Source organism: Streptomyces sp. NBC_01017 (assembly GCF_045162795.1).
Classification (GTDB): Bacteria; Actinomycetota; Actinomycetes; order Streptomycetales; family Streptomycetaceae; genus Streptomyces; species Streptomyces machairae.
Genome location: NZ_CP108683.1, coordinates 11,219,969 through 11,333,070, shown reverse-complemented (window position 1 = coordinate 11,333,070; position 113,102 = coordinate 11,219,969). Strand labels below are relative to the sequence as shown.

At 67.4% G+C, this 113,102-nt stretch carries 105 protein-coding genes, 1 tRNA gene and 17 pseudogenes (2 of these 123 running past the window's edge); 47 read left to right on the top strand and 76 right to left on the bottom strand.

What is annotated here, in order from left to right:
• Positions 1-402: the final stretch of a hypothetical protein gene (locus OG331_RS52150; RefSeq protein WP_406190317.1), read on the top strand. It extends 576 nt beyond the left edge of the window; 402 of the gene's 978 nt are visible here — the last part of the coding sequence; the start codon falls outside the window, past its left edge; it ends in the stop codon at positions 400-402.
• A 60-nt stretch (positions 403-462) separates the two neighbouring features.
• On the opposite strand, the gene OG331_RS52145 is transcribed toward OG331_RS52150, so the two are convergent.
• From OG331_RS52145 to OG331_RS52135, 3 genes are all read right to left on the bottom strand, one after another.
• Positions 463-1,167: a transposase gene (locus OG331_RS52145; RefSeq protein ID WP_406190320.1), complete on the bottom strand. Its 705-nt coding sequence runs from the start codon at positions 1,165-1,167 to the stop codon at positions 463-465.
• Between the two features lie 114 nt (positions 1,168-1,281).
• Positions 1,282-2,082: a hemolysin III family protein gene (locus tag OG331_RS52140; protein WP_406190323.1), complete on the bottom strand. Its 801-nt coding sequence runs from the start codon at positions 2,080-2,082 to the stop codon at positions 1,282-1,284.
• A 60-nt stretch (positions 2,083-2,142) separates the two neighbouring features.
• Positions 2,143-2,475: a MerR family transcriptional regulator gene (locus tag OG331_RS52135; protein ID WP_406190326.1), complete on the bottom strand. Its 333-nt coding sequence runs from the start codon at positions 2,473-2,475 to the stop codon at positions 2,143-2,145.
• 883 nt (positions 2,476-3,358) lie between these two features.
• Between OG331_RS52135 and OG331_RS52130 the strand changes: the two genes are divergently transcribed.
• Positions 3,359-3,775 carry an ATP-binding protein gene (locus tag OG331_RS52130; protein WP_406190329.1) on the top strand — a complete coding sequence of 139 codons (417 nt, stop codon included), beginning with the start codon at positions 3,359-3,361 and terminating at the stop codon, positions 3,773-3,775.
• A 475-nt stretch (positions 3,776-4,250) separates the two neighbouring features.
• Positions 4,251-4,817, top strand: a complete 567-nt coding sequence (locus OG331_RS52125) for a Uma2 family endonuclease (RefSeq protein ID WP_406190332.1) — start codon at positions 4,251-4,253, stop codon at positions 4,815-4,817.
• Between the two features lie 475 nt (positions 4,818-5,292).
• On the opposite strand, the gene OG331_RS52120 is transcribed toward OG331_RS52125, so the two are convergent.
• The 11 genes and pseudogenes from OG331_RS52120 to OG331_RS52070 form a co-directional block, all read right to left on the bottom strand.
• Positions 5,293-5,472: a hypothetical protein gene (locus OG331_RS52120; protein WP_406190335.1), complete on the bottom strand. Its 180-nt coding sequence runs from the start codon at positions 5,470-5,472 to the stop codon at positions 5,293-5,295.
• Positions 5,469-5,636: a hypothetical protein gene (locus OG331_RS52115; RefSeq protein WP_406190338.1), complete on the bottom strand. Its 168-nt coding sequence runs from the start codon at positions 5,634-5,636 to the stop codon at positions 5,469-5,471. Before OG331_RS52115 ends, OG331_RS52120 begins: the two co-directional genes overlap by 4 nt.
• Positions 5,633-5,824 carry a hypothetical protein gene (locus OG331_RS52110; RefSeq protein WP_406190340.1) on the bottom strand — a complete coding sequence of 64 codons (192 nt, stop codon included), beginning with the start codon at positions 5,822-5,824 and terminating at the stop codon, positions 5,633-5,635. Before OG331_RS52110 ends, OG331_RS52115 begins: the two co-directional genes overlap by 4 nt.
• A gap of 488 nt (positions 5,825-6,312) precedes the next feature.
• The gene (locus OG331_RS52105; protein ID WP_406190343.1) at positions 6,313-7,590 is read right to left on the bottom strand and encodes an IS701 family transposase; all 1,278 of its coding nucleotides are present in this window, start codon (positions 7,588-7,590) and stop codon (positions 6,313-6,315) included.
• A 931-nt stretch (positions 7,591-8,521) separates the two neighbouring features.
• Entirely contained in the window at positions 8,522-8,749 is a 228-nt protein-coding gene (locus OG331_RS52100) for a hypothetical protein (protein ID WP_406190346.1), read from the bottom strand.
• Positions 8,750-8,899: 150 nt separating this feature from the next.
• A complete protein-coding gene (locus OG331_RS52095; protein WP_406190349.1) occupies positions 8,900-10,168 on the bottom strand; it encodes an ABC transporter substrate-binding protein in 1,269 nt (422 codons plus the stop codon).
• A gap of 130 nt (positions 10,169-10,298) precedes the next feature.
• Positions 10,299-11,186, bottom strand: coding sequence for a hypothetical protein (locus OG331_RS52090; RefSeq protein WP_406190351.1), 888 nt, complete (start codon positions 11,184-11,186; stop codon positions 10,299-10,301).
• Positions 11,187-12,118: 932 nt separating this feature from the next.
• Positions 12,119-12,508, bottom strand: a complete 390-nt coding sequence (locus tag OG331_RS52085; protein ID WP_406190353.1) for a hypothetical protein — start codon at positions 12,506-12,508, stop codon at positions 12,119-12,121.
• Positions 12,509-13,665: 1,157 nt separating this feature from the next.
• Positions 13,666-14,205, bottom strand: a complete 540-nt coding sequence (locus OG331_RS52080; protein ID WP_406190356.1) for a DUF5994 family protein — start codon at positions 14,203-14,205, stop codon at positions 13,666-13,668.
• A gap of 262 nt (positions 14,206-14,467) precedes the next feature.
• Positions 14,468-14,902 carry a GNAT family N-acetyltransferase gene (locus OG331_RS52075; protein ID WP_406190359.1) on the bottom strand — a complete coding sequence of 145 codons (435 nt, stop codon included), beginning with the start codon at positions 14,900-14,902 and terminating at the stop codon, positions 14,468-14,470.
• 82 nt (positions 14,903-14,984) lie between these two features.
• Positions 14,985-15,077, bottom strand: a pseudogene (locus OG331_RS52070) (XRE family transcriptional regulator); the annotation flags it as partial.
• 120 nt (positions 15,078-15,197) lie between these two features.
• Here OG331_RS52070 and OG331_RS52065 point away from each other — a divergent pair.
• Positions 15,198-16,622 (top strand): IS1380 family transposase, encoded by a 1,425-nt coding sequence (locus OG331_RS52065; protein WP_406190362.1) that lies wholly within the window; start codon positions 15,198-15,200, stop codon positions 16,620-16,622.
• Positions 16,623-16,760: 138 nt separating this feature from the next.
• Here OG331_RS52065 and tpg (OG331_RS52060) read toward each other — a convergent pair whose 3' ends face one another.
• Both tpg (OG331_RS52060) and tap (OG331_RS52055) read right to left on the bottom strand, forming a co-directional pair.
• Positions 16,761-17,264 carry a telomere-protecting terminal protein Tpg gene (tpg, locus tag OG331_RS52060; protein ID WP_406190365.1) on the bottom strand — a complete coding sequence of 168 codons (504 nt, stop codon included), beginning with the start codon at positions 17,262-17,264 and terminating at the stop codon, positions 16,761-16,763.
• 3 nt (positions 17,265-17,267) lie between these two features.
• Entirely contained in the window at positions 17,268-19,391 is a 2,124-nt protein-coding gene (gene tap / locus OG331_RS52055; RefSeq protein WP_406190368.1) for a telomere-associated protein Tap, read from the bottom strand.
• 248 nt (positions 19,392-19,639) lie between these two features.
• Here tap (OG331_RS52055) and OG331_RS52050 point away from each other — a divergent pair, with 248 nt between their 5' ends.
• Positions 19,640-19,918: a hypothetical protein gene (locus tag OG331_RS52050; RefSeq protein ID WP_406190371.1), complete on the top strand. Its 279-nt coding sequence runs from the start codon at positions 19,640-19,642 to the stop codon at positions 19,916-19,918.
• Positions 19,919-20,500: 582 nt separating this feature from the next.
• On the opposite strand, the gene OG331_RS52045 is transcribed toward OG331_RS52050, so the two are convergent.
• Together OG331_RS52045 and OG331_RS52040 are read right to left on the bottom strand one after the other, a co-directional pair.
• Entirely contained in the window at positions 20,501-20,680 is a 180-nt protein-coding gene (locus OG331_RS52045; RefSeq protein ID WP_406190374.1) for a hypothetical protein, read from the bottom strand.
• Between the two features lie 120 nt (positions 20,681-20,800).
• Entirely contained in the window at positions 20,801-21,700 is a 900-nt protein-coding gene (locus OG331_RS52040; RefSeq protein WP_406190377.1) for a LysR family transcriptional regulator, read from the bottom strand.
• A 100-nt stretch (positions 21,701-21,800) separates the two neighbouring features.
• Between OG331_RS52040 and OG331_RS52035 the strand changes: the two genes are divergently transcribed.
• The gene (locus OG331_RS52035; RefSeq protein WP_406190380.1) at positions 21,801-22,805 is read left to right on the top strand and encodes an NADP-dependent oxidoreductase; all 1,005 of its coding nucleotides are present in this window, start codon (positions 21,801-21,803) and stop codon (positions 22,803-22,805) included.
• Positions 22,806-22,874: 69 nt separating this feature from the next.
• Here the strand turns inward: OG331_RS52035 and OG331_RS52030 are convergent, their stop codons facing one another.
• The 5 genes and pseudogenes from OG331_RS52030 to OG331_RS52010 all read right to left on the bottom strand — a co-directional run bounded on the left by OG331_RS52030 (position 22,875) and on the right by OG331_RS52010 (position 25,905).
• On the bottom strand, positions 22,875-23,045 hold the full coding sequence (locus tag OG331_RS52030) for a hypothetical protein (RefSeq protein ID WP_406190383.1): 171 nt from the start codon (positions 23,043-23,045) through the stop codon (positions 22,875-22,877).
• Positions 23,042-23,515, bottom strand: a pseudogene (locus OG331_RS52025) (transposase); the annotation flags it as partial. The pseudogene OG331_RS52025 and the gene OG331_RS52030, both read right to left, overlap by 4 nt.
• A gap of 67 nt (positions 23,516-23,582) precedes the next feature.
• Positions 23,583-23,780, bottom strand: a pseudogene (locus OG331_RS52020) (transposase); the annotation flags it as partial.
• A gap of 140 nt (positions 23,781-23,920) precedes the next feature.
• Positions 23,921-24,469 (bottom strand): SigE family RNA polymerase sigma factor, encoded by a 549-nt coding sequence (locus tag OG331_RS52015; RefSeq protein WP_406190385.1) that lies wholly within the window; start codon positions 24,467-24,469, stop codon positions 23,921-23,923.
• 671 nt (positions 24,470-25,140) lie between these two features.
• Positions 25,141-25,905, bottom strand: coding sequence for a transposase family protein (locus OG331_RS52010; RefSeq protein WP_406190388.1), 765 nt, complete (start codon positions 25,903-25,905; stop codon positions 25,141-25,143).
• 497 nt (positions 25,906-26,402) lie between these two features.
• On the opposite strand from OG331_RS52010, the gene OG331_RS52005 reads away from it, so the two are divergent.
• From OG331_RS52005 to OG331_RS51995, 3 genes are all read left to right on the top strand, one after another.
• A complete protein-coding gene (locus OG331_RS52005; protein ID WP_406190390.1) occupies positions 26,403-27,212 on the top strand; it encodes a S1 family peptidase in 810 nt (269 codons plus the stop codon).
• 1,143 nt (positions 27,213-28,355) lie between these two features.
• Positions 28,356-28,556: an EF-hand domain-containing protein gene (locus tag OG331_RS52000; RefSeq protein WP_406190393.1), complete on the top strand. Its 201-nt coding sequence runs from the start codon at positions 28,356-28,358 to the stop codon at positions 28,554-28,556.
• Between the two features lie 430 nt (positions 28,557-28,986).
• Positions 28,987-29,304, top strand: coding sequence for a hypothetical protein (locus OG331_RS51995; RefSeq protein WP_406190396.1), 318 nt, complete (start codon positions 28,987-28,989; stop codon positions 29,302-29,304).
• 559 nt (positions 29,305-29,863) lie between these two features.
• On the opposite strand, the gene OG331_RS51990 is transcribed toward OG331_RS51995, so the two are convergent.
• Positions 29,864-31,456, bottom strand: a complete 1,593-nt coding sequence (locus tag OG331_RS51990; RefSeq protein ID WP_406190398.1) for a S8 family serine peptidase — start codon at positions 31,454-31,456, stop codon at positions 29,864-29,866.
• Between the two features lie 133 nt (positions 31,457-31,589).
• On the opposite strand from OG331_RS51990, the gene OG331_RS51985 reads away from it, so the two are divergent.
• Together OG331_RS51985 and OG331_RS51980 are read left to right on the top strand one after the other, a co-directional pair.
• On the top strand, positions 31,590-32,261 hold the full coding sequence (locus tag OG331_RS51985; RefSeq protein ID WP_406190401.1) for a hypothetical protein: 672 nt from the start codon (positions 31,590-31,592) through the stop codon (positions 32,259-32,261).
• A 457-nt stretch (positions 32,262-32,718) separates the two neighbouring features.
• A tRNA-Gln gene (locus OG331_RS51980) sits at positions 32,719-32,793 on the top strand.
• Between the two features lie 394 nt (positions 32,794-33,187).
• On the opposite strand, the pseudogene OG331_RS51975 reads toward OG331_RS51980, so the two are convergent.
• A pseudogene (locus tag OG331_RS51975) lies at positions 33,188-33,601 on the bottom strand (ATP-binding cassette domain-containing protein); the annotation flags it as partial.
• Between the two features lie 5 nt (positions 33,602-33,606).
• Positions 33,607-33,951 (bottom strand): annotated as a pseudogene (locus OG331_RS51970) (ABC transporter ATP-binding protein); the annotation flags it as partial.
• Positions 33,952-34,110: 159 nt separating this feature from the next.
• On the opposite strand from OG331_RS51970, the gene OG331_RS51965 reads away from it, so the two are divergent.
• On the top strand, positions 34,111-36,897 hold the full coding sequence (locus tag OG331_RS51965; RefSeq protein ID WP_406209537.1) for an AAA family ATPase: 2,787 nt from the start codon (positions 34,111-34,113) through the stop codon (positions 36,895-36,897).
• 156 nt (positions 36,898-37,053) lie between these two features.
• Here the strand turns inward: OG331_RS51965 and OG331_RS51960 are convergent, their stop codons facing one another.
• Both OG331_RS51960 and tnpB (OG331_RS51955) read right to left on the bottom strand, forming a co-directional pair.
• Complete coding sequence (locus OG331_RS51960) at positions 37,054-37,809, bottom strand: transposase (RefSeq protein ID WP_406190407.1); 756 nt, start codon at positions 37,807-37,809, stop codon at positions 37,054-37,056.
• Between the two features lie 25 nt (positions 37,810-37,834).
• Positions 37,835-39,211, bottom strand: coding sequence for an IS607 family element RNA-guided endonuclease TnpB (gene tnpB, locus OG331_RS51955; protein ID WP_406190409.1), 1,377 nt, complete (start codon positions 39,209-39,211; stop codon positions 37,835-37,837).
• 674 nt (positions 39,212-39,885) lie between these two features.
• On the opposite strand from tnpB (OG331_RS51955), the gene OG331_RS51950 reads away from it, so the two are divergent.
• Positions 39,886-40,185, top strand: coding sequence for a transposase (locus OG331_RS51950; RefSeq protein WP_406190412.1), 300 nt, complete (start codon positions 39,886-39,888; stop codon positions 40,183-40,185).
• An 85-nt stretch (positions 40,186-40,270) separates the two neighbouring features.
• On the opposite strand, the gene OG331_RS51945 is transcribed toward OG331_RS51950, so the two are convergent.
• From OG331_RS51945 to OG331_RS51930, 4 genes and pseudogenes are all read right to left on the bottom strand, one after another.
• Positions 40,271-41,182, bottom strand: coding sequence for an IS3 family transposase (locus OG331_RS51945; protein WP_406190415.1), 912 nt, complete (start codon positions 41,180-41,182; stop codon positions 40,271-40,273).
• Positions 41,179-41,511 (bottom strand): transposase, encoded by a 333-nt coding sequence (locus tag OG331_RS51940; protein ID WP_406190418.1) that lies wholly within the window; start codon positions 41,509-41,511, stop codon positions 41,179-41,181. Before OG331_RS51940 ends, OG331_RS51945 begins: the two co-directional genes overlap by 4 nt.
• 5 nt (positions 41,512-41,516) lie before the next feature.
• The gene (locus OG331_RS51935) at positions 41,517-42,413 is read right to left on the bottom strand and encodes an ISAs1 family transposase (protein WP_406190421.1); all 897 of its coding nucleotides are present in this window, start codon (positions 42,411-42,413) and stop codon (positions 41,517-41,519) included.
• 124 nt (positions 42,414-42,537) lie between these two features.
• Positions 42,538-42,654 (bottom strand): annotated as a pseudogene (locus OG331_RS51930) (transposase family protein); the annotation flags it as partial.
• A gap of 827 nt (positions 42,655-43,481) precedes the next feature.
• On the opposite strand from OG331_RS51930, the gene OG331_RS51925 reads away from it, so the two are divergent.
• A complete protein-coding gene (locus tag OG331_RS51925) occupies positions 43,482-44,876 on the top strand; it encodes an APC family permease (protein WP_406190423.1) in 1,395 nt (464 codons plus the stop codon).
• 355 nt (positions 44,877-45,231) lie between these two features.
• Entirely contained in the window at positions 45,232-46,476 is a 1,245-nt protein-coding gene (locus tag OG331_RS51920; protein WP_406190426.1) for an IS110 family transposase, read from the top strand.
• Positions 46,477-46,657: 181 nt separating this feature from the next.
• On the opposite strand, the gene OG331_RS51915 is transcribed toward OG331_RS51920, so the two are convergent.
• The gene (locus tag OG331_RS51915) at positions 46,658-47,137 is read right to left on the bottom strand and encodes a hypothetical protein (protein WP_406190428.1); all 480 of its coding nucleotides are present in this window, start codon (positions 47,135-47,137) and stop codon (positions 46,658-46,660) included.
• Positions 47,138-47,840: 703 nt separating this feature from the next.
• On the opposite strand from OG331_RS51915, the pseudogene OG331_RS51910 reads away from it, so the two are divergent.
• The 6 genes and pseudogenes from OG331_RS51910 to OG331_RS51885 form a co-directional block, all read left to right on the top strand.
• Positions 47,841-48,137: pseudogene (locus OG331_RS51910) on the top strand (urease subunit gamma); the annotation flags it as partial.
• Positions 48,138-48,302: 165 nt separating this feature from the next.
• Positions 48,303-48,698, top strand: a complete 396-nt coding sequence (locus OG331_RS51905; protein WP_406209542.1) for an urease subunit beta — start codon at positions 48,303-48,305, stop codon at positions 48,696-48,698.
• Positions 48,695-50,752 (top strand): urease subunit alpha, encoded by a 2,058-nt coding sequence (locus OG331_RS51900; RefSeq protein ID WP_406190431.1) that lies wholly within the window; start codon positions 48,695-48,697, stop codon positions 50,750-50,752. Before OG331_RS51905 ends, OG331_RS51900 begins: the two co-directional genes overlap by 4 nt.
• A gap of 86 nt (positions 50,753-50,838) precedes the next feature.
• Positions 50,839-51,513: an urease accessory protein UreF gene (locus tag OG331_RS51895; RefSeq protein ID WP_266592331.1), complete on the top strand. Its 675-nt coding sequence runs from the start codon at positions 50,839-50,841 to the stop codon at positions 51,511-51,513.
• 39 nt (positions 51,514-51,552) lie between these two features.
• Complete coding sequence (gene ureG, locus OG331_RS51890; protein WP_406190433.1) at positions 51,553-52,242, top strand: urease accessory protein UreG; 690 nt, start codon at positions 51,553-51,555, stop codon at positions 52,240-52,242.
• Positions 52,239-53,093: an urease accessory protein UreD gene (locus OG331_RS51885; RefSeq protein ID WP_406190436.1), complete on the top strand. Its 855-nt coding sequence runs from the start codon at positions 52,239-52,241 to the stop codon at positions 53,091-53,093. The genes ureG and OG331_RS51885 overlap by 4 nt, the downstream gene beginning before the upstream one ends.
• 40 nt (positions 53,094-53,133) lie before the next feature.
• Here the strand turns inward: OG331_RS51885 and OG331_RS51880 are convergent, their stop codons facing one another.
• The 9 genes from OG331_RS51880 to OG331_RS51840 all read right to left on the bottom strand — a co-directional run bounded on the left by OG331_RS51880 (position 53,134) and on the right by OG331_RS51840 (position 61,375).
• Positions 53,134-53,691 carry a hypothetical protein gene (locus OG331_RS51880; RefSeq protein ID WP_406190439.1) on the bottom strand — a complete coding sequence of 186 codons (558 nt, stop codon included), beginning with the start codon at positions 53,689-53,691 and terminating at the stop codon, positions 53,134-53,136.
• Positions 53,692-53,721: 30 nt separating this feature from the next.
• Positions 53,722-54,156, bottom strand: coding sequence for a transposase family protein (locus OG331_RS51875; protein WP_406190442.1), 435 nt, complete (start codon positions 54,154-54,156; stop codon positions 53,722-53,724).
• A gap of 221 nt (positions 54,157-54,377) precedes the next feature.
• A complete protein-coding gene (locus OG331_RS51870) occupies positions 54,378-55,127 on the bottom strand; it encodes a metallophosphoesterase (protein WP_406190445.1) in 750 nt (249 codons plus the stop codon).
• A 15-nt stretch (positions 55,128-55,142) separates the two neighbouring features.
• Positions 55,143-55,835, bottom strand: a complete 693-nt coding sequence (urtE, locus tag OG331_RS51865; protein WP_406190448.1) for an urea ABC transporter ATP-binding subunit UrtE — start codon at positions 55,833-55,835, stop codon at positions 55,143-55,145.
• A 5-nt stretch (positions 55,836-55,840) separates the two neighbouring features.
• Positions 55,841-56,626, bottom strand: a complete 786-nt coding sequence (gene urtD / locus OG331_RS51860; RefSeq protein ID WP_406190451.1) for an urea ABC transporter ATP-binding protein UrtD — start codon at positions 56,624-56,626, stop codon at positions 55,841-55,843.
• Entirely contained in the window at positions 56,623-57,744 is a 1,122-nt protein-coding gene (gene urtC / locus OG331_RS51855; protein WP_406190454.1) for an urea ABC transporter permease subunit UrtC, read from the bottom strand. Before urtC ends, urtD begins: the two co-directional genes overlap by 4 nt.
• The gene (urtB, locus tag OG331_RS51850) at positions 57,741-58,628 is read right to left on the bottom strand and encodes an urea ABC transporter permease subunit UrtB (RefSeq protein ID WP_406190457.1); all 888 of its coding nucleotides are present in this window, start codon (positions 58,626-58,628) and stop codon (positions 57,741-57,743) included. The genes urtC and urtB overlap by 4 nt, the downstream gene beginning before the upstream one ends.
• A gap of 52 nt (positions 58,629-58,680) precedes the next feature.
• A complete protein-coding gene (gene urtA, locus OG331_RS51845) occupies positions 58,681-59,937 on the bottom strand; it encodes an urea ABC transporter substrate-binding protein (RefSeq protein WP_406190460.1) in 1,257 nt (418 codons plus the stop codon).
• 610 nt (positions 59,938-60,547) lie between these two features.
• Positions 60,548-61,375 carry a transposase family protein gene (locus OG331_RS51840; protein WP_406190463.1) on the bottom strand — a complete coding sequence of 276 codons (828 nt, stop codon included), beginning with the start codon at positions 61,373-61,375 and terminating at the stop codon, positions 60,548-60,550.
• A 323-nt stretch (positions 61,376-61,698) separates the two neighbouring features.
• Between OG331_RS51840 and OG331_RS51835 the strand changes: the two are divergent.
• Positions 61,699-61,893 (top strand): annotated as a pseudogene (locus tag OG331_RS51835) (transposase); the annotation flags it as partial.
• A gap of 215 nt (positions 61,894-62,108) precedes the next feature.
• On the opposite strand, the gene OG331_RS51830 reads toward OG331_RS51835, so the two are convergent.
• Positions 62,109-62,705: a hypothetical protein gene (locus OG331_RS51830; RefSeq protein ID WP_406210884.1), complete on the bottom strand. Its 597-nt coding sequence runs from the start codon at positions 62,703-62,705 to the stop codon at positions 62,109-62,111.
• A gap of 211 nt (positions 62,706-62,916) precedes the next feature.
• Between OG331_RS51830 and OG331_RS51825 the strand changes: the two genes are divergently transcribed.
• The 4 genes from OG331_RS51825 to OG331_RS51810 all read left to right on the top strand — a co-directional run bounded on the left by OG331_RS51825 (position 62,917) and on the right by OG331_RS51810 (position 65,476).
• The gene (locus OG331_RS51825; RefSeq protein WP_406190466.1) at positions 62,917-63,777 is read left to right on the top strand and encodes a hypothetical protein; all 861 of its coding nucleotides are present in this window, start codon (positions 62,917-62,919) and stop codon (positions 63,775-63,777) included.
• Between the two features lie 463 nt (positions 63,778-64,240).
• Positions 64,241-64,747 (top strand): helix-turn-helix domain-containing protein, encoded by a 507-nt coding sequence (locus OG331_RS51820; protein WP_406190468.1) that lies wholly within the window; start codon positions 64,241-64,243, stop codon positions 64,745-64,747.
• A 37-nt stretch (positions 64,748-64,784) separates the two neighbouring features.
• On the top strand, positions 64,785-65,093 hold the full coding sequence (locus OG331_RS51815; protein WP_406190471.1) for a DUF1778 domain-containing protein: 309 nt from the start codon (positions 64,785-64,787) through the stop codon (positions 65,091-65,093).
• Positions 65,090-65,476 (top strand): fic family toxin-antitoxin system, toxin component, encoded by a 387-nt coding sequence (locus OG331_RS51810; RefSeq protein WP_406190474.1) that lies wholly within the window; start codon positions 65,090-65,092, stop codon positions 65,474-65,476. Before OG331_RS51815 ends, OG331_RS51810 begins: the two co-directional genes overlap by 4 nt.
• Before the next feature lie 304 nt (positions 65,477-65,780).
• Here the strand turns inward: OG331_RS51810 and OG331_RS51805 are convergent, their stop codons facing one another.
• The 4 genes from OG331_RS51805 to OG331_RS51790 all read right to left on the bottom strand — a co-directional run bounded on the left by OG331_RS51805 (position 65,781) and on the right by OG331_RS51790 (position 69,410).
• Positions 65,781-67,058, bottom strand: a complete 1,278-nt coding sequence (locus OG331_RS51805) for an IS701 family transposase (RefSeq protein ID WP_406190343.1) — start codon at positions 67,056-67,058, stop codon at positions 65,781-65,783.
• A gap of 63 nt (positions 67,059-67,121) precedes the next feature.
• On the bottom strand, positions 67,122-68,255 hold the full coding sequence (locus OG331_RS51800; RefSeq protein WP_406190477.1) for an IS630 family transposase: 1,134 nt from the start codon (positions 68,253-68,255) through the stop codon (positions 67,122-67,124).
• 106 nt (positions 68,256-68,361) lie between these two features.
• Positions 68,362-69,018, bottom strand: coding sequence for an IS630 family transposase (locus OG331_RS51795; RefSeq protein WP_406210879.1), 657 nt, complete (start codon positions 69,016-69,018; stop codon positions 68,362-68,364).
• A 14-nt stretch (positions 69,019-69,032) separates the two neighbouring features.
• Positions 69,033-69,410: a helix-turn-helix domain-containing protein gene (locus OG331_RS51790; protein WP_406190481.1), complete on the bottom strand. Its 378-nt coding sequence runs from the start codon at positions 69,408-69,410 to the stop codon at positions 69,033-69,035.
• Positions 69,411-69,549: 139 nt separating this feature from the next.
• On the opposite strand from OG331_RS51790, the gene OG331_RS51785 reads away from it, so the two are divergent.
• Complete coding sequence (locus OG331_RS51785) at positions 69,550-69,762, top strand: transposase (protein ID WP_406190483.1); 213 nt, start codon at positions 69,550-69,552, stop codon at positions 69,760-69,762.
• Between the two features lie 821 nt (positions 69,763-70,583).
• Here the strand turns inward: OG331_RS51785 and OG331_RS51780 are convergent.
• From OG331_RS51780 to OG331_RS51765, 4 genes and pseudogenes are all read right to left on the bottom strand, one after another.
• The gene (locus OG331_RS51780) at positions 70,584-71,066 is read right to left on the bottom strand and encodes a GNAT family N-acetyltransferase (protein WP_406190485.1); all 483 of its coding nucleotides are present in this window, start codon (positions 71,064-71,066) and stop codon (positions 70,584-70,586) included.
• Between the two features lie 239 nt (positions 71,067-71,305).
• Positions 71,306-71,512 carry a three-helix bundle dimerization domain-containing protein gene (locus OG331_RS51775; RefSeq protein ID WP_406190487.1) on the bottom strand — a complete coding sequence of 69 codons (207 nt, stop codon included), beginning with the start codon at positions 71,510-71,512 and terminating at the stop codon, positions 71,306-71,308.
• 23 nt (positions 71,513-71,535) lie between these two features.
• Positions 71,536-71,925, bottom strand: a complete 390-nt coding sequence (locus OG331_RS51770) for a luciferase family protein (RefSeq protein ID WP_406190490.1) — start codon at positions 71,923-71,925, stop codon at positions 71,536-71,538.
• 259 nt (positions 71,926-72,184) lie between these two features.
• Positions 72,185-73,062, bottom strand: a pseudogene (locus OG331_RS51765) (transposase family protein); the annotation flags it as partial.
• A gap of 457 nt (positions 73,063-73,519) precedes the next feature.
• Here OG331_RS51765 and OG331_RS51760 point away from each other — a divergent pair.
• On the top strand, positions 73,520-74,914 hold the full coding sequence (locus OG331_RS51760) for a hypothetical protein (RefSeq protein ID WP_406190492.1): 1,395 nt from the start codon (positions 73,520-73,522) through the stop codon (positions 74,912-74,914).
• 54 nt (positions 74,915-74,968) lie between these two features.
• On the opposite strand, the gene OG331_RS51755 is transcribed toward OG331_RS51760, so the two are convergent.
• The 3 genes and pseudogenes from OG331_RS51755 to OG331_RS51745 all read right to left on the bottom strand — a co-directional run bounded on the left by OG331_RS51755 (position 74,969) and on the right by OG331_RS51745 (position 77,110).
• Entirely contained in the window at positions 74,969-75,571 is a 603-nt protein-coding gene (locus tag OG331_RS51755; protein ID WP_406190495.1) for a transposase, read from the bottom strand.
• Entirely contained in the window at positions 75,496-76,038 is a 543-nt protein-coding gene (locus tag OG331_RS51750; protein WP_406190498.1) for a winged helix-turn-helix domain-containing protein, read from the bottom strand. Before OG331_RS51750 ends, OG331_RS51755 begins: the two co-directional genes overlap by 76 nt.
• Before the next feature lie 262 nt (positions 76,039-76,300).
• A pseudogene (locus OG331_RS51745) lies at positions 76,301-77,110 on the bottom strand (IS5 family transposase).
• Between the two features lie 685 nt (positions 77,111-77,795).
• On the opposite strand from OG331_RS51745, the gene OG331_RS51740 reads away from it, so the two are divergent.
• From OG331_RS51740 to OG331_RS51730, 3 genes and pseudogenes are all read left to right on the top strand, one after another.
• Positions 77,796-79,016, top strand: a complete 1,221-nt coding sequence (locus OG331_RS51740) for a PxKF domain-containing protein (protein WP_406190500.1) — start codon at positions 77,796-77,798, stop codon at positions 79,014-79,016.
• Positions 79,017-79,068: 52 nt separating this feature from the next.
• A complete protein-coding gene (locus OG331_RS51735) occupies positions 79,069-79,350 on the top strand; it encodes a hypothetical protein (protein WP_406190503.1) in 282 nt (93 codons plus the stop codon).
• A gap of 128 nt (positions 79,351-79,478) precedes the next feature.
• Positions 79,479-79,898, top strand: a pseudogene (locus tag OG331_RS51730) (ETEC_3214 domain-containing protein); the annotation flags it as partial.
• Between the two features lie 57 nt (positions 79,899-79,955).
• Here OG331_RS51730 and tpg (OG331_RS51725) read toward each other — a convergent pair.
• From tpg (OG331_RS51725) to OG331_RS51715, 3 genes and pseudogenes are all read right to left on the bottom strand, one after another.
• Positions 79,956-80,513, bottom strand: coding sequence for a telomere-protecting terminal protein Tpg (gene tpg, locus OG331_RS51725; protein WP_406190505.1), 558 nt, complete (start codon positions 80,511-80,513; stop codon positions 79,956-79,958).
• Positions 80,514-80,523: 10 nt separating this feature from the next.
• Positions 80,524-82,425, bottom strand: a pseudogene (gene tap / locus OG331_RS51720) (telomere-associated protein Tap); the annotation flags it as partial.
• Position 82,426: 1 nt separating this feature from the next.
• Positions 82,427-83,260 carry a hypothetical protein gene (locus tag OG331_RS51715; RefSeq protein ID WP_406190508.1) on the bottom strand — a complete coding sequence of 278 codons (834 nt, stop codon included), beginning with the start codon at positions 83,258-83,260 and terminating at the stop codon, positions 82,427-82,429.
• Between OG331_RS51715 and OG331_RS51710 the strand changes: the two genes are divergently transcribed.
• Complete coding sequence (locus OG331_RS51710; RefSeq protein ID WP_406190510.1) at positions 83,228-83,671, top strand: transposase; 444 nt, start codon at positions 83,228-83,230, stop codon at positions 83,669-83,671. The two genes, OG331_RS51715 and OG331_RS51710, sit on opposite strands and share 33 nt — an antisense overlap.
• A gap of 452 nt (positions 83,672-84,123) precedes the next feature.
• Here the strand turns inward: OG331_RS51710 and OG331_RS51705 are convergent, their stop codons facing one another.
• The 7 genes and pseudogenes from OG331_RS51705 to ssb all read right to left on the bottom strand — a co-directional run.
• Complete coding sequence (locus OG331_RS51705; protein WP_384189808.1) at positions 84,124-84,495, bottom strand: toxin Doc; 372 nt, start codon at positions 84,493-84,495, stop codon at positions 84,124-84,126.
• A gap of 1 nt (position 84,496) precedes the next feature.
• Positions 84,497-84,757, bottom strand: coding sequence for a ribbon-helix-helix protein, CopG family (locus OG331_RS51700; RefSeq protein WP_406190512.1), 261 nt, complete (start codon positions 84,755-84,757; stop codon positions 84,497-84,499).
• Positions 84,758-84,945: 188 nt separating this feature from the next.
• Positions 84,946-86,211 (bottom strand): IS607 family element RNA-guided endonuclease TnpB, encoded by a 1,266-nt coding sequence (tnpB, locus tag OG331_RS51695; RefSeq protein ID WP_406190515.1) that lies wholly within the window; start codon positions 86,209-86,211, stop codon positions 84,946-84,948.
• Between the two features lie 212 nt (positions 86,212-86,423).
• The gene (locus OG331_RS51690) at positions 86,424-86,582 is read right to left on the bottom strand and encodes a hypothetical protein (RefSeq protein WP_406190517.1); all 159 of its coding nucleotides are present in this window, start codon (positions 86,580-86,582) and stop codon (positions 86,424-86,426) included.
• 337 nt (positions 86,583-86,919) lie between these two features.
• A complete protein-coding gene (locus tag OG331_RS51685) occupies positions 86,920-89,319 on the bottom strand; it encodes a 2OG-Fe(II) oxygenase (RefSeq protein WP_406190520.1) in 2,400 nt (799 codons plus the stop codon).
• A 246-nt stretch (positions 89,320-89,565) separates the two neighbouring features.
• A complete protein-coding gene (locus OG331_RS51680) occupies positions 89,566-90,654 on the bottom strand; it encodes an SEC-C metal-binding domain-containing protein (protein ID WP_406190523.1) in 1,089 nt (362 codons plus the stop codon).
• Positions 90,655-90,706: 52 nt separating this feature from the next.
• Positions 90,707-91,108: pseudogene (gene ssb / locus OG331_RS51675) on the bottom strand (single-stranded DNA-binding protein); the annotation flags it as partial.
• 461 nt (positions 91,109-91,569) lie between these two features.
• On the opposite strand from ssb, the pseudogene OG331_RS51670 reads away from it, so the two are divergent.
• The 6 genes and pseudogenes from OG331_RS51670 to OG331_RS51645 all read left to right on the top strand — a co-directional run.
• A pseudogene (locus tag OG331_RS51670) lies at positions 91,570-91,986 on the top strand (transposase); the annotation flags it as partial.
• Positions 91,987-92,103: 117 nt separating this feature from the next.
• Positions 92,104-93,222: a tyrosine-type recombinase/integrase gene (locus OG331_RS51665; protein ID WP_406190526.1), complete on the top strand. Its 1,119-nt coding sequence runs from the start codon at positions 92,104-92,106 to the stop codon at positions 93,220-93,222.
• On the top strand, positions 93,219-95,471 hold the full coding sequence (locus tag OG331_RS51660; RefSeq protein ID WP_406190529.1) for a tyrosine-type recombinase/integrase: 2,253 nt from the start codon (positions 93,219-93,221) through the stop codon (positions 95,469-95,471). The genes OG331_RS51665 and OG331_RS51660 overlap by 4 nt, the downstream gene beginning before the upstream one ends.
• Positions 95,461-95,793 (top strand): annotated as a pseudogene (locus tag OG331_RS51655) (DUF6262 family protein); the annotation flags it as partial. The gene OG331_RS51660 and the pseudogene OG331_RS51655, both read left to right, overlap by 11 nt.
• A complete protein-coding gene (locus tag OG331_RS51650; protein WP_406190532.1) occupies positions 95,675-96,421 on the top strand; it encodes a transposase in 747 nt (248 codons plus the stop codon). The pseudogene OG331_RS51655 and the gene OG331_RS51650, both read left to right, overlap by 119 nt.
• Positions 96,418-96,822, top strand: a complete 405-nt coding sequence (locus OG331_RS51645) for a hypothetical protein (RefSeq protein WP_406190535.1) — start codon at positions 96,418-96,420, stop codon at positions 96,820-96,822. Before OG331_RS51650 ends, OG331_RS51645 begins: the two co-directional genes overlap by 4 nt.
• A 279-nt stretch (positions 96,823-97,101) precedes the next feature.
• On the opposite strand, the gene OG331_RS51640 is transcribed toward OG331_RS51645, so the two are convergent.
• Positions 97,102-97,233: a hypothetical protein gene (locus OG331_RS51640; RefSeq protein WP_406190538.1), complete on the bottom strand. Its 132-nt coding sequence runs from the start codon at positions 97,231-97,233 to the stop codon at positions 97,102-97,104.
• A gap of 525 nt (positions 97,234-97,758) precedes the next feature.
• Between OG331_RS51640 and OG331_RS51635 the strand changes: the two genes are divergently transcribed.
• Positions 97,759-98,967 carry an ABC transporter substrate-binding protein gene (locus OG331_RS51635; RefSeq protein WP_406190540.1) on the top strand — a complete coding sequence of 403 codons (1,209 nt, stop codon included), beginning with the start codon at positions 97,759-97,761 and terminating at the stop codon, positions 98,965-98,967.
• A 270-nt stretch (positions 98,968-99,237) separates the two neighbouring features.
• Here OG331_RS51635 and OG331_RS51630 read toward each other — a convergent pair whose 3' ends face one another.
• Both OG331_RS51630 and OG331_RS51625 read right to left on the bottom strand, forming a co-directional pair.
• Positions 99,238-99,498 carry a hypothetical protein gene (locus OG331_RS51630; protein WP_406190542.1) on the bottom strand — a complete coding sequence of 87 codons (261 nt, stop codon included), beginning with the start codon at positions 99,496-99,498 and terminating at the stop codon, positions 99,238-99,240.
• On the bottom strand, positions 99,495-99,800 hold the full coding sequence (locus OG331_RS51625; protein ID WP_406190545.1) for a DUF6247 family protein: 306 nt from the start codon (positions 99,798-99,800) through the stop codon (positions 99,495-99,497). The genes OG331_RS51630 and OG331_RS51625 overlap by 4 nt, the downstream gene beginning before the upstream one ends.
• A gap of 306 nt (positions 99,801-100,106) precedes the next feature.
• Between OG331_RS51625 and OG331_RS51620 the strand changes: the two genes are divergently transcribed.
• The 4 genes from OG331_RS51620 to OG331_RS51605 all read left to right on the top strand — a co-directional run bounded on the left by OG331_RS51620 (position 100,107) and on the right by OG331_RS51605 (position 104,605).
• The gene (locus tag OG331_RS51620; RefSeq protein ID WP_406190548.1) at positions 100,107-100,367 is read left to right on the top strand and encodes a type II toxin-antitoxin system Phd/YefM family antitoxin; all 261 of its coding nucleotides are present in this window, start codon (positions 100,107-100,109) and stop codon (positions 100,365-100,367) included.
• Positions 100,364-100,609 (top strand): type II toxin-antitoxin system RelE/ParE family toxin, encoded by a 246-nt coding sequence (locus tag OG331_RS51615; RefSeq protein ID WP_406190551.1) that lies wholly within the window; start codon positions 100,364-100,366, stop codon positions 100,607-100,609. Before OG331_RS51620 ends, OG331_RS51615 begins: the two co-directional genes overlap by 4 nt.
• Positions 100,610-100,833: 224 nt before the next feature.
• Positions 100,834-101,424, top strand: a complete 591-nt coding sequence (locus tag OG331_RS51610) for a hypothetical protein (protein WP_406190555.1) — start codon at positions 100,834-100,836, stop codon at positions 101,422-101,424.
• A 274-nt stretch (positions 101,425-101,698) separates the two neighbouring features.
• On the top strand, positions 101,699-104,605 hold the full coding sequence (locus tag OG331_RS51605; RefSeq protein WP_406190558.1) for an AAA family ATPase: 2,907 nt from the start codon (positions 101,699-101,701) through the stop codon (positions 104,603-104,605).
• A gap of 447 nt (positions 104,606-105,052) precedes the next feature.
• On the opposite strand, the gene OG331_RS51600 is transcribed toward OG331_RS51605, so the two are convergent.
• A complete protein-coding gene (locus tag OG331_RS51600) occupies positions 105,053-105,496 on the bottom strand; it encodes an IS3 family transposase (protein WP_406209548.1) in 444 nt (147 codons plus the stop codon).
• A gap of 63 nt (positions 105,497-105,559) precedes the next feature.
• Between OG331_RS51600 and OG331_RS51595 the strand changes: the two are divergent.
• Positions 105,560-106,258, top strand: a pseudogene (locus OG331_RS51595) (transposase); the annotation flags it as partial.
• A gap of 124 nt (positions 106,259-106,382) precedes the next feature.
• On the opposite strand, the gene OG331_RS51590 reads toward OG331_RS51595, so the two are convergent.
• The gene (locus tag OG331_RS51590; RefSeq protein ID WP_406190561.1) at positions 106,383-106,763 is read right to left on the bottom strand and encodes a toxin Doc; all 381 of its coding nucleotides are present in this window, start codon (positions 106,761-106,763) and stop codon (positions 106,383-106,385) included.
• 3 nt (positions 106,764-106,766) lie between these two features.
• Positions 106,767-107,018: an antitoxin MazE7 gene (locus tag OG331_RS51585; RefSeq protein ID WP_406190563.1), complete on the bottom strand. Its 252-nt coding sequence runs from the start codon at positions 107,016-107,018 to the stop codon at positions 106,767-106,769.
• A gap of 268 nt (positions 107,019-107,286) precedes the next feature.
• Here OG331_RS51585 and OG331_RS51580 point away from each other — a divergent pair, with 268 nt between their 5' ends.
• The 3 genes and pseudogenes from OG331_RS51580 to OG331_RS51570 form a co-directional block, all read left to right on the top strand.
• On the top strand, positions 107,287-107,535 hold the full coding sequence (locus tag OG331_RS51580) for a hypothetical protein (RefSeq protein ID WP_406190566.1): 249 nt from the start codon (positions 107,287-107,289) through the stop codon (positions 107,533-107,535).
• Positions 107,532-107,933 (top strand): DNA-binding protein, encoded by a 402-nt coding sequence (locus tag OG331_RS51575; protein ID WP_406190568.1) that lies wholly within the window; start codon positions 107,532-107,534, stop codon positions 107,931-107,933. Before OG331_RS51580 ends, OG331_RS51575 begins: the two co-directional genes overlap by 4 nt.
• Positions 107,934-108,406: 473 nt before the next feature.
• Positions 108,407-108,523, top strand: a pseudogene (locus tag OG331_RS51570) (helix-turn-helix domain-containing protein); the annotation flags it as partial.
• A gap of 90 nt (positions 108,524-108,613) precedes the next feature.
• On the opposite strand, the gene OG331_RS51565 reads toward OG331_RS51570, so the two are convergent.
• The 6 genes from OG331_RS51565 to OG331_RS51540 form a co-directional block, all read right to left on the bottom strand.
• Positions 108,614-109,627 carry a replication-relaxation family protein gene (locus OG331_RS51565; RefSeq protein ID WP_406210876.1) on the bottom strand — a complete coding sequence of 338 codons (1,014 nt, stop codon included), beginning with the start codon at positions 109,625-109,627 and terminating at the stop codon, positions 108,614-108,616.
• Between the two features lie 193 nt (positions 109,628-109,820).
• Positions 109,821-110,357 carry a Uma2 family endonuclease gene (locus OG331_RS51560; protein ID WP_406190571.1) on the bottom strand — a complete coding sequence of 179 codons (537 nt, stop codon included), beginning with the start codon at positions 110,355-110,357 and terminating at the stop codon, positions 109,821-109,823.
• 5 nt (positions 110,358-110,362) lie between these two features.
• Positions 110,363-110,791 carry a hypothetical protein gene (locus OG331_RS51555; RefSeq protein ID WP_406190574.1) on the bottom strand — a complete coding sequence of 143 codons (429 nt, stop codon included), beginning with the start codon at positions 110,789-110,791 and terminating at the stop codon, positions 110,363-110,365.
• A 119-nt stretch (positions 110,792-110,910) separates the two neighbouring features.
• On the bottom strand, positions 110,911-111,114 hold the full coding sequence (locus OG331_RS51550) for a hypothetical protein (protein WP_406190577.1): 204 nt from the start codon (positions 111,112-111,114) through the stop codon (positions 110,911-110,913).
• Positions 111,115-111,180: 66 nt separating this feature from the next.
• Complete coding sequence (locus tag OG331_RS51545) at positions 111,181-112,416, bottom strand: TniQ family protein (RefSeq protein WP_406190580.1); 1,236 nt, start codon at positions 112,414-112,416, stop codon at positions 111,181-111,183.
• 9 nt (positions 112,417-112,425) lie between these two features.
• On the bottom strand, positions 112,426-113,102 hold the 3' portion of the coding sequence (locus OG331_RS51540; RefSeq protein WP_406190582.1) for a TniB family NTP-binding protein. Its footprint extends 349 nt past the window's final position; only the last 677 of its 1,026 coding nucleotides appear in the window; its start codon lies off the right edge, out of view — the gene reads right to left on this strand; the stop codon is at positions 112,426-112,428.

Below are 113,102 nucleotides of genomic sequence, written 5' to 3'. Positions count from 1 at the left end.
CTCAAGCTCGGCTTCAACCTTCCGGCGCTCATTCCCCAGGTCTATCTCCACTACGACCCCTACACCATCAGCGAGTTGGGCGGGGCCAGCCGCCTTGCCCGCCAGCGGATGGACTTCCTGTTGCTGATGAACCATCGGGCCCGCGCGGTCATCGAGGTCGATGGCATCCAGCACTACGCCCGCGCCGCCGGCCGCTCTGTGGCGCAGCAGGCGGGCGCGGGCTGGCTGACAGATCCTGTGCGCTATGCCTCGATGGTGGCGGAGGACCGCGAGCTCACGCTCCAGGGCTATGAGGTCTACCGCATCGGCGGCCAGGAGCTGTGCGATGACGCTGCTGCCGAATTGCTCACTGACTTCTTCGTCCGTCTCCTGCGACGCCACGGACATCCCGAATCGAAGTGACTGCCACTGGCGAATACGCCAGGCTCCGCGTCTGGGACTCTGCTGCGCAATTGGTGAGGTCTATGCGGTGAGTTGGTAGGCGAGGCGTTCGAGGCGGCTGGTGCGGACCCGGCGGAGGGGGTGGTCGCTCCAGTAGGCGTCCAGCCGCACCACGTTGACCGCGGCCGCGGAGAAGGCGTGCTGGAGGCGGACCTTGGGCAGCCCGCGGTAGCGGGCCCGGCGGATGCCGGTGACGTCCAGGGCCTGGTTGACGGTGCCCTCGATGCCGGCTCGCAGGGCGTACTTGGTCCGCCGGGCCGGAGTGTCCTGCTCGGTGCGGGCCTTGGCGGTGGTCTCGTGGATCTCCTTGGGCCGCAGGGTGAGCATGCGGTTGCCGCGGACGGCGCTGGTGCACCGGTCCTTGACCGGGCAGCTGCCGCAGTCGGACTTGGCGAACTCGATGACGATGGCGTCGCGTCCGTGCTGGGTGACGGGATGCCGGCCGGTGCTGGCGTGTCCTTCGGGGCAGCGGACGGTCCGGGTCGTCCAGTCGATGCGGAAGGCGCTCTTGGCGAACCCCTCGGCGGCCCTGGCCTGCGAGGAGTGGTTGGCCAGCAGCGGGGTGACCATGGCGATGCCGTTCTTCGCGGCGGCGGTGACCAGGTCGGCCGAGGGGTAGCCGGAGTCGAGGTAGTGCTCGCCCGGAGCGAGGCCGCGTTCGGCGAGCCGCTGCTGGATACCGGCCGTGGCCTTCACATCCGGCACGGTGGCGTCGGTGGTGCGCACGAAGGCGGTCTACCGGTTCTTCCGCCGCTGGCAGGCGTCCAAGAAGGGAAGACCTCTCAGTTCCCGTGGCGGAGCAGGCGAGGAGGGGTTGGGGCCGAGCTTGCGCCGAAGCAGTCATGTGACTGCCAGGACGATGGCTGTGTAGTGCGCGGTGAAGGCGGCGATGGTGAGGGCGTGGAAGACCTCGTGAAAGCCGAACCAGGCCGGTGAAGGGTCAGGGCACTTGAGTCCGTACACGACGGCGCCCGCGGTGTAGAGCAGACCACCGGCAATAACGAGTACGACCACTGCGGTGCCGCCGGTGCGCGCGAAGTCGGGCACGTAGAAGACGGCCACCCAGCCCAGGACGATGTAGCACGGGGTGTACAGCCACCGGGGAGCCCCGATCCACAGCGTGCGGAAGGCGATGCCGGCCAAGGCGCCTGCCCACACCACGGCCAGCAGCACCAGCTGCTGGCCCGCGGGCAGCAGCAGTACCGCCAACGGGGTGTACGTGCCGGCGATGATCAGGAAGATGTTCGCGTGGTCCAACCGCCTCAAGACCGCCTCCCCGCCCGGACCCCACGTTCCGCGGTGGTAGACCGCGCTGATACCGAACAGCAGGCAGGCCGACAGCGCGTACACCGAGCAGGCCGCCACTGCCGCGGCCGAGCGCGAAGCAGCGATCAGGACGATGCCGCCGACCAGCGAGAGGGGGAACACGCCGACGTGCAGCCAGCCGCGCATCCTCGGCTTCAGCACAGTCGCCGCGCGCTCCACCCCGCCTTCCAGGGCGGCGCTCTGCCCGGCAGTCAGCCGGCCGGATGTGCCAACAGGCGCATCAACCGCGGGAGGCCGCAGGGCGTCGGGCGTGGTGCCGGAGCGGGGCTGGGACTTCCGCCCGTGTGCCGGCGGCTGAGCATCTTCGGCGATCATGCGTCCATATTCTGAAATCGGAGGAAGAATACGGCCCGGCGCGTCGCCCCGGACTGCGGGTCAGATGTTGGCCGCGTTCCGGGATGCCGCGCGGCGGTGTTCGGCGTTGATGCGCTGGGCTTCTTCGAGTTGGTCTTCGAGGATGACGATGCGGCAGGCGGCCTCGATGGGGGTGCCCTGGTCGACGATTTCCCGGGCGCGGGCGGCGATGCGGAGCTGGTAGCGGGAGTAGCGGCGGTGGCCGCCCTCGGAGCGCAGGGGGGTGATCAGGCGGTGTTCGCCCAGGGCGCGGAGGAAGCCGGGGGTGGTGCCGAGCAACTCGGCGGCCCGGCCCATGGTGTAGGCGGGGTAGTCGTCGTCATTGAGACGGCCGAACGAATCGTCTGATGTCATTTGCACCTCTTTGTGGAACACGCTGAGGGGCCCTGGTGCCGTATGGCACCAGGGCCCCGAAAGAACTGTTACACCATCTACCGGCCCTGGTACTGCGCCGGCTTTCTGTTTCCGCCGACCAGACTTGGGAGCTGTCGGGTGTACGGGGATCGCGGTTGCTTGACCGGAGACCACCTCACTATCGATGTCCTGCGGTACCCGGGCTCAAGACTTCCGCCCGGGCGATCCTGATGGCGCTCGGCTCCTCCGTTCTTCCCTCTTGATGAACTACTTACCAACGGGGACTGCGTACTACTGGTGATGCGAACTGCTGGTGACCTGAGTAAGCGCCACTCTTCGGCAGCCAGCCCCGTCGCCCGTCCTGCGTCTGCACTGGCTTAGAACCCCACTGCCGAACTTCCCGGTGCGCGCGTCCGCAGCCGACGCCTTCACCGAGGTACCGCTCACTGACTGCTGGTACTGCGAACTGCACTTACTGGACTGCCACTGCGTTACTGCTCATGGTGGCCCCCTGATCACTGCGGGCCACCCGGTCCGGTCGTCAGTCCCGTCGCCGCCTGCGACATCCCTGGCTCCGGAACTCCACCACCGCACCGTCCTGCGCACTGCAACTACGTGTCCTGCGGGTACTACTGCCCGGCAGTTCATCTCTGCCAGGCCTCGTTGATCTCGGCTACGAGAGAAACCATAACCACACCACCGACCCATGTCTACTCCAGCTGGCATAGATTTCCGCGCGTTCGACAATGAGGTAATCGACCTCGAACAGCGAAAAGGGACAGGCGCAAAGCGGCTATCTGCGGGGGTTAACAGCCGCAGCCCGGGGCACAGGCACCACGCAGACAGGACCGGGCAGGGACGATCCAGAGACCAGCCTGATCTGATGAACACGATGAGCGTCGACATCGCAACCGCCCGATCCACGGCATCCCTCGCCGGCGCACGCGAAAGCACCCGGGGCTTCCTCGACCGCCTCGTGCGCCCGATCGCAGCGGAGGCCGCCGACACCGTGGTCCTGGTCGTCTCGGAGCTCGTCACCAACGCCCTGCGCCACGGCGGCGGCACCTGCACCCTCGACCTGACCGCGGACCCGGACAGCATCGAGGTAGCCGTCCACGACCCCAGCCCCCAGGCCCCGCGCCTGCGCACCCCCGACCTGAACGGCGGCACCGGAGGCTTCGGCTGGCCCATGGTCAACCGCCTCGCCCGCGCTACCGCCGTCACCCGCCGCACGCCCGGCGGCAAGACCGTCAGCGCCCTCCTCGCCCGGCATCAACGTGCGCGGGCCCGGCTTGCGTAGCGGCGGCTACCTCATCGGGCCCGGCTCGATCGTCGGCGGTGTGCGGTATGTCGTCGAGCATGATCTACCGGTGGCGCAGCTACCGGAGTGGATCGCCTCCAGGCTCGCCGCCGGGGGTGTGGCCGGAGTCAGAGACGATCGAGGCGTGGCAGGGGCGGGTGGGGGTTGAGCGAGGCACCGTCCGCCGACCGGACCCGGCACAGGCACTGTGTTGGAGCAGCCGGGCCCCAGGCACCGCATCCGTTTGGAGGCCACAGCAACCACCTCGTTTCCGGCTGGACGCCCGCAGGCCTGCGGGCCGGGCCGTCCCTACTACCGGGTGTACCCGGCCGGATCGATCCGCACGCCTTGTGCCCTGGGCAGCCGGAAACCGCCACGACGAGGCTGCACGGTCGGCATGCAGCGACGGGAGGAGACACGAAGGCCTCCCGCAGTCCACACTGGAGGCACGTCCGCACGAGGAAGGAGGGAACCCATGAGCGTAGCCATGGCCGATCACATCGGCCCGTGGACCGTGGACCAGGTTCTCGCCCTCCCCGAGGACCGGCGCACCCGCTACGAGCTCCTCGGAGAAACCCTCCTCATGACGCCCGCCCCAGGCATCCGCCACCAACGGGCTAGCTTCAGGCTCCACCTCGCCCTGGATGCGGCCGTACAAGCCGCAGGCGCCGCAGTCGAGGTCTTGGAGGCCGTCAACGTGATCACGGTGGACGGCCTGTTTGTGCCCGACGTCGTTGTGGCCGACGCCGGCGCCACCGCGGAGGACACCGCCAGCATCAGCGCCGACGCCGTACAGCTGGTCGTCGAGTTGGTGTCACCCGGGAACGCCCAGGTAGACCGGACGCTCAAGCCACTCGCCTATGCGCACGCCGGAATCCCCTACTTCTGGCGGCTCGAATTTGTCCCGGCACCCCGCCTGATCATGATGCGTCTCGATCAGGGCCGATACATCGAGCAGGCCACCGCCCTGCCCGGCACCACCACGACCGTCAACGAGCCGTTCCCCTTCTCCATCGACCCCGCGGGCATCGCCCAGCAGTAGCGGACGTCTCCCTTCCCCTCCGGGGCCGGCGGGGTCTCGCCGGGGTTTACGTGGCGGGTGCTTGGCCGACTACGGGTGTCGTCGTTGTGCGCGTACTCAAGGGCCGGCGAGGAGGGGAGGAGTGCCCGGCGGGGGCTCGGTTCGCCGACCGCCGCGGTTGTGCCGTGGGTGCGGTGGTCCGCTGATGCCCACGGCGAAGACGACGGCGGTGTTCTGTTCGTCCGCCTGCCGCTCGCGGCACTGGCGGCGGATGCGGCGGGCGAGGGCTCGGACCGAGGCGGTGAAGGCCGGCGTGACGGCCTCGTGTCCGCAGTGTGGGGCGGTGTGGACGGTCGGTGTCGACCGCCCGGTCTCCGCGGTCTACTGCTCTCCCGCCTGCCGGACGGCGTCCCGAGCCGGTTGGTGAGGGGTGACCGCTACCCCCACGCCCGCCAGCAGGCGCACCTCCTCAAGGAACACGCCACCGGCGGGGGCTTCATCGGCGCTCAGCCGCAGCCATGGCAGCCTTCCATCCGTTGAGGTACGAAGCCTTCTTCTCGACGGCGGACGGCATGGCCCGCCGCATCCTGTCGATACAGCGCTCCTCAACGGCGCGGGCGATACACTCGCTCTCCGCGTTGCACCTGTCTCTGTACTGGCAGTCGCAGTCGGTCATGATTCCTCCACCCTCACGTCCGTGGCGCGCACTGTGCCCCGCACCCCTTTGTCGAAGTCGACGACGCAGACAGCCATGAAGCTGCCCTGGGCGGGGATGAACTTCACTACCGTCCCCTTGTCGCCCTGGTACCGCACGCGGTCCTCTGCTGTGAACTCGGTCATTCGTCTCTCCTCAGTAGTGCGTCACAGGCGGCCACCCCGAAATTGTCGGGGTCCTTATTGAAGGCCTCGGCGATTTCATCGGCCAGGCGGTTGGCGTAGACGTCAAGCATGGCCTCCCACTTCATCCCGTTGGCGTGCAACAGGGCCATTTCGCCCGCTAGTTTCTTTCTCATTTTATCCTTGCCCATCGCTCGGGGTTCTTGGCGGCCATCTCGGCGGTATGGGTGTCGCCGCTACTCAGGTCCTCATTGGCCAAAACCCAGTGCATCATCCCATCCGAGTGCCCTGCGATTCGTCTTCCGCTTGAGTTCCCGTACCGCTGAGGGGATCGAAATCGTCCAACAGGAACTCACTAGGTGTGGAATCGAAATCGTCCGAGCGCGTCGGCCCGGCGTTGTCTTCTCCACGCGAACACTTATTTAGTCTGTCGTTCCCGGATGAATCACGGCTGCTGCGCTTACCGAGACCCGCTCCGAGATTTTCTTGGTCCCTCGAACTCGTATGTCCCGTCCAGGTCGCTGTACTTGCCGATGCCTCGCCTGGCCGTACGCATGCTGACAGGCTCTCAGCCACCTAGTAGGACTCCGTTAGGTTGCTCTGGCTCTGGGGTTTTGGCTGGTGGTGGATGTTCTGGGCAGGGGGCGGTGGCAGGTGGTGCAGGTGCCGGTCCAGCAGTTCAGCAGGTCCTGGATGGCGTCGAGGGTCTGGTAGAGGGTGAGTTGGCTGTATCGGCTTTTGGGGCCAGTCGCTGTTCGGTGAGGAACGCGTGGGCGGCGGTGACCAGGGTGACGTGGTGATGCCAGCCGTTCCAGGAACGTCCCTCGAAGTGGTCCAGGCCGAGGCCGTGCTTGAGTTCCCGGTAGTCGTGCTCGATGCGCCAGCGGATCTTCGCCAGGCGGACCAGTTCGGCGATTGGGGTGTCTGCGGGCAGGTTGGACAGCCAGTAGCCGGTGGGTGCTTCGGCGCCGTCGGGCCATTCGGCCAGCAGTGTGACCTCAGGCAGGACGCCGTCCCAGTGGCCGTGTGAGGCGAGGGCGGCGGCCTGGGCGAGGCGTTTGGATTTGATCCCGGCGGGCCGCACCTGCAGGGACAGGAAGTGTGAGCGCAGCGGTCCGCGGGATCCTTCCCGCCAGGTCACCTCGGTGAAGGCCTGCCGTCCGTGGCCGGCCACCAGCGCGGCCACCGGAGTCGGCCTGTCGCGGTAGCGGGGCTGCGGCTTGCGGCCGTTGCCGGACCAGGTGGGGGCCATGGGCATCGCATCATGCGGGTGGACGGTCACATCCGAGCGGATCGCCACCACGTAGTCGATGCTGCGATGTTCCAGGCCGTCGCGGAAGTCGGCGTTCTGTCCGTAGCCGGCGTCGGCCACCAAAACCGGAGGCACCAGACCCCATCCGGCCAGCTCATCGATGGTGTCCAGGGCCAGACGCCACTTCTCCCGGTGCCCGATCTCGTCGGGCATCCCGGTCTTGCGCCGGCGAACCGGATCGTGCGCCCACTCCTCAGGCACGAACAGGCGCCATTGCAGCGGACAGGACGCCGTGTCGGAGACCGCGTGCACACTCACTGCGACCTGGCAGTTGGCCTGCTTGCCCAGCGCCCCGCAGTACTGGTGGGCGACCGCCACCGACATCTTCCCGTCCTTGGGAAACGACACGTCATCGACCGCCCACGCGTCCGGACCGACCAGCGGCACCATCCGCTGCGCAATCCGCCGCCGCACCGGCAGCGGATCCCACGTCGACTGGTTCACGAACTGCTGCAGATTCTGCTCGTTGCCGTCCGGCAGCCGCTGCGCCATGGCCTGGATGGACTTGCGGCGACCGTCCACCATCAGTCCCCGCAGATAGCAGTCGCTCTTGGCCCGCTGGTCCTTGCGCGGCACCGAGGCGAACACATCAGCCACGAATAACGCCAACTTCGCCCGAGCCCGGTTCACTTCATGTGTATCCACACCTTCAGCGTTCCCCCAAACAGGACCGACAGGCAGACATAACGGAGTCCTACTAGCCCGCTCCGCACCCCTTCAATACTTACTCCATCCCGGCGGGATTTCGCAGGTCAAAGGGAACGATCGGGTCGTGTCCCCGACGTGGTGGAGGGGATCAAGCGCTGGGCGTTCCGGGTTCGAGGTCCAGGAGGATCTGTGTGGAGGTGGCTTTCCACGAAGCCTCCTGATAGGGCGAGTTGGGCGCCCGGTCGGGCCGAGCCACCGTCCCTGGCCTGCGGATTCCAGTGCCTTGATCCCTACACCTCCTCCTGACGGGACGCCATCAACGATCGGCGACCCAGCGATCCGACGAAGCCAATCGAGCACATCGGCAGGCTTTGGCGTGCCAGGGCCATTCAAGAATGTCGCAAGCGTATCGACGTCCTCTGTCGCGGCTCCCCGCCACTGCTCCCAGTTATTCAAGAAGCGCCATCTCGTTTCGTCCAAGATTTCCATGCTGCGTCTGCTCTCGAGGCGGAATGCATGTTCATCTCATGCTAGTCAGCCGCTTCCTCATCGCTGTGCCCATTCGGGTGCGTCCGTGGGCAGAATGGCACTGCCAATTGGTGCCGCCGCACACGCCAGGAGCCTTTTTCACGTGTAGATCATGAGGGTGAGAATCGCGGCAGCTGCTGACGTGAGTCTGTTGAGGTTTCCTCAACGAAGGTTTTTTCCAGGCTTGGTTGAGGGCGAGTGCGGCTCGGGCGATGTCGCCGATCCGGCAGGGGCTCAAGGTGATCCGTTTGAGGGCTCGCACAACGCAGGCAACGCGTGAATGCGGGCGGCGGTGATGTCGGGCGTGGAGCCCGGTTCGGCGTCGGAGACCCAAAGCGGCGTGCCGTCCGGAGCGGACAGGAACTGCACGTTCGCGCCGAAGGCTTTGTGCTTGCCGGAGTTACCAGGTGTCCACCTGCCGGCCTTCGCTGTTCAGGTGGGTGCCCGCGACGCGGTCCGTCGTGAGGAGCGTGCCGTCCAGGATCACGTGACTGATCCCCCGGTCCCGGCACTCCTCCAGAACCCGGTGAAGATCCGGGGCCTGAGCTGCGAGAACATCGATACCCTCAGGCAGGTACCGGTAACCGGTGGCCTGCGAGATGCCCGCGTCCCGGGCCAGGCAGTGCACACACCCCCGCTCACGGAATCAGCGCAGCACCAGCACCGCCTGCCGGAAACGGCCCCAGCGCCCGCCGCCATGGCCTGAACCACAGGCCGCCCCGGCCCCGTCACGCCCTCAGCCGATCACGCCCCGACAACGTGACAGCATCCTCCCGACTCATTCATCTGGGGGTGCGGGGATTCCGTCGGCGGGGGCTGGGGGCTGTGGTGCGGTGTAGGGGACGACGGGCCCGTTGCCGTCGTCGGTGGTCATCGGTCGGCCCTCGAGGGCGATGGTGTTTCCTTTGATGACACCGATCTGGGCGCCGCTGTAGCCGGCGTGCGAGGTGCGGCTGTAGTCCAGGGGGACCAGCCCGAAGCCGGGGACGGGGCCGCCTTGTTCCAATGCGGTGACAAGTGACTGGCGGGTCAGGTTCTTCCCGGCACGCTGCAGAGCTTCCACGAAGGAGTAGGCGTTGGCCACGCCGTACAGGAAGTTCTGGCCGAAGGGGGCGTTCGGCAGGTAGCGGTCGTGGATCCTCTTCGCCAGGGCCACCCAGCTGTTGGAGGTGTCGGTGACCTGCGGCAGGTAGACGTCAGTGATGATGCCCTGCATCAGTGCGGGCCCCATCAAGCGGGAGAGATTCGTGGGGTCGGAGGCGTTGGAGTTGATGACCAACTGGGCAGTGTTGCCGATCTGCTCCTGGGCCCTACGCAGCAGGGCCCAGTAGGCCGGGACGATGGCCCCGATGATCACGTCGGCCTTGGCTTGGGCGATGGCTCTTACCTGGGCGTTGATGCCGTCGTAGGTGGGCTGGGCTGCCTCGCGCGCGACGACCTGGGAGGCTGGAATGACCGTGTCCAGGCCCGCGACAAAGTCTTTGCCGGAGGCTGTGCCCTGGTAGAAGTAGGCGATCTTCTTCCCGGGGAACGTCTTTTCGACGTACGTCGCGAGGATCTTGGCTTCGGCGCGGTAGGAGAGCGCCCAGGCGAAGGTATATGGGAGCTTGGCGGGGTCGTTCCAGCCGGACCAGCCCGTACTCGGGAAGAGGTCGGGGACTTTCTGGGCGTTGAGATAGCCGGCGACGGCCTGGTGGGGGCCGGTGCCGGCACCGTTGAAGATGGCAAAGACCTTGTTCTGCTCGACGAGCCGGCGCACCACCGTGAGGGCGTTGGCGGGTCTGTAGTTGTCGTCCCGGTAGTCGTAGATGATCTTGCGTCCGTAGACCCCGCCGTGATCGTTGACGTAGTCGAAGTAGGCCTTGGCCGCAGGCGGGATCTCTTTAAGTCCAGGGGAACTCACGCCGGTCAAGTCAGCGTGACTGCCGATGGTGATGGTGGCGGCGGTCACGCCGGGGGTCGGTGGTTCGCCGGCGCCGGCGCTGCACCCCGCCACGGTCAGAGCGAACGCGACCAGCACCGCGGACACTCTCCGACGTCTGTTCATGAAGGTCGAGGCCCCCTTGCCGGTGCGTCTATCAGACTAGCCCTGGATAGATTCGTCAGAGGGCGTTCGGCCCTGGCTTCGCCTGGGCGGTGGTGATGCGATACGTGGAACGCCACGCCCCGTGGTGACGCTAGGACCGGATGGCTGGCGGATTCACCGCCACGTCGACCAGTCGCTGGTAGGCACGCAGATCCGTCTGAGTCTGCCCGCTTACCTCAAGAGCAACGTTCCACAGGTCACGATCGCTCTCCGCAGTGTTCTTCTCCACCGCGACCGTGGCACGCAATTCTTCTCCCCGAGACAGGCGCTCCGGCACGCCGTCGCTCAACAGCGAGGTGATGCCGTAGTTGAGAGCGCGGTCAGGTGAGGTGTCCCCGAGATTGCGGTCGACTCCCAGCTGGCTGAGGAAGCCGTTGACCGACGCGGCGACCGCCCTTCTTTTGGCGGGCGCTAGATCTTTCCCAGATTCCTGCCTTTCGTTGGCCTGCGCGATCTTCAGCGAGCGAGCCAGCACCTCCCAGCCCACCAAGTCGTGCGCTCTGAGAACCGGCACGACTTGCCCGCTATAGAGCCTTTCTGTCTCGCCTGTTTTCGTGCCGGCCACCGCGATCCGCTCCACGCCGGTGAACTGGCGGAGGTCGGCGTTCTCCTCCTCCGACGAGGGCAGCAGGAAACTCGATACCCCTTCGACCACTTGAACCAACAGGCCAGGGTCCTCCGGATCGTCCGTGGCGGCAACGGCCTGCCGGGCCAGGAGCGTGACAAGCTCCTCGTAGAGCCCGTCAACCGGCCGCAGGGTGTAGATCGGCGTCAGATCGAGGTTGAGTGTCCAGAGCAACGCCCTCGCCTCGTGGGGCCTCTCCTCGAGAAAGGCGACCATTTCCATGACGTCGTACGGGTTTTTACCCGGACCCATTTGTCGCTTGTATGCCTCCCTGCGGGCCTCCGTCCCGAAGTCGAAACCGAGCGTCCCGACCACGTACACCGGCCCTAGCCCGATGCGCTGCTCCGCGTCCATACTGCCTCCGCTCTCAGGGGCATCGAGGCCGCACGATTGAGGCCCGCCACTATTTCTCACCCGTGAGAAGGCGATGGACGCCAACATCACCCGGCCGGGGGTCACCCCCTTTCCAGGCCGCCCAGCTGCGAGTATCGGATGCTGGCGACGCGTGAACAGCCAACCGCTCACAGCGAACCTCACCACCGACGTTCACAGGGCACAGGTTCCGGCTGCACCCCCACGAGATCAGCGACAACATTCCTACGCACCACGGCAGCTCCGGGCAGGGGTTGTCGGGGTGTTCGAGCCGGCAGCTCCTGCCACCGGCTGAACGGTGCTGTCCGCCAGCCGAGGGACGGGGAGAAAGTGCGTCCGCGCGCCCGAAGGCCGGCCAGCCCGTCCAATGCAATGGTGCATGAGCCTCCCCGGCGCGCCGAGGGCCTGGCCTCCCAGCCGTCAGTGCCAGGCCCTCGCAGTGCACGAACGGTGCGGCGAATAGGTGACGTGCCGACTGCCCGGCCGGAGTTGGGTCGTTGAGCCGGCATGGAGATCTTCGGAAGCCACGCGACCCCAGGTCCTGATACCCGATCCGCCGCCTGGGAAGGGGGCACCCGCGGGTGGCGTGTAACTGGTGGGAACGGACGCCAGGGCACGTCAAGCGTCGGTGGTGCAGGAGACCCGATCGCCCGCACCGTGGAAGGTGTCGTGCAGCCTGAGCGATCGTCAGGCCGAGGCGGGCCCGGTTCCAGCAGCGAGGACGGCGATGGTCGCGCTGGCTGCCCTCACAATTATCGCTGCGGCAGTGTCGATCGTCTTGCCGACGTGACCGGGCCGGGGCTTCGCCGGGGTATCGAACGGCCATCGTGCGAAGGCAGCGAACACCATCCACAGTCGCTTTGATACCGCGTCTGCGCAGGTAGCGCAGCCTCGCGGTATGTCAGAAGCCTGGGTCAGGAGACTTCTGGCACCGCGCGGCTCAGTAGTGTGAGGTCTCCATACAGGGCGGCATGCAGCGCCGCCGCAAGTTCACGAGCCCGGGATTCGGTGCCGATGTCGTACAGCTCCATGTAGACAGGGCTCGCGTGCGAGTCCGGACGGATCTCGCGGGAGCGCACCAGGTGGGCGACGGCGGCACGAAGAGCCTCGATCACCGTGTCGGCAACGGCATACGCCGGGCCCGCGGTGAGCGTGTCGACCGTCACCGTCCACAGCTGGGCCTGACGCTCCACAGCAACGAGCACCGCACGCTGCCGCTTGGCCTGCTGATAGACCGCGGTATAGGCGCCCAGACCGGTGGCCTCCGGGATCAGATCAGCAGGGCAGGGAGTCGGCAACGTCATACACGCATCGTGCCAGCCCGCCCGGGCCAGTGGGCACACCATCCGACAGCCCCATGGCACGTCCGCCGTCCTGGAAATACACGTCCTTAAAACCATCGGCGATGATCCCACGCATCTCCCGGTCGCTACGGCTGCAGACCGAGCGCCTGGGCTCGATTCAACAAGTCAGGGGGGCCTTCGCGACTGCGTGACCACCAGATCGAGGCCGTTGCCGCTATTGTGCGCAGCTTCGATATCCCGCCGGGCGGTATTCCCTGGAACGGCCTGCGCGGGCAGGTACACGCCGCGTGTGGCACCGGGAAGATCCCTGGTCGTGTCTGGCGCCGGCTGTCGCCCGTGTGGGATGAGTGCTGGCGGGAGCGGCGGCTTTTCACGGGGCGGGTTTAGCCCAAGTTGCGCTTACTGCGATAGCTTTGGCCTTGCGCGCCCGTCTGGTCGATCTGTCGCTGTAGGCTTTTTTTCCGACTCGTCCAAACGCCGCTTCGCCGCTTACTCCGGGTGCTCCTTCAGGAACTCCTCTCGCTCATTTTCCAGACAGGAAGCACATATGAAGGTGGCGACCGTGGCCGCGTCATTTATGAAGGAGCGGCCGTAATCATAGACAGGCTCCAGATCGTAGATCCACTCGTTTTGCGTGAAATCCCAAACCCGGGCACCGTGCTGTTTCGACCGCAGGTCGGCATCTAGGCGCCTTACGAACTTCTTCTTTCGACAGCGCGGGATGGCGTATGTGCGGCACGTGCACCTGCGGGAATGCGTAGCACTGTAATTGAGGGGGATTATGGAAGGGGTCATCAGGTTTTTCCGTTCCGGCGATACTCTCTGGTAAGGATGCCGGTCGATCTCCACCTGTGCCTTCACGTTTTCGCTTCGCGCCTTGTGCATGTCTCTGGCCACCGGCGACTTTGCATCCGAAGGGCGGGTGGATCCGGACGAGCGCCGGTGCGGTCTGGCAACGACCGAGAAATCTCGCGGTCTTCTTACTTCTCGTGCCCTGCCCCTATTCTACTCCGCCCGCTCGCTTCGCCGTTCTAAACCAGAGCCCCTGGGCGGTGCCTTGGCAAGAGTCAGCTTCGGCAGTCAATACCGCTCCGTACGACGGCTACTGGCCGAGCAGTGGTGCGAGCGCGCGATGATGACGAGGGTCTCCATGGAGCTCACTTCCAGCCGTTTTCGGGCAGCGGGAGGGCGCTTCGTCCGATCGGGCTTCCGAAGGGGGACATACAGGCTCCGCCTTCGCCCTCCCAGATGGCTTCCCGGCGCAGGGCGTCACGGATGCGGCACCCGATGACGGCTTCGTTGGTCATCAGGACGCCTGCGGTGAGGACGCTGCCCGGGATCGCCGCGGCGACCATCAGGCGGGCCGCAGCTGCGGGTGCAGTCTCGGGCGGGATGACGAGGAGGTCCCAGCGCCCGACGGTGTAGGAGAGCAGGATGAGCTTGTCGGGGTCCTGTTCGGTGAACCAGCCCACGTGCAACTTGCGCCCGTCCACGGGCACCGTGTGCGGGACCACGGTGTACTCGCGCAACTCGGGCTGGGAGCCGGGGATCGGACTGCCGAGGTCCGGGGCGACAGACAGTGCCGTCAGGGCGCGGTCCAGGGCGTGGATCTCTGCTTCGTCGGTGATGGCTTCGATCTGCTTGGCGGCGGCGTCGGAGAACAAGATCCGTGCACGGCCGCGGGCGTGCTTGCCCATCAGGCGACGCGGCCCCGCTGGGCGTGCAGCTGGGCGAGCTTTGCCTCGCGCAGCTCCTCGCGGCATACGCGCGCAGCGCCTGCGCGCCCTCGGGGGTCAGCGGCTCGCGGCCCGGGGCCGACTGCCCCTGGTCGTGTTCGGTGTGCTCGCTCATCGCGCGACTCCTGCTTCGCTGTTGGAATTCACGGTACCGCCCGCCGAGCCCTGGACGCCCCGGCCGGACGAAAGATGACCTGAGGCCCGAAGGGGCCGGCCTGCGGGGTCAGTGGCGCTCGAACCGCGGTTCCGGGTGGCCGTAGTCGGCGGCCTTCATGTGGGCGCAGACGGGCTGGCGCTGAGTGAAAGCAGCGCCGGTCTCGCGGGCGAGGATTGGGAAGAACTGCTGGGCCTCGGGCGACTGGCTGGTCGTCGTCCAGTGGAAGTCCTCCGCGCCCCGCAGGGCGCGCAGCACCAGGCGCCGGCCCAGGCCTTGGCGCTGCCAGTGCTCTGCAATGGAGATCTTCGCGATGTGGCCGCGCCAGCACGGGGTGCAGGTGTGCCAGGACAGGACGGCTGCGTCCCAGCCCGTCCGGTCGCACACGCTCAGGACCTGGAAGTCGGCCTCATGGGCGGCCGGGTAGTACAGCCACAGCTGCTGCCGGAAAGGATGCCGGAGCAGGATCCGCTTCCAGTGCCGGTCCGTTAATCCCTCAGGCATTTTCGTGTCCTCCTCGAACAAGACATCGGCATGTTCGTGTCGGTGAGAGCGATGTTGATACTCGCCACAAAGGGGCTTCGGATTAGTAGTCGAGATCCAGGTAGTCAATGTCGTTGATGGCCACGTCCGACAGCCCCATGGCGCGTGCGCCGCCGTCCTGGAAATAGACGTCCTTGACCTCCGTTCTTCAGCGGAGTTGGGTGACCTGGCGGCCCGATAGAAGAAAGGTGCCCGTGACCTGCAAGGATGTGAGTGTCTAGGTCATATCCGGTGCAGATGTCAGGACACCTTTCTGGTGATCGAGGGTACAGCGTGGGACCGCGGGCTGTCCGTGGGGGCTGGCGGGAAGGGCATGGTCGGGCATGCGGGAGCGGTGCTGCTGCGCCGGCTCGCCGACCGGACGGGGCTGGTCATCGCGCTGACCAGGGTGTTTCCCGCGGGCGGGAGCGGTTGGCGGGACCGGGCGGTGGTCTTCGTGCAGCTGGCGATATCGATCGCGCTGGGTGCCCGGAGCGTTCTCGAGGCCGAGCAGCTCTCGTTGCACCAGCGGCGGGTGTTCGGGCCGGTGGTGTCGGACTCGACGATGCACCGGATGCTCGCGGCCTTCGACGAGGACATGTTCGCCGCCCTGTCCCGGGCGAGGGCCCGGGCGAGACGCGTCGTCTGGACCTTGCTGACGCTGCGGCCGAACGGTTTTCCCTGGATGAGCGTGGCAGGCAAGCGCCTGGACAAGTGGGTGATCGTCGACGTCGATGCCACGATTATCACGTCCGCGTCGAAGAAGGACGGGGCGGGCGCCACGTTCAAAAAGACATACGGCTTCCATCCACTGGCTGTCTGGTGCGCGAACACCGGCGAGTGCCTGGCCATGATGCTGAGAAGCGGGAACGCCGGCTCGAACACGGCCGAGGACCACATTGCCGTGCTGGACGAGGCCCTCCGCCAGATTCCAGGCTCCTCGAGCGCGAAACTCCTGGTCAGGGTGGACGGCGCCGGGGCCACCCACAAACTGCACGAGTATCTGCGGGATTTGACCACCCGCCGTCGCCGGGTCCGTTTCACTACCGGCTGGACCATCACCGATGCGGACGAGGCGGCGATCGCCCGCCTCCCGGAACGGGCCTGGGAGCCGGCCCTGCAGCAGGACGGCAGTCCTCACGAGGAGTACGAAGTCGCGGAGTTGACCGGGCTGAACGAGCGGGAAGGCTGGATCGACGGACTGCGGCTGATCGTCCGCCGGGTCAGACCGTCCCGAAGGCACCTGAAGAACCTCACCGACCTGGAGAAGAAGACCGGCTGGAAGTACTCCGTCGTCGCGACCGACATCAGCAAGATGACCCGCATCCCCGGCTCGCACCAGATCCAGTGGCTGGACGCGCTGCACCGGCAGCACGCGGTCGTTGAGGACCGCGTCCGGACCGGCAAGGCCACCGGCCTACACAATCTTCCGTCCAAGTCCTGGACCATCAACCGCAGTTGGATGGCGGCAGCCAACACGGCCGCGGACCTGGATGCCTGGCTGAGGCTCCTGACCCTGCACGACCAGGACGACCTTGCCGAGGCCGAGCCGCAGACCATGCGGCTGCGGATCTATCACCAGCCCGCCCGCCTGGCCCGCCACGCAAGGCGCCGATACCTCCGCCTCGACCCGAGTTGGCCCTGGACGGACGCCTTCGTCCTCGCCTGGAATCGACTCACCGCCCTGCCACAGACCACTTGACCTGCACGAACGCATTCCGACGCGAGCCAGGAAGGAGGAAGACCCGCAGTCCCGGGCCAGTGGAACCCGGCGCAGCCGCAGCGACACGCGACGACTCCACGCGCCCACTGGCGGAACAAACGGGGTGAAGCCACGACCTCAGACCGTCAGCAACCCCGTTGAATGATCGAGGTTGAACCCTTCGGCGATGATCCCACGCATCTCCTGGTCGCCGGTTCCGGCGTCGCGGGCGTCGAACAGGCGCTGTGCGTAGGCCGGGGGGAGGTGCACGGTGAGTCGCCTAAACCGTCCGTCGTCGGTCGTGCCGATGGGCGCGGTGTATCCGAACCGGGCCCGGGTCTCGACCGTGATCCCGCCCGTGGCAGCGGCCAGACGCTGCCGGCGCTTGCGCACCTGCGGTTGCCACCGCTGCCGTACCGCGTCGTCGATCTTCGCGGCGACGTCGGCACGGGCGTGCTTGCGGGCCCCCCTGCGGTACCTGTTGACGGAATCGGCGGTGACACCGATCTCCTGCGCAACGGCCTTCGCACTGCCCAACTGCCGGATCAGGTAACCGATCTGACCCTTGAGGGTCTTGGGCGGCTCCCGGGTGAAGCTCTCCCGGTCGGCACGCTCGATCGCCTCGTCGATCTCCCCCGCCATGGTCTACTCCCCTTCGTCCAGGACGGCGTCGCCGCCCTTGATGTGCCGGGCCGGGTTGAGGCCCTGCTCCATCAGGTCGACCGCCCACAGCATCGACATGAAGCCCTCCAGCTTCGCCAGGCCCGGCGTGGGCCCGAGACGGAACCCGCCGGGCTGCGGCTTGCCGGACGCCGCGTACGGCAGGAAGCCCAACGGGCTGCCACCTGGCGAGGGATAGACGACGCAGTCGGACAGCACGGCGAGCGGGTACAGGCCCGTCATCTTCACCATGTTGTTGAGCTTGCGGTGCATGTTCACCCGCGCCTTGCTGATGACGGCGGCGCGGATGTCGGGGCGCCAGGTCGGCCGCTCCAGAGCCGGCCACCGCTCACCCTCCTTGTACGACTTGCCCTGCGGGCGCTCCCGCAGCTTGCCCACCCCGCCCTTCACTGTCGCCTTGATGGCGGCGAGCACGGCGGCCATCGCCGGGTCAACCTGCTTGTGCTGGCCCATCGCGGCGAGGAACTGGCGGTCGTCCAGGTCCTTGGTGACGCCGAGGTCGGCGAGGGTGTCGACGTACGCCGTCTTGAGCCGGTCGTGCCACGGATCCAAGTACGCGCCGGTCTCGCGGCGCAGATACGCCTCGATCGGATGGACGTTGAAGCCGAGCTCCTGGGCGTAAGCGACGGTGTGCGTCTGGTACCAGGCAGGTCCGGTCGGGCGGGTGCCGTCCGGCGTGAACGGGCTGGGAAGGCGAGGGTCCAGCTCGATGTGGGAGAGGTCGACCAGCCAGGAGCCGGGGATCTTCGGGTTGAACGTCGGGGCGTAGAAGTGGTCCGGGGCGGACAGGCCGACGACCAGGCGGGCCGCGGCGGCGAGGAACGCCGTGTTGAGGTCCAGGCCGACCGCGAAGGGCAGCGTGCACTCCTCATCGCTGAGCAAGTCCACCGACCGCACCCACTGGTACGCCTCCTCATTGAGGAACCCGCCGGTCCAGCCACTGTTCACGACGACGGGGTGTTCGGCGGTGGCCTCCGGCGGAGCCGGGTCCATCGGCTCCGTGCCCAGCGAGCCCGGGTTGTAACCGGACACCCAGGTCCCGCTTCCCGGGTCCTGCACGGCCTTCGTGGGCGGGCGCAGCGCGGTCATCAGCTCCAGGCCCGAGACGGCCGTGGAGCCGCGCGGGGTGATGACCCGGGTCGCGTACACACCGAGGACGCGGGCGATATCGGCCGGCTCCATCTCCGCGACGCCGGGCCAGGACCGCTCATCGAGCGCGTCCCAGGACAGGATCGCCAGCTGCACGCACTGCCGCTCGCGCCCCTGCGCCTTGCGGTAGATCCGCGCCCACGGGCCGAACCCGCGCTGCGTCAACTGCCACTTCGCCTTCGCCACCTGCTTCACGACCGGATGGTCCTCAGGCAAGCGCAGGGAACGGCGCTGCTCGTGACCCTCCAGGCGCTCCGGAAGCCCCAGCTTCACCGCGGCCGCGGCCGTGAGCACGATCAGCGGGTCGCCGTCCTTGCCGAAGCGGTTGAGCTTCGGCGCACCGAGCCCGGACTCTCGCAGCGTCCACTCCACCAGCTCCGGGACCGTGGTCGCCGGGCACTCCAGCAGCACACCGCCGAGGCAGTACGCGGTACCGTCCCCGTCCAGCACGGCCAACGGGCCGTTCGGGAAGGGGGGGTCGACCACAGGCGCGGCTGCCTTGGCAGGGCGCCGTGTCGTCGATGGCCTGCGCGACGTGTTCTTGGTCGTGACCGTCAGCGCGGGAGGTGCAGAGGGCTCAGAGGGCGCCGGCACGTCGCGCGGACGCTGCGACGGCGCTGGGGTGAATGTCTCCGGCACCGCGGCCGCGGCACCCGTGTCGCTGGAGGTGGTGGAGGCGATATCCGTGGGAGCCGGGAACTGCGCAGCCCACCCGTCCAACAGGTGTCTGTAGGCCGCGAGGCGCGGCGGCCGCGGCATCGTGCGGCCGGTCTCCCAGCCGTTCACGGTCTCCCGTTTCGTTTCCAGTGCAAGCGCCACATCCTGCTGGGTCAGGCCTGCGGCCTCGCGCAGCCGCTTCCGCTCGGCTGGCGGGGGCAGCAAAGGGCCGCGGGCCAGCAGTTCCGCCGCCCGTGCGATCAGCTCTTCTTCCGTGGGCATATGGCAACCTCCTGCCCTCACCATACCCGAACACCACAGTGAAATTCACTCCGAACATCACTTTGAAGCTAACTTTCTAACTCACATTGGTGCACGGTCTTGCTCACAAGGCGGCAGTCACTGGGGACTCGCGGGGGTGAGGGGCTCATGTGCGGGGCATGCCGTGGATAAAGTCGACAGGCACCACCCGCCCGGCGGACCAGCGAACGCCGGCACGGATGACGGAGCAGCTCAGAACGGGGCGAAGCATGACAGTGATCGTGGAGAGCGCAAGTGAGTGGCTGGACACGATCACCGCTCAAGCACGCAGCGCCCAGGCGAAAGTGTTCTCCGTGAGCGTGCCCGTCAGTCACCCCGCAACCTCGGACCAGGCGCACGAGCACCTGCTGTCCGCAGCGATCGAGGGCATTGAGCGGGAAGGCTGGACGCTGGACAGCATGAGCACGTACGGCGCTTCCTCGGCCTATGAAGGCACCGCCTTCTGGGCATTGTTGGTCTTCCGCACGGCCTACCGCGGGCGCGTCTGAACACCGGCTCACGGACGCCCGTGCACTGCCCCAAGACCGGCTCCTGCCTTCCGGACCGGCTGAGCGCGCCCACTCTCCGGACTGCTGCAGCGGCACCCATGAGGGCGGACAGACCAGGCGCGGCATCACAGGGCCCCCATGATCGCCTGTGTGGCGTTGTGAGCGCCGATCTCCACCCCAATGCAGCCAGGGGGCGCGGCAGATGGAGATCGGCGCTGTGCGAGGCGCAGAGCGCCCCTGACAAGCTCGCCGCGCTCGCCGCACTGGGGTTGGAGTGGGCGGCTGCGGGCTGACGGAGCAGGGCAACGCGGTGGGGAGTGTTGGGTAAACGGATGAGCCTTCGGGTCAGCTACTCAGTGCGAGACGCTGCGGTGAAGTGGTCTGCAACTGCCCGCCAGGTTCCGTTTCACCCATTTCCATCGCCATGGTTTCGAGGACACCGAGCGGAGCGGACCACCCGATAGCGAGGTCGGGCTCGCGCAAGGGGCGGTAGCGGTCCCAGTCCACGCAGAACTGGGCGATGTCGACCTGCGGAATGAGGTCCCAGACAGTGTGATCCCTTGGGTGGTGAAGGAGTAATCGTCAAGACTTGTGGATGGTGTCTTCTGGGTTTGATGCGGTGATCTCGGCTGCGGCGAGGCGTGCTTTCTCGCGCGCGACCTGGTCGGGGGTGGTTGAGGAGGGCTCGATCGCCGGGAGGGCCTTGGGGTCGTGCGTGGCCCCGAGGATCCAGATCGCGTGCCTGAGAAGTTCGGGTTCCATCGACGGCATGGCAGCCGCCAGCGGTTTGACGAGGTCAAGGGGCAGGCTGTGGTGGTTGAACGCCTCGCTGACCGCGTTCAGATCTGACAGCAGTGCCTTGACCTGGCTGCCCGCTGCCCGTCAGATGGCGGAGCCGGCGGCCCGCAGCTCCCGCACCAGAGCGCGCACGACGGCGGAGCCGGCGAGCTCTGGGGTGGTCACATAGCCGACACGGCGCGTCGGGCGCTCCGGACCGAGATCGGTGATCTCGATCGAGTCCGTTGCTCCGACCAGGGAGAGCGCGGGCATAATCGCCATTCCGTGCCCCCCGCTCACGAGCGAGAGCACTGCTCCGTCGTCCTCGGCCTCGATCGTGGCCCTCGGGATCCAGTCCTGCGCGCCCCACCAGGCGCGGGTGTACGAGCCGCAGTTCTCGACCCAGTCGACCAGCGGCAGCGAGCGCGGAGCCGGGTGTCCGGCCGGATGCACCAGGGAATAGCTCTCTTCGAAGAGTCCGCTCGCCACCAGTCCCGCCGGCAGCTGCGCTCCGTCCAAGGTGGCAATGGCGAGATCCGACCGCCCGTCGGCCACCTCGCCCGCCGTGCCGCGCCCGAGCTCGCGGACGATCCGCACCTGCGGCTCGATCCCGGGATACCGCGCGCGCAGCCGCTGCAGGACCGGCGGCAGCAGGTGCAGCGCGGTGCTGCGGAAGGCCGCGATCCGCAGCGGGCCCTCCGGCCCCTGCGTCGCCTCGGACCGGGCGGCTTGCCGCGCCTCGGCGACGAGCACGTCCAGCAGCCGCAGGGTACGGCGCGCATGCGCCACAGCCTTCTCCCCCGCCGGAGTGGGTCTCGCACCGCTGCGGCCGCGTTCGAACAGAACGGCGCCGATCTTGCGCTCGCTGCCGCGCACCGAGTGGGAGACCGCGGACTGTGTTAGGCCGAGTGCCTCGGCCCCGGCCGAGAAGCCGCCGGCGTCCGCAACCGCCACCAGGATGCGCAGTTCGTGCGGAGCGAGATCGGTGTCGGTCGTGCGGGCCACAGGGCGCTCACCTCGAGGTATGAGAACTACTCATGGAACGGGGCGTCACATGAGCCCAACCGCCTGCCCGAGGGCTCCATTCCCGTCCTACGGTCCCGTCATGACCGAGAACGCGATCACCGTCCAGCAGACCGCCCGCCCCCACGGTTTCCCCACCACCAAGGATTTCGCCTTCGTCGAGTCCGCGATTTCCGATCCTGCGGTCGGCACCGCGCTCGTGGAGAATCTCTACTGGTCCGTCGACCCGTACCACCGCGAGATGATGGACGACGTGCCCGGCGGCTTCGCGCTCCACACACCGCTCGAGGGCCGGACCCTCGGGCGCGTCGTCGCCTCGCGGACGCCGGAGCTGCCCGAGGGCGAGATCGTGTTCCACCGGCAGGGCTGGCGCACGCACTCCGTGGTCCGACCCGAGGAGATCCGCAAACTCCCCCACTTCGACGGGGTCCCCCTGACGGCGTACCTGAGCGTCCTCGGCGGCACCGGACTGACCGCCTACGTGGGCCTCACCCGCATCGCCCGGCTCCGCGAGGGCGACGACCTCTTCGTCTCCGCCGCAGCCGGCGGCGTCGGCACGGCCACTGGCCGGTTCGCCCGGCTGCTGGGCGCCGGCCGACTCGTGGGCAGCGCGGGCTCGGCGGCCAAGGTCGACCACCTGACCCGGGAGGTGGGCTACGACGCGGCGTTCGACTACCATGACGGCCTCGCCGCTGAACTGCTCGCCAAGGCTGCACCGGACGGCATCGACGTCTTCGTCGACAACGTCGGCGGCGAACAACTGGCCGCCGCGGTGGGCGCACTGCGCGAGTTCGGGCGCATCGTCCGGATCGGCACCATCAGCCGCTACAACACCCCGGACGCGCCCCCGCCGCACTTCAACTACTCGGACATCGTGGAGAAGAGCCTCCGCATGGAGGGCTTCCTGGTCAGCAACTACCGCGAGCTGCAGGACGAGCTGTACGAGTTCGCGGTCCCCCATCTGCAGAGCGGCCGGCTAGCGCTGGACCAGACGGTGGTGGACGGGTTCGAGCACATCGTGGACGCATTCCTGGGCATGCTGCACGGCAAGAACACCGGAAAGATCATCGTGCGGGACCACGCGTAGGCCTGGTCCGGCCGTCGCGCGCGTGCCGCATCACTTCGGCGGCCGCGCACCGAAGCCAGGCATGCCCGGTCAGATCAGAGCGGATTCCCGGACCCTGGTTGCGGGCTCGTTGACGGTCAGGCGGGCCGTATCGGTGTCCAGGCCGGTGCCGCGTAGAAGATCGCCGAGCATCGCTGCGGCGTCCCGTCGGTCCGGTTCGCGGTCGGTCAGGGCTTCGAGTGCAGCGAACATGTCCTTCATGCGGCCACCTCGGACCGCTCGACCAGGACGCCGTTCTCAAACTTGGCCCCGGAGCGGACCAGGGCGACGAGGGAGGCCCCGGTAATCGCGCGCCAGCGGGCCTGGGCGGACTCGACCAGCTTGAACACCATCGCCAGGGCGGCTGCCGGGCTGCCGGCCCCGCGGGTGACCTTGGTCCGAAGCTTCACGGTGGAGAAGGTCGACTCGATGGGGTTCGTGGTCCTCAGATGGATCCAGTGCTCGGCGGGAAAGCCGTAGAACGCCAGCAGTTCCTCCGCATCGTCGGTGATCTTCGCGACGGCCTTGGGCCACTTCGCGCCATACGCCCTCTCGAACGCGGTGACCGCCTTCTCTGCGTGCGCACGGTCCTCGGCGTTGTAGATCTCCTGCAGAGCCTTCTTCGCCCCGGGCTGTGCAGACTTCGGCAGCGCGTTCGTGATGTTCCGGGTTTTGTGAACCCAACACCTCTGGTGCCCGGGTCTCCGTCGCGAAGAAAGCCGTCGCACGCTTGAGGACCTCCACGTCCTCCCGCAGCCTGCGGTTCTCGCGACGCAGCACGGCCAGTTCCTCGCGCTCGCTGCTGGTCAGGCCGCCGCGTTCGCCCGCGTCGACCTCGGCCTGGCGGACCCAGTCCCGCACCGCCGTCCCGGTCAGGTCGAAGTCCTTGGCGACCTGACCGACCGAGCGGTCACCGCGCCGGCAAAGGTCGACGATCTCGGCCTTGAACTCCGGCGCGAACGAGTGGCGAGGACGCGGCTTCTTCTTCCCCTATGAATCGCCACTCATGAGACCCATCTGGCCTGCTGTCACCTTTCCCCGCATCTCGGGGTGAACCTCAACCCTACTTACGTGATGCGGACGAAGAGCGATGCGTGTCATCGGTCGGCGTCCTGGCTGCCATCGGGAATCCCGCCTTGCCGGCCTGAACCTGCGTGCTTCTCATGCTCCTGCCGAAGTCTGGTCAGAGCGCGACACAGGGTACTTTTGACTGTGCCAACCGATATGCCCAGTGCTTCGGCTGTCTCTTTCGTGCTCATCTGCTCCCAGTGCCGCAGCACCACGACACTGCGCTGCTTGGGCGTGAGTACGGCAAGGAGGTCTGTCAGCAGGGCGCGGTTTGCGTACTGCTCGGTGCCGTCGTCGACGCCTGCGTCCGGCAGCTGCTCGGTGGGTACTTCCTGCAGTCTTCGGGACCGCCACCACTTCGTACGGGTATTGATCATGACTTGGCTCAGATACGCGTCGGCGCATCGTTTGTCGACTATGCCGTCCCAATAGCGGTAGGTGCTGGTCAGGGCGCTCTGCAGCAGGTCTTGCGCGTCGATGGGGTTCGGTACGAGACGGCAGGCGCGGCGCAGGAGGGCGGTCTGATGGGTCCGCACGTACTCCTCGAAGTCGGGCACACCACCGGCTGCCGTGTCCATGCCATAGTTCCCTTTCCTGGTGTGGTGTTGGGCAACTGCGGATGCACGGCTGCATGATCAAAGTCCACAGACGTTGTCATGAGCTCTGGGTACGGCCACCGCTCCCCGGAGCCGCAATGCTGTCGGCTCAGCGGTTCCTGGCCCATGACTTTAAGGTCAGCCTCAGGTGCAATCCGTACTCTCTTGCGGATGCGCATCCGGGCCTGTTGCTGCACAAGAAGGGACACGACCCCATCCCAGCCGGTGCAGTGGGAGGTCGAGGCCCTGGAGCCGGTCGAACTTCAGCGCCTCGCCGCCGTCGCCCCGACATCGACCAAGCCGTCCTTGCCGACCGCATTGCGGAGGAAGAACGGCAACGCGAACGGCTCCGGGCATTCACTGATGGGTGGCCTCCCCACAGCTCACCGAGCCCTGATTAGCCGGGTGGGCTCCGGGCATGTCGGTGCATGCTGCCCGGAGCCGCCCGACCGGCCGGCTCACCGGAGCGGAGGCGGGCCCGCGCCCGGCGGGAGAGCAGGACGTGGAGCCGCTGGCGCACACACGTGCATACCGGTCTGTTGCATCGGGTCAACGACTGGGCCACCGGCAACGACACGCACACATGAAGTCAACCGGGCTCGGGCGAAGTTGGCGTTATTCGTGGCTGATGTGTTTGCGTCAGTGAGCCGTTTTCATCCTGAATAGCTGCAGGTCATCAGCGTGTGGACGGCTTGGACGATGGTGCCGATGCGGCGGGTGGAGCATCTGGCCCGCCGGAGCAGTCGCCAGGACTTCAGCTGTGCGAAGGCGCGTTCGCCCTGCGCCCTCAGCCGGGCGTGATCGCGGTTGAACTCCTGGTAGCGCGCGGGTTGTTCGCGGTGGTTCTTGTATGTGGTGCGGACGGTGGCGCCGGCGCCCTGGTAGGCGCGGTCCGCCAGGATCAGGATCTGCCGGGTGAGGCAGGCTTGGATGATGCCGTGAGCACGGGCGGCGGTCAGATCGTGGGTGCGTCCTGGCGTGGCCCGGGAGAACCAGAGCGGTGTGCCGTCGGGACGTGCGATCACCTGGACGTTCATGCCGTGCTGCTTGTGCTTTTGGGAGTAGTACGGCTCGTCCGCGTGGACGCGGTCGGTGGCGATCAAGGTGCCGTCGACGATGACGAAGTCGCCCTCGCCCAGCCCGACCAGGGCTTCCTGCAGGCCCGGCGCCCAGGCCGCAAGGACGTCCAGGGTCTCGTCGACGTAGCGCCACGCAGTGGCTGTCGAGACACCGAAGCCTGCCGCCGGCGCGGGTATCGTCTCGTTCTTGCGCAGGTGCACCAGGGCGAGCAAGGCCTGCTTGAAGCAGCCCAGCTTCCGCCACCTCGTACGGCGTTCACACCTTCGTGCGTAGATGAGCCAGGAAACGTGCTCAACCAACTCATGCGGGACGTCGACCGTGGCACGATACGGGACCAAGCGAGGCTCCTCGGGCGAAGCGTGGTGCGTAGAGAACACCACCGCAACGACCAGGGGCCTCGTCTCGTTACCCACCCCCACTGACCTGCCAGTTCTCGATCTGCCCGGTGATCCCGGCGTACTGCGGGGCCACCCCGGCCGACACCCGGCGAATCACCGCTGTAGTACTGGGGGTGGACTTCGCGGCATTGCTTTGAAATCGCCCTGGGAGCGCGACCGCTTACCCCTTCGGCCACCGGCCAATCCTCAGTTGTGGTGATGCGCAACAGCACAGGCCAGAAAGGTCGTTGGGCTGTCAATGCCCTTGATGCTTGCGCAGCTGTTCCCCATAATCGCTAGGCGCTTTGCGAACTCATCCCTCACTGGGTTCGGACGCACCACTGCCTGCTGCCGCAGCCATCGGCCGCACACGGTGTTGTGCCGTGCCGTTCTCGGCATGGTGCGCCGATTCTTGTGGGCGAGTTCGGGATGTGTATCCCCCCACGAGAGGAAGTCTGTTGACGAACTACCTCAAGCACCTCAAGCGCACCACCGCGTCCGGTGTCGTCGCCCTCGCGGCCTTCGGCCTCCAGCCCGGCGCGGCCCACGCCGCGTCCGAACCGACCCCACGCGGTGAGGTGGGCGCGACCGTCGTCGGCGGTACGAAGGCCGACCAGGGTGAGTTCCCCTTCATGGTGCGGCTGTCCATGGGCTGCGGCGGCTCGCTGTACGCCAAGGACATCGTGCTGACCGCCGCCCACTGTGTCGACAGCAGCGGCCCCAACACCGGCATCACCGCCACGGCCGACGTGGTCGACCTGGAGGATCCCAACGCGGTCAGCGTGAAGTCCGCCGAGGTCCTCCAGGCCCCCGGATACAACGGCAAGGGCAAGGACTGGGCACTGATCAAGCTCGAGAAGCCGATCGACCTGCCGACCCTGCCGATCGCAGCGGACGACAAGCTCAACAATGGCGAGTTCGACATAGCCGGCTGGGGTGCGGACAAGGAGGGCGGCAGCCAGCAGCGCTACCTGCTCAAGGCCAAGGTGCCGTTCATCGACGATGCCACGTGCCAGAACGCGTACGGCGATCAGCTGACGCCAGGCGAAGAGCTCTGCGCCGGCCTCCTGGACACCGGCGGTGTCGACACCTGCCAGGGCGATTCCGGCGGCCCCATGTTCCGCAAGAACGAGGCGGATACCTGGACCCAGGTCGGCATCGTCAGCTGGGGCGAGGGCTGCGCCCGCCCGGGCAAGCCCGGCGTCTACACCGAGGTCAGTACGTTCGCTGAAGACATCAAGAAAGCGGCCGAAGGTCTGAGCGGCTGACCCAGCCGACCCGGATTCGCAGGCCACGTCCGTAGCCCCTATTCACAGGGGCACACGCACCAACGCGCCCCACTGCCAAGCCCTTTCCTGCTCGGCAGTGGGGCCCACGCGGAGGTTCGCCTGACCGTGCATGACACACGCGAGCGACTCCGGCCGGTCAAGAGCTCTCCTCATGGTGACTGTGGGCGCTTGTCAACGGCCGCTGTCGGGGGCCGCTACCAGCTCAATTTCGCTGCCAGAGGGGCGCGAGGGCCTGCGGCTGGCGCGGCCCGGACGTCGTCGACGAGGATGAAGGGCGGCAGCCGGATCATGCTTACAGGGCGACGACCACGCCCGAACTGCCCCGGCCCGCACAGCCCACATTGACCGCCAAATCGCCCCAGGTCAGCGATATCTCGGATCCAGCAGCGGCTGTGGCACGTTTGAAGGGCGAGCTTGCTCTACCGACTGAGCTAGCCTCCCAATGGAAGGCACGAGACTCGAACTCGCGACCCACCGGCCTCGCTTGCCTCTCATCATACGGGCTGCCCTATGTCCCAGCGGCGTAAGGCGCCACCCAGGTCCCCGATTTTATCCGTTCAGCCCAGCCTCCTCCTGAACCGCAGCGTCCGCACGCCCCTGCTCCCGCCTCTGCCGTAGCCAGAGCGCACCGCCTCACTGACCCTTTGCTGTGGAACGACAGCACCCGCCGGAACCGCTCCTCAGACGCGGCGCGCATCAGCCCTGTCTGGACCGCGGCGAGCCGTGCTCCGCGGACCGCATCCGGCGCCACAATCCCCGGCTGATCACCTTCGACAGCGTCAACTTGTAGGCCACCGGCCCGAACACATGTAGCGCTGTGTAATCACCCTGCCCGCCCGGGCGCGGAGAAGGGAAAACGCTGCGCTGTACTGGAGCCAGCCACGCAAGCACTGCCGTGGCGCCGGCCACGCCGAACGCCCAAGGCCGTCTACCGCGCCCTACCTCAACTTCATCCCCTGGGTACGGCCTCGGGGAAACGCCGGAACGGCCATTGGCGCGTTACGGAATTCTGGCTGCTGAGGAGCCTCGCATACGGAAGCGACCCCAATGCCGCATCTGCGTAACTGCCATGGACGGCAAGCCGTTAGTACTCGACCAACACATACTGCTTGAGGAGACCTTGTGAGTGACGACAAGCGCGCAGCGTTCGACAAGATCGACACCGACGGTGACGGATTTATCACTGCCGATGAATTCAAGGCGGCCCTTCAGACCTCAAGCGGGAAGGTCTCGGACGAAAATGCCACCGCGATCGTGAACATGGCCGACGAAAACGGGGATAAGAAGATCGACTTTGACGAGTACTCCAAGTTCGTCCGCTGAACTTAAGAGTACGAGGGCGGCCACGGTGCAGTAGACAGGGATCCGTGGCCGCGCTCACCTCGCGGTGTGGCCACAGGCATCACGTCCCGTGCCGTAGACGCCGCTACCGGCCGGCGCGCGGACGGTGTTGTATCGGGTCCGTCGCGATCCAGCTACAGACCCAGATCCCGCCGGGCCAGCCCGTACTCCCGCAGTCTCGAACCGTCGGCCCCGTAGTACTCCCAGCCACCTGTTCCTGAACCTCGGGCCCGGTCGCGTCGTCACTGTTTGGAGTGATCGTGAGAGCGGCATTCCTCGTGATCTTGAACTCTGCGACGAGATACCGGAGTTCACCTGGAAGGCCGTGAGGATGAGCTGCTCTCGCAGGCCGCCGCTCGGGCACTGTCATCTCTGAAGGGGTGGGGTCGGTCAAGAGGGTGTCCTGTCCGTTGTGCTCCCGGACTCATCGTCGATCACGGTCGGCCTCGAGTTTGACGGCAAGCGGCTGATCGTCGGTTGTTCGCGTCAACACCTCGCTGAACTGGCTGAGCAGTACAAACATCGGCCGTTCGTGGACGCCGAACTCTGGCAAGGAAAGATCGCCCGGGCGATGCAACAGCATCCGGACGGCGTCCGCCCCGAGGACCTGGCCGAGGAGACCGGCCTGAGCCTGCAGCAGATCGAGGCTGGCGTGACGTGGCGGAGCATTGACTTCCAGCACCGGCACCAGCAGTTCGGGAAGAAGGACAGCCCGGATGCAGAGAATTAGCTTGAGGCACGAGTACGGGAAAATTAATCCGGCCTCGCTTGCGCCCACAATTGGGTTATCGAGACCGGGCGCCGCCGCCTCGCCAACTACGTGGCCAGAACGCGAGGCGGCGGCGCAGCGGTAGGGTGCCAGAGCGGCCAGTGGCCCGGAACCCCGCCGTAGCGTTCCGCCGCCACATCGGCAAAGCAACGGCAGATTCACCGCCCTCAGCCTAATCACCGGTCGGTATCACTATCCGGCAGACCCGCCAGAGAAGTCCATCGTCTGGCCGCCCCCTCGCGCACCGGAAAAAGGTGGTGACCTGGCGGAGGTGGAGGGGGACGGCGGAAGTGCAAAGCGGCTCTGATCAACATTTCGAGATCGCCGAGCGTAACCGTTCAGCTGATCGATCATTGAACGGAATGATCGTCCGTTGACATGTCCGCAGCCTTTTGGAGGTCCCGTCCGCTATGTGGGTTCAGCCCGGGGCGCTCTTGTGGGCTGCAGCTCTGGTCGAACGCGTTGACGGCTCTCTTTTCGGGTTGGCCTGCCGCTGGGTGTGGTTGCCGCGGGTAGGGGTCTATCCAGTCATGGTGGTGAGGGGGGCGAGGGCGGGGGCGAGTTGGATGCCGGGGGCCAGGCCGAGGGCGGTGAGGGCGTCGGGTAGGCCGCGTCCGGTGCGGGTGGCTTCCACGGTGTTGGGGGCGGCGAGGGGGCGGCAGCTGGCGGCGATGATGTCGAACAGGTGCTGTACCCGGCCGGGTCCGCGGGGCAGCAGTTGGCCGTGGAAGTTTTCGTGGTGGGCGAGGACGAGGGCGGCAAGTCCCGCGAGGTGGGCCGAGGCCGCGTGGGTGCCGTCGAGGGTGGTGTAGCCGCCGTCGGGGGCGCAGGACAGGACGGCCACGCCGGGAGCGGTCGCGTCGATGCCGGGGCCGTGGCTGCTGAACGGGGCGGCGAAGAGGCCTTCTGGGGTGAGCGGCGGTCCGGTGTGGCTGGCGTGGGAGGTGTCGGGTGGGCAGGTGCCCAGGGCTCCGAGGGCGCCCACGGCGAACACGGTGGGCAGGCAGGCGGGGAAAGTGACCGGCCCGCCACTGTCGCCTGCCGGGGCGATGCAGGCGATGCCCGCCGCGGTCGCGTCGGCGAGTTTGCGGGAGACCAGCGCCGAGGGGTAGGGGCTGGTCACGGCGATGTGGGCGATGTCGACTTCACGCTCGATGCAGTGGTCGAGGGCGGCGATCAGGTCGCTGAAGTGGCCGTCGGGCATGACCTGGCAGGCCTCGAGTTCGGCGTCGACGGCGATGCCGAGGATGCCCTTGCCGGTGTCGGCGCCGGCGATGATCCCGGCCACGTGGGTACCTGTGCCGACCGCATCGTGCGCCCAGCCCTCAGTGGTGCCGTGCACGAGGTCGGCGCCGGAGCGGACCCGCTGCTTCAGGTCGGGGTGATCGACGCTCACCCCGGTACCGATGACGGCGATCGTGATGCCGAAGCCGCGGAAGGTGGGGGGCAGCCGGTCCAGCCGCATGGCCTGCTGACCCCACCCGTACTGTGGGCGTTCGTCCAGTTTCGGATACACCTGGGCCAGCGGGGTGAGCGTGACGAGGTTTTCCTCGGTTGCCGACAGGGTGGGGCGGTGGATCCAGCGGTCGGTGTAACCGGTCCGTGGGCGGACGTAGAGGGCCTGGATGGACTGTTCGGTCTCCGTGGCCAGCATGATCGTGGCGGTCCCGTCGGCGGCGGTGATGCCCTGGCCCGGCCAGGTGGCGCCGATCAGGAACACGCCCGCGCCGGCCAGTGGCTCGCCGTCCGGGCCGCACACCCGCAACATGATCTCCACCGGCTTTTCCAGCGGCACGACCAGCCCCGGATCACGCAGCACCGGCATCCCCAAGGGCGGCATGGCGGCGGGGCCGGTGCCGGTGCCGGACAGCGGCAGATCCGGTTCGATGTGCACGTGCAATGTCCGCATCGCCGGCAGCTGTGCCTCGGCTGCCTCGACGACCGCGATCTGAGGGCAGGAGGGCTGCACTCCGGCCGACTGCAGCTTCTCCGGCGGCTGCAGCCGCCGCCGCACCGTGACATCGGGCATGCTCTCCAGCCGGTCACACACCGCGTCCATGCTCAGCTCGGACACTCCCGGGGGAAGCAGATGCTGCGGCAGCGGAGTCACCATGTACCGCTGCCGACGCGACTGCACCTCAACCGGTGACGGTGTGCCTTTCCGGCGGGGTGCCGCTTCTTTTTCCTCGGGGCCCTGACCGGCGGCCCCCGTTCCCTCGGATTCGCTCTGGCGGCTGTTTCGGGGCTTGTTTCCGGGCCTGTCCTTCACCATCACGTCTACCTTCACCACGCCTGTGTCGGTCTTAAGTGCTTCTGATCCGGATGACGGGCGGATCGCCGCTTTTAACGGTAATGCGGTGTGCCCAGGATCAACTCCTGGCCACACCGCATCGCGCGCCGCCGGCAATTCAGCTGATGCCGAAAGGCTGACCCATCTGACCAAAGCCGGACTGCTGACCCTGCTGGCCGAAGCCGGGCTGCTGGCCGAACGACTGCTGGCCGAAGCCGCCGCCCCACTGCTGCTGGCCCTGACCCTGCTGACCCTGCTGGCTGTGCTGCAACAGCGCCAGGATCGCGGTCGGCAGTGCCTGCTGAACCGACTGCTCCACAGCACTGCGCACGCCCTGGATCAGCGTCGTGTGCAGCGCGACAGCCAGGTACGGGTGCGCCTGCTGCTCCAGACCCTGCTGCTGCAGCTGCTGCTGCACCTGCTGGATCTGCTGCAGCGTCTGCTGCATACGCTGCGCGATCTGCTGACCCGCCTGCTGACACGCCTGCTGGATGGACTGCTGGACGACCTGCGCGAGCTGCTGCTGCGCCCCGCCCGTCTGCTGCCCGAACTGCTGCAGAGGCTGGGTCCCGGTCATCACCGACATGAAGGCTCCTTCGACGCCACGGAAGACCAACATAAGGGATGATGTTGGTCTTTTCGGAACGATTCCGACGCGCTGAAGCTAAAGCGGCATCGCCCCGACCGCAAACGGACGAGCCGCCCAGGACAGAGGAATCCCCCCGATCGGATCCGACAACCGGCCAGCCCGCGTTGCCGGCCAGGTGCCCGACGTCGGCCATCCCGAACAGCCACCAGCGCGACCCATGCAAATGCGCCCCGACAAGGCCCCGAGAGCCAGCGCGCCTTTGATCAGCTGGACATGAGCGAGGCTGGGACCTGGGGGAATTAGGTAAAGTCCAGCCGACAGGGCTACGTGGCCATCGTCAGCGACTATCCAGTCCGATCGACACGCCCGGTACATCATCGAGCATCACAAAGAGAGCGCATAGATTGGGCTGGGGGCCATACTGTATTGCGCAAGGCGCGGTAAGCACGCCCTGACCAGTCTTATTGGTCTTGGCTCCCGTGGCCTTCGGGGTAAATGGGATATGGGGTAATTGGCAGCCCAACGGTTTCTGGTTCCGTTAGTTCAGGTTCGAGTCCTGGTATCCCAGCCAGCGCGGGCGCGCCCAACACGGGAGGCGCCGACAACTTCAGAAGAGCCCGCTTCCAATGGTCCCGGACGCGTCAGCGCGGCGGCCCGGCACACTCTGCTCGAAACCGATGACGGACGGTGTATTGCTACCTGGGGCATCTTCTGCAGCGCACCGCGAGGTGCCGCATCCTGGTCGATGGACGGCTGGCCGGTGGTAGTGCATGAACCGTCGAGGCCGTCCGGAGGACGGCGGGTAACTCATCAGTGCGACGGGCGTGAAGTGACGCTCGGTTTTGCCCACTCCGATCCGATCATGATCTCGTCGTGTTCCTCGAAGCCGCCGGTATCCCCGACCCGGAGGCAGCACTCGATGCACCAGAGGGGGCGGGTGGCCGGAGCAGGCCGTCGGGCGCAGGCTGGGAGTGGCCGCCGGAGAGGAGGCCGGCGCGGCGGCCGGACAACTCCCGCAGGGCGGGGAAGAGGTCCAGGGCTTCAGCGATGGCCTCCTTGCCGTCGGGGCGGCCGTCGGCGACGAGTTGGAGGTTCTCGGCGGTGGTGAGGTGCGGGAAGGACTGCTGGCCCTGGGGGACGTACGCCATGCCGCGGGCCACCCGCTGGTGCGGGGCAAGGCGGGTGATGTCCTCGCCGTCCAGCCGGATGGTCCCACTGGTCGGCTTGAGCAGGCCCATGGCGGCGCGCAGCAGAGTGCTTTTGCCAGCGCCGTTGTGACCGAGGACGGCCGCGACGCCGTCCCTCGGGACCGAGACGGTCACGCCGTGCAGGACGGTGGTGCGGTCGTAGCCGGCCCGGACAGTGTTGATCTCCAGCATGGGCGTCACGCCTCCTCGGCGACAGAAACGGGAGCGGGCTCGGGTTCGGGCTCGGGCTCGGAGGCGCGGCCGAGGTAGACCTCCTGGACCTTCGGGTCGGCCTGGACCTGGGCGACGGTGCCTTCGCTGAGGACCTTGCCGGCGTGCAGGACGCTGACGCTGCGGGCGAAGGAACGCATGAAGTCCATGTCGTGTTCGATGACGACGACCGTGTGGTCCTCGCTCACCCGCTGCAGCAGTTCGCCGGTGGCCTCGCGTTCGTCGTGGCTCATGCCGGCGACCGGCTCGTCGAGCAGCAGCAGTTGTACGTCCTGGACGAGCAGCATGCCGATCTCCAGCCGGGGGCGTTGTCACGTTGTTGGGGGTGTGGTCGGCTGATGGCGCGTCGGGGCGTGCGAGGGCCCGGTGCGTCCCGTGGTTCAGCCGGAACGTCGCAGGTTGCCCCGTGCGCACTTCGTGCGGGATCCGGGGTCAGCGTTACGCTGTGCATGCATCCCTTTTGAGAGGGAATGAGGACGATGGCTACGACCGGTGAAGGCTCCTCGTTTGTTGGCCGGGAAGCGGAGCTGGCTGTGTTGGCTGGGTGCGCGCGGAGGGCTCAGTCGCGGCGTGCCGGGGTGGTGCTGGTCGAAGGCGTGGCGGGAGTAGGAAAGACAGCTCTGGTGCAGCGATGGCTGGCGACTGAGGATTCCCGGGGGATGACCGTGCTGCGGGCCTTTTGCGATGCGGATGAGTCGGACTGGGCGTTCGGGGTGGTCGGCCAGCTTGTCAGGTGGGTGCCGCGGAAGGAACTGGAGCGGGAAGCTCTCTTGGGGGGCGGCGGGCCGTTGGCGGGGACGTCGCCTCTGCAGGTGGGTGAGCAGTTGCTCCGGCTGGTGGATGATCTGCAGGAGGCGGCACCGGTCGCGGTGATCGTTGAGGATGTGCACTGGGCAGACTTGGCTTCGCTGCAGGCGCTGGGCTTTTTGCTGCGTCGTCTGGAGGCCGACCGCGTACTCACCGTATTGACCACTCGCCCCCCTGCCCGAGATGACATTCGGAAGCTGGCCGCCGATCGGAATGGGGGCCGTGCAGTGCTCCTGACCGGGTTGAGGGCGGAGCCGGTGGCGGAGCTGGTCCAGGCTGCCACCGGCCGGCAGGTGGACGAGCTGTCGGCACATCGCCTGCAGGAGCACACTGACGGCAACCCCCTCTACCTGCAAGCCCTGTTGGCTGAGGTGCCATCTGATCAGCTGCTGCCCGGTAATCGCAACCTTTCCCTGCCGGTGCCCGGCACCCTGGCGGCTGCGGTTCGCCGGCAACTGAACTCCCTGCCAGCCGACGCCCGGGCCCTAACCGAAGCCGCCGCCGTGTTGGGCACCCGCGTCCCACTGAACCTGGTCGGGCAGATAGCGGGCGTGTCCGACCCGGCGACTAGTCTGCAACCAGCGCTTGCAGCGAATCTGCTGCATTGGTGGCCGCACGAACCAATCTGCCTGGTCATGGTCGCCCACGCCCTACAACGAGAGGCAATCATCGAGGCTTTGGCCCCGGCCAGGCGTCGTGATCTGCACGCCGCCGCGGCCGAGCGAGTCGACAGAGCCGCTTCGTGGCGCCATCGGGTTGCTGCCGGCGACGGCCTCGACGCCCAACTCGCTCGACAATTGGAGCAGGCCGCCAACGAGTGCCTAGCTGACAGCGCCACGGAACGCGCTGCCACCCTCCTCTTGTGGGCATCCGATGTGGCCACCACGCGCACCGAACGCGAACGTCTCTTGCTCACCGCTGCCGCACGCTTGCTCTGGATCATGCGCGTGCGCTCTGTCCAGGCCCTCCTCCCTCGTATCCACAACTGCACCTCCAGCCCGCTTCGTTCTCTCGTGACGGGAAGCTATGCACTGATCAACGGGTCGCTTGACCGGGCCGAAACCGACCTAACCGATGCGCTGAAATGCTCTGAAACCGATCCCTCGCAGCGCTGGGCCCACGCTTTGGCCAGATCGCAGTTGGTAGCGGTGCGCTACTGGCACGGCTCTAGCGGAGCAGAAATCATCGCGCTTGCCCGTCCAGTCCTGGCTCTAGGCGGCCTTGATCGCTCTTCGGCTAATAAGGCAAAGTGCTATCTCTTTCTCGGGGAGCTGTTCCAGTACGGGCCTCAGGCAGCACTGGAAGAATTGATTCGCCTTACCCGCCTACCGAAGGCACCGGAGGTGACCGCGCATGACGTGTGGTTGTTGATATTCCGCGGTATGGCGCACATGCTTTGCGGCATGCCCGCAGCAGCAAGAGAGGATCTCTTGCAAGCGCGGCGGCTAAACGACAGCGGCGCCAGTCAAGGAATGGAGGAATACGTCTACACGTTCCTAGCCTTGACCTATTACTGGAGCGGGTCTTGGGGTGACGCAGCCATCAATGCTGATCTCGCGCTCACCGCACTCACGGCTGAGCAGCGCCATTCCTCAGACACAGACGTCTGCGCATATGTGTCATGGGTGTATTCAGGACGAGGAGAGACTCGCCGCACGCAGAACCTGTTGCAGACCGCTGACCGGTACGCACTGCCTTTCAATGCCCACCTCGTCTACATGAGCCGGGCTGTCGACGCCCAAACCCGCGCCGACCACCCGGCCATGCTCAGCGCGATCCAGCACATGCTGACAGCGCCCCCAGGTCCTCTAACCGGCGACCAAGTACTGTGGAAGCCGCTACAGGTCGAGGCCCTTCTGAACACTGAACACCACGACGAGGCGGCGACGGCGCTTACCGAACTGCAGACCTTGACCCGCACATACCCCTCGCTGGGCCTGGCGGCGGCGTGGCTGTCCGGGCGAATGGCGGAAGTTCGTGGCGACACCGTCGCCGCCCAGACCGCTTACGAAGCAGGGCTCGCACTCCCGAGCACCCCTGATAAGCACGTCCTCCACCAGGCTTTTCTCGAACACGCTTACGGTCGCTTCCTGGCTACGCAGGAACTATCCAAACGTGCCCGCACTTGGCTCATGCGCGCCCGTGATCGCTACGCGTCGATGGCAGCCGCGCCTTTTCAGAACCGATGCGAAGCCGACCTTGCCGCAATCGGTGGAATCGTCACTCCCCGGAGTCACGCCGAAGACCTAACTAGCCTGACCGACCGAGAACGTGACATCGCTCACCTTGCCGGCCAAGGCCTCACCAATAAAGAAATCGCCAAACACCTAATCATCAGCAGTAAAACTGTAGAACATCACCTCGGTCACGTCTACACCAAGCTCAACCTTAGTGGCCGTCGCCAACTCCGTGGCGGGATCCGCCAGCCCGAATCGAAGATCCTGGGCTAACGGGAAGATTGACGTCACGCCGCAGAGCAGGAGACTGGACTCGCCCGGCTGTTTCAATCCAGGAGCCTTTTCCATGTGTACGGCCTGCGGGTGAAGCGGTGACGTCGTATTGACGCTAGCGTGACAAACGGGGCATCCCGCTGGTTGGGCGAGTCGCTAAACATCAGCCTCACCTGCGGAGATGCCCCGTGTTCTCCTATCCTGCCGCATGCGACGTCGAGGAAGAGCTCCTGGAGCTGGTGACGATGGTGATCGCCGCGTGTGACGGCGACCGCGCGTGCAAGCTGCGTCCGTACGACCGGCGGGGGACCAGGCGGCCCGGCACAAGGCCAGCGCGTCCTGGCCGAAGACCTGGGCGAGTCGCTCCCGCTTGGTCTTCGACGACGGCATCGTCCACCCATCGACGCGCGGCCCGTAGCGTCCGGCGAACTCGGCGACGTCGATCACCCCGGCCGGCCAGGACGGTGCCGCCACCGCCAGAGCCTCCAGCGCCGCCCGTACGCTCTCCCCGGCCGGCTCGGTGCGGTTCAGGTCACGGACCGCGCTGATCACATGGGTGGAGTCGGTGCGCTGCTTGCCACCGGCCTTGACCAGCCCGGCCTCGCGGCAGTGCTCCAGCAGCCGGTCGAAGAGCACCCGTTCCGTCCCGTCACCGGCCAGCCGGGCACGGAACCTCGACAACGCGCAGAAGTCGAAGCCGGTATCGGACAGTTCCGCGCCCAAGGCGTACTTCCAGGACAGCCGGTCCCGCGCCGCCTCCGCGGCCTGTCGGCCGGTGAGATTCTCGGTGAACTGCAGCACCGTCACCAAAGCGAGCAGGGCCGGGGCCCGGGCAGGAGCACCACGGCCGGGAAACGCCCCGGCAAACAACGCGTCATCGAAGACCTCGGCCAGGTGGTCGCGGACCCGCATAGGAAGGCTTCCGTTCGCTGGATTCTCAGTGAATCGCAGTGATTCGCCCATTGCTGGACGAAGGTCCCCGTCTTACCCGGGCAGGGGTCGCCCGGTGCGGGGTAGACGCTTCATGGCCACCTGCCCCGCCAGGCGGGGTCTTACGGTCGGCTCCACGTCCGTTTACTGTCTCCGGGCCACTCCCGGCGACGTGCCGCTTCACGAGTGCGGCGAGGTTGAGTGCGGCATTCTCATCCCGGTCCAGGACCAATCCGCAGTCTTCGCAGATGTAGGTGCGTACCCGCAGCGGCAGCTTGGGTTTCACGTTGCCGCAGGCACTGCACGTTTTCGAGCTGGGGAACCAGCGGCCGGCGACTTCGAGCCGTCCGCTGTTCCAGGCGGTCTTGTAGGCGAGTTGCCGGCGGATCTCACCGAACCCGGTATCCGCGATCGAGCGGGCCGGCTTCCGGTTCTTCACCATGCCGGCGACGTTGAGGTCTTCCACCACCACGGTGCCGTACTCCCCGGCCAGGGAGGTGGTGAGCTTGTGTATGCCGTCCCGGCGCAGCGCGGTGACGCGGTGGTGCACGCGGTTGCGCTGGGCGTCGGCGCGCTTCCACCGGTTCGAGGGCTGCTGTCCGGTGCGCCGGTCGGGCCCTTGGCGGCGGGAGACCGTACGGGACAGGCGGCCCAGCTTCCGCTGTGCTTCGGCCAGGTGCTTCGGGTTCTCGGTGGCCGGGCGCCCGTCGGAGAACACCGCGAGGGTCTTCACCCCGAGATCGACGCCGATCACCGCATCCGGCCGGGTGGGCGTACGCTCCGCGCGCTGGACTTCCACGATGAAGGAGACGAACCAGCGTTCGGCCTCCTGCCCGACGGTCGCGGACTTGATCCGCGCGCTCCCCGCCTCGATGAGGCGGCCGAGCTTGCATGTGGACTCGTGTGTCCTGATCCGCCCCAGCACGGGCAGCACCACATGCATACGCCCGTCCAGCCGGATCACACCCGTGGTGAACCTGACCGAAGGCGTGGCCTTCCGCTTCGGCTTGAAGCGCGGGAAACCCATCCGCGGGCCCCTGCGCCTGCCCCGCTTGGAATCGGCCCAGTTCTTCAACGCAGACGCGAGCCGGTCAAGACCGGTGGCGTACGCCTCCTTCGAGCACGCCGCCCACCAGGGGGCAACGGCGTCCTTTGCCTGATTCCACGCCTTGCGCAGCCAGTACATCGACCACGACACCGTAGGCGTCAACTCCGCCTCGGCAATGCCGTAGGAGCGTTCCGCCTCACGCTGGGACAAGTTCGCCTTCACCACGGCCAGACCCCAGTTGTAGGCGACACGAGCCGCACCGGCATGCCGGAACATCGCACCGGCCTGACGCGGCGTCGGGTCCAGCGCAAACCGGTAGGCATGCGTCGTGATCACCCCAAGAACCGTACCTGCCCCCGCTGACAACCCGACACCAGCAACCCCAACGATCAAGAGAACCTGACGAAGGCCGAGATTCACTGATGGACTCCACAGCAGCTAGTAGCCCCTGGGAAAGGCGGCACGGGCCGTACGCACCGTCTGTTCCGGAATGGGCGGCAGACCTCCAGGCCGCATGGACACCGCACCGACCCCCTGCGGCCGGGACAGACAGAACGACCGCACCAACGATCATGCCGGACAGCCCCAGACCGCCGCAGGCAATTCAGCAACGGAGTCGACCTGCCACGGCCTGAGCAACCGCCGCTGCCTACCTTCCCCTGTCCTTAAACGATCACGCCCCCGACAACGTGACTGTGAGGATGGTGGGGTGCCGCTTCGGGCGGTGGCCTGACCCGCAACGTGACTGGCCTTGTGCCTTGGTGTTGATCTGTCGGCCGCCTGCTCGGAGTGGTACCTGCTGCCGCCGGGCAGGGGACGTGTCCCGTTAGGGGCCTTCGCGACAGGCACCGTCACAGTCTTGACCTCCCCGCCCCGGCGGCTGGCCACCGATTCCCGAGGCGATCAGGAGACAGGCGACCTTGCCCAGCATCACGCACCCCAGTGAAGCTTCCCCTTGATCGTGGACACCTGGAGACTGGGACCTGAGGTTCCAGAGGAAGTAGCACCAGGTGGGAAACAAGTACACGAAGCGGTACACCGAGGAGTTCCAGCGGGACGCGATCGCGCTCGTCGACTCCTCGGGCAAGACGGTCACCGCCGTTGCCCGGGAACTCGGCATCGGCTCCGAGTCTCTGCGCGGCTGGTACCGCAAGGCCAAGGCGGACCGGGGCGAGGACGGGTCCGGCGAGCTGACCAGCGCCGAGCGCGAGGAACTCAAGCGGCTACGCAAGGAAGTTCGCGAACAGCAGCAGACGATCGAGATCCTGAAAAAAGCGACCGCCTTCTTCGTGAAGGACAACGACCGGTGAGCGAGTTGTACCGGTTCATCCACGCGGAGAAGGCGAACTACCCGATCGTCCAGGGGTGTCAATCCCCTCGAAGTGTGGAGATCTTCTATGCGGCCAGCTCCAGGTCGGAGTTGGGCCGGTGGTCTTGTTCGTAGTCGATCGGGCTGCGGTACCCGCACACGCTGTGTAGTCGGTAGGTGTTGTAGAAGCCGGTGATCCAGGTGGCGATCTTCAGCCGGGCCGCGGTGCGGGTGGCGAAGGTGCGCCGGTGGACGTACTCGACCTTGAGCACGCTGTTGAACGCCTCGCTGACGGCATTGTCGAAACATGAACCGACGCGTCCCATGGACTGGACCACGCCGAGTTTCCGGCAGGCCCGCTTGAAGCGGCGGGAGACGTACTCGCTGCCGCGATCACTGTGAAAGATCACGCCCTTCACGTCGCCGCCGCGGGTGGCGGCAGCCATGTTCAGGGAGGCGACGACGAGTTCGGCGTCGTGGCGCTCGCCCATCGCGTAGCCGAGCAGACGACGCGAGTACAGGTCGATCACGGTGGCGAGGTAGAGCTTGCCCTCGCCGGTGACGATCTCGGTCATGTCGCCGCACCACACCTGGTCCGCTGCGTCGGCGGTGAAGTCGCGGCGCACGAAGTCCGGGGCCGCCGCCCGCCTGCCGGGCCGGGTCAGGCCACGGCGCCGGCGGATCCTCCGTCCGGCCAGACCGAGCTCGGCCATGACCTTCGCGACGGTGTTCACCGAGACCTTCCAGCCCGCGCGCACGAGCGTGATCCAGATTTTCGGGGAGCCGTAGGTGCCACCCGAGCCCTCGAAGATCCGCTCGATCTCGTCGGCCAGCCGCTGCCGCCGACTCTCACGGGTGGTGGCCGGCTTGTCCCGCCATTTATAGAACCAGGACTCCGACACCCCCAGGATGCGGCAGGTGAGACGGTGCGGGATCTTGTGTTCGGCCCTCTGGGAACCGATGAACGCGGCCAGCTCGGCCGGCGCCCGCTCGGTCATTTCACCCAGAGGGCCATGCATCGCTTGAAGACATCACGCTCCATCTCCAGCTCGCGGATGCGCTTGTTCTTCTCGCTCATCTCCCCGCGCAGCCGTTCCAGCTCGGCACGCTCACTCTCGCGCAGCCGGCCACTCCCCTCAGCCGCCGGTACCCGCCGGTCAGAAGACGGCGAACCGTTGCGTCGCCAACGCGAGACCCAGCTGTGCAGCGTCCCGGGGTGGACCCCGAGTTCCTCGGCGACCTCAGGAATCGGCTTCCCGGTCTCGATCACAATGCGTACAGCACCCTCGCGGAACTCAGCGTTGTACGGCTGTTGCTTGGACCCCATGAACCTCAGCTTCCTCTGCAATCACGGGCTCCACGGTACGAGGGGAGGCACAGGGGCGATGCGTTCTCAGGCTGTGAGTCGGGGCATGGCTGTTGCGTGCTGGGGCGTGACCGGTAGTGATCGGCTGCGGTGGCGATGTTGGTCCAGCCTGCTTGGCGTATGAGTCCGATGGCCAGGTTGCGCAGGGTGGCCATGGCGCGGGGTGCGGAGCCGGTGCGTATGCGCGAGGCGTCCTCGCCGAACGTCACGTCTCTGCCGTGGTGCAGGGCCTCAACTGACCAGTGATTCTGGATGAGTTCGGCGAGTTGTGTCGGGCTGGCCTGTTCGGGCGGGAGGCTGGTGATGGCGTGGACGGTCTTCGTTTCGGCCTTGCCGGTCTTGCGGTGGGTGCGGCGGCGCTTGACCTCCATGGCCTGGACGGCGTGCGGGAGGAGCAGGCCTGGACGGACGGTGCAGACCTTCAGGCGGCGGACCTTGCGGCGGCCGTGCCCGGTACCGGTGGTGCGGGCCTGCAGGGGATTCTGCTTCCAGGGCAGGCGCTGCAGCTGCTTGCGGAGCTTCTTCTGGTTTCCGTTGACCACCAGGACGTAGTGGCCGCCGGCGGCCATGGCGTGCTCGGCGTGGGCGCGCTGAGTGTGCATCGCATCGGCGGTGACGACGACGCCGCGCAGGTCGATCCGGTCCAGCAGTGGGGCGAGGGCGGGTATGTCGTTGCTCTTCGCGGTGATCCGGCGCTGGGCGATCACGGTCTGGCAGGCGTGGAACGCGGCGGCGAGCAGGTGGACGGCCGTGCCGTCGGCGCGGGATCCGCGCACGGCCTGGCCGTCGACGGCCAGGCCGGCCAGGGTGTCGCCGTCTTCGTCGACCGGGTCGGTGGCGTACCGGGCGAGCCGGGCGCCCACGGCGTCGTCCTGGGCGTCGCCGTTCAGGGCCGGGGAGGCGTCCCGGTGTGGAGGCGTTCGTCGTGCTGGAGGTCAGCCCGAGTTGTTCGCGCAGGCCGTAGTCGGTATCGGCGGCGAAGCGGGCGATCGCGGCCAGGGACGTGGCTCCGCCGAGGACGGCGACCAGGCACAGCCCAAGCAGGGAGCCCAGGCGGTAGCGGCGGCCCCGGACCCGGCGGGGATCGGGTATCCGCCCCAGCACGTCGGCCAGGGAGGTGAACTGCTGCGGATCCGGGCAGGCAGAGTCGATGTCCTCGCAGTGGCGCTGCAGGACACCGATCAGGAAAGATGGCACCCGAACGCGACCCCTGTTCGTGATCAAAGGCTTCGCCAACCTTGATCATCAGGGGTCGCGTCTCTCGTTACCGAACCGGGCGAACCGCACGCAGCGGCCCGTACACAGGCGATCAGCTCATCTCGCCAGCTGAGAACACATCAGCCCTGGGGCCGGGGCGGATCCGGCGGGCTTGGTGCTGGTCATGAGGGGGTGGTTCTCCTGTCGTGCCCTCTCAGGCAAACCCACCGAAGCGGGGCGTCTCACCAAAGGCTGACAGAGAGGGCCGCGCAGATGGTGAACACCGGCCGCCGCCACTGGCTCCGCTTCACGGCCCGATGGCCCTGGACCGAGGCCATCACTCACGCGATCGCCAGGCTCCACATCCTCCCGAACCCCGGCTGACCAGCCACTTCCACCATCCCGACAACCCCCACCACCGCACCGGCGAAGTGGAACCCGGCGCCCACCCGACGCGAGAGCCGGGCCCTCCGCCTGCCCCAGCCCCGAAAACACCCCACCGCACAGACACAAAGTCCCCGTCAGCAAGCTGACGGGGACTCATGAATGATCGAGGTTAACGTCCACTCACACCACTGTCTCGAAACCGAGAGATCGCACTCTGCGTGTTGCTGAGCTGGAGCTCACGTATTCCGCTAACTTTACTCCAGACGTGACGTCGGCGTGGTCTGGAACGGCCTTTCTCTCCGCGCCTCGAGAATCGGTTGGAGGATTTCTTGCGACAACGTAACGGTATGCCTAAAGAGCCGCAGCGGCTTACTCGGACAATTGGCGTAGGAGGGGCTACAGCTATCACGCTGTCCGTTATTAGCCCTGCGATTGCTGTTTTCGTGGTTGCATCAGTAGTGGTCACGGGGGCAGGTTCTGGATCGGTGTGGTGCTTCCTCGCAGCTGCACTTGTTGGTATCTGTCTGGCTTTTTGCTACGCAGAACTGGCTGCGGCCTTCCCCTCCGCTGGAGGCCCGTATGTCCTCGTCGGACGCGCCATGGGTCCAGCGGCGGGATTTGCGATGCTTGCTCTCGCTGTACTCCAATTTGTAATTCCTGCCATTTTGGCGCAGGGTGCGGCCAGCTACCTCGATGCCGTCATTTCAGGAGCAGGCTCACGTTTCACTTCTGCGGCACTAATCATTCTAGCGTCCTTGATCTCAATGTGTACAATCAAAGTAAATGTCTTTGTTACTGGAGCATTCCTGATCCTAGAGATTGCATTGCTGGCAAGCCTCTCGATTCTCGGATTCGTCCACGTTCACCGGCCGCTGTCAAGCGTGCTGACACACCCTCAGGTAATCGCCCCGGACGGGGCACTGAGCGGTACGTCCTTCAATGTCATCCTCACTTTCACTGCAGTTGCCCTATTCGCCTACGGCGGCTATGAAACCCCTGCCTACCTTTCCGAGGAAACCAGGGGTTCGAGCCGCAATGTGGCGTGGGCCATCTTGCTGTCGTTCGCTATCACCGTGATTGCCGAAGCAATTCCTGTAACGGCAATCGTCGTCGGGGCCCCATCTCTGGTGGAACTCGGCCAGTCGGAATCTCCCATTACCTACTTTCTCTCCTCCGTATCTGATCCATGGTTTCATGACATGGTCAGTATCGGAGTAGCGCTGGCAGCTTTCAATTTGCTTGTTGGTGTGCTCATCCTCCTGAGTCGCCTGCTGTACGGTACGGCACGTGACCGGGCTTGGCCTGATCCGGTTAGGCGAGGCATGGTCCGGCTGCACCCGAAGTACGCGACACCGATCACAGCGAATATCGCCAGCACAATTGTGGCGCTCGGATTCCTCTTTGTCCCGCAAAGCGGCCTGATCCAGTTCATTGGTGCAAGCGCTACTTTCGCCTATATCTTGGTTGCCTTGGCAGCGCTAGTCGGACGGCTACGCCACCGCACTGACCGCAGCCCTTACCGTATGCCGCTCTGGCCGCTTCCACCCTTGCTGGCCCTTGTCGCCCTCGGATACGTGATCAAGACGCAGACCGCCGCGAACCTATTGTGGCCCCTGGGTCTCATGACGGCAGCCATCCTCTATTACCTACTTCACCTGCGCTCGCGCGACGATCGTTGGCTGCTAACGAGTCCTGAAAACGATAGGAACACCCCGCCGCGGCAAGGCACTGGCGACAACTGACAGTGAACCTCTTTCATCCTGTGCCGTGGGGATGAAATGGGCTGGTCAGCAACCCAGCGCACCTTCGGTGCGCGCCGGGGGCGTGGTAAATGGTGTGGTGTGCTGCGGGTGCTTCTCGCGCGCTCTGCCGGGTTGGTGCGATGGCCGCGAGCATGATCGTGGGCTGGTCGTTCCGGTCGAAACCGACTCCTCTGTGATGCTGTGCAGCTCGTTGGTCAGCATGGTGCTGAGGGCCGTCCACGGGAACCGTGGAGTGTTGCTGTGAGCACGGGTGTCAGATTCCTGATTTGCCCTGGCCCTCCCGGAGCGGGCAGTTCCTGTGGACTGTCTGCTCGGCCGGAAGGGGAACGGGACCATGGATGTGCTGCACGAGCGGTGCGCGGGGATGGATATCAGCAAGAAGGACGCCAAGGTCTGCGTGCGGACGCCGGGTGGCAAACGCCGGGGAACGTTCACCAGTGAGATCACTACCTGGGGTGCGACCACCAACTCGGTCCTTGAACTGCGTGATCATCTGGTGGCGGCAGGCGTGACGCTGGTAGTGATGGAAGCGACGTCGGACTACTGGAAGCCCTTCTACTTCCTGCTCTCCGAGGACTTGAATGTGATGCTGGTCAACGCGCGGGAGGTCAAGAACCTGCCCGGCCGCAAGACTGATGTCTCGGACTCGGCCTGGCTGGCCCAACTCGGGGCGCACGGCCTGGTGCGGGCTTCGTTCGTGCCGCCGCAGCCGATCCGCGAACTGCGGGATCTGACCCGGATGCGCACTCAACTCACCCGCACCCGCGGACAGATCGTCCAGCGGCTGGAGAAGATGCTGGAAGACTCCGGGATCAAACTCTCCGCGGTCGCCGCCGACATCATGGGTGTCTCCGGCAGGGCGATGCTGGAGGCTCTGATCGCCGGTCAGGACGACCCGCACGCGCTCGCCGACCTGGCCAAGCGTCGCCTCCGCAACAAGATTCCCGAGCTCACCGAGGCATTGACCGGGCGTTTTCGCGAACACCACGGCTTCCTGGCCCGCGTCCACCTCGACCACTACGACCACCTCACGACCGCGCTCGACACGCTGAACACGAGGATCGCGGAGGCGATGTCTCCCTTTCGGCCCGTCCTGGAACTCCTGGACACCATCCCGGGTGTCAACCAAACCACCGCCGAAGTGATCGTCGCCGAGACCGGCGGCGACATGAGCCGCTTCGCCAGTGACAAGCATCTCGCCTCCTGGGCCGGCGTCTGCCCCGGCCATCACTCCTCCGCCGGCCGGAGCAAGACCACCAAGGTCCGGCCCGGAAACCCGCATCTCAAAGGCGCCCTGGGCCTGGCCGCGTTCGGTGCGGTGAGAACCAAAGACACCTATCTCCAGGCCCGCTACCGACGCCTGACCGCCCGCCGGGGCCCGATGAAGGCCCTGGTCGCCATCGAACACTCGATCATCACCGCGATCTGGCACATGCTCACCGACCAACGGCCCTACCACGAACTCGGCGGCACCTACTTCACCCAGCGCGACCCCGAACGCGCCGCCCGCAAAGCAGTCGGCCAGCTCAACCAGCTCGGCTACCGGGTCACCCTCGACCCGATGAACAGCGCGGCCTGAAACTCCGTCCACCCAGACACCGGACGGCCCTCGCATCACCACCGCCCGGTCACCACCCCTGCCCGAAAACGCCCTGACCTGCATGTATTTACGTGTCAGGTGGGGTGACATGGCGAAGCCCCTCGTCGTTGGTGTGGTGATCTCACTCAGCACGCCATCGGCCGGGGGGCTCTCTTGAAAATCACCTGCGGGCTCCCGCGTTAGCCCAGGTCAAGCGACTGGTGGAGCGTGATGGTGACGTCGTGGCCGAGTGCCGCGAGTTGGGCGAGGAGGCGTCGTCCACCAGGACCGGGGCCTGGACGTGATCGGCCTCCCAGACCTGGTTCCGCCATCCCCGAGGGCGCGACAAGAACACGTCGTACTTCCGGGCCTCACGCTCACCACCGGCAAGCCCCGCCCGCTCCCCCGGCGTCAGATCACGCCGGATCGCGCGGTGCAGCGTCGCAATGGACGGCGGCAGACCGCCCTCGCCCCTGGCCGCGCGGGCGGTCAACTCACGATGGACAGCAGCGACGTTCCCCTTCCACAGCCCGAGCAGAGCCCGAACCTCCGCAGTGACCGTGAACCGCCCGTGATACCGGGCCCGCTCCCCCGGCGCCGCAGCCGCAGCCTCGTCCTGTTCGGCGGCCGCCAGCCACCGCCACACCGCCCGCTCCCGCACACCCAAAGCATCCGCCGCCACCCTCACATGCCGTGTAGTGAGCTTCCCCTCCCGACGCAAGGCCAGCAGGCGGCGTACCGCCGGCCCCCGCAACGCCCGCACCGACACAGCCAATGCAGCAGCCGAACCGTTGCCCCCTCCTGCAGAGCCCGAATCCCGTGCTTCCTGATCCACCCCACGATCACACCAACCACCCGCCAGCCGGTGGATCAGAACCCACGAAACTGAGACAGCGTCACACCTGCCGCGATAACAGCCCACAACAGCAATCCCCCACCGATCTCTCACATCCATGACAGTGCCCCACCCCTAAAACAACCCCCGACCAGCCACAACACACCCAGGCCCACTGCCTCTCACACCACTGCCCCCAAACCGAAAGATCGCACCAAACGCCTGGGGTAGCACCCAGTCCGACCAGCCCAAGCCGACCACGGCCTCCGGCAGTCCTGTCACCGCCAGTCGCCAAGGCGCGTGAGAGGAAGGCCGTAGAGACCGATCTCCAGGCCGCTTGTCCTGCCCAGCAGGGTGAAACCGGGTACTCCACAGTTTCATCAGATGGTGTGGATCACCCGCCATTTGGCCGTCTCGCCGATCTTCCCCGCCGATGCTCGAAGGGCGCCCGTCGCCATCCGGAAAGCGTTGTCCGTGACCTTGGCATGCCCGGTCGCACGCACAATCCGAACAACAGAGACGAGTCATCGTGCATTTGACTCCGCATGAGCAGGAGCGCTTGCTGATCCACGTGGCGGCCGACGTGGCAGGAAAGCGTCGCGACCGGGGGCTGCGTTTGAACTACCCCGAGGCGATGGCCCTGCTGACCGTTCACGTCTTCGAGGCGGCGCGCGACGGGAAGACGGTCAGCGACATCATGGACTCGGGCCGACGGGTGCTCACACGTGACGACATGATGGACGGCGTCCCGGAGATGATCAAGAACGTCCAGGTGGAGGCGACCTTCCCGGACGGCACGAAGCTGGTCACGATCCATGACCCCATCCCGGAGGCCACGGAGGAACCCGAGGTCTACCCGGGCAAGGTCGAGCACCCTCAGCCGCCCCGCAAGCCAGGCTCCTCGGTCGACTGCGACGACAGCGGCAACTCGTCCGTCAGCTGCGACGAGGACGACGACACAGTCTCCCGGTACGACGCGATCTGCTTCAACGTGCACCTCGACGGGGACACGCAGGGCGTCAACCTGCAGACGGACGCCACCACCTTGCCGGGGCCGGGCAAGACGAAGATCAAGGTGAGGAACGAGTCGGACCGTCCCATTCAGGTCGGCTCCCACTATCACTTCGCCGAGGTCAACCCGGGGCTGAAGGTCGTCAGCGTCGAGGTTCCCGCCGGGCAGACAGTCCCCCAAGACCGCAGCCTCTGGAACTGCGACGCGGCGAGGGGCCGGCGGCTCAACATCGCCGCGGGCACGTCCGTACGTTTCGAACCGGGCGACGAGTGCTGCGTGGAACTGGTGCAGATCCAGGGTGATGTCACGGCCGGCGGCAGCAACACCAGCGACCTCACCAAGATCCAGGGGCTGCGCGAAGGGATCATCCGATGAGTAATCCGCAGGGACAAGGCCGTGGCCAGGCGCCGAAGCCTGGCAAGGGCCGGCTGAAGCCGAGCAATGAGCTGACGCGGGCGGATTACACCGCGTTGTACGGGCCGACCACGCGGGATAGGGTCCGGCTCGCCGACACCGACCTCACGTTGGAGATCGAGGCCGATTGGAGCGGCGGCCCTTCGTACAGCGGCAATGAGATGATCTTCGGTGGCGGCAAGGTGATCCGCGAGTCGATGGGGATGTCGCACCTCGCCAGGGACGGGCGGAACAGCAAAGGCGACGCCACGGCCCACAGGCCCGTGGACACCGTCATCACAGGCGCGCTGATCCTCGACTGGTGGGGCGTGGTCAAGGCCGACATCGGCATCCGTGACGGCAGGATCGCGGCCATCGGCAAGGCGTACAACCCCGAGACGATGGATCCGATTCCGAGCAACAGGTTCGAGATGCCGAACCGTACGACTGTCGGCAATGCGGTGCCGGTTCCGGTGACGCCGGAGAGTTTCGTGGTCGGGCCGAGCACCGAGGTCATCTCCGGCAACGGGCGGATCCTCACCGCCGGTGGCGTGGACACCCACGTTCACTTCATCTGCCCCGAGGAGATCCACGAGGCCCTGGCCTCTGGCGTGACCACCCTCATCGGCGGCGGGACGGGACCGGCCGAGGGCAGTACGGCCACCACCGTGACACCGGGCGCGTGGCACATCAGGCGGCTCTTCGAGGCGCTGGATGAGTTCCCTGTCAACATCGGCCTGCTCGGCAAAGGCAGCACGATGAACAAGCACGAACTCAACGCACAGGTGGATGCCGGTGCCTGCGGCTTCAAGGTCCACGAGGACTGGGGCGCCACGCCCGCAGTGATCGACCGGGCCCTGGACGTCTGCGAAGAGCGCGGCGTCCAGCTCGCGCTGCACGCCGACTCACTGAACGAGTCGGGGTTCCTGGAGAGCACGCGGGCAGCCTTCACAGGCGCCGCCAGGGACGCAGATGGGAAGTTCACGGCGAAGAAGGCGCGCTCCATCCACATCTTTCATGTCGAGGGTGCCGGCGGCGGTCACGCGCCCGACATGATCGAGCTGGTCAAGGACCCGAACGTCCTGCCGGCCTCGACCAACCCGACGCGTCCGCTGACGGTCAACACCGTCAAGGAGCACGTCGACATGATGATCGTGTGCCATCACCTCAACCCGGAGATTCCGGCAGATATGGCCTTCGCCGACTCCCGGATCCGGCCGTCCACCATGGCCGCAGAGGACCTCCTCCACGACATGGGCGCCATCTCGATGATGTCCTCCGACGCCCAGGCTATGGGCCGCATCGGCGAAATGGTCATGCGTACCTGGCAGACCGCGCACGGCATGAAGTGCCGCTACGGGGCGCTGAAGGAGGACCTCGAAGCCGCGAAGGTCCGCACGATCACCGACGACACGGACCACCCCTTCAACGACCAGCAGCTGCAGCCGAACGACAACTTCCGCGCGCGCCGGTACGTTGCCAAGTACACGATCAACCCGGCGATCACCCACGGCATCGCCAAATACGTCGGTTCCGTGGAGACCGGGAAGCTCGCCGACCTGGTGGTGTGGGAGCCGAAGTTCTTCGGCGTCAAACCGCACATGCTCCTCAAGGGCGGCCAGCTCGCCTACGCGCAGGTCGGCGACGCCAACGCGTCGATCACAACGCCGCAGCCCTACCTGCCGCGCCCGGTCTGGGGCTCCACCAGCCGCTCCCCGGGGAAGAACTCGGTGAACTTCGTGGCCGACGAGCAGGTGGCGCTCCGGCTGAACGGCGGGACCGACTCGAACAACACGTACGACGGTCTCGGCCTCGGCAAGAAGTTCGAAGCGATCGAGAGCACCCGGAGCGTCGAGAAGAAGCACATGAAGCTGAACGACACGGTGCCTGACAGCCTCGAAGTCGACCACAACAGCTTCGAGGTCACCATCGGCGGCGCGACCACGAGCGACGCCCGCACCGAACTCAACGGTGCCACCGTGCCGCGCTCTTACGTCACCGAAGTCCCTCTGGCACAGCGGTACTTCCTCTTCTGAATGGCCGCCTGGGCCCCGGGGGGACTTGATGTGCCCGCCCGGGCCACCGCATCACCATCCGACCTGCGAAAGGCAGCCGCTCCCCCATGAGCCGCGCAGCCCTGCTCCTCCTGGCCGACGGCCGCTTCCCCGCTGGCGGGCACGCCCACTCCGGCGGCGTCGAGGCCGCCGTCGCCCACCAAGCCGTCCACGACACCCCCGGCCTGGAGGCGTTCTGCCGCGGGCGTCTGCACACCACCGGCCTGACCACGGCAGGACTCGCCGCCGCAGCCGCTGGCGGATACGACCCGCTGCTGCTCGACGTCGCCGCCGACGCACGCACCCCCGCCCCCGCACTGCGCGCCGTCGCCCGCAGGCTCGGCCGGCAGATGATGCGCGCGGCCCGCGCCACCTTCCCCTCCGACGCACTCGAACGCCTGGCCGCTGCACGTCCCCAGGGCGCCCACCAACCCGTCGTCCTGGGCCTCGCCGCCCGCGCCGCCGGGCTCACCCCGCTGGACGCCGCCTACGCCGCCGCTTATGAGAACGTCGGCGGCCCGGCCACAGCGGCGGTGCGCCTGCTGAGCCTCGACCCGCTCGACGCCTCCGGGCTGCTGGCCCGCCTCGGCCCCGAGACCGACGACGTCGCCCAAGCCGCGGCCGACGCCGCAGCCCGCGCCATGACCGAGGGCCTCGACGCCCTGCCGTCGGCCTCCTCACCCCTGCTGGACATCACCGCAGAGCAGCACGCCGCCTGGACCGCCCGCCTCTTCGCCTCCTGACGACCAACAACCACACTTGAGTCTTTCGACGGAGTTGCCATGCACCTCGACCACTCTCTGCCTCACGAGCACACCCCCAGCGTCTCGGCGGCCCGACCCGACAGCAGCCGCCGTGCCCTGCGCGTCGGCCTGGGCGGCCCCGTCGGCTCGGGCAAGACCGCGACCGTCGCCGCGCTGTGCCGCACCCTGCGCGACCGCTGGTGCATCGCCGTTGTCACCAACGACATCTACACCCGCGAGGACGCCGAGTACCTGCGGCGCGAAGCCGTCCTGCCGCCCGAGCGCATCACCGCCGTCGAGACCGGCGCCTGCCCCCACACCGCGATCCGCGACGACATCTCCGCGAACCTGGAAGCCGTCGAGCAACTGGAAGCAGCCCTCGACCCTCTCGACCTCGTACTCATCGAGTCGGGCGGCGACAACCTGACCGCCACCTTCTCCAAGGGCCTCGCCGACTTGCAGATCTTCGTCATCGACGTAGCCAGCGGCGACGACATCCCTCGCAAGGGCGGCCCCGGCATCACCACCGCCGATCTCCTCATCATCAACAAGACCGACCTCGCCCCGCACGTCGGCGCCGACCTGGACACCATGGCCGGCGACGCGAAACGACAGCGCGGCGACCTCCCCGTCACCTTCACCAGCCTCACCTGTGACAACGGCATCCGCGAAGTCGCCGACTGGGTCACCGGCCACCTCACCCAGTGGCGCGCCGGGGCAACCGTATGAGCCCCTCCCCCCAGCTCATCCCCGCTCGAACCACGTCCGGCCCCGGCCTTCCCCCATCTGGCGCCCAGGAGCCCGCCGGACACCCCGACGGCGTACATGCCACGGCCCGGATCCGCGCCGCGCACAACGGACGCGTCACCACCCTCCCGCAACTGCATAGCGACGGCCCCTTCCACCTGCGGCGCCTGCGCACTCACGGCAACGCCACCACAGTGGGGATCATCGGCGCGATGAGCGCCCCGCTCGGTGGCGACCGGCTCACCCTCGACATCACCGCCGAGGACCGGGCCGAGCTGGAGATCACCACAGCCGCCGCCACACTCGCCCTGCGCGGCCCCACCACCGACGCGGCCACCTACGACGTACGCCTCACCATCGGAGAACACGCCCGTCTGCGCTGGCTACCACAGCCCCTGATCAGCGCCGCCGGCAGCAACCTGCACCAGACATACACCGTCGAACTGGCCGCCACCTCACACCTGGTGCTGCGAGAAGAACAGCTCCTGGGCCGGGCCGACGAGGAACCGGGCCACCTCGTCATCCGGATCCTGGTCCACCGCGCCGGACGCCCACTACTCGACCAGCACACGGCCTACGGGGCTTCAGAACCTGGCTGGGACGGCCCGGCCATCCTGAACGGACACCGCGCCGTCGGCCAACTCCTCATCGTGGATCCGCGCCTCGACGTCCGACGAGATGCCGTCCTGCTCGGCGAAGGCGCCGAAGACGGGTGCGCTGTCCTCGCACCATTGGCAGGCGGCCCGGCACTGCTCACCACCGCCGTCGCACCCACCGCTTCAAGGCTGCGACAACTGCTCGACGAAGCGCACGCACACGCTCTCGCCCCCTAGAGCCGGGCGGCCCACCGCGCCGACGGCCCAGAGCGGAGGCTCACTGACCCTTCAGCTGTAGATCACGGCGCTGCGCGTGGTGGCGGCACAGGCCTCGGGCTGCCAGGCCCGGCAGCGGGCAGGCAGTGACCGGGCAGGCGGGAACGTCGGTGTAGGGGACGGCGGTGTCCTCCCAGAGCCCGGCGAGGTTGCGGGCGGCGTGCGACTTCCACTGCGTGTAGTGGGTGGCGCACAGTTGTCTGCAGTGACGGGGCCGGACACAGCGTTGCCCGTCCTTGGTGAAACGGCACTGCTCGGGAACGCCGCCGAAAGGCAGCCGGTTACGCACCGGCACGAGTGTCCGTGCGAGTTCCCCAGCCGTCAACGGCGACTTCTTCAACTCCTCTTTGTAGAAAGGGCAGAAGATATTGGCCGGTGAGACGACGGTCTCGCACGCGACGGTGCGGCACAGGGCGACCGAGGTCCGCGGCTCGTGGACGCTGCCGGTGAACAGCCAACAGTCCGGGCGCCATTCAGTCGGGCGCCATCCGGCATCGAGATGGCTTTGCAGCCACACCAGCCAGCCCTCGGGTTCGCTCCCAGGGCTCTTGCAAGGCAATGCCGCGAAGTTTGGGTCCGGCCGGGGTTGTCAAGGGTGCGTGCTGGCGGGGTTTCTGAGTCTGATCGTGTAGGTGGCGCGTCGTGCTGTCCGGCTCTCACGCAGGGACTTGGCCTGTTTGTAGGAGAAGGGTGAGATGGGTCGTTTCACGGCGCGTGGGCTGACTCTGTCCGCCCTTCGGGGTGGCAGCACTTCGCTGGTCAGGGCGTGGTACAGCGGTCCGTACGGGTCGGAGGGCTGGGTGTGCTGATCGTTCACGTAGCGCCAGGCGGTGGCCACGCCGATGCCGAAGCCGGCGGCGATCTGTTCGAGGGTGTCGTGCTTGCGCAGGTAGACCAGCGTGCATCGCGCTCGGTCGTACGGGCGGAGCTTGCAAGCCCGGTCTCCCTCTCGCGATGCGATCACCGTCGTGACCAGTTCCAGAACTTCTTCGTCGACGTCGCATGCGGCAGGATAAGAGAACACGGGGCATCTCCGCACGTGAGGCTGTGTTTGGCGACTCGCCAACCAGCGGGATGCCCCGTTCGTCACGCCACGGTCAACCAAACGCCACCACGTCACCCACACGCCCTACAAATGGAAAAGGCTCCGTGTGTCGGCAATGCGGCCATGTCGCAGCCCTGGCGTCGAGCGCCTGACGGAGACCGACGCACTCCTCGTGCCGTCCTCGGCCGGACCAACTGGCGCTACGGAACGACTCTGGTGTGGGACGCGAGCCGGTCGCCGTCGAAGACGTGCAGGGTAATGGCCGGTGGCAGTTCGAAGTCGAGTGCGTCGTCTTCGGTCCACTGGTCGGGCAGCACCAGCTCCTGGGGCAGCTTCAGGGTGGAGACGACCCCTGGTGCGACGGACAGCGGCAGTCCTGCGTAGATCGCCGACGCCGCGGTATGGGCATGGCCTGCCATGACAGCCCGTACGTGCGGGTGGTGCTTCAGGACCTTCTCCAGCCGGTCGGGGTTGGTCAGCCGTATGGCGTCGACCGAGGGCAGGCCGAGGCGTACGGGCGGGTGGTGCATGCCGACGAACACCGGTCCTTCGGCCCGGTCGAGTTCGGACTCCAGCCAGCCGATCGTCTCGTCGTCCAGGTGACCGTCGTGGCGGCCGGGAATACTGGAGTCGCACAGGGCGATGGTCAGGCCCTCCAGGCGCAGGACCTGGTTGATCGGGCCGTGTCCGCTCTGGCCGAGGAGCACTGTGCGGAACGCCGTCCGGGAGTCGTGGTTGCCTGGGCAGACGATGGTGGGTGCGTCGTACCGCATGACCTCGCGGGCGATCGTGTACTCGTCGGCCAGCCCGTGGTCGGCGATGTCTCCGGTGACCATGACGGCGTCGACCGGGCCGGGGAGTCCGTTGAGGTACTCCCGCACCCTCATCGCCCGCTCGACGCTGTCCTCGCTGCCGCCGATGTGCAGGTCGCTCACATGCGCGATGAGCATGGGAACCCTCCGTCCTCACACACTGAGCGCGGTCCGTACGGTCTGCTCGGCCTCCACCCCGCGGTCGCCGGAGGAGGTCACGCGGCCCGCTTCCAGGACGTAGTAGTGCTGGGCGGCGCGCATGGCGAAGCCCACGTGCTGCTCGACGAGCAGGACGGACAGTCCGCCCCGCCGGGCGAGGGCCAGGATCGTCTCCTCGATCTCGGCGACAACGGAGGGCTGGATGCCCTCGGTCGGCTCGTCGAGCAGGAGCAGCCTCGGGCGGGTGATGAGGGCTCGGGCGATGGCGAGTTGCTGGCGCTGGCCGCCGGAGAGGAGGCCGGCGCGGCGGCCGGACAACTCCCGCAGGGCGGGGAAGAGGTCCAGGGCTTCAGCGATGGCCTCCTTGCCGTCGGGGCGGCCGTCGGCGACGAGTTGGAGGTTCTCGGCGGTGGTGAGGTGCGGGAAGGACTGCTGGCCCTGGGGGACGTACGCCATGCCGCGGGCCACCCGCTGGTGCGGGGCAAGGCGGGTGATGTCCTCGCCGTCCAGCCGGATGGTCCCACTGGTCGGCTTGAGCAGGCCCATGGCGGCGCGCAGCAGAGTGCTTTTGCCAGCGCCGTTGTGACCGAGGACGGCCGCGACGCCGTCCCTCGGGACCGAGACGGTCACGCCGTGCAGGACGGTGGTGCGGTCGTAGCCGGCCCGGACAGTGTTGATCTCCAGCATGGGCGTCACGCCTCCTCGGCGACAGAAACGGGAGCGGGCTCGGGTTCGGGCTCGGGCTCGGAGGCGCGGCCGAGGTAGACCTCCTGGACCTTCGGGTCGGCCTGGACCTGGGCGACGGTGCCTTCGCTGAGGACCTTGCCGGCGTGCAGGACGCTGACGCTGCGGGCGAAGGAACGCATGAAGTCCATGTCGTGTTCGATGACGACGACCGTGTGGTCCTCGCTCACCCGCTGCAGCAGTTCGCCGGTGGCCTCGCGTTCGTCGTGGCTCATGCCGGCGACCGGCTCGTCGAGCAGCAGCAGTTGTACGTCCTGGACGAGCAGCATGCCGATCTCCAGCCACTGCTTCTGGCCGTGGGCAAGCGCGCCCGCGGGGCGGTCGCGCAGCTCGGTCAGGCCGGTGGTCTCCAGGCCCTTCGTCACCGCTTCCGGTACGCCCTTGCGGCGGCGGAGCATCGTGAGTGGTCCGCGCGCGGCTCCCGCGGCGATGTCGAGGTTCTGCAGGACGGTCAGTTCCTCGAAGACCGTGGCCGTCTGGAATGTACGGCCGATCCCCAGACGGGCGATGCGGTGCACGGGCTTGCCGATGAGTTCCTGGTCGCCGAAGCGGGCCGAGCCGGTGGCCTTCGACAGCCCGGTGACCGCGTCGACCAGGGTGGTCTTGCCGGCACCGTTCGGCCCGATGAGGAACCGCAGATCGCCGGGCTGGATGTCCAGGTCCACGCCGTCGACGGCGGTGAAGCCGTCGAAGGTGACCCGCAGGTCGCGGATGGTCAGTCCCTCGCCGCTCATGCTGTCTCTCCTGCAGGGGTGCGGGTTCGGCGGTTGCGGATGACGGTCACCAGGGAGGCCAGGCCACCGGGGAGGAAGCCGACCGCCACGATGAACAGCAATCCCTGGAAGTAGGTCCAGGCGGCCGGGAAGGCGTCGGAGAGCGTGCTCTGCGCCCAGGCGACGGCGATCGCGCCGAGCACCGCGCCGACCAGCGAGGCCCGGCCGCCGACCGCCGCGCCGATGACGAAGCCGATGGACGGCACGATGCCGATCAGGGCCGGGGAGATGATCCCGACGGCCGGCACGAACAGCGCGCCTGCCAGGCCGGCCATGCCTGCGGCGACGACGTAGGCGACGAGCTTGACGTTGGCCGGGTTGTAGCCGAGGAAGCGGACCCGCTCCTCGGAGTCCCGTACGGCGATGAGGAGTTCGCCGTAGCGGCTGACGAACAGCTGGCGGGCAAGGACCATCAGGAGCAGCAGGACCACGGCGATGATGAAGTACACCATCTTCTGGTTGACCGGATCGTCCAGCGAGTAGCCGAAGAAGCCCTGCATGCCGGTGAGTCCGTTGGTACCGCCGGTGGTGGCCTGCTGGCCGACCAGCCAGATGGACAGGGCCGCGGCCATGGCCTGGCTGAGGATCGCGAAGTAGGCGCCCTTGACCCGGCGGCGGAAGATGAAAAAGCCGAGCACCGCGGCGACGGCCATGGGCAGCAGGACGGTCGCCGCGAGCGCGAACCCGGGATTGGCGAAGGGCTTCCACCACCAGGGCAGGGCGCCCCCGGAGCCGTAGAGCTGCATGAAGTCGGGGAGTGTCTCGCCGGTGGCGGCGGCGTCGGCGAGCTTGAGGTGCATGGCCATGGCGTAGCCGCCGAGGCCGAAGAAGACGCCCTGGCCGAGCACAAGCAGTCCGCCGCGGCCCCAGGCCAGGCTGACGCCGACGGCCACGATCGCGTAGCAGAGGTACTTGGCGAGCAGGGAGAGGCGGAAGTCGGAGAGGACAAGCGGCGCGATGCCCAGGAGGAGTACGGCGCCGAGGGCGAAGCCGCCGGGCACCCGGAAGCGTTCCAGCGGGGATGCCGGTGGCTTCGTCACGGCGGCCGTCGTCGGAGAGGAGGGGGTCGTTGTCGTCATGCCAGGCTCCGGGTGCGCAGTGTGTACAGGCCCTGGGGACGCCACTGGAGGAAGGCGACGATCGCGACCAGCACCATCACCTTCGCGACGCTGACCGTCGTCGAGTACTCCAGCACGGACTGGAGCACCCCGAGCACGAAGGCGGTGATCACGCTGCCCTTCAACTGCCCGATGCCGCCCACGACGACGACCAGGAAGGCGTCGACGATGTAGTTGGTACCCGTCGTCGGACCGATCGGGCCGACCAGCGTGAGCGCGACACCGGCCACGCCCGCGAGGCCCGAGCCGATGAAGAACGTCAGCCGGTCGACCTGCCCGGTGGCGATGCCCGACACCTCGGCGAGGTCCCGGTTCTGCACGACGGCCCGGATACGCCGGCCGAGCGGCGTGAACCGCAGGATCAGCGTGAGGGCGAGTACGCAGAGCAGGGCGAGACCGAGGATGAACAGCCGGCTGTTGGCGAGGGTGATGCCGCCGCCCACGGAGATGTTGCCGGTGAGCAGGTCCGGGGCGCGGGTCTGCACGTTGGGGGCGCCGAAGATGTCCCGGGCGAGCTGCTGGAGCATCAGGGAGACGCCCCAGGTGACCAGCAGGGTGTCCAGCGGCCGGGTGTACAGGCGCCGGATGAGCAGCCATTCCAGCAGCGCCCCCATGGCGCCGGCCACGAGGAAGGCCACGGGCAGCGCGATGAGCAGCGAGATCCCGGCGCCGCTGATGGACTTCTGCAGGACGTACGTGGTGTAGGCGCCGGTCATGATGAACTCGCCGTGCGCCATGTTGATCACGCCCATCTGACCGAAGGTCAGGGTCAGGCCGAGCGCGATGAGCAGGAGGACGGCACCGATGCTGATGCCGGTAAAGGACTGGTTGAGGATGACCGTCATGGAGCGGCTCCGGGTCGGGGACGAGGTCCGTCCGTATGGAGCTGGGCCTGGGTCAGGAGAGGCTGGAGGCCCAGTCGTAGCCCTTGAGGTACGGGTCCGGCTTGATGGGCTTGCCCGAGTTCCAGACCTCGGTGATGAGTCCGTCCGCACCGACCTTGCCGATCCGGGCCGTCTTGTAGACGTGCTGGGTCGCTCCGTCGACGGTGACCTTGCCCTCGGGGGCGTCGAAGGTGATGCCGTCCGAAGCCGCCTTGACCTTGGCGACGTCGAAGGAGCCCGCCTTCTCCACCATCGCCTTCCACAGGTAGACCGAGATGTAGGCAGCCTCCATCGGGTCGCTGGTCGGCTTGTCCTTGCCGTACTCGGCCTGGTACGCCGCCACGAACTTGGTGTTGGCCGCGCCGGGCGTGGTCTGGTAGTAGTTCCAGGCGGTGAGCTGGCCCTCCAGGTACTGGGTGCCGATGCTCTTGACCTCCTCCTCGGCGATGGAGACCGACAGCACCGGCATGCTCTTCGCGGTCATCCCGGAGGACTTGCGCTCCTTGAAGAAGGCCACGTTGCTGTCGCCGTTGAGGGTGTTGAACACGGCGTCCGCGCCGGAGTCCTTGACCTTGTTGACGATGGTGCTGAACTCGGTGGAGCCCAGCGGCGCGTAGTCCTCGCCCACCACCGTCATGCCCTTGGCCTTCGCGTACGCCGTGATCTCCTTGTTGGCGGTGCGCGGGAAGACGTAGTCGCTGCCGACCAGGTAGAGCTTGGTCAGGCCCTGCTTCTTGAGGTAGTCCAGCGCCGGGATGATCTGCTGGTTGGTGGTCGCGCCGATGTAGAAGATGTACGGGGACTGCTCCAGGCCCTCGTACTGCACCGGGTAGAAGAGCAGCGACTTGTACCGCTCGAAGACCGGCTTGACGGCCTTGCGGCTGGCCGAAGTCCAGCAGCCGAAGGTGGCCGCGACCTTGTCGTCCTTGATCAGGGCCTCCGCCTTCTCCGCGAAGGTCGGCCAGTCGGAGGCACCGTCCTGGCTGACGGGCTTCAGCTTCTTGCCCAGCACACCGCTGGCCGCGTTGATCTCCTTGATGGCAAGCAGCAGCGCGTTGTGGACCGTGACCTCACTGATGGCCATCGTGCCCGACAGCGAGTTGAGCAGACCGACCTTGACCGTGCTGCCGGAGGTGTCGGCCTTGGCGCCGGCCGCGTCGGCCGAGGAGTTGTCCCCGGTCTTGGCGCCACAAGCGCTGAGGGCGGCCGACGCGCCGACCGCTGACATACCGGCCAACAGACCGCGTCTGCTGATGCTGAGCCCGGACATACAAAACCTCCATGCCCCGAAGGGCGATGCGAAGAGAGCGGAAAACTCTGGGGAGGGAGCAGATAGGACGCGCTTCAGAAACGGCGGCGGTGGCGCACGGATCCCCAGCCGTTCCGGGGCGTCCGGGCTGGTCGCTGAAGTGCATCCACAGCCTGCGAGGCTTGTAGACGCTCAAGGTCTTGCTCTCCGAATGATTCCTCCACACCACACCATCGATGACCATCTCCGATGGGCTGTAGGGGCGTTTTGGCTTGGTCAGAGGCTGTGAAACTTCCATCTCTGCAACTTCCTCGTCGGTGACAGGCGTATGGCCGAGTTTCACGTTCACTCCCCCGAGCGGCCAAGAAAAGAGACGAAAGGGAGACAGTCCGTGCCAACCAGGTGTTCCTGCTGCTCGCCATCTCCGTCGCCAGGGTTTGGCGGGGAGGCTGGGACATGACACAACCCGTGTACCGAGGGACGTCGCGCGCGGCTACGGATCGCCCTGTCGGGACACGTCCCCTGGCCGGCGGCAGCGAATACCGCTCCGGGCAGGCGGCCGACAGATCAACGCCAAGGCACGCAGCCAGTGAGGCTTTCCCAGTAACGGATCATGACGTTGTGTGATCGTTCAGATGGTGCGGTCGTACTCGAGCTGAAGCTGGACGAGGGCCGCTGCAGCGATCTTCGTGATGCGGCTGGGGTCGAGGCTGACCCTGCGCAGGGCCTTGAAGGTGGTCTTGAGCAGGGAGTTGGCGCGCTCGCAGACACCGTGGATACTACGCATGACCTTGTTGTAGGTCTGCTGGGCCTCTGTCAGTTCGCTTCCGGCGGGCTTCTTGACCGGGTGGCGGAAGCCGTCACCTGCGTTCTCGTAACCGAGGTCGACCAGGGTCGGCATGTCCAGCTCGGCGGCGATCCGGCTGAGGGCGTCGATCAGGCCGTGGTGGCGGGCGCAGGTGGTGTCGTGCTCGCGGCCCGGGCGGACCGGGGAGACCCAGATCGGCCAGCCGTCCGGGGTGGCGATGACCTGCACGTTCCCGCCGTGGTGTTTGTGTTTTCCGGACCACCAGAGGTCTGCGCCGTTGGGGCCGGGAGCGGCGACGCGGTCGGTGCGGATGACGGTGCCGTCGAGGTTCAGGTGTGTCAGCCCGGCCGCCTTCGCACGCTCCAGCGCGGTCGCGAGGTCCGGTGCCCCGGCCGCCAGAACGGCCAGTCCTTCATGAAGGTAGCGGTAGGCGGTGGAGGCCGACAGGCGGTTGTCGCGGGCAAGCTGGGACAGGCGGGTGCCGTCGATGAACCAGCGCAGGATCAACACCGCCTGGCGGAAGCAGCCCAGTGCACGCCTGCCCTTGCGGGTCCCGGCCGCGACACGGTGATCGCGCAGCAACCGGGCGAGGTGCTCGGCGGTGGACCGCTTCACATCGAGCACGGCGGTGTATGTGACACTGGTCGACACGTGGGGCCCCTCGGTCAGAACAATCCTTCGCAAGATCGTTCCTACCAGGGGCCTTACGCCTGCCCGGACTTGGGGAGCCCACGGGCCACAGCACCAGCATCGCGATCACAGCGAGCGACGACCCCTTACTGGGAAAGGCTCAGTCACGTTGCGGGTCGGACCACGGCCCGAAGCGGCACCCGACCATCCTCCTTACCTTCTTGCTTGGGTTCGTCCTGGTCCTTCGTACGATCGGGAGGCCCAGGGGTTCCGGGTGTGGCTGCCATCCTGAGGTGCCTCGGAGTTCCCGGACAGGGAGCCAATAGGGTCGTCCTGTCAAGGAAATGAGGAAGCTCGAAGTGGCACCACCCAGCAAGTACACGCCGGAGTTCCGTGAGGAAGCCGTCCAGATCGCGCTCCGGTCCAGTAAAACCATCTCGGAGACGGCCCGTGAGCTCGACTTGAACCCGGAGACACTCCGTGGCTGGGTGAAGAAGTACCAGAAACGGAACGAGCCGACACTTGGTGTACCGCTGACGCTTGATGAGCGGGCTCGTTTGAAGGAACAGGACCGGCGCATTCGTGAACTGGAGGCGAAGGTCTCCTTCTTGAAAAAAAGCCGCAGCGTACTTCGCGAAGGATCCCCGGTAGCGAGTAAGTACGAGTTCATCGAAACGATGCGGCTCGACAAAGCGGAGTGCGCATATTCCGTCGAGTTCATGTGTGAACGGCTCGGCGTATCCAAGTCCGGCTACTACGAATGGCGAGACCGTCCGGATTCGGCGACGGCCCGGCGGCGCGACCGGACCGCTGTCAGGCCGGCGGCGGGCGCGGCCGCCAGAATGATCTGGTGGGCCTTCGGGGCGGTGAGTGGGGCCAGGCCCAACTGGTCGGCCAGGGCGCGGATCTCGGCACGGCGCTGGGCGCCTGTCATGCCGCCGGGAGCCGGAGTGTGGCCGGTGTCCTGTTCGTGCTGGTGACGGTTGCGCATGTCCTCGTCCCACAAGGACAGGGCCCGGCGTCGGCGTTCGGCGCGATCGGGGCCGCTCAACAGCCACAGGCCGGTAGCAAGGTTCTCCAGGGAGCCGCGCAGCAGGGTCCAGGGGCTGGTGGGATCGACCTCACCGGCCAACGTCAAGCGGCGCAGCGCATCCGCGTGGGCCAGGCCCGCGGTGTAGGCCGCGCGGATCAAGTGGGCGGTGGCGTAGGCGCCGAGCGGGGCGTCGTCGGCGGCCAGGCTGCTGGAGGGCGCGGGCTTCGGCAGTTGCCGGTAGGCGCCCTCATCGCGCAGCTGCTCGATCTCCTGGAACAGGGGCAACAGGTAGGCGCCATTGAAGGCCTGCGTGCTCATGCTCGAAGACGGTAGGCCGCACGGCCGGGCCGAGGACAGCGGTTTTGGCCCTCAGCGGCCGTCTGGCCCTCGGTGCCGGATCCCGGGGGCCCTCGTCGCCACGAGAGTGCGGGGCGGGTGAGCGCATGGACTGCTCTGGTAGTCCCGTGATCCCATGTGGCAACAGCCCAGGCCGCGCTGGTGTCTGGAAGCAGGGAGGGAAATCTGCCGCATGACCGATGCTCCGGTGCCCGCCGAAGCCACCTTCACCGCCGCCGACCTCACGGAAGCGGACGTCGACGCCCTCACGGCATTCCTCACCGCGCGGGTGCGTGAACTCGGCGATGGCCAGGGCGCGGCCGGGGTCCTCGCCGGGCGTGCCCTGCAGTCAGCGGTCGGCGTCCAACTCGACGAGCTGCGCCTGCCCTTCCGCTACGACGACGCAGGGCCCGAGCGGCTGAAGGAGAAGGCGGACGCCTGGAACCACGTGATCTTCACCGTGTGGGCGTGGCAGGGCACCGAGGGCTACGACGAGGATCGCTGGCGCCTCGTCTGCCACTCCCCCGCCGAGGACGACGCCCCCGTCACCCAGGTGCTCAACAGTCCCGGCTACGCCGAGTGGAAGAAGCGCGCCGGAGAGCGGGGCGACGCGCTGCGTGAGGAGTTCCTGCGCCGCGAGCTCCGCCGCCCCACCGAGGCCGACGCGGCCCCACTGGCCTGGCGGGCCGAGAAGGTGGCCGTGTACGCCAGCGTGCTGGCCAACAACGACCTGCCACGCGACGGCATCTACGCGAACGTCTGGCGCGGCACCGCCGCCGACGCGTGCTCCGTACTCGCCGCGGGAGAGTCGATGCGCCGCGAGATCCTGGCCGGCCGCGGCCGCCACATCCACGAAGCGATCACGCTCGGCTCCACCTGGGCCCAGGTCGCCGAAGCCCTCGGACGCACCCCACCCGAGGTGCGGGCCGAACTGCGCTACTACGCCGACGAATACCCCGGCCTGTACCACGGGGCCGATGTACGCGTGCCCGTCGCCGAACTCCTCGAACTCGGCGACCACCAGCCCCTGCCGGCCGGGCGAGGCGAGCAGTGACGGCTCTCGCCGTGTGCACCGAATCATCGACGAAGCAGGTGAACGCGGGTGTTGCGGTGAAGTGCGCGCGGCATGCCGGTCAGCGGCCAGGGTTGCCCGGAGCGAGCACGGCGGCTTCCCTGCGCTCAGAGGCGTGTCCCCCTGTCCGCCCCTGACGTTGCGTACATGGGGGTCTGGTTGACCGGCGGCCCCACGGCCGGTGTGGAGCATGAAGGGGCGGCAAGTATGTGAGTTTGAGTTCTTTGCGCGAATTGCTCCTGCAGATCTAGGAGACTGCCGCCGCGGATGCTGCCAGGCTGACCACGGCGCAGCTCCGTGTCCAAACGCTGGAGAGAGAGTTGGAGGCGGCCCGGCGCGAGGAAAGGACCGCACGCCTCAATGCGGAAACCTTTGGCAATCTGCAGGCCTTCGTCGAGGAGACCCTCGCGGAGGCCATCGAGCGCCGCCCGTCCTCTGTGAGCACGTGCCCCTCGATCAGCACGATCCGCAGGGGCATCCCCTCCCCCTCGATTGCCTGCCGGGCGGCGCGGAGACCTCGTGCCCGGCGCCACCGGGGGTGCACCTGGCCCACGAGGACACCGGCTTCGCGCCTGTTCCTGCACCGCAGTCGGACAAAGCCGTCTCGGACGACGGTCCCGGCACAGCGCCGGCCTGCTCGCAGAATGCGGCCGACACGTCGCGCTGCCCCACCAGTGCGCCCAACCTCAACGCGGTGCGCGCCGAACTGGTGCAACACAGGACGGTGCGCGGCTGGTCCCTGGACACTCTCGCCAAGCTCAGCGGCGTGTCCCGCCGTAGCCTGGTGGACCTTGAACACGGCCGGTCCGCCGGAAGCCTCAGCACCTGGCCCGCGCTGGCCCACGCCTTCCAGGTCCCCGTGGGGCACCTCCTGGGCGGGATGTGCAACGGTCACGTGGCTCCTGCGCGGGTCGCGGAAGCTACCCCACCGCGTGAGCGGGCCGCGTCCTGAGCCTTCCTGGAGACGCGCAGGTGGTACCGCTGGTACCATGGATACCATGCCGGATCCCAAAGCGATGAACCTGCGCTTTCCCGACCCTGACCAGCGGGCCGCAATCGCGGCAGCGGCCCGGCAGGCAGGGATGAGCATGCAGGAGTACATCCTCTCCGCCGCCTACGACCGGGCCACCGCCGTGGAGCGGAAGTTCCTGGACGGCTTCAAGGTGTCCATGGCCCGTAGCGGCGCGGCTTTCGCGGCCGAGCCCGGCAGCCTGGACCCCAGTGCCGAGCAGCGGGCGGCCGAGCAGGAAGCCCAGCAGGACCTCGAGCAGCACCAGGAGCGAGGCCACGCCGCGTGACCCAACCGGAACCGATTCACCCGCTCGACGTCACCTTCCTGCTGCACGCCGCCGAGCTGCTCAACGGCGATCCGCAGGTCGACGACCTCGGACCGCTGTACGCCGCTGTCGCCCGGGTCAATGCCAGGGCGATGGATCGCGACATCTACGGATCCCGGTATCTCAAGGCCGCGGCGCTGCTGCAGACCCTGGCGAAACTGCCGTGCCTGGAGCACTCCAACGAGGCTTTCGCCTGGCACGCGACCGAGGCCTACCTGATCCTCAACGCGCGCGAACTCGACTACCCGCCCAAGGCTGCGGTCGCGCTCGTGCGGGATGCGGCCTCCGGAGCGCTCGGCGTCGCCCGGATCGCCCGCCAGCTGCGCGAATGGACCGTCGCCTGATCCCGCCGTGCCGTACTGGGTGTCGCCGCGGCCGCCGACGCCCAGGCTGCATCAGCCACCGACCGGTTTGCTCGTGCAGCGCGGTGCTCCACTGAGGCGGTGATCAACCGCCCCTCGCTGCCGGTCAGCGCAGTCATGAGGAGTCCGGAGGCCGGACGGGGCAGAACTGCTTCCTGCCATTGGCTTAGCACGCACGGTTTCCTAGTAGGACTCCGTTAGGTTGCTCTGGCTCTGGGGTTTTGGCTGGTGGTGGATGTTCTGGGCAGGGGGCGGTGGCAGGTGGTGCAGGTGCCGGTCCAGCAGTTCAGCAGGTCCTGGATGGCGTCGAGGGTCTGGTAGAGGGTGAGTTGGCTGTATCGGCTTTTGGGGCCAGTCGCTGTTCGGTGAGGAACGCGTGGGCGGCGGTGACCAGGGTGACGTGGTGATGCCAGCCGTTCCAGGAACGTCCCTCGAAGTGGTCCAGGCCGAGGCCGTGCTTGAGTTCCCGGTAGTCGTGCTCGATGCGCCAGCGGATCTTCGCCAGGCGGACCAGTTCGGCGATTGGGGTGTCTGCGGGCAGGTTGGACAGCCAGTAGCCGGTGGGTGCTTCGGCGCCGTCGGGCCATTCGGCCAGCAGTGTGACCTCAGGCAGGACGCCGTCCCAGTGGCCGTGTGAGGCGAGGGCGGCGGCCTGGGCGAGGCGTTTGGATTTGATCCCGGCGGGCCGCACCTGCAGGGACAGGAAGTGTGAGCGCAGCGGTCCGCGGGATCCTTCCCGCCAGGTCACCTCGGTGAAGGCCTGCCGTCCGTGGCCGGCCACCAGCGCGGCCACCGGAGTCGGCCTGTCGCGGTAGCGGGGCTGCGGCTTGCGGCCGTTGCCGGACCAGGTGGGGGCCATGGGCATCGCATCATGCGGGTGGACGGTCACATCCGAGCGGATCGCCACCACGTAGTCGATGCTGCGATGTTCCAGGCCGTCGCGGAAGTCGGCGTTCTGTCCGTAGCCGGCGTCGGCCACCAAAACCGGAGGCACCAGACCCCATCCGGCCAGCTCATCGATGGTGTCCAGGGCCAGACGCCACTTCTCCCGGTGCCCGATCTCGTCGGGCATCCCGGTCTTGCGCCGGCGAACCGGATCGTGCGCCCACTCCTCAGGCACGAACAGGCGCCATTGCAGCGGACAGGACGCCGTGTCGGAGACCGCGTGCACACTCACTGCGACCTGGCAGTTGGCCTGCTTGCCCAGCGCCCCGCAGTACTGGTGGGCGACCGCCACCGACATCTTCCCGTCCTTGGGAAACGACACGTCATCGACCGCCCACGCGTCCGGACCGACCAGCGGCACCATCCGCTGCGCAATCCGCCGCCGCACCGGCAGCGGATCCCACGTCGACTGGTTCACGAACTGCTGCAGATTCTGCTCGTTGCCGTCCGGCAGCCGCTGCGCCATGGCCTGGATGGACTTGCGGCGACCGTCCACCATCAGTCCCCGCAGATAGCAGTCGCTCTTGGCCCGCTGGTCCTTGCGCGGCACCGAGGCGAACACATCAGCCACGAATAACGCCAACTTCGCCCGAGCCCGGTTCACTTCATGTGTATCCACACCTTCAGCGTTCCCCCAAACAGGACCGACAGGCAGACATAACGGAGTCCTACTAGTGCCGTATCAGGCAACGTTCGCCCTGTTGACTACCTTGCGCAGGCGTTCGTCGGCGGCGTGCTTGTTCCGCCAGATGATGTAGCGGCGGATCATGCTGCCCTGCTCCTTGTGGCTGGCATGGTCGGTGCCGTCGAGTGCGAAGTAGCGCAGGGCGGTGAACTGGGCCTCGATGCGGTTGAGCCAGGAGCTGTTGGTCGGGGTGTAGGCGAATTCGACGTTGTTGGCCGTGGCCCAGTCGCCGACGCGGGTGTCCTTCTTGGTGGTCAGGTGCGGGGAGAAGTTGTCGAGCACGATCGCGATCCGGGTCTCGGCCGGGTAGAGGCTGCGCAGGTAGCGGCAGAACTCCAGGAACCTCGTCCGGTTCTTCTTCGGCTTGATGTGGCCGTAGAGCCTGTCCCGGGCCAGGTCATAGGCGGCGAAGAGGTGGCGGACGCCGTGCGGGCGGGTGTAGGTGGCCCGTCGGCGGGGGCGGGGTTCCCGGTCGGGGTCCTTGTGCTTCCCGCCGCGCTCGGTCCACTGCCGGCCGGGGTGAGGCTGGAGGTTGAGCGGGCCGAACTCGTCAAGGCAGAAGACGACTTCTGGTTCGCCATCGTCGGGTATGACCTCGCCGTCGGCGATGGCGTAGAGGTGCTCGACGCGCGCTTTCTTGGCGGCGTAGTCGGGGTCGCGGGAGGTCTTCCAGGTCTTTATGCGTTGAAACGAGACGCCCTCCTCACGGAGCAGAACCCGAAGGCCCTCGTGGCTGATGTCGTCGACCACCCCCTCGGCGACCAGGAAGTCGGCCAGCTTGGCCAGGCTCCAGGTCGAAAACGGCAGGCCGTGCTCGGCGGGCTTGGACTTGGCGGTCTTCTTGATCTCCCGGCGTTCGGGGAGAGTGAAGGTCTTGGGCCGACCGCCCTTGTACTTCGGGTAGAGCGAGTCGAAGCCGTCGGTGTTGAAGTTGTGGATCACGTCCCGGACTCGGTCCGCGCTGGTGAATGTCACCTCGGCGATCTTCACCACGGGCATGCCCTGCGCGGACAGCAGCACCATCTGGGCCCGCCGCCAGGTCACCACCGACCCCGTGCCTCTACGGATGATCCGCAGCAGGCGCTGCCCCTCGTCGTCATCGATCTCACGGACGCGTACTCGTTCTGCCACCCAGACAGCTTGGCCGACACCGCGCCGTCCGGACCAGCATCCGAACGGCGCGTCACATCACCACAGGGCAAAGGTTCTCTGATGCGGCACTAGTAGACTGTCGTGGCTAATTCTTGGGATAAAGGTGGCGCAGTTTGATGCGTGCGTCATGGGTGGTGAACTGCCAGTCCACTTGGCGTTGGTGGGTGTTGGTGGCGTTCTGCCAGGCCGAGAGTTCGGTGTTGAGTGTGTCGAGGTCGCCGATCCGGCGGTCGAGGCATTGCCGGGTCAGCGCGGAGAGTTCGATCTCGGCGATGTTGAGCCAGGAGCCGTGTTTGGGTGTGTGGTGGATCTCGAGGCGTTGAGCCAGGGCGAAGGCTTCCTCCGGTTCGAATGCCTCGTACAGGGAGGCGATGGTGTGGGTGTTGAGGTTGTCCATCACCAGGACCACGGTTTCGGCGTCGGGGTAGTCCACGGTCAGTAGCTGTTTGACCTGGCCGGCCCAGTCGATCCGGGTCCGCCGGGTCAGTGCCTGAACTCGACGCCATCCGCGTAAGGGTTCGGTCCATACGAAGACGGAGCAGGTGCCGCAGCGGATGTACTCGCTGTCCTGGCACGCGTCGCGGCCGGGCCGGGCGGGGATTGGGCCGCGGACGTGGTCGAGGAGCTGGTAGGGCTTTTCGTCCATGCACACCACCGGACGTGCCGGGTCGTAGGGTCGGGCATAGACGGCGAGGACGTCTTCCATCCGGGCTGCGAACTGTGCGTTCGCTCGTGGTGGGATGGTCCAGCACTTCTTCAGGTGAGGGCGCAGTTCCGTTTTTTTAGGATCCGGCCGATGGTGGAGTGGTCCAGATCGGGGATGTCCTCAACCAGTGCGACGTGCTTCTCCAGTAGTCGCAGCGACCACCGCGCATAGCCTGAGGGCGGCTGGGAGCATGCCATCGCGATCAGCCGGGCTTCGACCTCGCCGGTCACCGGCGAGGGCACCGGCGGCAGGTCGCGTTTCTTCCGTGCGACCGTGGCGCGGACATCGCCACCGGTCTCGGCGAAACGCTTGGCGACCAGCCGCAACGTCTCACCACAGACGCCGAGCCGGGTCGCGATCGCCTCTTTGGAGTCCACCTCACCCACCGAGGTGTCCAGCGCGAGCAGCACCCGCGCACGCATGATCATCGAAGCTCCGCGAACACCCGTCGTGGTCACCCGGACCAATTCCTCACGGTCCTGCGTGGTCAGCCTGACCGGTGGGATGCCCCGAAGTTTCCGGACAGGCGTCCAATAGGATCGTCTGAACTGGAAACGAGGAATCGAAGTGGCACCACCGAGCAAGTACACGCCTGAGTTCCGTGAGGAAGCCGTCCGGATCGCGCTGGCTTCCAGCAAGACCGTAACCGAGGTCGGCCGTGAACTCGGTATGAACCCCGAAACCCTCCGGGGCTGGGTGAAGAAGCATAAGGAACGGAATGAACCTCCTGCCGGTACTATCCCCGCGCACATACGGCTTCGATCCCATGGATCCCGGTAGCCGGGCCCAGATGACGCCGCGATCACTCGACGGCAGCGCGCCAACCCGGTGGCGACACTGTCGTCGCCCGGCCGGTGCCGGCCAAGGACGGCGCGGGAAGCCGCGGGCGCAAGAGCCCACCTGCTTCGGTGCCGGACCCCTCTCCGCGTATGCCACGCGGGCAAGCCCGCAAATGGTTCACCAGCGGTTTGGCAGGCGACGGGGCGGCACAGGCATCAGTGCTGTGCCGCCCCGTTACTCGCCCCTGCTCCACCATTCGCATGTGTTCCCCCCGCAGGGGCGCACCACGCACTCTCTCTCACCTGATCTGACGCGTGACCTGGACGGCCCGGGTTTCGTTCAGATGTCATCGCGCTGGCCATCCGTCCCCGGCGGAAGCGCGAACCCCCGTGAGGGCCCGGTCCCGCCAGCGCCCGGCCCCCGGGCCCTCACCACCCTCTTTCGAGAGTCCCTGCGCTTGAGCTGGTTCCGGGCTGGCTACTCGCGCGGTGCGGGGTTCGGAATCAAGCCCCCGTGGGCGTCCCTCCGGGCTGCGGGCCGCTCCGAGCCTTCGAAGACCGCTGTAACGCCACGGCACAGCCGTTCCAGTGGAGGTTTACCACCTCCGACCTGGACGGTCTGCTGGCCAGACTCGACCAGCACACCGCTGGCCGACACGAAGAATCCTCCGCCGCACCCGCCCGCTGATCAACCCCCGAAGGACTTACGACGCAGACCACTTAGCCACCCGTGCGCCCAGCATCGCGGGGTGCCGTCACCGTCACACCGTCGACCAGTGAGGGAAAGGACGGCGGCAGGGGGTGGGTACTTCAGAGTGCTGGTCACTGACCGGGGGGCGCCGTGCCCGGACTGGTGAGTAGTTGCGGGAGGTCGATGCCGAAGAGGCCTGTGCCCGAAACTGGCTGGAATCCGTGCGCAGTAAAGAACGCAAGCCGTCCGCCCGAGTCCTCGCGTCGATCGTGCCAGAGCACCATGAAGCGACGACCGGCGCTGTATTCGTCGTGCGCGAAATGGCGAAGGAGGTCGCCTGCGATGCCCCGCCTGCGCATGGCAGGGTGGGTGAGGACGTAGTTGACCTGCGCCCATGGGGTCGGGAAGCCGGGCACCTCGGCGTCCGCCTCATAGCGCGCCGTGCCCTCAAGCCATCCCACGACACGTCCCTTGACCAGAGCCACGTACTGCGTGAACACCTGAAGGCTGTTCTGCTGAAGTTCCTTGGCAAGCTGGGTCCAGTTTTCGGCGAGCAACAGCTCGTGAAGCTCCGCGCGGTGTGCGTCCGCCATGCGGACCACGTTGATCGACATGGCGGCAGGCTAAGACGCCTTCACCCGGGACACGCGCTCACAGCGCCCTCCCCGTATGCACCGTGACGAGATTCGACTACTACAGACGCGAGGGCCCGTGCCCCCGCCGAGGCGAAGGCCCTCTCCGGATGTGTCCTCGGCGTCTGCCCCGGAACCCGGCTCGCCCGGTTCCTTCGCCCTGCGTCATAGCCGGAATCCGTGACGCCTGGCGCGTCTCTGCGGAACCAGGGTTCACGACGCTACCCGCCCAAGCCATTCAAAATGGCACGCGCCCTGCGCTCGACCAACACAGGAACGAACTCACGCACCGGCCGACCCGCGAAATAGGCATGCTCCTTCGCTACTGCCTCTTCGACTTCGGCCGGACTGCATGACGCACTGAAGGCGTCCTTCAAACGCTTCGCTACATGACGGATTGCGTCGTCCTCACGCGCCTGGTCAGCCATACTGCCACCCACCTGGAAGAGGCTCAGCACCCACTGCGATGATCATGCGCGAGCAACACCTGCTCGTTGCAATCGGCTCGCTGCAACTCACCCGGCGCCGGCCAAGCCTGGTGAGCCTGCAGGGCGAGACTAACCAGCGTCATCAGCACATCGCGATCCCCGGCAGCATCCAGCCGCACCGTCACCCACGCCGATGCCGACACCACCCGGACGGCCGCAGATTCGCTGAGGTGTTCTTCGAACCGCCGGATCACCCCCACCGTCAGGTGCAGGTCAGCCTCCCGTCCGGAATGAAAATGGACGATCTCCCGGTGGGCTGAGCCAAGCCCCCGCCCGATGCCGCAACTCGGCTCCACCTCAGCAAGATCGGGCCAACTCACCAGTTGAGCAAACGCCTGCGCGGCCAACGTCATACGTTCATAATCACCAGCACACGCCACATCCACCAGAAGTTACGGCATCCGTAACCGCCACACCCCGCCGAACGTCCGGATGCAGACCTGCCAGTAGCCGAGAAGCAACCACCGCAGACAGCGGGATACCGCGCGCGGCCAAGGCGTCGTCGACGGCCCTCACGTAAAGCCAGTGCGGCAAGCCTTCAGGCTGGCCGGACCATCCTGGCGGGTCAAGCAGCATCGGCTTCGCCTCCAATGACAGGAGCGGGACGGGGCACGAGGCGCGCCGGAAGACGGCGGCGAGGCCGACGATGCGGGGGCCGAACTTGTCCCGGACGCGGTCGATGGCTGCTTCGGCGGACAGCCGCGCCTAGGTCCTCACCCTTGAGGGCCAGCCCGGTCAGGCGGCCGCGCTGCAGGGCGGCGGCGTCCATCAGCTGGTAGGCGGTCAGGCGCAGGTCGTCGTCGTGCGCGGACGGCTCGGCAAGGCGACGCGTCTTCTCCCAGCGGCCGCCGCCAGCGAACGTGAGCGTGATGGTGAGCGCGCGGGCCGCCTGGTCGCGGCGGCGCAGCAGCAGTCCGAGGCGGACCACCATCTCGAGCAGGGCGGCGCGGGCGGCGGCGCCGTCCAGAGTGTGTCGGGGGAAGGCGTGGCGGACGGTCGCGGCCGCGGGCAGGGTGCGCGGGACGACGGGGCGCGGGTCGATGCCGCGGGCCCGGTCGGCCGCGGTGCGGCCGGCGCGGCCGCCCAGCAGGCGCTGCACCGTGGCGGGTGGCACAGCGGCGAGCAGGCCGACGCTGTGGATGCCGTAGTCGCGCAGCGTGCTGGCTTGGCCGAGCACCGCCCCGGACCCGTGGGCGAGGGCAGCGACCAGGTGCGGGGCCGCGGAGTCGCCGCCGCGTGAGCCCCGGACCGTCTTGCCGTCGATGGCGATCACCCTGCGGCCCGCGACAAGTACGGTCCTGGCCAGGGCCCAGGCGCCCAGCATCGCATCGAGACGGTCCGCGTCGAGGCGGGGCGAACAGGCGCCGCAGCGTTGATTCGTCCACCCCGCCCCGCTCAAGCCCCAGCCGTTCCAGCGCGGCACCACCGGCGTCCCGGGCCCACTCCCCGATCGCGGTGAACCCCCGCGCTCCGGCCACCACCGCGCACACCGCGCGATCTGCGCGCCCACCGGATGCCGCACCCCACGCCGACGACGCGGATCAGGTACCCCGGCGAGCAGCTGGACGAGGAGCTCATGATCCGGGACGGGCATGCGAACAGGCGCAGGAATGAGAGACGATGACATGGCGCGGGCGTGATCCCCTGGTCGGACGTGAAGGCGTAGGAACCTCCATCCAACCGGACCGGACCACGCCCGCGCACCTCTTCCACCCGCAAAACGCCACGTCACAGGGCTACAGAATGACTTTGCCGGGGCCCTGGGCGACTCCCGCTGACACGGCCAACGACACAGTCACGGCGTCACGGCAGTCGCCAATCGCGCCCGGGGCGCCCGTTCGTGGTCCACTAACCACATCGATGCCCGCCCATAAGGGAATCTCGCACGCACACACTCTATCTAAGATCAGACACCAAGCAATCACATAGGATCAATAAGGAGAAGATATGCCACCATTTAAGGGTCACGCCCGCATGCCATTCAATTTGGGGGCATACGAACAGCCAGGAAAGTACAGGAATCCGGTAAGTAATTATGCCTTGCCGCAAGATCTGCCGGAGCATCTCATGGGCCATTATAAGGCGTACGTGAAATCGCTCAACCATACAACGGAAGAGGAGCAACGATACAGGTCTCGGATCTATTTCAACTACCAAGATAACTTTCAGAAGGAAATGGACAAACTGGCAGGGGATCCGCACGGACTGGGAATCCTTGCAGCCATGGAGCCCGAAATTGCTAGATCGATTTCCGCACTGGATAAATCATCGCCGGGGGCGCGTGATTGGGGAGACCTGAAAACGGCCTTCCGAGACCTGAAAGAGAAGTATATCAGGGCTCTGACGGTTTTCCGAGACGATGAGGAAATCCGTCGAAGCCGAGCCTTCGGCGACTATTCCAACAAGGCGCTGAAAGTGGAGAGGATGTTGGATAAGCGGGAGTCCGATAACGAAAAAAGGGAAAGGGAGGCAAGTGAGAGGGAAAAGAAAGCAGAACGGGACAAGGGGCAGAAAAGGCAACGGGCCGAGGCCGAAGCGGCAGCCACTGAACGCCGTACGCGGGAGGCGGCGCAGCGGACCTTCGAGCGGGCCAAGAGCGAAATCAAGCGATGGGCCATGAACCAAGATATCCGTTCCAACCAGGAAAGAGACTGGACTCGAAAAAAGAACGAGTACGTACAAGCGCGATCAGACGCAATCGAAAAGGGCATTGTCATAAACGATGCCGAAATCGCACAGGCCATAGGCTGGCAAGACCAGAATATGTCGTATCTTATTTACAGCAGAAAGATCTCTTCCCGGTTTTCCGAACAAGCTCGGATTGCTAATCCTCGCGCCGGTGACCTAGAAATTCTGAAAGGCCTTCTGGCCGAGTACGAAGGGTATTATGAATACCTTACTCTTGATGCTCGAGGGCGGAGGGAGGGGGATCTCGAAGCTATGCGGAGCACTGTCAAAGAGCTGAGCGGCAAGATAGGCGCTGGGACGCAAGCCGCAACTAGCTTCCAGGCAAGCCAGTATGTAGACCCCGTCGAAAAGTATTGCGAGGAAGTGCTTCGGTCAATTATCGGGTCCTTTGGCAACGAGAAATATGAGGACGACCCCCTCGAAATCGCCGTGGAGCTCAACGGTAAAAAGTACTGCTTCCCTCCTCGAGGAGTAACCAACAGTACCCCTGTTAGTAAGTACATTTGGTGTGGTGCCGCGGGCAAACTATGGCTCGCTGTGTCAGATGAGCAAAATGCAAAAGTGTGGCTGAAAGGACTTACATTGGAATCCGGTGGCCGAGTCGTTGTCGATCCTGCAGAGACTGCTGTAGCGCCTGATTCCGTTGAAATCTGAGAACCCTCTCGCTGTCCGGTACTCAGCTTGAACTCGTAGACGCCGGCTGGTGGATCACGGTGGTTCGATCACCAGGCCGGTCTCGGTGAGGCAGCCGTTGATCAGGTCGGGCCGGTACTGGATCTTCTTGAGCTTGCGCTTGACGATGCGGACGAGGCCGCCCAGGTCGGCGGCGACGAAGTTGGCGATGGAGCGTTTCAGGAGTGACCAGACGCCCTCGGTGGGGTTCAGCTCGGGTGCATACGCGGGCATCTGGACCACACGCAGCCACTCCTGGTGTTCGTCGGCGAACTCCTTCATCTGTGCACACAGGTGCACGTTCAGGTTGTCCCAGCACCACACGAGCGGCGCGTGCAGCTGCTGGTGAACGGCGAGGATCAGTTCGCGGTACTCGTGCCAGGCGAAGCTCTTGGGCTCGCCCTTGCGCCCGTGACAGACGTGCAGCCGGTAGAAGAAGTGCGGGCGCTCGCCGGGGCGGAAGCAGACCGCGCCGGCCACGTTGACCCGGCCGGAACCTCTGCCACGCACCCTCACCACGGGCCGTGCCCCGCGCGGGGCCCATGTGCGGCCCTTCGGCGGCCTCAGGCCCTGCCCCGCCTCGTCCTCGAAGCAGATGTAGGCGCCCAGGTCCGCCGCACTGGTTTTACCTGCGGCCACACCTCCTGCTTCCACACCTCGATGGCCTCCTCGTCCCGCTCGACGGCCCGGCGCACCGGGACCTGGCACGACCAGCCGTGGCGCCGCATCAGCTTCCACACGCCCTGCACCGTGTAGCCCACATGGAACAGCCGCCCGATCAGCGCCTTGATCCGCTTCAGCGTCCACCGCTGGTCGTCGGCGAATCCGTGCGCCGGCGGGCCGCGCCGCAGTTCTGCTTCCAGACGCGCGAACTGCCGCGCCGACAGACGCTCCGGCGACACCGGTCCCCTGGAACGCAGGGACTGCACCCCGCCCTCGCGCCACCGCTGACGCCACAGCCGCACAGTGCGCGGCGCTACCCGTAACTCCGCCGCGACCGCACCAGAACTCTCGCCCTGCTCAAATAACTCAGCGGCCTTCAGCCGCAGTTGTTCACGTCGTTCCTGCTCGGCAGGCGTATACCCGCCCCTCTGCGCATACCGCATGAACCTGCCATACCGCAGGGATCAAGGACCGTCACGCCCTCTCGGCGTCTACGAGTTCAAGCTGAGTAGCCTATGCGGTTGCGCGCTTCTCGTCGTTCACACATCGTCAGCGAGGTGCAGGGATACGCTGATCCGGGGCTGGCCGTGTGGATGTACGCCCTCCTGATGTCCGGCAGTCGCAAGCGCACCCGAAGTGCCATCCTTTCAGTGTTTTAGCGCATCCATGGAGAACCTCGGGCCAGAAGGAGCCTTAGACCGTGTCCTACATGGTCAGTTTGAGGAGCCGTTTGTAGCAGCAGAGGGAAGATGCCAGGCCAAGAAAGGCCAGGTAGTTGCCGGGTTTCCGTTCGTAGCGGTGGTTGATTCGGCGGTAGCCGGTAAGCCAGGACGCGTTCGATGACCCACCTGCGCCGGCCGAGTCCTTCACTGGAGTCGATGCCCTTGCGTGCGATGCGGACGCCGATGCGTTTGCCCCACAGCCATCGCCGCAGGTGAGGGATGTCGTACGCCTTGTCTGCATGAAGGCGTACGGGTTTGGAGTCGGCCGCGTGGGATTCGTGTCCCATGTGGAAATGGGACAGCATCGGCTTCAGAGCGAGACTGTCGTGGGTGTTGGCCGCGGAGACCCCGACCCGTAGGGGCAGTCCGTTCGCGTCGGACAGGACATGCATCTTGGAACCGGGCTTACCCCGGTCCACGGGGCTCGGACCTGCAAGTTCGCCCCTTTTTTAGCGCGGACATGTGCTGAGTCGAGGACTGCACGGGACAGGTCGACCAGGTCCTGTTCGTCCATGAGCTGGAGAACCTTCTGATGCAGCCGGCCCCAGACCCCGGCCCGGGACCAGATGGCGAAGCGGCGGTGCACGGTCGACTTCGACGCCCCGAAGCACGGTGGCAACGCCCGCCATGCACAGCCGCTGACCAGGACGTAGATGATCGCGGCAAACACCGCCTCATCATCGATGTTCGCGACCCCGCCGCCCTGCGGCCGAATCCGCGCCACCGGCAGCAGCGGCCTGGCCAGCTCCCACAAGCCGTCCGGAACAATCCATCCCCACCGTCCACTCCCCACACCCAGCACAACCGCCAACTGACCATGTAGGACACGGTCTTAGCGGGCAGGTCCACAGACTGCCCGACTCGCCGGAAGCTTACGGGGCCATGATCACTCGCGCCAAAGCAGCTCCCGGCCAAAGTCGCTCCACCGACCGCGTTGTCGCCTCCCGTTCTCGCAGGCACCAGCTCCCCCCTCGGACGGTCCCGAAGAGCACGGAGCCGGACTGCCCGCCATCCCTCGGGAACGTCTCCAGACAGCCGGACCAGCCGACGGCCGGCAGGCGCCGAAGTGACGAGCCGAGCCCGTGGGCGGGGCTGTGGCGGGAGAGAGCGGCCGTGCCGGGGCAGGCGATCGGGCAGAACACACGGTCCCCCGGCAGACCCTGCGAGGCCCGCAAGAGGCGCGGCACGCGTGATGTGATCGACGTCTCAATCGACGACAGAACTGGGCGTCCTCCAAGACAGCGGCGCGTCACACTTCGACGCCGCCATCACCCGGGAGCATCCCCTGTTTGGTCACTCTCCCGGAGGCCCCCATGACATGGCTCCGCACCCCCGCCCCCGCTCGTGTACAGCCCCACCCCGACGCCCCTGACCGGCCCTCACACCGAGACGGTCTGCAGCTCTCCAAAGCATCAACAGCACAAGATCCGCATGCAGGGATGGTGGGATCCCGTCCCGGCCGGGCGAGCGCGCGCCAGGTGTCCCGCCGGACCCGCCTGGTCGGATCCGTTACCGGCTCTCTCATTCTCACCGCCGGCATATGTACTGTCGGTGCCGGTACGGCATCAGCCGCAGAACCGGTCGCTGAGACTTTTGGCTACACCAGTGCCGCACAGTCTTGGACCGTCCCGGCCGGAGTCACCAGCATTCACGTCGTCGCCGACGGCGCCCAGGGCGGCCAGAACGGCGGAGTGGGCGCACGCGTCGCTTCCGACCTGGCCGTCACCCCCGGCCAGCACCTCGACATCTACGTCGGTGGTGCAGGCGGTACCCGCAACGGCGGCTTCAACGGCGGCGGACAGGGCGGAAAGAGCCTGTGGGTTCTCCCTGACTCCGGCGGCGGCGGTGGGGCCAGCGACATCCGGCCTTCAGGCGGCGACCCCTTGGCCCGGCTGATGGTCGCCGCTGGCGGCGGCGGCAGCGCGGGAGGCGTCCCCTCCCGGGCATCCGGCGGGCCGGCGGGTGCCGACGGCAGCGACGGTGCGGACGGCACCACAGTGACCGCAGGGCAGGGAGGGGAAGCCGGCACGGCCTCGGGAGGGGGCGCAGGCGGAGCCGTCGGGACCGGCGGATTCCCAGTTGGTGAGACCGGCACGGCCGGACAGCTGGCTCTTGGCGGTAGCGGCGGAAGTTGGACTGTAGGGGACGCCGGCCTAGACAATGCGGGCGGCGGAGGCGGCGGTGGCCTGTTCGGAGGCGGAGGTGGAGGCTCCGGCCGCGGCTTTGACGGTGACAGTTCCGGTGGCGGCGGCGGTGGCGGCGGTTCCAGCCTCGACCCTGACGGCGGCCCCGCACCCACCACCGCACCTGCTGGCAACGGCCAGGTGACCATCACTTACACGCCCCCCGACTCATACGACTTCACTGGCTTCTTCGCGCCCGTGGACAACCCGCCCGCGTTGAACCAGATGAACGCCGGGCGTACCGTGCCAGTGAAGTTCAGCCTGGACGGCGACAAGGGCTTGGACATCCTCGCTGCAGGCTCGCCCACGTCACGGCGGATCAACTGCGCCACCAACGCTCCTGTCGATCTGGTGGAGACCACCTCGACCAGCAACAGCGGCCTGACCTACGACAGCGCCAGCCAGCAGTACCAGTACAACTGGAAGACCGAGAAGGCCTGGTCGGGTACCTGCCGCGAGTTCACCCTCACCCTGGACGACGGCATCTCCCACACCGCAAACTTCCAATTCAAGTAAGGCACAGACACGCAACAGGCAGGTACAGGCGGCTGTGGTGCACGATGCGCGCGTGGACTTCCTGCCCAACCTCAAAATCGATACCAGGCTGAACGTATGGACTCTGACCGCAGTCCTCACCGCCCTGTACACGCTGTCCGGACTCGTGCGGGGTTGGTGGCACGCCAGCCTGGGCAAGCGTCGGCGTCTGATCAAGGCGTACCGGAAACTCGCAACCTACGTACGGCACGACTACGTCGAGGGATTGTTCGGCGAGCCCGCATGGGAGCACAAGCAGAGCGTCAAGGCGTGTAGCGCCGATGAGAGCGACGAGGCAGTCCTTTCGCGAGGTTGAGCTGACGGTGCGGGCCTGGCCGTTGGGCATGCTGAGGTACTTGGTGACCTGGTGCAACGAGGACGGCGAGGTGCTGATGCACTCCCTGACCACCCGCAGCCGGCTGTGAGGACTTCGGGCCCTGGCCAGCAGTCGGGGCACGACGGTTCAGCTACGCCGAGCAGCACTACTTCGGTAATCCGGGCGGCTATCTGCACTGGGTGGTCGGAGTCAGCGATGTGGGGTCGCCAGCCGCCGCGCCGGTCGGCTGCGATGAGTGGGAGGAGCCGCAGCTGACGGAGTACCGGGCGCAGGCCCGGATCAACTCAGTGCTCATCGTCGGCGCCACGATCGACCTCGACAGCGTCCTGCCGTACGGCATCGCACCCGACCACGACCGCGTCCGGCTCCTGGAACTACGCCATCCCTTCCGCGTCGCCCTCGCGCAACGAAGATGGGAAGCCCGGCGGTTCCTGCGGCGCTCGCGCACGCAGCCCACGGGCGCCCCTCTGCTCGGCCGGAATCGCACCGCCGGCGCAGGGTCGGAGCCCGAGTCGGGCGGGCCGTAGCCCCACCACACGGTCCGGTGGCGCGTCAATGTGGTCGACGGGCTCGCTGTTCGGGGTCTACAGCTCAAAGTCGAGGTGTTCGATGTCGGTGAAGCGGACCTCTTCCAGACTGCCGGCACGCCGGCCACCGTCCTGGAAGTACACCTCCTTGAGCGCTTCGGCAGCGATCTCCCGCAACTGCTGGTCGCTGGCACCCTGTTCCTGGGCGTCGAAAAGGCGGGCGGCGTACTGCGGCGGCAGCGCGACCGTCAGGTGGCGGAGCCGGCCCTCGTCCGTTGTACCGATCGGCGCGGTGTAGCCGATCCGGGCCCGGGTGTCGATGACGATGCCGCCGGTCCTCGCCGCCCTCTGCCGCGCCTTCGCCCGGATCTGCGGCTGCCATCGCTTCTTCACCTCGTTCTCCAGCCGGGCGGCGAGGTCCGGGCGCGGCTTCTTGATCTGGTCCTTCACGTACCGCTCGACCGTGCACTGGGACACTCGCAGCATCTGAGCGACCGTCTTGGTGCCCTTGAGCTGCTTGACCAGGTACCGCATCTGCGCACCGGCCGACTTCGGAACCGGGCGGGTGAACGCCTTCTGCACCGCGGCGTCCAGGCCGTTGCCGAACATGCTCATCGCGGTCTACCTACTCCCCGGTGTCCTGGTCGGTGACGGTGCCGTCCTTGATGTACCGGGCGAGGTTGAGCTCAGGGGCGTTGAACTGCTCGCGGACGCCCTCGCCCCACAGGACGCTCTGGGTGCCCTCCCACTTCACCAGGCCCGGGTTCACGCCGAGCTTGAAGCCGCCGGGCAGCGGTTTGCAGTCCCGGTAGGGCAGGAAGTCCAGCGGCGACGGGCCGTCGGAGGCGTAGACGGCGCAGTCCGAGAGGACCGCGACCGGGTACTGACCGGTGAAGGAGGCGTGCTTGACGATCTTGCGGTGCATGTTGATCCGGGTGCGGGAGATGACGGCGGCGCGGATGTCCGGGCGCCACGTCGGCCGGGCAAGGGCTCGCCACGGCTGGCCGGGCTTCCAGCCTTCCCCGCGCGGGCGCTCGCGCAGCTTGCCGATGCCGCCCTTCACGGTCGCCTTGATCGCGGACACCACGACCGCCAGTTCGGGGTCGCGCTGCCGGTAGCCGTCCATCGCCTTCAGGAACTCCTCTGGTGAGAGGTTGGCACCCACCCCGAGGTCGGCCATCGTTGCGATGTACGCGTCGCGCAGGCGGTTGTACCAGCCGTCCAGGTAACGCCCGTTGTCGTAGCGCACCCACGCCTCAATCGGGCGCACCTCGTAGCCGAGCTCCACCCCGCGTAGGCCACGGTCGGCGTGGCGTACCACGCCGGTCCCGTCGGGCGCTCGCCCTTCGGCGTGAACGGACTGGGCAGCAGACTGCCGTCCAGGTCCACCCACTTGTCCTTGCCGACCGTCACCCGGGACAGGTCCACATGGCTGAGGTCGACCAGCCAGGAGCCGGGCAGCTTCGGATCGAACACCGGCGCCTTGACGTGCGTCGGCGCACCGAGGCCGACGACCAGGCCGTTCGCGCCGGCGGCGAAGGCCATGTTCACGTCGATGCCCACCAGATGGGGGCGAAGGCATTCGGCGTCGGTGAGCGGGCGCGCCCAGTCGTACGCCTCCGCCACCAGGACCTCCGCCGGGGTGCGGTGGTGGAAGCGCGGCAGGTCTTTCAGCAGCGGGTGCCCGTCGGGGGCCTCGCACGGCGCGCAGTCCACCGGATCCTTCCCCAGTGAGCCGGGGTTGTGCTCGAAGTGCCGCGTGCCGTCGGCGTCCGGCTCGGAGGCGCGGGTCGGCGGGTGCAGCGCGGTCATCAGTTCCAGGCCCGTGACGGCGGTGGAGCCGCGCGGAGTCATCACCCGGGACGCATACGTGCCCAGCAGCCGGGCCAGATCCGCCGGCGGCAGCTGCCCCGTACCGGCCCAGTGCCGGGTGTCGAGCGCGTCCCACGACGGGATGCACAACTGCACGCACGCCCGCTCCGAGCCCTGCGCCGGGCGGTAGATCCTCGCCCACGGGCCCGAAGCCGCGCTTGGTCAGCTGCCAGTTGGCGCGCGTCAGCTGCTTGATGGCCTTGTGGCCCTCCGGGATCCGGCCGGCCAGACGCTCCTGCTGTGTGAGCGTGAGGGGCAGGCCGTAGTGCTCGCACGCGGCCTCGGTCAGCACGACCAGCGGGTCGGCGTCCTTGCCCGGCCCGGACAACTTCGACTGGCCGAGCCGCCCTTCGCCAAGCGTCCACTCCACCAGGGCCGCAATCGACTTCGCCGGTACGTCCAGGACCAAGCCGCCGACGCAGTACGCCAGCGCCTGACCGTCTTCGATGTCGACGACCGCGAGCGGCCCGTTCTCGAACCGCGCATCGGCACCACCGGCTGGGGTGCCAGCGGGGGCGGCCTTACGCGCGGGCGGCCGACGCGACGTCGGCCTGGTCGTTGCCGCCGGATGCGGCACAGCGGCGGGGCGCAGCGCGGTGTTCTCAGAAGCAAGCTCTGGGGTCGGGCCTGTGGGTTCGGTGCGGGCTTTGGCCGGATCAACTCCCGTTGACGCCAGGGTGTGTCGGCGCCGGTGGTGCCGTTCTTGACGCGGCCTCGGTGGCGGGTGGTGGCCAGGTCGCGGACGAGTCCGGCGACCGGTTCGGGGAGTGTGATGGGTTTGCTGCCGCACCGGATGCGGGTGCGGTCGTCGTCGTGGATGACGTGGGCGGTGGTGAGTCGGCAGATCGTCGTCGTGCGCGGACGGCTCCGGCAGGTGGCGGGTCTTCTCCCAGCTGCCGCCGCCGGGCGAACGTCAGCTTCAGGGTCAGCGCGCTGGATGCCTGGTCGCGCCGACGCAGCAGCAGTCCGAGCCGGATGACCAGGTCGAGCAGGGCGGCGCGGGCGGCGGCGCCGTCCAGGGTGTGCCGAGGGAAGGCGTGGCGGACGGTCGCGGCAGCGGGCAGGGCACGGGGGACGACAGGGCGGGGGTCGATGCCGCGGGCCCGGTCGGCGGCCGTACGTCCGGCGCGGCCGCCCAGGAGACGCTGGATGGTGGCAGGCGGGACGGTGGCGAGCAGACCGATGCAGTGGATGCCGTAGTCGACCAGTACCTCGGCCTGACGCGGTCCGATGCCGTTCAGGGCGTCGACCGGCAGGTGCGCCAACCACGCCGCGGCCTCGCCGGGATCGATGGCCAGGACTCCCCCGAGCCCAGGGACTTGAGCGGAGGCTGTGGCCGCGACCGTGATCGACGGCCCGATCCCGACCCGTACGTCGATGCCGAGGCGGGAGATCGTGCGCACCCGCAGCATCTCCCCGACCACCAGGGCCTTTCCGGGGTACCCGGCTCCGGGCAGGTGTGGTTCGTCGACGGCCTCTACCGCGACCACGCCGAAGTCGAGGACCGGGTGAAAGCAATCAAGCGGGTCGGCCTCGGCCTGCTGCCCTCCGCCTCCTGGCAACTGAACGCCGCCTGGGTCCTGGCCGCCACCATCGCCTGCGACCTGGACACCTGGACGCGACTCCTCCTCCTGCACGACCAACCCGAACTCGCAGCCGCCGAACCGGAGACGATCCGCAGGAAGCTCTACCACCTGCCCGCCCGCCTCACCTCCCACGCCCGCCGCCGCACCCTCCACCTCGACCACACATGGCCGACCTTGGCGTCCTTCTTGCTGATGTCCATGCCGGCACACCGCTCATGCAATACATCCATGTCCCTGCTCCCCTTCCCCTGCCAGACCAACGACTCCGAACAGGGCTGCCCGCTCCGGGAGGGCCAGGGCAAATCGGGAATCTGACACCCGTGCTCACAGCAACACTCCACGGTTCCCGTGGAAGGCCCTCGGCACCATGCTGACCAACGAGCTGCACAGCATCACAGAGGAGACGGTTTCGGCCGGAACAGACAGCCCCCAATCATGATCGCGGCCACCGGTTCCATACCGGCAGGGTGCACAGGAAGCACCCCAGCGCGGCAGGGACATTTACCACGCCCCCGGCGCGCACCGAAGGTGCGCTGGGTTGCTGACCAGCAGATCCTCACTACCCGTCCACCACCACACCCCACCCACCCATCGGCCACCCCCATAGAACACACCCACCATCCCGACCAACGGCGCCCATCTGCCCCCGGACACCAAAACGAGAATCACCCCGGACACCACAGCGAAGACCTCCAGCAGCAGAACGCCCTGCTGCACGGCCGACTTCTTCCCGGAGGCCCTGGTGATGGGCGAGGCCGGGCCGGTCGTCAGATGCGCCAGGAGCGGATGCGGTCGGCCGCGTCGTACCCATCGGCGCGGCCGGCGTCGATGTCCCGGGCGAGGTCGATCAGCGCGCCGTACGGCGGATCAATGGCCTCTCCCGCGGCGTCCATATACGACACGACGATCGCGGCGCCGTATAGGGCGTTGCGGGCCGGGAGCGGGCGCAGCCGGATGACGGCGTGCATGAGGGCGGCCGCGCGCCAGGCGTTGTCGACCCGGGCACCGACCTGCGGGGTATTGACGCGGTGGCGGGCGATGGCGGCCACGAGGTTGGAGAAGTCGTGGACGTCGGGGTGCTTGGGCAGCACCTCCGCCTGGCGCTCCAGCAGCCAGCGGATGTCGATGTGGAGCTCCACGTCAGGCCGCCCGCCCCGGGGCCTGGGTGGCGTCCAGGCGGGCGGGGGCGTCTTCGGGGAAGGCCGCGTCGAACGCGTCCGCGTTCTCCGCGACGTACTGGCGGAAGACGTCTGCGGCGCCTTCGAGGCGGGGGTCGCAGACAGCGTTGTGTGCGGCCTCGGTGATGAGCGCAGTGACCGAGGTTCCCTCGGCTTCAGCCCGTTCCTGCAGCTGGGCGTGGAGGTCCTCGGGAATCCGGATCGTCACTGGCTTCTTCGACATACCCCGAACGTACAGCAGGGTGTACAGCACGCGCACGGGTTCAGCCGGATCGCCCCGAAGGGGGCTGCCTCCACGCCCCGGCTGAACCACGCTGACCAGGGAGAACAACAGATCCAGGGGCCAGGGTGCCAATGTGACATAGTCCGTGTCCGGTCTGGCGGCGGCGGACACTACCGTTCGCTGGATTCTCAGTGAATCGCAGTGATTCGCCCATTGCTGGACGAAGGTCCCCGTCTTACCCGGGCAGGGGTCGCCCGGTGCGGGGTAGACGCTTCATGGCCACCTGCCCGGCCAGGCGGGGTCTTACGGTCGGCTCCACGTCCGTTTACTGTCTCCGGGCCACTCCTGGCGACGTGCCGCTTCACGAGTGCGGCGAGGTTGAGTGCGGCATTCTCATCCCGGTCCAGGACCAATCCGCAGTCTTCGCAGATGTAGGTGCGTACCCGCAGCGGCAGCTTGGGTTTCACGTTGCCGCAGGCACTGCACGTTTTCGAGCTGGGGAACCAGCGGCCGGCGACTTCGAGCCGTCCGCTGTTCCAGGCGGTCTTGTAGGCGAGTTGCCGGCGGATCTCACCGAACCCGGTATCCGCGATCGAGCGGGCCAACTTCCGGTTCTTCACCATGCCGGCGACGTTGAGGTCTTCCACCACCACGGTGCCGTACTCCCCAGCCAGGGAGGTGGTGAGCTTGTGTATGCCGTCCCGGCGCAGCGCGGTGACGCGGTGGTGCACGCGGTTACGCTGGGCGTCGGCGCGCTTCCACCGGTTCGAGGGCTGCTGTCCGGTGCGCCGGTCGGGCCCTCGGCGGCGGGAGACCGTACGGGACAGGCGGCCCAGCTTCCGCTGTGCTTCGGCCAGGTGCTTCGGGTTCTCGGTGGCCGGGCGCCCGTCGGAGAACACCGCGAGGGTCTTCACCCCGAGATCGACGCCGATCACCGCATCCGGCCGGGTGGGCGTACGCTCCGCGCGCTGGACTTCCACGATGAAGGAGACGAACCAGCGTTCGGCCTCCTGCCCGACGGTCGCGGACTTGATCCGCGCGCTCCCCGCCTCGATGAGGCGGCCGAGCTTGCATGTGGACTCGTGTGTCCTGATCCGCCCCAGCACGGGCAGCACCACATGCATACGCCCGTCCAGCCGGATCACACCCGTGGTGAACCTGACCGAAGGCGTGGCCTTCCGCTTCGACTTGAAGCGCGGGAAACCCATCCGCGGGCCCCTGCGCCTGCCCCGCTTGGAATCGGCCCAGTTCTTCAACGCAGACGCGAGCCGGTCAAGACCGGTGGCGTACGCCTCCTTCGAGCACGCCGCCCACCAGGGGGCAACGGCGTCCTTTGCCTGATTCCACGCCTTGCGCAGCCAGTACATCGACCACGACACCGTAGGCGTCAACTCCGCCTCGGCAATGCCGTAGGAGCGTTCCGCCTCACGCCGGGACAAGTTCGCCTTCACCACGGCCAGACCCCAGTTGTAGGCGACACGAGCCGCACCGGCATGCCGGACATCGCACCGGCCTGACGCGGCGTCGGGTCCAGCGCAAACCGGTAGGCATGCGTCGTGATCACCCCAAGAACCGTACCTGCCCCCGCTGACAACCCGACACCAGCAACCCCAACGATCAAGAGAACCTGACGAAGGCCGAGATTCACTGATGGACTCCACAACAGCTAGTAGCCCCGACACCCCGGCGCATGGTGGGCGGCAACAGTCTGAGCGTCGTCGCGCTGCTCGTCCTCGCTGGGGCCGTCGTCATCGGCGGCAAGATGCAGCAGGTAAGCGAGCGGGGAGTCCGCCGCGTACGGAGGTTGCGTCAGGGGCTTGGTCATCGGAGCTCCGGTCGGTGAAGTTGTGCGCTCACCTGCGGTGGTGGCCGCCCACATGTTGGTGGGGGTCTGGTCGGGGTTGGCTCGGGTCATGGATCAGCAACCAACGCAGCAGAGCCGCCACACTGCCGCCGAGCGCATCGAGCAGCTCTCCGAGATCGGAATGCGCTGGCCGTAAGCGGCGCCGAACGGGCAGGGGGGCTCAAACCGACCCGCCGCGTCCAGCCGAAGGCCAACACCCTCGTACCCAAACTGGTTTAGCCATTCAAGCAATGGCATTGCCCCCGCCCTTCGCTCTTCTCGTCATCGCTGTCGGGGAGAGATACGGATGTGTCACCTCTCAACCGCACGCCCGGGGCCATTTGTCCCGCAGCCACGCCAGGTCGGTCTCGGCGCGGGTGCGGGTCGCCTGTTCACGGGTGAAGACGGCGTCCGTCTTGGTCAGGACCAGAACGTAGGGGCGTCCCTGGCGCCGGGTGGTGTGTGAGACGGGCAGGCCTGCCTGGTCGATGCGGCTGTGGAGGTGGCGGCGTCCGTCCTTCGCGAGCGGCCACTCCATGACGTGGCGGGTACGGGAGGCGAGGAAGGCGTCCAAATCGGGGCAGAGTCCGCAGCCAGTCCGGCATGTCCCGGCCGGGGTGAGGGACCAGTCGTCGGCCGCACGTACGGGGCGGGTGAGGGCCGCGGCGAGCCGGTCCTCGCAGTGGTCGGCGAGGGTCTGGAAAGCGCGGGCGGCGGGTGCGCCGTCGCGTATGGTCGTCGGCTGGCGGGCTGCGGTGCGCAGGGCGGGGAGCAGGCATTCCAGGGCGGTGTCCGGCAGGCCGCGCAGCGTGGCGGCGATGGTGCCGGCGGTCTCGGGCCCTGCCGCCTGCAGGACGCGGGCCAGAGATACGCCGAGCCCCTCCATGCCTGTGCGGCGCTCCGTCTCACGGCCGATGCCGAGCCAGCTGGTGAGCTGCTGCTCGACTGCTTGCCAGGCACCCTCGGCCAGCGGCGAGGCCATCGCGTCCCCATCGCCGTCGGCGGCCCGCAGCGCGGTGCACAGGCCGGGCAGCGATTCGAGCCACGCCGCGCGGCCGGCCCCGGTGTACGCGCCAACCGTGCCGAACCAGCTGCTGACGGCCCCGCGGGCCCACGTCCGTCCGTACCGCGCGGCCGCTGCCGCGAGACCCGGGGCGTGCCGCTCGCCCACGGTCTCCACCCCAAAAGGCGCGAGGAGCATCGTGGCGGTGTCCGCTTCCCGCAGTCCCACCGCGACGGGCAGGGCGGCGGCAAAGAGCGCCGCGGCCGCCTCGCCCGAACCGTGGTGCTTCCAGAACGGGGCGAGCGACCGGGCGAGCGTGCGCGCCCGGTCGAAGTCCCCGGCATCCAGGTGGCCCTGAAGTTCCCGCAGTGCGCCCTCGGAGCCGGCCTCGGCGCGGGCCGTGAACGAGCGCTGCCGGGGCCACAGGACCACGGCAGCCCGCCGGTACCAGCGATCGAGGGTGTTGCCGTAGTTGCCCATGTAGCCCTCGTACTCGGACTGGTAGGGCGTCAGGTCCTTGGTCTCGGTGGTGGCGCACACCTCGGCGTACGCGACGGGCAGGTTGATCTGCTCGCCGCCGGTGCCGTCCGGGCGGGTCCACCAGCTCAGCGTGATCTCGTCGTCGATCAGCTCGTTCAGTTCGTAGTCGGAGAAGTCGCCGCTGCGGCGGCGCTCGGCACCGGGTTCCCCGTCGGGGTCCAGGAGGCATTCACCCTCGCACTCCTCGTCCTCGCAGTCGTCGTAGTGCTCGACCTCGCCGTAGTAGTCGTAGCGGTCATACGGCGCATGCGCGTCCCAGGTCTCCTTCACCTCGGCCAACGCGAGGACCGCTTCGCAGTCCGTCTCTGCGGCGGCCTGGCGGAGCAGGGCGGTGCGGGTGGCGTCGGCTCCCTTGAGGCGGTCCCAGTCCAGGCCGCGCTGGGTGTACTCGTGGTCGAGGAGGCACACGAGGCGGTTCGGGGGCGCGGCCTTCTGGCGGCCGTAGGCGTAGCGCTCTTCGGCCGGTTCGGTGAAGTGTTCGGTCAAGCAGTGAGCCAGGTCGGCGACCGGGCCCCCGTCGTCCTCTCCAGCCGGGCGGATGCGTTCGGCGAGGAGGTTCATGGTGAGGGTGACCCGGTAGCCGGACTTGACGGGCTTGACCTCGTGCAGGCAGTCCGCGTAGAAGGCGGCGAAGGTCAGCTTCTCCCGGGACGTTTGGTGGACCACGCTGCGGCCGGCGTGCGAGACGACGAGTTCGCCGCCGGTGTGGTGCGAGGGCAGCGAGACAACCAGGGTGCCCATCATGGAGTCGTCCTTCTCGGAGTCCTGGTGCGGCAGGAAGAACTGGCCCTTGCCGTAGACGAGCAGTGCGTGCAGCTCGGCACGCAGGACGACGGTGGGCGGCAAACCGAGCGCCGTGCGGACACCGTCAAGGACGCCGTCCAGGGTGCGGTCCCAGTCAGTACCGCCGAGCGTGATGCGGTCCGGAGTGATCTCCCAGGTGTCGCGGACTCTGGTGTCGGACAGGGTCTGCTCGCCACGACCGAAGGATGCCTGCCGGGCCTGCGCGATCAGTTTCTTGGTGACCGGGACACGCAGCGGCAGCGGCAGTTCCCCCACCCCGTCGACCTCGATGCGCAGCGCGCGGGCCGACATCTCGATACGGGTGCTGAAGTCCCCGCACCGCTGCGCGTCGCCGAGCAGCTCCGCCAGCTGCTTCCGCGCTCCACGTCCCATACTGTTTCGTCCCCAGGGGTGCAGCGTGCCGTATGGCCTGTCCCGGAAACCCTAACGCCGCGGGCAGTCCTTGTTCCCGGGCTGTTGGTCATGCGGCGAGGGTGTGTATGTCGCAGTATCGGATGGCGTGAACCGTAGGTGATCGCGCTGCTGGTGGTAGCGCCAGTAGGCGTCGAAGTCGCTGTCCATGGACAGCGGGACGTGGCTCTGTCGCGAGTTTGGTGAAAGACGCCGTGTGGATCTTGGTCAGGTGGTGGCGGGGTTGCCGCAGCACTTCTTGTACTTGCGGGTGGAGCCGCACCAGCAGGGGCTGTTGCGGGGCGGAGGCCACGGGGTGGCTTGGCCCCGGGCGGCGAGGTCGGCGGCGTAGTGGGCACGGGTGTCCCCGTCCTGCGGGGAAAGGTTCTCCTCGCGGGTGAAGGACTCGAAGTCGCTCACGGTGCCGGGCGCGATGCCGAGGTGGGGTTCGCCTTCGTCGGACAGGCGTTGGAGCATCCGTTCGACGTGACGGATGTGTTCGCGATGCTCGGTGCCGTAGTGGTCGGCCAGCTCGGACCATGTGTCCAGCAGCTGGGAGAACTCGTCTGGGCTCCAGAAGAGTGCGCAGGTCAGACGGGGCTGGGACAGGGTTGCCCGGCGGGCTTCGACCTCAAGGGCCAGTTTCTCGATCGAGGCGATCAGAGCTTGGGGATCATTGCCTGCGGCGTCTCGCAGTGCAGGGTTGTGGAGGTCGTCGAGGGTGCTGGTCGCGCGAAGTTGTGCCGGACGGCCGGCGTAGAGGTCGTGAGCGAGTTGGTCGAGGTCGTCGCATGGCTGGCCGAGGCGGCGCCGGACGCGGTGGCGGCTGATGACGAGCATCTCGATGCCGTGGGCGTCCGCTGCGTCGCGGACAGCGTCGACGGAGACAGGGGTGGCAGGGCCCAGGAGATGGGTCACTCCGGCGGTGAACCAGTCTGCGGCTTCGTGGAGGTGGTCCGCGACCTCGAACATCTCCGCGACGGTCTCCCAGGGCCCGGCATCGGACGGGTGCTGGCGGCGCAGAGCCTTCGCCCCTTCGCGGGCCTGGTCGGTGCGTCCTGCGTTCCACAGTGTGTCGATGCGGAATGCCTGGATGAGGTGGGGATCGTCGCAGTCTCCGTCCAGGACCTGCTGGAAAAGCGCGAGCGCCCGCTCGTGCTGGCCTGCGCGGTTGTAGAACTCCGCGGCCTCGGTCAGGAGTTCTTCCTGGTCCTGGGGATACTTCCGGGCCAGGGCTTGAAGGTCTTCGGCCTGCTGGATATCAGTCCGCTCGACGTGGGCGGGCTGACGGTGTGCGGGGCGGCGCTTGCGGGACATACGACCACACTATCGACGAACGCGGAGCCGGTGCTGTGCGTCGGCGAAGGGCTCAGAACGGGTGCGGTTCAGCGGGCGCCGGGCCCGGGGACGAGTGAGCGGAAGCGGACCCCGACCCGGTCGTCGGCGCGGGTCCGCCCTGGGCCGGAACGCCTGAGCGGTAGGTCTTGGTGACCTTGGCGGTTGCATATGTCAAGGAGACGGCGACGTCCTCGGCATCGATCTCGAGGACGGTACGGCGCTGGCCCTCTTTGTCGTCGAAGGTGCGCTGTTTGAGGCGTCCGGTGACGATGATCCTCATGCCGCGGGTCAGTGACTGTGCGGCATTTTCGCCGGCTTGTCGCCAGAGTGAGCAGCGCAGGAACAGCGGTTCTCCGTCGGCGAATTCGTTGCGGTCGCGGTCGAACACGCGCGGGGTGGATGCGATCGTGAACCCGGCGACGGGCAGGCCGGAAGCGGGCCGCCTCGAGGTTCCTGTCCGTGGTCTGGTCCGTGGTGGGCGGTGCTGTCGGGGCTGTCATGCCGGGGTGTCCTTCCATGGTCAGGCCGCCAGAGCGTGATCCGGCGGAGCGATGTACGAGGTGGGATCGGCGGGCGTGCCGTCGTGGCACTCCAGACAAATGCCGAGCTTGGTCGGTGCTGGTGGTAGCGGCGACGGCATTTGTTGCACGTCTGCCGAGCTGCCATGGCCCGGTCCAGGGCGTACTCCTGAGCCAGCGTCGGCACGCGCTTGGGTTTGGCCAGGTCGACGCGCAGCAGCCAGCCCCGGGTGGGGTGGGTGCACGACAGCCACGGCCGGTAGGAGCACCACTTAGAGGGCGTTAAGTCCGATCTTCCTCGGTTCGTGATCGCTCGATCGTGGGACTGATCGCCGTACGAGCCGACCGTTCGCCATGTGCATGCTGGGATGCGGGCATGGACCGAAGACCGTATCCGAGCGACTTATCGGACGAGCATTGGGCGTTGATCGAGCCGATGATCACGGCCTGGAAGCAGGACCGGGTGAGGCGGTCGGCGACCGGAGACCCCGGGGCCTGTGATCTCCGGGAGGTCGTGAACGCGATCTTCTACCAGAACCGGACAGGCTGTCAGTGGCGCTACCTTCCCCACGATTTGCCGGCCTGGTCGGCGGTGTTCTACTACTTCACGCTCTGGCGCCAGGACGGCCTTGACCAGCGGATCCAGGAACTCCTGCGCTGTCAGGTGCGGGAGAAGGCCCGCCGATTAGAGGACCCGTCCCTCGTGATCATCGACACCCAGTCCGTGCGTGCGGCCGCGGGTGTCCCGAAGACCACGACGGGACTGGATGTGAACAAGAAGACGCCGGGGCGTTATCTTGAGCCAGTACGAGCGTGTCCTTCATGTGTGTGAAGCACTCTGAAGTTCCCCCAACTTCCGTCGTGGATGCGGTTATCTGCCGCCGTCCAACACGGAAGGGCCGGATGCGTAGTGCGTGTACAGAGGGTGCTGGCACCCGGGTCGGCGGCGGAGTCGTGGACGCTGCTGGGGGATGATCTGCGGCCGGTCGATCCGGTCGAGTCGTTCCTGGCCTACCTGACGGCGATCGAGCGGTCACCGAACACCATCAAGGCGTACGCCCACGACCTCAAGGACTGGTGGACCTACCTCAACGGCCGCAGCCTCGACTGGAAGACGATCGATCTGGAGGCGGCGGCCGCGTTCGTGGCCTGGCTGCGGCTGCCGCCCATGGCCCGGAACGGGGTGGTGGCCGTGCTGCCGACGGCCGAGCACCACTGCACGGCCTCCAGCGTGAACCGCAAGCTTGCCGCGGTCAGTACGTTCTACGAGTTCCACGCCCGCAGCGGTGTTGAGGTCGCCGGCCTGCTGGTGACGATGCGTCCGGCCGGGCGGCACTGCGCGTCGGCCACCTCCTACAAGCCGTTCCTGCAGCACATCGCCTCTGGCAGGCCCGAGCGGACCAGGACCATCAAGCTCAAGTCCGGGCGGAAACGTCCCCGTGTCCTGACCGCCGTCCAGGCCCAGAAGATTCTGGATGCCTGCAAGCATCTGCGGGACCGGCTGCTGTTCGCCCTGCTGCTGGACACGGGGGTCCGTATCGGTGAGGCCCTGGGGATGCGGCATGACGACATCGAGATCGCCGAGAAGCAGGTGACGGTGGTGCCACGGCAGAACGACAACCGTGCCCGCGCTAAGGCCGGCCGCACGCGGGCCGTCCCGGCGAGTGCGGAGTTGATGCGGTTGTACTCCGACTACCTGCACCGCGAATACGGCGCCCTGGACTCCGACTACGTCTTCGTGAACCTCTTCGCCGAACCGCACGGCCGTCCCTGGGCCTATCCGGCCGTCTATGACCTGGTCAGACGGCTGCGGAAGACCACCGGGATCGCGTTCGAGCCCCACCAGTACCGGCACACCTACGCGACCTGGCTGCTGCGTCGCGGGGCGGGCATGGAGAACGTCAAGGAACTCCTGGGACATGCCTCGATCAGCACCACGATCGACACCTACGGTCACCTGACCGTCGAGGACGCCCGCCGCACCCTGGAGGACGCGGGTTGGTTCACCGGACGGGAGGTCCGGCTGTGACACCTCATGCCCTGCCTGCCGGACACGGCCGAGCCGGACTGCTGGAGAAGCTCCTGGCCACGGTCCGGGCCGAGTTCCGCACCGAGATCTACCGCCCGGCCCCCGACGACCCGGTGTTCGTCGCCCCGGCCTGCGCCGTTGCCGACTGCGACCGCATCGTCAGCATGCGGGGGCTCTGCAACGGACACGTGATCCGCTGGCGCCACCGCGGACGCCCGGCGATGGAGGAGTTCCTCGCGGATCCCGGCCTGCCCGTTCGCGGGCGCCAGGCCCTGACGGTCTGCACGATCACCGGTTGCCGCTACGGGAACTCCGGGAAGGGCTTGTGCGCCAAGCACTACGACCGGTGGGTCCGGGCCGGACGGCCCGGCCTGGACCTTTGGGATGCGCCGAATCTGGTGCAGCCCGGTGACGACCAGGCCGAGTGCCGACTGTCGTTCTGCACCCTGCGGGCGGAGGGCCCGCAGATGTTGTTCTGCCGCAGCCACCATGAGCGGTGGGCGAACGCCGGCCGCCCGGATGCCGAACGGTTCGCCCTGGACGCCGAGTTGACCGGCACCGCCCACATAGATCTGCGTGACCTGCCCCGTCAGCTGACGCTGGAATTCCAGTACGGGCTACAGTGCCGGTCCGATGCCCACCGCCGCACGACGCCGCCTCGCGTCGTGGCGCAAGCTGTCCGGCTCACCCGGGCCCTCGGGGTGTCCTCCCTGCTCGACCTCACCGAAGAGCAGTGGCGGCACGACGCGTCCTCGGGCCGCGTCCGTGAGCCGGGGCTCTTCCTGATCGAGGTCCGGGACGCCGTCGAGGTCCTGCGCGACGGCGCGGGCTGGGAGAGCGAATACCCGCGGGACGTGTGGCGGCTGGAGCGGCTGCCGGGCATCACCACCCCGGCCACCGCCACCGTCCCCCGACCCCGCGTTCGCCTCCATCTTGAGCGGATCACTCAACCGTGGCTGCGTGACCTGGCCAAACGATGGCTGCGGCTGAGGCTGACCAGCGGGCTGAGCATCACCGCGGCCCACACCGGCCTGGACGCGCTGGTCTGCTTCGGCGACTTCCTCGTGCACGTCGGCGTCGACCGGCTCGCCGACATCGACCGTCCGCTCCTGGAACGGCACCTCGCCCACGTCGCCTCAGTGCCTGGCGGGCACGGACTGAAGAAGGGCCGGATCAGCAACCTGAACCTGTTCTTCCAGGCCATCCGGCAACACCGCTGGGACGACTCCCTGTCGGGCACCGCCGCGTTCTACCCCGGCGACATCCCGCCGGAGCCGGCCGCCACGGTCTCCCGGCGGCTGGCCGAGCACGTCATGGCCCAGGTCGAGTCCGAGGCGAACCTGGACCGCTGGGACAACCCGTCCGGCCGCCTGATCACGCTCATCCTCATCCGCGGCGGACTGCGGATCTCCAGCGTCATCTGCCTGGATTTCGACTGCCTCCTCCACGACGGCCAAAAAGCCCCCTACCTGCGGTATTTCAACACCAAGATGAAACGTGAGGCGGCCGTCCCGATCGACGAAGAACTCGAACAGGCCATCCGCGACCACCAGCAGCGCGTCCTTGAACGCTGGCCCCAGGGCACCGGCGTCCTCTTCCCGCGACCGCACGCGAACGCGTCGGGACGGCTGCGGATCGCCGACGGCAGCTACCGGCAGATGCTCCGCCGCTGGCTGGCGACCTGCGACATCCGCGACGAACACGGCCAGCCCGTCCGTTTGACGCCCCATCAGTGGAGACACACCTTCGCCTGCCGGCTGATCAACCGCGACGTCCCGCAGGAAGTCGTACGCGTTCTCCTCGACCACGAATCGTCCCGGATGACCGCCCATTACGCGCGGATCACCGATCAGACCGTCCGGCGCCGCTGGGAAGCGGCGATGAAGGTCAACATCAAGGGCGAGCGCGTCACGCTCGACGCCGACGGGCCGCTCGGGCAGGCCCAATGGGCCAAGACCCGCTACGGCCTCGCCACCCAGACCCTGCCCAACGGCTACTGCGGGCTGCCCGTCCAGAAGACCTGCCCTCACGCGAATGCCTGCCTGACCTGCCCGGTCTTCCTGACCGGACCCGAGTTCCTGCCCGAGCTGCGGGAACAGCACACCCGCACCCTGACGTTGATCGACAATGCGAAGGGCTGCGGCCACACCCGTATTGCCGAGATGAACCAGCAGGTCGCCGACAACCTCGACCGCATGATCGGCGAGCTGGGAGACTGCCAGGACGAGGGGGCCGCAGATGCCGGCTGACAACTCCCACCTGATCGTCACTGCGGCCCGTCGACGGGCCGCAGCAACCCGCCGACGCGCGGTCTCCGCCTTGCGGCGGCTGGACACCACCGGCGGCGCGATCACATTCGAGACCGTCGCCCGCGAAGCGGGCGTCTCCCGGTCCTGGCTCTACAACCAGCCCGACCTCAGAGCCGAGATCGAACGCCTCCGGGCCCGCCACCGTGTTCCTGGGGCCCGGTCCGTTCCTGACCGGCAGCGGGCATCCGACGCCTCCCTGCTGCGACGTCTCGAAGCAGCCACCCAGCGCAACCGTCAACTGGAGGAAGAGAACCGGGAGTTGCGGCAGGCGCTCGCCCTCGCGCTCGGGGAACGACGCACCGCCGACCTGCCAGACCGCCGCGGCGACACACCGAGGAAGAAATCTTCCGCCGTCATCGGACCATGCTGACGAACACGTTGAGGACACCGTCCACCACACATCACGCCAGGTCAGCAGCACGCGAGTCGAGCGAGCTCAAGATAAGGGCCGCAAGCGGGGACTGGCCGTCGACGTGCTGGGGCTGATCATCGGCGTCGTCGTCCTGGCCGCTTCCGCCCACGACAACGCCGCCGGCACCGCCCTGCTCGACCAGGCGGCCGAACGGTGCGGGAACCGTCTGGAGAAGGCCCTGGTGGACCAGGGCTTCAAGGACGAAGTCATCATCCACGGCGCACTGCTGGACATCACCGTCGAGGTCGTGCGCCGCAACCCGGCTGACAAGGGCAAAGGCTTTGTCCCGCAGCCGAAACGGTGGGTGGTCGAGCAGGTCAACGGCACCCTGATGCTGCACCGGCGCCTGGCCCGCGAGTACGACCACCGGCCCGACACCTCCGCCTCACGCGTCTACTGGGCCTCCACCGCGAACATGTCCCGTCGCCTCACCACACCCACCCCCACTTGGCGCGACACCCTCAGGACGGCCGCGTGAACATCACCGAGTTCCTAACGGATCTCCAGGCCCGCCACGACGAAGCCGTTGCCCGTGCCGATGAACTCCGCAGTCAGATCGAGGACTTGACCGGCGCACTCGCCGAGACCGAAGCGCGTCTCGCGGACCTGGCCACCACCCGAAAGGTCATCGCCGAAATCACGCCGACCGACGACGGAGGCGAGCTCGATCCGCCGGAACAGGCCACCGCCTACCAGGCCATCGTGAACGCCTTCAACCAACACCCCGACCAGGCCTTCCGGGTCCGTGAACTGCACGAACTCCTCGGCATGCCCACCGACGACCCGACTATGAACGTCACCCGCAGCCGCCTCGGACGCCTCACCCGCCAAGGCTTCCTCACCCAACCCGGACGAGGCCGCTACCAGAAACGGACTTAACGCCCTCTTACAGCGCAGGATCGCGGCGGGACTGGGGGTGTCGCCGGGGCTGAGGCCCATGTCCCGTAGCTGACGCCGGGTGACCAGCCCTTCAGGGACGGCGCCGCGGTCGTACTCGGAAACCAGCGGGTTCGCAGATTCTGAGAGGTGCCTGGGACTGAACCCGCTGGTGGTTGGGGTGTTTGGGCGGGTGGGGCCAGCGGGTTGCCGGCGCTATGCCTGGGTGGGGTCGATCATGAAGCGTTCGGGATGGGCGGCGCGGGCGTAGTGGATCGCGGTTTAGGAGGTGATCCCGAACAAACGCATCAGCCTGACCGGGTCCGTGCGGTTCTGGTAGAGGATCGCGTTCACGATCTCCCGCATCGCGTACGTCCCCTGATACCCGCTGACCGACGGATGCCGGGCTTCCATGCCGTGATCACGGATTCGACGAGCTCCCATTGCTCGTCGGCGAGATCCCTTGATTGGCATGCTTATGCCATAACCCAGCGAACCCTGAACGCCTGACCGGTGACGATGCCCCAACGTCACATCATCGAGCGGTGACAAAATTGACGGAACGCCATATACCGCACTCTGAGGGTGGGAGCGTTACCGGTGTGGCATGGCCGATGTCTGCGTCGAAAGTGCGGTCCTGGATCTGATGGGCACTGTTCGACGCCGCACGCACCTCCGAGATCGTCCCCAGCGGGACAGGGCTTCGCGTGTGTGAGTGGCACCGCGGCCCGTCCGCGCCGCGGTGCCACTCATCGGCGAGCGGTGTGTAATAGGGAGAGTCTGCGGGGTCGATGTCTCGGAGGCTGATCAGCCATGGCGATGGCAGGGCCGAGAGCTCCCTTGCGCAGGACCGGGAGATCCGTGCATAGAGCATTGATCGCGATCATGGCTGCGCTTGCTCTCTCTACGGCCGGCTGCGGATCCGGGAACGATGAGCCCGTGCCCGGGGTGACCGACAGGACGATCACGATCGGAAGCCACCACAACCTGACCGGTCCGGGTTCCCCCGGCGACGACCTGGATGCACTGGCCTCCAGGGCGTACTTCGACTATGTCAACGACCGCGGGGGCGTGAACGGCCGTCAGATCATTTACATCGAGAAGGACGTCTCGAACGACCCTGCCAATGCCGTCACAGCGGTACGCGATCTGGTCGAGGAAGAAGAGGTATTCGCGATCTTCAATGGATCCTCCACCCGCATTCACCAGGCGGTGGTCGGTTACCTGAATGCCAATAAAGTCCCGGATCTCTTCCCGGACAGCGGCTGCCCGTGCTGGAACGACCCTGCCCGGCTGCCGTACACGTTCGGCTGGCAACCGGACTTCCGCCGCGAGGGAAAGATTCTCGGATCCTACGCCACCAAGAATTTCCCCAACAAGAAGATCGCCTACTTCTATCAGGACGATGGCTACGGCAGGAGCGGTGTCGCGGGGCTGGACACCGTCATCCCACCGTCCCAGGTCGTCACTCGCCAGACCTACCAGCGGGACTACGAGGACGTCACCCGGCAGGCCCGGGCCATCGTCCAGGCCAAAGCCGACGTGATCGTGGCCTATTCGCTTCCGTCCTACACCGCCCTACTGCTGCGGGCTCAGGAGCAGCTGGGAAGCAAAACGCAGCTTATCGTCAACAGCACGAGTTCCGATCCGGCGACGCTGTCCCGCTTCCTGGCCCCCTCGCAGCCGCAGAACGGAGGGCGAAAGAGTGCCGGAGCGTTGATCGAGGGGATTGTCACCAACACCTACCTGACGCCGATCGCCGATACGTCCAACAGCTGGGTCCGGCTGCTGAAGAGGATTCGCGACCAATACCTTCCAAATGAACCGGTGTCCCGGGACATGGAAAAGGGCGTCGCGACCGCCTACTCCTTCGTCCAGGCTCTGCAGCAAGCCGGAAGGAACCTGACACGGGAGTCTTTGGTCGCCGCCATCGAGCGGGGCGGACTGTCCCCCGGGTTCGGACTGACCCCCCTCAGCTACAGTCGCACCGACCATGGTGGCTATACCGGAACCCAGATCGCCACCATCCGGAACGGCGTGCTGGTCCCGCAGGGCCAGCCGCTGGTCACCGACGACGCCGACGGGCCCATCGTGCCGTACACCCGCCCACAGGCCCCGGCCCCAGCCAGCGGCATCCCGACGCCCTGAGAGTGCGGAACGTGAGGTCTGGTCCGTTTCGTGGTTGAGGTCGGGGAAGGCTTGCTGGTCGCGGGTGGGGAGGTGGCCCTCAGGTGTTGGGGCGGTTCGGCCCCGTGGCGGGTGAGGGCACCTGTCACCCAACCCAACCGGTGGCCAACTCGAAGAAGCTCATTCGGAGCTGCCGAGGAAGCCTCAGCCCTGACCAGCGGATCGACTGGATGGTCTCCTAAAAGCGAAAGCGTGTTGCCATGCCGAGGGGTGAGCGTTGTCGCTGGGTGCCTACCCGAGCCAGACGATGTCGATGACGTACAGGCGTCCGGCGGGGCGATTGATCCAGTACACGGCGGTGATCTGTCCGACCGAGGCGGAGCGCACGTCCTCGCCCTCGGGATCGCGGGCGTTGAAGGGCGGGAACGACCACGGGTCGCGGCCGGCGATGTCCAGGACGTCGCGCACCATCTCGCAGGCGTGCTCGGGCAGGTCGTCCAGGACGGTCAGGGCCTTGGGCGACAGGCGGGCGGGCCAGGGCACATCGCTCACGGGCGGGGCCCGAGGACGTCGGCCAGGGCGACGCCGTCGGAGTCGTCGCAGCCGCCGGCGAGGAAGGCGTCCACCGCCGGGGCGGCAGCAAGGCGGGCCTGCCAGGTTCGAACGACGTCATGGAGCGGGCTGAGGCTGAAGCTGTGCCGCGCATCGTCCAACGCGCGTGCCCAGTCCTGTTCGAAGGCAGGCACCCAGGTGTCGGCACGGCGGTCGGCTCGCAGCTGCGCGAGCAGCTGCGCGGCCGCGGTGGGAGACGGCGGGGCCGGCGGTGCGGGGGCTTCCTCGGGCTGCGCACTCATCGGCACCTCCTGACGGGTCGTATCGCCACCGTACGCGCGGTCTGGGGCGGTGGGGACGGACATACGGAGATCCCTTCCCTTGCCGGCGGAGGTCAGTCGACGCCGTAGTCGGTACTCCCTGAACTCAGAAACGCTGCTGCCGTACACAAGCGGCCCCGGTCCACCGGAGCCGCGCACGCCACGACAGGATCCGGCCCGCGGAAGCCCCGAAGCGGCTGCTGGGGCAGTTGCGGCCCGCAACGCTGTAGAAACACCACGGCCGACGATGCCATGACAAAGGGTGCACACTTTCGTAAGCTAGTGTGCATGACGGAGACGACGTATTCGATCGTGGAAGCCCGCGCCCGGCTGGGCGCCATCGCGCGCGAGGTCAGCGCCACCCGTGAGCCGGTCGCCATCACCGACCACGGGCAGACCGTCGCCATACTGGTCAGCCCCGCCGACGCCCTGGAGCTGCAGGAACTGCGAGCGCTGGCTGCCTACCGCGGACGCCAGGCCCGCGGGGAGAACGCCGGCATCCCCCATGACGAGGCGTACCGCCGTGTGTTCGGCGGAGCTGGGGTATGAGCTATGAGGTCATCTGGGAGCCGGAGGCCCTTGCGCAGGCAGAGCGGTTGGCCAAGGACGACCCTGACGGCGTCCGGCAGGTGTTCACCGCCGTCGACCGGCTCGCCGACAACCCCCGCCCCGAGGGCGCGTTCGGCAGCGCCGACCTGCTGCGCATCCATGTCGCTGCCTACCGGGTGATGTACGAGATCAGCGACCAGCAGATCCGCGTCAGCGTCATCCATCTCGGACGCGTGCGCTGACCGACCCTCAAAACATGGGAAATTGTTCCGCCCGAGGAGCCCGAGATCCGGGCGGCTGACCAATGGCCTCGTGAGCGCCCTGGCAGCTCAGGTCGGTGACGGTGGGGGTCGTCAGCAGAAGCCAAGACGAATCCGCAGTAGCCCGCCACCCGCACCAGATGGGGCGGGTGGCCGGAGCAGGCCGTCGGGCGCAGGCTGGGAGTGTGCTTCCTGCGCTGGCGCCCATGCTTGCGATGATCGGTCCAGCCCCGGGACCGGAGATCGAGGGGGAGTATGCGTACGAGACGCTCTGGAACGGGATGCGGGTCATCGCCCACCTGCCCGGGGACGGGACCATGCGGCTGCTGTCCCAGGCCGGGCTGGACGTCACCGCCCAGTACCCCGAACTGCAGGCGCTGCCCGTTGGGCTGCCCGGGCCCGAGGCGGTGCTCGACGGGGAGATCATCACCTTGGACGGTGAGGGCCGGCCGTCAGTGGAGCGCCTGCAGCAGCGCATGAGCCTGCACCATCCGCAGGCGGTCGATCATGCTGCAGAGGACCTGCCGGTCCAGTTGATGCTGTACGACATCCTCTACCTCGGCGAGCCGGTCGTGCAGCTGCCTTACACTGCCCGCCGCGACCTTCTTGACGACCTCGCTCTGGCTTGCCCCAGCATTAGTGTGCCCGCGGCCTGGCCTGCGCCTGCCGGGCAGGCTCTTGAGCAGACCCGCCTTGAGGGATTCGACGGCGTCGTCGCCAAGCGTCTGTCCAGCCCGTACCTACCCGGGCGTCGCACGCGTGACTGGATCAAAATCAAGCATCTGGCGCGAAGGTGACCGCCAGGCCGTGCCGGTGCGATGTCGTCCCAGGTGAGAGGCCGAGACCTGGCCCTTGTCGGGCTGACAATCGAGAGCGACGGTCCAGGGCGAGGGCAAAGCTGAAGGCCCACGTACAACACATGCACGTGATGGCGTTGCCCGCCGCCCAGGGGTAGAGGCCGATCGCCGGCGAGACAGCATCGACGTGTTCGGCTACGGCCGGGCCGAGGCCCTTCTCGCTCCGGGGGGATACGCTCGAATCACGGCGTATGGCGGAAGCCGGTGACCGGTCATGGATTCCGATCCGCGTGATGTGGTTGCTTCGATGGCGGCGAGTGCGGGGGCGCCAGAAGTTGTGCCGGGGGCGGTGTGGGAGGAGAGTTTCGCGGGCCGGTCACCGGAGCTTGCGGCGATCGGGCGATGCCGGGCCGAGGCGGCGGCGGGGACGCCGTGGGTGGTGGTGGTCGAGGGCGAGCCGGGAATCGGGAAGACGGCCCTTGCCCAGCGTGCGCTGGCGGGGCGGGACGGGCTCCGCGTGTGCTGGTGTACGTGCGACCGTTCCGAGCAGGAGTACCCCTATGGGGTGGTGGACCAGCTTCTGCATCGACTGCCTCGCACGGCGTCCGGCGACGCCCGGGAACCGGTTCGTGCACCGGCACCCACGTCTTCCCCGTTGGCTGTGGGCGCGGACGTGCTGACGGTCCTGGCCGCTGCCGCCGAGAGCGGCCCGCTGGCCGTGGTGATCGACGACATTCCCTGGGCGGACGACGAGTCCCTCAAAGCGCTGTCGTTCGTGCTGCGCCGCCTGTACACCGAGCCCGTCCTGACGGTCCTCACCGCCCGCATCCAGGACACCGAGACCTCTGACGGCGTGGCGGTCGCGGCGGGAGATTGGCACACGGTTGTCCGGGGTGCGGCCCGGGTGCTGCCGCTGAAGCTGACGGGCCTGAGCGTGGTGGAGACCGCGCAGATGGCGGTCGCCGCCGGTGCGGGGACGCTGAGCCGCCAGGCGGTTGACCGCCTGTGGGAGCATACTGCCGGGCATCCGCTGTATCTGTGGTCGCTGCTCGCCGAGGTCGGCCCCGGGGCGCTGGCCGACCCGGCTCGTCCGCTGCCGGTGCCGTCCACCCTCGACGCCCTGGTCCGCCACACCCTGGGACATCTCCCAGATGACGCCCGTCGGCTGGTCGAGGCTCTCGCCGTGCTGGACACTGCTACCCCGCTGACCACCGCCGCCCAGCTGGGCGGCCTCACCGATGGCACCCCCGCACTCCAGGCGGCCCTGGCCAGCCGCCTGGTCCAGTGGGAGCCGGGCGATCCCACCACGCCGCTGCGTATGCACCACCAGCTCCAGCGCGACGCCATCTACCAGGCCATCGCCCCCGTCCGCCGCAAGGAACTGCACGCCGCCGCCGCTGGCCTGGTCGGCCCGGACCGGGCCTGGGACCACCAGGTGATCGCGGCCGCTGGCCCTGACCCCGAACTGGCGGGCCGGCTGGCCGCCGAGGCCACCCGACAGGCAGGAGAGGGCCGTCACCACCGCGCGGCCACCCTCGAGCTGTGGGCCGCCAACCTTGCCCCAACCCGCGAACAGCACGAACACCACCTGATCACCGCCGCCACCCACCTCCTCGCCGGCTGGGCCATCGCCCGCGCCCGTACCCTGCACCCGGCCCTCGAACACTGCGCCCCCAGCCCGGCCCGCGACACCGCCCTCGGCTCCCTGGCCGGCCTCGGCGGCGACCTCGGCGCCGCCGAGCGGCTCCTCGCGCCCCTCATGGCATCGGACCGCGACCCGGCCGCCCGCCTGAGGGCCGCCACCTGGCTCGGCGTCATGCACCTCCTGCGGGCCGACGGCCCCCGGGCGGTTGCCGTCCTGCGCCCGGTCGTGGACCGCATGCCGCCGGGTCCGGCGATCCACGAAGTCTACGGCGACCTCGCGTGGGCGGTCGGCTTTGCCGACGCGGCCCCGGCCGGGCTGGTGGTGATGACCGAGACCGGCATGCCCGAGCACGCCGAACGGGTCGCCCATCAAGACAGCTTTCTGCTGCACCACCGGGGCGGTTTGCGGGTGTGGGCCGGAGAGCTCGGGGCCGGAATCGACGACCTGGCTGCCCTTATCACTCGCCAGCAAGCCGACGGCGATATCGCCAGTGTGCCGGCCCTCCATTACTTGCTCGGTTTCGGCCGCTACCTCACCGGCCACTGGCCAGACGCCGCCATCAGCGCCGGCCACGCCCTGCTGGTCGCCGACACCCTGGCACTGCCCTACGGCCTAGCAGCCGGCCACACAGTCGCCGCCATGGTGCATGCACAGCAGGGTCACCGCGAGCAGGCCGGAACCGACTTGGCTGCCTGCCGCGAGGCGGCCGCCTTCTTCCCGGAGTTCAACTGCCTCTTCCCGGTTGCGGCCGCGGCGGTACTGGCACAGGCCCTCGGCGACTGGCCAGGCATGCGCGAGGCTCTCCGGCCGCTTGACCACCCCAAGGCCATCACCCCAGGAGTGCGCATCCTCCTGCCGGTGTTGTGGGCACCGCTGTACATCGAGGCGCTTACCGCCGCCGACCACCAGCCCCCGCCCGAGGACCTCCGGCACGCCGAGGAGGCCCTGCACGTGCTCGACCGGCTCGCCGACCGTGCGCCCGCGCTGGGCGCGACCAGCCACTGGCTGCACGGCAAGCTCGCCGCCGCCCACGGTGACACCCAAACCGCCCAGGCCCACTACCGCACGGGGCTGGGCGTTCCCGCCCGTGACGGCGACGACATCCCCCTGCACCGAGGCTTCCTCCACCACGACCTCGCCCGCCTTCTCCTGGCCACCGGTAGCGCCGACGACCGCGAGGAGGCCGTCCGGCACCTCGGGCAGGCCGACCACGTCTACACCGCCCTCGGCGCCACCCCCCACGCCCAGCGCGCCGCCCACGACCTCACCCGCCTCCGCCCCTCCGGCACCGCCGCACCGGCCGATGCACCGGATGCGGCCAAGGCGCTCACCGAACGCGAACACGCCGTCGCCCACCTCGCCACCCGGGGCCTGACCAACCAGGAGATCGCCCGCGAACTCTTCGTCAGCCCCAAGACCGTCGAGTACCACCTCGGCAACGTCTACACCAAGCTCCGCCTCACCGGCCGCCGCCAGCTCCGCCACGCCCTACAGCCCACCGCGGACGCACCGGACTGGAAGGTGCCGGCCCTCTGAACCGGGCGCAAGCCGACAGCCGCCATCCCGCGAAGTTCAACAGCCACGCTGCGTATGCGTTCTGTGCCGTCGTTCTGAGCGGAGCGGGACTCGCTCGGGCTTGTCTTCTGCATTCGGAGGCTGGCTGGTTGACCTCAAGGACGAGCTGGGCGACAGCCGTCCCTGGCTCAGCAGGGCCGCCGCCCGCACCGCGATCTTCGAGTGGATCGAAGGCCCAGCCGCTGACACAAGAGCGAGACACTCGGCTGTCGCTCTCGCGTCGGGCCCTGGGGCAAGCTGATCCCCCGGGGCCCATCGAAGCCAAGCGCGAGGACAAACCCCTGCCCACGATGCCCGAGCCAGAGGAAGCGGGCGGCAAGGTGTTCGACCTCATGGCCGCCCTCAACGAGTCCGTGGCCAAAGCGAAGGCCTCCCGCGGCGAAAGCTCGCCCGAAGTGCACGAGCAACCTAAAAGGAAGACCACTGGCAAGAAGGCGACGTTGAAGAAGCAGCCCGCCAAGAAGACGGTGGCGAAGAAGGCGTCGGGGCGTCGACCGCGGAGCGCCTGAAGCGGCTCCGTACGACGCAGGACATGCGAGGCCCGGCCTGCGCAAGCAGAGCTTCCCCCGTTGCTCGGGAGGTGTTGGTCAGCTGGGGTTGATGGGTGTTCAGGTTCGTCCGTTCGGCTGCTGCCTGTTCGGCGTAGTGCTTCTCCTCGTACTCGATGGGGCTGAGGTAGCCGAGCCGTTTCTGGATGCGTCGGGGGTTGTGTAAGCCGTCGAGGTATTCGAACAGTGCGAGGTTCGCCTCGGCCCGGGTGGCAAAGACGCGGCCGCGGATGCACTCGGTTTTGATCGTTGACCACAGGTTCTCGGCGAGGGCGTTGTCGTAGCTGTCGCCGACCGACCCCATGGACGCTTCAACGCCTGCCCTGACCAGTCGTGTTGTCAGTTTCACGGATGTGAACTGCCCGGCATCATCCTTGCCAAGGCGCCAACACCGGCGGAAGGCTCGCGGCTGTCTCTGAGCCAGCTGCGCTCCGCCCTCAAACGCGCCGGCCGCGTCCGCGGCCTTGAGGAAGAAGCTGCCCGTCTGCGTGGTGTCTTGCGGGCCGAGTACGCCCACCAGCCCGCGGCTGTCGAGAACGCCTTCGGCAGGCAACTTCTCGCTCTGCTGAAGCAGTTCGAGGCAGCCTGCCAGGCCAGTGACGACCTTGCCGAAGCAGTTGATGCCAACTTTCACAAGCATCCCGATGCCGAAATACTCCTGAGCTTCCCAGGGCTCGGTGTCCAGCTCGCCGCACGTGTTCTCGCCGAGACCGGCGACGACCGCAACCGCTTCTGCGACGCCCGCGGACTGAAGGCATACGCCGGATCCGCACCGATCACCCGCGCCTCCGGCAAGAAACACCACGTGGGACGCCGCATGGTCAAGAACAACCGACTCCACCACGCCGGCTATCTGTGGGCTTTCTCCTCCCTGCGCTCATCTCCTGGAGCTCAGGCCCACTACCGTCACCGACGCGACGTCGGCGACTGGCATGCACAAGCTCAGCGACACCTGTTCAATCGCCTGCTCGGACAGCTGTTCCACTGCCTCCAAAAGCGAGTGCTCTTCGACGAGGAACGTGCCTTCAACTTTCCAGTGCCCTCGTCAACGGCAGCTGCCGCTTGACTTCTTCAGATCCCGAGATGTCTATCGGGAGGACCATCTGACCCGCTGTCACCTTCCGCCGCATCTCGGGGGAACCTCACTCGGCGGCCGGGCCTCGCGTTGTCTGCTGTCAGGCTGGTTCAGTTCACCCGGCGATGCGCCAGGAGCGCAGACGGTCGGCGATGTCGTAGACGGAGAGCCGCAGCGCGCGGATGTCGGTGATCAAGTCCCGCCACGGCTCGAAGGAGTCGTCGATCTCCTCGCCAGAGGCGCGGATGTACGCCACCGCCACGCCATACGCGAAGTACGCGTTGCGGGCTGGCAACGGGCGCAGCAGGAGCAGTTGTTCCAGCAGGGCGGCGGCCCGCCAGTAGGCGTCGGGCTCGCCCGCCTCCAGTTGTGGTGTGTTCACCCGGTGCCGGGCGACGGCGGCTACCAGGGCCGAATAGTCTCGGACCCCGAGGTCCTTGCCGAGTAGTTCTTCCTGTCGGTCAAGGAGCCATCGGATGTCGATGTGCAATTCCAAGGGTCAGGCCGCCCGCCCCGCGTGGTTTCGCCGGGCTGGGGCGTCGTCGGGGAAGGCCGCGTCGAACGCCTCGGCCAGACCGGGCCGGTCGATGAGCTCGCGGAACACGGCCGTCGCCTTGCTCAGCTTGATCTGGTTTTCTTCCTCTTTAGCCAGCTGGGCCAGGTAGGCGCGCACGCTCTGTCCGCGGGCTGCGGCGACCGCAGCGAAACGGTCCCTGGTCTCCGAGTCGACCTTCACTGTGGTGTCAGCCATACGCCGAGTATGCACCCATGGGTACCTTCGCGAATACCTATCGCGGGACTCGACCACTTCCGATCACCGTCCGTCGTCGATGAACTCCGGAGAGAGGTCATTGCGTACCCGTCGAACGCGCGGACGACGCCACCCCTCCCCCGAAGACACCAACCCGAAGAACATCCCAGACCGCCGGACAAGGTGACAGTGCCGAGCCGCAATGCATCACGCAGTCGTCCGGCAATAGCCTGTGTTCGAAGGCGCATACCTCGGTATGCTTGCTGTCATGGCTGACACTAAGCGGATCACGGTGACGCTCCCTGCCGAGCAGGCGGCGGAGCTGAAGAAACTCACTGACAACGTCTCCGGCTACGTGGCCGAGGCAGTGGCCCGACAGATCCGGCACCAGCTCCTCGGGGCCGACCTGCGCAGCCACACAGACGAGCACGGGGCCTTCACCGAGGAGGAGCTGAGCGAGGCGCGGGCACGGATCTTCGGCACGGCACAGGCCGCGGGCGGTGCGAGCACGGCGTGAGCTGGCACATCGAGACGGTCGTCCTGGACAGCGAAGGACTGTCGGCCTGGGTCGCCCAGGACCGGAAGACTCTGGCAATGTTCCAGGTGTTCCACGAGATGGGCGCCGATCTCGTCGTCGGCGCCAACACCATCGTGGAGTCGAGCCACTCCCGGGTGAACTTGCCCCGGCTGCGATGGGCACTCTCCCGGGTCAAGGTGGAGCCGGTCACAGAGGGAGCGGCCAAAGCGGCAGCACAGCTGCTCAAGGCCGCTGGTCTGCACGGCCACAAATACGCGATCGACGCCACCGTGGCGGAAGCGGCCCTGCGCCAGCCAGGCCCGGTCGCCATACTCACGCCGGACACCGATGACATGACTCGGCTGTGCGGCAGCAAGGTCCAGATGATCAGGCTCTGACCTGTCCTGGCGGCGCTGGCCAGGTCACCCTGACTGCCGCGGTCTCCGGCCCGGCCAGCCTTGCCCGGACTCGACGTGGCAGTCTGGCCATGTCCACGGCGGGTACCGGCGACGGTCGGCCGACCTGGCGGTCGCTGGGCGGAAGGTCGTGATCGACCTGTCGGTGCGGCCGTCCTGTGCCAGGCGGCGCCGTGCGCACGCCGTACATTCGTCGAGCAGACAGACGGGTGTAGATAGCCACTCAACATGCTGATGTGCGGGCAGTGTTGTGCCATTGGTGATGGTGATGGCGAAGTGGTGGGTGCAGGAGGATTGATCTTCGGGGTGCTGGGCACCGTGATCATGTCCTGAACAAGGCCACGGCCCTCCCGCTGGTTTGCAGGCGTCCGGGAGGGCCGTGTGAGCGCCAACGGAGGGCGCTTTGATCACGGTGGAGGTGACGGCGGCGGCTGTCGAACAGCGGCTGGTGGCAGGTGAGTTGTCGTGCCCGGATTGTGGCGGGGTGCTGGCCCGGGAAGCCGGTCAAGATCACGCGCGGGACGGTGGACCGCTGGCTCAAGCTCTGGCGGGAGGGCGGCTTCGACGCTTTGCTGCCGCCCACCCGCCAGGTCACTCCGCGCATGCCGGAGGAGGTCCTGGGCCTGGCCACGGGTTCTCCAGGGCCTTCAGGTCGTGGGCGGTTAGAGCCCTTCTCGAAACCGATGACCTTGAAGCGGTCTCTTGATCGGCTTGCGGGTGGGTGCGGCGGGGCAGATTCGGCGTCGTTCGTGTCCCCGGCCGACTGGGAGTTCAACTCGTGTCGCACCTGACCCGTGACAAGATCGTTGATGAGTGGCTTGCCGAGGCCGAGCTGGTGGTGCGGGCCGCACAGGAGGTCGTCGAGGCGGCCGAGCTGGAACTTCGGTTGGCGCGGGAGCGGCTGATGCCTCTGCAGGCGGCGCGGGAGGTCGCGGCACAGGCCGACGCTGTGGTGCGGGAGCATGCCGGCGAGGCATCGCAGAGCACAACATTACCGGCGCGGACGGAGCAGGCGCCGGTCCCAGAGTGGCGTCCGGAGATCGACCTCGCGCAGCTGCCGCGGGATTATCCGCAGATCGCGAGCGTGATGAGGGACGCTGGGCCGGAGGGGATCCGGGCGGTCGAGGTGCACCGGCGCCTGGGGCCGTCCTGCTGCAGCCGGGGCAGCGTGGTGAACAGGACCGGAGCGCGTCGGCGCAGCTGTAGTAGCCGTCCCGCTCGCTGGACAGGGAGGGGGCCATGTTCTCGTAAGTGCCGGCCCACACGTCCCGGGTGAGGTCGAGGATGCGGTTCATACGGTTCTCAGGGCCTGCTCGCCGGTGCGGACGCCGGGGTTGAAGACGAGGGCCACCGGCGGGTGGCCCTCGCGCCCTGTCGGGCGGGTACAGCGTTCGCCACACTGGCACGTCCCGCCCCTGGGAGCCTTTCGCCGTCAGCCGGAAGTAGCGGCGGTAGCGGTCGAACTTGGCAGCCACCGTCTCAGGCGATTCGGTGCAGTTGTCGACCTCCAACAGCAGCACCGGCGCCCCGGCCTCTGGCGCATGCAGGACAGCGTCGGCCCGCTGGCGGTTGTATGGCCGCAGGAGTGCGATCCGTCCGCCGGAAGACTTGCGTTCACGACCGCCTGGCGGCGGCTGACCGACCTCCCAGCCACCACCTGACGCACCAGAACCCACCCCCGACGAGAACTGGGAGGAGAGGCGCACCACCCTGGGAGGCGCAGCGTCACGCGACGGCCCGCCCTCGAACGGCAGAGGACATTACGGGCGAACCGCCGAGACGAAAAACGACAAGCCCCAGCTGACGGATCGAGGTCAACACCGCCCGCAACCAGTGAACCCAGGCCTGGGTCTGTGCGGTCAACTTAACTTAAATTGACACACCCCGCGTAGGGAAGGTGCTGGTGTCGATCTTCACACGCTCACCGGTGGCCAAGGTAAGAGTTACCGACTCTCCATACGGGGTCTCCACGACTGACCCGTATCCGGAGGCGTGCGGCTCTGACATCAGCGTGACGACCTTTTTAAACGGGTCGGCGATCATGTAGAAGTCGATCCCATAGCGGCCGTACTTCCGCACGTTCCGAACGTAGTCCTTCTCATCCTCGGGCTCGGATGGAACCTCGGCCACCATGAGCACATCGATACAGGAGTAGCTGTTCCTGCGGCGCTCGGCGTCAAAACCGATGACCGTCAGATCCGGCGCCGCATCGTTCTCCCCGGGAAAGGTGACGAGGACATCTCCGAAGACACGCTCGCGGGCGATACCGGCAGCCGTGACGGCACTCTCGACGTCCCTGACGGTCCAATGTTGCTCCGGGCTCTGCGGAGTCATGATCACTCTCCCATCAAACACCTCGACCTTGTAACCCTCGGGGACGCCGCCCCGTTCGATCAGCTCGCTCATGACAGTCACCGCAGCTCACCTCCTGTGGGCATTATGCCAATCCCTGAGATGGGCTGCCCCTGTCTGCCCGGCCCGGCCGACATCACTTCACCACCCGTACCGAGGCCCGACTGAGAACCCTTCGCGAATCCGATGATCGGGAAGTGACTTCTTGATCGTTTTGTGCGGAATCGGTCGGCCGAGGCAGGTTGGAGGTGTCCGTTTCCTCTTGACGTGCTGGGAGTTCGCCTCGTGTCGCAGTTGACCCGTGACAAGGTCGTCGAGGAGTGGATCGCCGAGGCGGAGCAGGCCGTGCGGGCCGCGCGGAGCCAGCCGATGCGCTCCTTGCCGGGGTCCTTGTCCAGGTCGGTGACCGGCGGTCGGGGCACCTGGTCGAGCAGGTCGAAGAAGCTCGGGTTGTGCTGGCCGTTGATGGGCTTGTCGTCGGACTGCATGGCGGGGTGTCTCCCTCGCTCGGGCGGGTGTGGTGGGCGGTGGTGCGCAGGCCGGACGGCCTGGCCCGCACCCGACCGCGAGGGTTCGGGTGCGAGGCAGGTGGTCCGGAGCAGGAGAGTTAGAGGCCGCGGGCGTCGGCGAGGCCGGCGGCCTGGTCGACCATGCGGAGCGGGACACGGCCGGAGCCGTGCGCGTCGTTGAAGGACGGCACGGAGTCGACGTCGGCGCCGAAGCGTCGGCGGATCGCGTCCAGGAGCACGGCGGCCGCGTCGGCTTCCAGGCCACTGTCGCCGCGAGCCTCGGCTCGAATGGCTCCGAGCATGCAGCGGGCGCCGTCCTCGTCGACCAGAGCGTCCTTGCATCAGCCGCCGGCGACTTGTGTCCTGTGTCACCGAGTCGTCCCTGACGCGGTCGCTCTGACCTGCGGCGAGGAATCTTGAGTGGCGAAGTGGCCGTGAACCGCGGGTTCCATCGTTCGGAGATGCGGAGAGTCTTCGCCAGTGGATCTTGCTGGATCGTGAGGATGCTTGGCGAGTACTGCTGCGGCGAGTTCGATGGCGTCGGGGTAGATCGCGGCGTGTGAGTAGGTGTCGAGTTCGGTCGGGATGCCGCGGTGGTGATTGTGGGTCTGCAGTGCGAGGAGCCGGTATTTCCAGTGGTGCGGGACGGCGGCTGGGGAGGCCGGCCAGGGCGGGACGGCTTCGACCGCAGTTTGGTGGGCGAGGGTGAGTTGCTGGGGTGTGAAGCGGCGTAGGAGTCGGTTCGCCCGGCGTTGGGCGGTGGTGATCTCAGGGCATATGGAGAGGTCGAGGTGGGGTTCTCCGAGATCGCTGAGCCAGATTCCGTGCTGTGTGCAGACCTTGTGGTGAATCGGGAGGTGGACGGGGACGGGCTGGCGGATGCCGAGGCGGGCAGTGCACCGGTGGCAGGCGGTCGTGGCCCGGACAGGGCTTTCGTCGGTGCCGAAGGCGGGGAGCGCGTGGGCAAGGCTGGCGGAAGTGGTGCTGGTGAGGTGAGCGAGTTCGTGCAGGGCCTGGGTGGCTGCGGGGGCGAGCATGTGGTGCTGGGCTCGGTCGTCGATGTTGTTGGTCTTCGTGGCGAACCAGGTGGGCAGTACTGCCAGTACCTCGGTGACGGTGAGGTGGTTGGCCTGGGCGATCCGGGCCAGGTAGGAGTTGAGGGTTTCTCCTGCGATCGGGGCGACTGGCTGTGGCAGCACCGGTGTCCGCTCGTGCCTGCGGGCGAGTGTGCGGGACATCTCGGATGGGACCGGGGGATCCTCCTCCTGTGAGTTGGTCTTGCGGCGGTCGGCCAGGACCAGCAGGCGGCGGTCCAGTTCGCGGTAGAGGGTTGCCCGGCTTCCCTGGAAGCCGAGGTCGGCTACTTCTTTGAACAGGACACTGGTCCGCAGGTGCGGATCCTCGGTGAGTCGCTGGCGGCAGTAGCTGGCGAGGGGTTCGGTGAGCAGGCTTGGCCGTGGGGCCCGAGTCCCGGGCGTTCTGCGGCCGTTGATGTAGTCGCGGATGGTTTGGTGGCTGTGGCCGATGTGGTCAGCGATGGCCTGCACTGGCCATCCGGCTGCGTGCAGGGTGAGGATCTTCTCGGCTCGTTCTCGGGGCAGCATGGGTGTCGATCACGCGGCGGGTGGCCGCGGGGACTGGGAAGTGAAGTCGGCGTCGACGGCGTCGAGGGCCTTCTTGGTGATCTTCTCGGTGCCGTCCAGGACGGCGCTGATGGCCGCGCCGCGGATCAACCAGAGCAGGCTTCCGATCATCCCGTGGGTGCGCTGGTGCAGGTAGCGGTCGAGTCTGGTGAGGGCGCCGGGCCGGTGGCGGTGGAGCCTAAGACTGTCCTCCAGGGCTGCGATCAGCGCGGTCCACTGCTGGTTCTGGCCGAACGGTCCGGTGCGGACCATCCCGAACCGGCCGGCGATCTGTTCTCCGCGGGCGCCGGAGAGCAGTCCGGTGCGTTCCAGGCTGATTCCGGCGTAGACGAAGGTGGCCGGGATGCGTTCGGAGAAGTACTTCAGGGTGTCGGAGGCTTCGGCGCCGGCGCGTGTGGCGGTGTTGAGGTTGTGGAGTTCGTCGACCGCAACGATGGTTACGTGGGCGTCCGTACTGACGCCGCAGACTGCGTCGGCGATGTCGGTGATGTTGCTTCTGGTGGAGATCGGCAGGTCGAAGAACCGGGCGAACTCCATGGCGATCATCTTGGGGGTGGCGGCGGGTGGGACGGTGATGTAGATGACCGGGATGTCGCTGGAGGAGTTCGGGTGCCGCCGTCGGTGGATCACCTCGACGGTCTTGCCGA

Coding starts and splice junctions, on each gene's coding strand:
- OG331_RS52140 (WP_406190323.1), bottom strand. CDS start 2,082: ATGATCGCCGAAGATGCTCAGCCGCCGGCACACGGGCGGAAGTCCCAG.
- OG331_RS52135 (WP_406190326.1), bottom strand. CDS start 2,475: ATGACATCAGACGATTCGTTCGGCCGTCTCAATGACGACGACTACCCC.
- OG331_RS52130 (WP_406190329.1), top strand. CDS start 3,359: ATGAACACGATGAGCGTCGACATCGCAACCGCCCGATCCACGGCATCC.
- OG331_RS52125 (WP_406190332.1), top strand. CDS start 4,251: ATGAGCGTAGCCATGGCCGATCACATCGGCCCGTGGACCGTGGACCAG.
- OG331_RS52120 (WP_406190335.1), bottom strand. CDS start 5,472: ATGACCGACTGCGACTGCCAGTACAGAGACAGGTGCAACGCGGAGAGC.
- OG331_RS52115 (WP_406190338.1), bottom strand. CDS start 5,636: ATGACCGAGTTCACAGCAGAGGACCGCGTGCGGTACCAGGGCGACAAG.
- OG331_RS52110 (WP_406190340.1), bottom strand. CDS start 5,824: ATGGGCAAGGATAAAATGAGAAAGAAACTAGCGGGCGAAATGGCCCTG.
- OG331_RS52095 (WP_406190349.1), bottom strand. CDS start 10,168: ATGAACAGACGTCGGAGAGTGTCCGCGGTGCTGGTCGCGTTCGCTCTG.
- OG331_RS52090 (WP_406190351.1), bottom strand. CDS start 11,186: ATGGACGCGGAGCAGCGCATCGGGCTAGGGCCGGTGTACGTGGTCGGG.
- OG331_RS52085 (WP_406190353.1), bottom strand. CDS start 12,508: ATGACGTTGCCGACTCCCTGCCCTGCTGATCTGATCCCGGAGGCCACC.
- OG331_RS52080 (WP_406190356.1), bottom strand. CDS start 14,205: ATGGGCAAGCACGCCCGCGGCCGTGCACGGATCTTGTTCTCCGACGCC.
- OG331_RS52075 (WP_406190359.1), bottom strand. CDS start 14,902: ATGCCTGAGGGATTAACGGACCGGCACTGGAAGCGGATCCTGCTCCGG.
- tpg (WP_406190365.1), bottom strand. CDS start 17,264: ATGGCGGGGGAGATCGACGAGGCGATCGAGCGTGCCGACCGGGAGAGC.
- tap (WP_406190368.1), bottom strand. CDS start 19,391: ATGCCCACGGAAGAAGAGCTGATCGCACGGGCGGCGGAACTGCTGGCC.
- OG331_RS52050 (WP_406190371.1), top strand. CDS start 19,640: ATGACAGTGATCGTGGAGAGCGCAAGTGAGTGGCTGGACACGATCACC.
- OG331_RS52045 (WP_406190374.1), bottom strand. CDS start 20,680: ATGGAACCCGAACTTCTCAGGCACGCGATCTGGATCCTCGGGGCCACG.
- OG331_RS52035 (WP_406190380.1), top strand. CDS start 21,801: ATGACCGAGAACGCGATCACCGTCCAGCAGACCGCCCGCCCCCACGGT.
- OG331_RS52030 (WP_406190383.1), bottom strand. CDS start 23,045: ATGAAGGACATGTTCGCTGCACTCGAAGCCCTGACCGACCGCGAACCG.
- OG331_RS52015 (WP_406190385.1), bottom strand. CDS start 24,469: ATGGACACGGCAGCCGGTGGTGTGCCCGACTTCGAGGAGTACGTGCGG.
- OG331_RS51990 (WP_406190398.1), bottom strand. CDS start 31,456: ATGGTGACTCCGCTGCCGCAGCATCTGCTTCCCCCGGGAGTGTCCGAG.
- OG331_RS51965 (WP_406209537.1), top strand. CDS start 34,111: ATGAGGACGATGGCTACGACCGGTGAAGGCTCCTCGTTTGTTGGCCGG.
- OG331_RS51960 (WP_406190407.1), bottom strand. CDS start 37,809: ATGCGGGTCCGCGACCACCTGGCCGAGGTCTTCGATGACGCGTTGTTT.
- OG331_RS51945 (WP_406190415.1), bottom strand. CDS start 41,182: ATGACCGAGCGGGCGCCGGCCGAGCTGGCCGCGTTCATCGGTTCCCAG.
- OG331_RS51940 (WP_406190418.1), bottom strand. CDS start 41,511: ATGGGGTCCAAGCAACAGCCGTACAACGCTGAGTTCCGCGAGGGTGCT.
- OG331_RS51925 (WP_406190423.1), top strand. CDS start 43,482: ATGCCTAAAGAGCCGCAGCGGCTTACTCGGACAATTGGCGTAGGAGGG.
- OG331_RS51920 (WP_406190426.1), top strand. CDS start 45,232: ATGGATGTGCTGCACGAGCGGTGCGCGGGGATGGATATCAGCAAGAAG.
- OG331_RS51900 (WP_406190431.1), top strand. CDS start 48,695: ATGAGTAATCCGCAGGGACAAGGCCGTGGCCAGGCGCCGAAGCCTGGC.
- OG331_RS51895 (WP_266592331.1), top strand. CDS start 50,839: ATGAGCCGCGCAGCCCTGCTCCTCCTGGCCGACGGCCGCTTCCCCGCT.
- ureG (WP_406190433.1), top strand. CDS start 51,553: ATGCACCTCGACCACTCTCTGCCTCACGAGCACACCCCCAGCGTCTCG.
- OG331_RS51885 (WP_406190436.1), top strand. CDS start 52,239: ATGAGCCCCTCCCCCCAGCTCATCCCCGCTCGAACCACGTCCGGCCCC.
- OG331_RS51870 (WP_406190445.1), bottom strand. CDS start 55,127: ATGCTCATCGCGCATGTGAGCGACCTGCACATCGGCGGCAGCGAGGAC.
- urtE (WP_406190448.1), bottom strand. CDS start 55,835: ATGCTGGAGATCAACACTGTCCGGGCCGGCTACGACCGCACCACCGTC.
- urtD (WP_406190451.1), bottom strand. CDS start 56,626: ATGAGCGGCGAGGGACTGACCATCCGCGACCTGCGGGTCACCTTCGAC.
- urtC (WP_406190454.1), bottom strand. CDS start 57,744: ATGACGACAACGACCCCCTCCTCTCCGACGACGGCCGCCGTGACGAAG.
- urtB (WP_406190457.1), bottom strand. CDS start 58,628: ATGACGGTCATCCTCAACCAGTCCTTTACCGGCATCAGCATCGGTGCC.
- urtA (WP_406190460.1), bottom strand. CDS start 59,937: ATGTCCGGGCTCAGCATCAGCAGACGCGGTCTGTTGGCCGGTATGTCA.
- OG331_RS51830 (WP_406210884.1), bottom strand. CDS start 62,705: ATGAGCACGCAGGCCTTCAATGGCGCCTACCTGTTGCCCCTGTTCCAG.
- OG331_RS51825 (WP_406190466.1), top strand. CDS start 62,917: ATGACCGATGCTCCGGTGCCCGCCGAAGCCACCTTCACCGCCGCCGAC.
- OG331_RS51815 (WP_406190471.1), top strand. CDS start 64,785: ATGGATACCATGCCGGATCCCAAAGCGATGAACCTGCGCTTTCCCGAC.
- OG331_RS51790 (WP_406190481.1), bottom strand. CDS start 69,410: ATGATCATGCGTGCGCGGGTGCTGCTCGCGCTGGACACCTCGGTGGGT.
- OG331_RS51780 (WP_406190485.1), bottom strand. CDS start 71,066: ATGTCGATCAACGTGGTCCGCATGGCGGACGCACACCGCGCGGAGCTT.
- OG331_RS51775 (WP_406190487.1), bottom strand. CDS start 71,512: ATGGCTGACCAGGCGCGTGAGGACGACGCAATCCGTCATGTAGCGAAG.
- OG331_RS51770 (WP_406190490.1), bottom strand. CDS start 71,925: ATGACGTTGGCCGCGCAGGCGTTTGCTCAACTGGTGAGTTGGCCCGAT.
- OG331_RS51760 (WP_406190492.1), top strand. CDS start 73,520: ATGCCACCATTTAAGGGTCACGCCCGCATGCCATTCAATTTGGGGGCA.
- OG331_RS51750 (WP_406190498.1), bottom strand. CDS start 76,038: ATGCGGTATGCGCAGAGGGGCGGGTATACGCCTGCCGAGCAGGAACGA.
- tpg (WP_406190505.1), bottom strand. CDS start 80,513: ATGAGCATGTTCGGCAACGGCCTGGACGCCGCGGTGCAGAAGGCGTTC.
- OG331_RS51700 (WP_406190512.1), bottom strand. CDS start 84,757: ATGTCGAAGAAGCCAGTGACGATCCGGATTCCCGAGGACCTCCACGCC.
- OG331_RS51690 (WP_406190517.1), bottom strand. CDS start 86,582: ATGACCAAGCCCCTGACGCAACCTCCGTACGCGGCGGACTCCCCGCTC.
- OG331_RS51685 (WP_406190520.1), bottom strand. CDS start 89,319: ATGGGACGTGGAGCGCGGAAGCAGCTGGCGGAGCTGCTCGGCGACGCG.
- OG331_RS51680 (WP_406190523.1), bottom strand. CDS start 90,654: ATGTCCCGCAAGCGCCGCCCCGCACACCGTCAGCCCGCCCACGTCGAG.
- OG331_RS51640 (WP_406190538.1), bottom strand. CDS start 97,233: ATGGAAGCCCGGCATCCGTCGGTCAGCGGGTATCAGGGGACGTACGCG.
- OG331_RS51625 (WP_406190545.1), bottom strand. CDS start 99,800: ATGAGTGCGCAGCCCGAGGAAGCCCCCGCACCGCCGGCCCCGCCGTCT.
- OG331_RS51620 (WP_406190548.1), top strand. CDS start 100,107: ATGACGGAGACGACGTATTCGATCGTGGAAGCCCGCGCCCGGCTGGGC.
- OG331_RS51615 (WP_406190551.1), top strand. CDS start 100,364: ATGAGCTATGAGGTCATCTGGGAGCCGGAGGCCCTTGCGCAGGCAGAG.
- OG331_RS51610 (WP_406190555.1), top strand. CDS start 100,834: ATGCTTGCGATGATCGGTCCAGCCCCGGGACCGGAGATCGAGGGGGAG.
- OG331_RS51605 (WP_406190558.1), top strand. CDS start 101,699: ATGGATTCCGATCCGCGTGATGTGGTTGCTTCGATGGCGGCGAGTGCG.
- OG331_RS51600 (WP_406209548.1), bottom strand. CDS start 105,496: ATGGGGTCGGTCGGCGACAGCTACGACAACGCCCTCGCCGAGAACCTG.
- OG331_RS51585 (WP_406190563.1), bottom strand. CDS start 107,018: ATGGCTGACACCACAGTGAAGGTCGACTCGGAGACCAGGGACCGTTTC.
- OG331_RS51580 (WP_406190566.1), top strand. CDS start 107,287: ATGGCTGACACTAAGCGGATCACGGTGACGCTCCCTGCCGAGCAGGCG.
- OG331_RS51560 (WP_406190571.1), bottom strand. CDS start 110,357: ATGAGCGAGCTGATCGAACGGGGCGGCGTCCCCGAGGGTTACAAGGTC.
- OG331_RS51555 (WP_406190574.1), bottom strand. CDS start 110,791: ATGCAGTCCGACGACAAGCCCATCAACGGCCAGCACAACCCGAGCTTC.
- OG331_RS51550 (WP_406190577.1), bottom strand. CDS start 111,114: ATGCTCGGAGCCATTCGAGCCGAGGCTCGCGGCGACAGTGGCCTGGAA.
- OG331_RS51545 (WP_406190580.1), bottom strand. CDS start 112,416: ATGCTGCCCCGAGAACGAGCCGAGAAGATCCTCACCCTGCACGCAGCC.